This is a genomic window from Paracidovorax oryzae ATCC 19882, assembly GCF_000687165.1.
GTDB classification, from domain to species: Bacteria; Pseudomonadota; Gammaproteobacteria; order Burkholderiales; family Burkholderiaceae_C; genus Paracidovorax; species Paracidovorax oryzae.
Window position 1 is genome coordinate 111,012 of sequence record NZ_JMKU01000005.1, and the last position, 112,767, is coordinate 223,778.

Here is a 112,767-nt window from a genome sequence, read left to right on the forward strand (position 1 = left end):
AATCCACGGCACGCGGCCTCGTGGCCCTGGCCGCGTTTGCGGCAGGTTCTCCGGATGTGCATGCGGGGCGCCCGCTCACGGTGGACGACGCGGGTGTGAACGCCCCCGGCGAGGGCCATGTCGAAGTCTGGTGGGAAGGCGTGCACCAGGAGCGCGGCGCCGTCTTCGCAGCGCCGGCCTACGCGCCCCGCGCGCTTCCGGGGCTGGAAGTGGGCGCCCTGCTGGCCCGCGACCTGCACGGCCGCACCACGCTGAGCGGCCTGCAGGCGAAGTGGCAATGGACGCCCCCGCGCGAGGGCGGCTGCCACGTGGCCAGCAGCGCCGGCCTGGTCCATGCCTACGGAGAGAACGGCAGCACGCTGGCGCTGACGGCGATCGGCACCTGCACCACCGGCTGGGGCGCGGTGCATGCGAATCTCGGCGCCCTGCGGACGCCCGAGAAGTGGCGGCCCGCCTGGGGCATCGCGGTGGAATCGACCTGGGGCGCCGTCACGGCGCACGTCGAGGCGTTCGGCGAACGCAACGGCCCGCCCACCTACCAGACCGGCGCCCTGTGGGAATGGACGCCGGGCTGGCAGCTCGACGGTATCGTGGGGCGCCGCCAGGGGCGGACCCTGCTCAGCCTGGGCATCAAGCACAGCTTCTGAGCGCCGCCCGCACGGCCGCTCAGTTGTCGCGGGCGGCCCTGGCCTGGTCGGGGAAGTCCGAGAACACGCCGTCCACGCCGAGGCGGAAGAACTGGCGGTATTCGGCCGCAGGATCGCCCTTGTAGTCGGAGGCGAGCCGCTTGGCCTCGCTGCGGAAGGTGTAGGGATGCACGAACAGCCCGGCCGCATGGGCGTCGGCCACCACGCGGGTGGGCGACATCACGATGCGGTCGCGCTCGTCGATGATGCCGTCGCCGTTGAGGTCGTCCGGCTTGCCGTCGTTGTTGGCGTCCTGCAGCCGCGTCGGGATCAGGTAGGGCTTCCAGGGGCCGATGCCGTCCGCATAGGTCTTCACCTCCCGCAGCCCCTCGGGCGTGAGCAGGCTGGCGAAAGTGCGGCGGTCGCCGGCCACCGCGAAATCGTAGGGCTTGTCGTAGGGCGCCGTGAGGTCGATGCTGCCGTCGGGTTTCACATCGTTGCCGTCCACGAGCTGCACGAGGCGCACCTGGGTCTTCGTGCGCAGGTACTTGAGGTTGGACACCTCGAAGGACTGCACCATGACCGGCGAGGCCACCTTGGTGTAGCCGTACTGCGCGAGCGTGTCGAGCAGCCGGTCCTCGAGCTTCAGGTTCAGGTTGGCATGGTAGGTGGGGTGCTTGGTCTCGATGTAGACGCCCACGGTGCGGCCCGCCTTCGCTCCTTCGGTGCGTGCGAGGTCCAGCACCTCGGTGAGCGTGGGGATCTGGAAGCGGCCATTGAAGGACTGGTCGCGGTCGGCCAGGGGCTGGATGGCACGCAGGGTCTTGATCTCGGCCAGCGTGAAATCGGAGGCGAACCAGCCCTCTTCCTGCACGCCGTCCACCATCCTGCGAGTCTTGCGACTGGCGAATTCGGGGCGCTGCGATACATCGGTCGTGCCGGTGATGTTCGGCTCGTGGCGGGCGATGAGCACGCCGTCCCTGGTCGCCACCAGGTCCGGCTCGATGAAGTCGGCGCCCAGCTCGATGCCGCGGCGGTAGCCTTCGAGCGTGTGGTCGGGCAGGTAGCCGGCGGCGCCGCGGTGGCCGATCACCAGGGCTTTGGAGCCGTCGAGGGTGGAATGGATGCTGCCGCCATTGCCGCCGCAGGCGGACAGGGCCGCGCATGCGGCGGCGGCCAGGGCCAACCGGCCGGTGAACACCAGGGCGGCGGCCGGGCCGCGCGCGATTCGTTGCGTCATCATTGGTCTCTTCTCCCTTGTGAATGGACGGTATGCGCCCGCGCGCACTCTGTCGGTGCCGCATGACAGCCCGGTGACACCGCCGCGCCGCCCGCCGGACGCGCGCAAACCCCGGATCAGCGGCACCCGCACAGGGTAATTCCAGGGTTCGGCCCGTCAACCCGGGGAAGCATGGCGCGTTTCTTGCAGCATGCCCTTCGGCCCCCATGGGCCCGACGAACTTTCCCTGCCGACCGGACTCTGTTCCTTTCGATGAAACGCTGGCCCCTTTTCTCCTCCATCGCGCTCGCCCTCGCCGTGACGGCGGGTTGCGCCACCCTCGACGCGAAACAGCGCGAATGGATCTTCCAGCCCAGCGACCGGGCCTGGGGGGGGGCGCAATCCACGGACGACATGCAGGACGTGTGGATCGCGTTCGATTCGCGCGCCACGGGCAAGGCGGAAAAGCTGCACGGGCTCTGGATGCCCTCGGACCGGGCCAATGCTCCCGTCCTGCTGTACCTGCACGGCGCACGCTGGAACGTTTCCGGCTCCGCAGGCCGCATCCGGCGCATGAACGACATGGGCTTCTCGGTGCTGGCGGTGGACTACCGCGGGTTCGGGCGCAGCAGCCCTGCCCTGCCCTCGGAGGCGACGGCCCTGGAAGACGCCCGGGCGGCCTGGGACTGGCTCGCGGCGCGGGAGCCCCGGGCGCCGCGCTACATCTTCGGCCATTCGCTGGGCGGGGCGATCGCCATCGACCTGGCCGCCATGGTGCCGGACGAAAAGGGCACCATCGTGGAGGGAACGTTCACCAACATTCCCGAGGTGGTGGCCACGTTCAAATGGGGGTGGCTGCCCATCTCGGGCCTCATCACGCAGCGTTTCGAGTCGATCCGCAAGGTGGCGCACATCGGCTCGCCGTTGCTCGTGGTGCACGGCAGCGACGACAGCCTGATCCCGCCATCCCTGGGCAGGCGGCTGTACGAAGCAGCCCAGGGGCCGAAGCGCTTCGTCCTGGTGGAGGGCGGCACCCACCACAGCACCAACAGCGTGGGCGAAGCGCAGTACCGGGAAGCGCTGGCGGACCTGTTCCGGATCCCCGCCGGACCGGTGCCCGCGCGCGCACCGGCGCAACGGGCATCGGCCGCCAGTTCCGCGGCCTGACCGGGACAGGGCCCGGAGGTTCAGCCTCCTGCGGCTGCGGAGGCCGCGACGCTCTCCCGTGCCGCCAGGATCTCCGGCAGGTGCCCGCCGATCCAGTCGGCCAGGGCCTGCACGTGCCGGCCGACCTCGCGTCCCAGGGGCGTCAGGCAGTATTCGACATGCGGCGGCACGACGGGATAAGCCCGTCGCTCCACGAAACCGTCCCGTTCCAGCACCTGCAGCGCCTGCGCCAGCATGCGCTCGCTCACGCCGCCCACCTTGCGCCGCAGTTCGCTGAACCGCAGTGTGCGGTCGTCGAGCGCCACCAGCACCAGCACGCCCCAGCGGCTCGTGACGTGCTGCAGGATCTCGCGCGACGGGCAGTCCGGCGACAGCACATCGCCCCGGCGCATCAGTTCGGCCAGGGGAAGGGACGCCAGGGCGCCGCAGGCCGGAGGCGGAGGGCGCGACGGCCCGGTGGTGCCGGAGGACACCGGGTGGGGAATGGGGATGGTGGAGTGCTGGTCCATCACTTACCTTTTTGTAGGTACTTACGAAAAGTTTGCTTGATGGTTATTGTCGCGTCTTCGTTCACTCGTCACAAGGAACAGGACATGATCGCCATCACCGGAGCCTCCGGCCAGCTCGGCCGCCTCGTCATCGATACCCTGCTGCGCACGGTTCCCGCCCGGGACATCGTGGCGCTGGTGCGCACCCCCGCCAAGGTGCAGGACCTCGCCGACCGCGGAGTCGTGGTGCGGCAGGCCGACTATGCCGCGCCGGCCGGCTGGGATACGGCCCTGCAGGGCGTGCGCAGGCTGCTGCTGATCTCCAGCAGCGAAGTGGGGCAACGCACGGCGCAGCACCGCACCGTCATCGATGCCGCGCGGAGCGCGGGCGTGGAACTGCTGGCCTACACCAGCGTGCTGCACGCGGACACCTCGGCCCTGGAACTGGCGCGCGAGCACCGGGACACCGAAGCGCTGCTGCGGGAATCCGGCGTGCCCCACGTGCTGCTGCGCAACGGCTGGTACACCGAGAACTACCTGGCCGGGGTGGGCGCCGCGCTGCAGCACGGAGTGCTGCCGGGCAGCGCGGGCGACGGCCGCATCGCGTCGGCAGCCCGGGCGGACTATGCCGAAGCGGCCGCCGCGGTGCTGCAGGCGCCGGACCAGGCCGGCAAGGTGCATGAACTGGCGGGCGACAGCGCCTATACGCTGGCGGAGCTGGCGGCGGAAATCTCCCGCGCGTCGGGCCGGTCCATCCCCTACCGCGACCTGCCCGAAGCGGAATACGCCAGGATCCTGGAGGGCGCCGGCCTGCCCGCGCCGTTCGCAGCCATCCTGGCCCAGTCCGATGCCGCGGCGGCACAGGGAGCGCTGTTCGACGGCAGCGGCCAGCTGGCACGGCTCATCGGCCGGCCGACCACGCCGTGGCAGGGCCAGGCCGCCGAGGCCGTCCGCGCCGCCATGCCGGGCTGACCTGCCGGCCGCGGGCAGGCACCGCGCGCTGGTACGCTCCGGGGGATCATGTCCAGTCCCTCTTCCCTGCCGGCCGCCGGTGCGCCGGCAACCCACCTGCCCCGCGGAGCGGCCGCGCCGGCGCTGCCTGCCTGCCTCGCGCTGGCGGGCCCCACCGCATCGGGCAAGACGGCCGGCGCCCTCGCCCTGGCCCGTGCGCTCGCGCCCCATCGTCCCGTGGAAATCGTGAGCGTGGATTCGGCGCTGGTTTACCGCGGCATGGACATCGGCACGGCCAAGCCGACGGCCGCCGAGCAGGCAGCCGTGCCGCACCACCTGATCGACATCCGCGATCCGCTGCAGCCCTACAGCGCCGCCGAATTCGTGGCCGACGCGCAGCGACTCGTGCGCGAGATCCAGGCGCGCGGTGCCCTGCCGCTGCTGGTGGGGGGCACGATGCTGTACTTCAAGGCGCTGTGGGATGGTATCGACGACATGCCGCCGGCCGACGCCGCCGTGCGGGCCCGGCTGGAAGCACAGGCCGCGGCCGAAGGCTGGCCGGCCCTGCATGCGGAACTGGCCCGCGTGGACCCGCCGACGGCGGCCCGGCTGGCGCCCGGCGACAGCCAGCGCATCCAGCGGGCGCTGGAGGTCTGGCACGTGTCGGGGCGCCCGCTTTCGAGCTTTCACACCCGCGCAGCTTCGTCCGGGAACGCAGCGGACACGCGGCACGGGCCCATGCCGCTTTTTTCGCTGGAGCCCCAGGACCGTGCCTGGCTGCACGAACGCATCGCCCGGCGCTTCGACGCCATGCTGGACGAGGGTTTCGTGGACGAAGTCCGGCGCCTGCGCGCGCGCGGCGACCTGCATCCGGACCTGCCATCGATGCGCTGCGTGGGCTACCGCCAGGCCTGGGAGGCGCTGGACGAAGAAGCGCGCACCGGCCGGCTGCCGCTGGTGGAGCTGCGCGAGCGCGGCATCGCCGCCACCCGGCAACTCGCCAAGCGGCAGGTCACCTGGCTGCGCGCGATGCCGTGGCGCCACGCGATCGCCTGCGATGCCCCGGGCGCCACGGACCGCTGGGTGGCGGCCGCGCTCGAAACGCCCGGAGTGCGGGCGTGACGGCCCACGGCGGCGGGATCTCCGCGGGCATGCCACTGCTGCAGGCGGCCGGGCTGACGCGCCACTACGGCACCGGCACGCCCGTGTTCCGCGATGTCGATCTGGCCGTGCAGCCCGGGGAATTCATCGCCATCGTCGGCGAATCCGGCGTGGGCAAGTCCACGCTGCTCAACTGCCTGGCCGGGCTGGACCATTGGCAGGCCGGCAGCGTGCGCCATGGCACGGCCGACCTGGGCGCCATGGACGATGCGGAGCGCGCCCGGTGGCGGCGCGTGCATGTGGGTTTCGTGTTCCAGGCGTTCCACGTGCTGCCGCACCTGGACGTGGCGCAGAACGTGGCACTGCCGCTGATGCTGCTAGGCCGCAGCGACCCGGCGCGGGTGGACCGCATGCTCGAGGCCGTAGGCCTGCAGGGCCTGGGCGCGCGGCTGCCCCGGCAGCTGAGCGGCGGCCAATTGCAGCGCGTGGCCATCGCGCGTGCGCTGGTGCATGGCCCGGGCCTGCTGCTGGCTGATGAGCCCACCGGCAACCTGGACCCGGCCACCGCTGAAAGGGTGATGGACCTGCTCGTCGCGCAGACGCGCGACCACGGGGCCGCGATGGTGCTCGTCACCCATTCGCGGGCCGCGGCGCAGCGCGCCGACCGCACGCTGCGCCTGACGGCGGACGGCATCCGGCCGGAGGGCATCGCGGCCGGCTGAGCCGCCCTGGCCCGCCCTATTCGATCGCGAGCCGCTGGCCGCCGGCGCCGCGCTTCTTGGGCAGCGTCAGCGTGAGCACGCCGTGGTCGTATTTCGCCTTCGCTTCCTGCGCGTCGATCTCGGCCGGCAACTGGAACGAGCGGGCCACGGCGCCGTAATAGCGCTCGGAGCGCAGCACCTTGTCGCCTTCGGTCTGCTGGTCGTGCTGCCGCACCTCGGCGCGCAGGCTCACGACGTTGCCGTCGAGCGAGACATGGATGTCCTCCTTGGGCACGCCGGGAATCTCGGCGTGCACGGTGTAGCCGCCGTCGCTTTCCTTCACGTCCACCTTGATCTGCTGCGGCGTGGGCAGGCCGTCGCCATGCAGCGGGCGCACGTAGAAGCCGGGCGCGAAGTCCTTGAAAAATTCGTCCAGAAGACCGCCACGGGTCACGAGTGAATTCATGATGAGCTCCTTCGTCGTGTCGAACATCAGGGTTGGAAAACGTGCCGGCATGCCGGCCGCACTGCCCATATAGGCCTGCGGCCATGCGCTTCAAGACCCCGGGCGGCCTCCACGGCACGGGCCGTGACGGCAGCGCCACAATCGCTTCATGCTCGCCTTGCTCCGCACCTTTTCCTGGCAGGAACTGCGCCGCCATCCCTGGCGCACCGCGGTGGCCATGGTCTCCGTCATGCTGGGCGTCGCCCTGGCCTTCGCGGTGCACGTGATCCATGCCTCCGCGCTCTCGGAATTCAGCCAGGCGGTGCGCGCGGCCGGCGGCCAGCCCGACCTGCAACTGCGCGCCGCGCAGGGCGACCTGCCGGAGGCGCTGTACGGCCCCGTGGCCACCCATGCCCTCGTGACACGGGCGGGCCCCGTGCTGGAGGTCTCCGTGCAGGCCAGCGCCCCCGGACGCAGCCCGGTGGCGCTGCGCGTGGTGGCGGCGGACACGCTGCTGCTCGGGGCCATGGCGCCGGAGCTCGCGCCGCGGCCGTTCCCGGATGCGGGCCGGCTCGCCATCCTGTCGCCCGCCACGCTGTTCCTCAATGCAGCCGCGCTGCAGGCCCTGGGGCTGCAGGCCGACCGCGGCAGCCCGGTGGCCTTGCGCCAGGGCCTGGCCGGGCACGCAGCCCGGGTGGCCGGCACGGTGGCGGCCGCGGGGCCGCCGCTGGCGGTGATGGACATCGGCGCGGCGCAGGATTTCTTCGGCCGTGCGGGCCGGCTGAGCCGCATCGACGTGCAGTTGCAGGCCGGCCGGCGCGTGGAGGATTTCCAGGCAGCGCTGCCGCAGATGCTGCAGGCCGCGGGCCTGGAGGCGGCCGATGCGGCGGGCATCGCCGTCGTGCGGCCGCAGGACACGGCGCGGCGCACGGACGACCTGTCCCGCGCCTACCGGGTGAACCTGACGGTGCTGGCCCTGGTCGCGCTCTTCACCGGGGGCTACCTGGTGTTCTCCGTGCTGGCGCTGAGCGTGGCGCGCCGCAGTCCGCAATTCGCGCTGCTGGCGGTGCTCGGCGCCACGCCGCGCATGCGTCGGGCCCTGGTGCTGGCCGAGTCCGCGGCCCTGGGGGCCGCCGGCAGCGTGGCCGGCATCGCGCTCGGCACGGGCCTGGCCGCGCTGGCACTGCGTGCCATGGGTGGCGACCTGGGCGGAGGGTATTTCGAAGGTGTGCGCCCCTCGCTGCAGTGGAGTGCCGGCGCCGCGTTGCTGTACGCGGCGCTGGGGACCGCGGCCGCGCTGGCGGGCGGCTGGTGGCCGGCGCGATCGGCGGAACGGCTGGCTCCGGCCGTCGCGCTCAAGGGAGCGGGCACGGACCCCGGCATGCAGCCCCGCCTGGCACTGCCCGCGCTGTGCGCCGCGGCGGGGTGTGCTCTGGCATTCGCGCCGCCGGTGGCGGGGTTGCCGCTCGGCGCGTACGCGTCGGTCGCGCTGCTGCTCGTGGGCGGCATCGGCCTGCTGCCGGTGCTGGTCCACGGGCTGCTGAGCGTGCTGGCCCCCTGGGCGGGCCGCCGCCCGCTCTCGATGCTCGCCGTGGAGCGCGCACGGCGGATGCACGGCATGGCGGCCGTGGCGGTCGGCGGCGTGGTGGCCAGCCTGGCCCTGTCGGTGGCATTGACGGTGATGGTGGCCAGCTTCCGCGGCTCGGTGCTGCAGTGGCTGGACACCGCGCTGCCCGCGCCGCTGTACCTGCGTGCGACAGGGGGCGGAGGAGGCGGCGGCGATGCGCCCTTTCCACCAGGATGGGACGACACCGTGGCGCGGCTGCCCGGTGTGGAACGGGCCGAGGCGCTGCGCATCGGCAGCCTGCTGCTGGATCCCTCACGCCCCGCCGTGGCGCTGCTGGCCCGCTCCTTCGGGCGCGGCGCGGCGCAGACACTGCCGCTGCGCGAGGCGCCGCTGCCCGTGCCTCCGGGCCGTATCGCGGTGTACGTGAGCGAAGCGCTGGCCGACCTGTACGGGGTGCGGCCGGGCACCGGCTGGCCGGCGCTGTCCCGGGCGATGGCCCTGCGCGCCCGGGGCGCCGGGCAGCCCCCGGCCGAGTTCTTCGTCGCAGGCATATGGCGCGACTATGTGCGCCAGTTCGGCGCGGTGGCCATGGAGCGCGGCGACTACATCCGGCTCACGGGCGATGCCGGCATCGACGACCTGGCGATATGGCCCGCGCCGGGCGCGGACGAGGCCGCGCTGCGGTCCGCCATCACGGCCCGGCTGCCGCAGGCCCTGCGCGAGGGTGCGGAGCCTGCCATCGAGTTCAGCACCGCACAGGCGATCCGGGAACGCTCCCTCGCGCTGTTCGACCGCAGTTTCGCCGTGACCTACTGGCTGCAGGCCGTGGCCATCGGCATCGGGCTGTTCGGCATCGCCGCGAGCTTCTCGGCGCAGGTGCTCGCGCGGCGCAAGGAACTGGGCCTGCTGTCGCACCTGGGCCTGACGCGCCCGCAGATCCTCGGGGTGGTGGCGGGCGAAGGCGCGGCCTGGACCGCCGCCGGGGCCGTCGCGGGGCTGGCGCTCGGCTGCGCCGTCTCGGCCGTGCTCGTCCACGTGGTGAATCCGCAGAGCTTCCACTGGACCATGGAGATGCACATCCCCGCGGCGCGCCTGGCGCTGCTGTGCTGCGCGGTCGTCGCCACCGGCACGGTGGCAGCGTGGCTTGCGTGCTACTCGTCCGCATCCCGCCACGCAGAACTGGCCCTCCGGGAAGACTGGTGAATCAAAAAAAATCATGCCAGGTGATGCATTTTGTTGAATTTCACGCAAAATGACGTCATTGCGAATGGCTATGGGGTTCCGGGGAGGACGCTCCATGACAAGGTGCCCGAGCACCTGCCAGGCCGTTCGACGCATTACTACATTCACCGCAGCCGCCGACCACCGGTGCCGGCCTGCGGGTTGCTTCGGAGGAGATTTTTCATGCTTCGTCACCCACTGCGCTGGCTTGCCGGCGCTGCGCTCGCGCTCACCTTCTGCAATCCGGTCGCGGCCCAATGGGTGGTCCCGCCGGGCTCCTCGCTCGACGTGCCTCCGGGCGGTGCCGTGGACATCTCCTGCACGTCGCTGGACATGCAGGGCACGCTGAACCTGAGCGGCGGCACGCTGTCGGTGGACTCCTCCGCCACGTTCGCCTCCGGCTCCAACGTGACCGGCTCCGGCGGCACCATCTCGGTGGGCGGAGACCTCATCGCCACGGGCCCGGTGAACACCGGCAACAACACGCTCGTGCTGCGCGACGGGTGCGACCCGGGCAATACGTCCCAGATCAGCGGCAACATCGTCGTGCAGAACCTCGTGCTGCAGAGCACGACGGGCCGCAACTTCGTCCTGCCCGCCGGCGCCAACATCACGGTGCTGGGCTCGCTCACGATCCAGGGCACCCAGGCGCAGCCGGTGCAGCTCACCGCCGCCAGCGGCACGGCCGTGGTCAATCTCGGGCCGAATGCCACCGTCACCCGCAATTTCGCCAGCGTGCCGCCCACGGTGCAGATCGGTGCCGCCGCGACGGCAGTGACCTCCATTCCCACGCTCAGCGAATACGGCCTGGTGCTGCTGTCCCTGCTGATGGGCGCGCTCATGGCCTGGAAACGCCGCGGAGCGGCACCACGCCCGCACAGCGCACGCTGAATGCCCTTGCCCGGGCAGAGCACTTCTGCCCCGGGAAGGTACCTGTCGCGAGCGCCGCATGCGCATCAGAAGATATCCAGAGATCCAGTAGAGAGAGGGTTCCACCATGCCGAAAAAACGCCCGGGCCATCATTGGGCCGCCACCACGCTGTGCTCCGTCCTCGCCCTGCATGCCGCAGGCGTGCTCGCCGCGGACATCACCGTCACGCCCCCTGCCGGCGGCGGTTTCGTCGTCAAGGGCGGCAACCAGGAACGGCTGCGCGTGCAGGGCACGGGAGAGGTCTACATCCCCGGCCTGTCCTCGACCGGCACGAGCAACACCCTGACCTGCTATGACGCGGGCACGGGGCAGCTCACCAGGTGCGCCCCCGGCGTGGGCGGTGGCGCGACGGGAGCCACGGGCCCCCTGGGCCCTACCGGGGCAACGGGCGCTGCCGGGGCGACGGGCGCGACCGGTGCCACCGGCGCGTCCGGCCCGACGGGCGCCACCGGGGTGACCGGGGCCACCGGCCCTTCCGGAACCGGCGCCACCGGCGCTACGGGCCCGACAGGCGCCACGGGTGCTACCGGAGCCACGGGACCGACCGGCCCGACGGGCGCCACGGGTGCGGAGGGAGCCACCGGGGTGACCGGCCCGACCGGCGCCACGGGTGTGACGGGGCCCCAGGGCACGCAGGGTCCGCAAGGCATCCAGGGCGTCCAGGGTGTCCAGGGCAACACTGGAGCGACAGGTCCCACCGGTGCCACCGGCCCTACAGGCGCGACAGGCGATCCCGGCGCGACCGGGGCCACGGGCCCGACGGGAAGCGTGGGAGCACTGAGCACGGCTTCGGTGAACGATACCTGCGGCAGCAGCGGACTCAAGGAAGTGACGGCCACCTGCAGCGTGGGCAACGCGGTCTCGGGAGGGTGCCGCACCGCCGACCCTCTGGTGAACCTGCTGACCCAAACCTACAAGAGCGCGAACAACCAATGGAAATGTTCGTACTCCTGCTCATCCGCGGTGAGCATAACGGCGGAGGCGTACTGCCAATAATGCAACGGTGGCGCGAAACAGCGCGCTGCTTTCGCGCAGGCGGGCAAATGCCCAACCGCCCCCGGATGTCGTGAACCGCCCCCGCATCTGCCTCAACATGATCGTGAAGAACGAGGCACCGGTGATCACCCGGTGCCTCGCTTCCGTGCGGCCCTTCATCGACCACTGGGTGATCGTGGACACGGGCTCCACGGACGGCACGCAGGACCTCGTGCGGGATTTCCTGCAGGGCGTGCCCGGCAGCCTGCACGAGCGGCCCTGGAAGAACTTCGCGCACAACCGCAACGAGGCGCTGGAACTCGCCAGGCCGCAGGCGGACTACGTGCTCTTCATCGATGCGGACGAGCAGTTGCGCGTGCCCGGGGGATTCGCCTGGCCCGCGCTGTCCGCGGACGGGTACATGTTCACCTGCCGCATGGGTGACTGCGAGTACCTGCGCAATGCCATGGTCGCCGCGCGCGTGCCCTGGCGCTGGGAGGGCGTGCTGCACGAGTTCCTGGCCGCGCCCGGGCATGCGCCCTGGCAGCCGCTGCCCGGCCCGGTGATCGATGTATCGCACGACGGCGCCCGTGCCCGCGATCCGCAGACCTACCTGCGCGACATCGCCGTGCTCGAACAGGCACTGCGGGACGAGCCCGGCAACACGCGCTATGCGTTCTACCTGGCCCAGAGCCTGCGGGACGCGGGCCGGCTGGATGAGTCGCGGGAAGCCTACCGCCGGCGCGCGGCGATGGGTGGCTGGGACGAGGAGTGCTGGTTCGCGGTCTTCCAGGTCGCCGTGCTCACCGAACGGCTGCAGGCTCCGCCGCACGAGGTACGGGACGCCTACCTCGCGGCCTACGCACAACGGCCCGCGCGCGCGGAGCCCCTGTGCGAACTGGCGCGCTACCACCGGCTGCGGTCGGAGTTCGCGCTGGCCCATCTCTACGCGCAGCAGGCGGCGCGCATGCCGCGGCCTGCGGACATCCTGTTCGTGGATGCCGGCGTCTATGCATGGCGCTCGCTCGACGAACTCGCCGTGAGCGCGTTCTACGTGCAGTCCTTCGAGCAGGGCCGTGAGGCACTGCAGAAGCTGCTGCAGGAGCGGCGCTTCCCGCCTTCCGAGGCTGCGCGCATCGAGGCCAACCGCCCCTTCTTCGGGCTGTAGCGCAGGATGCGGAGCGCGGGCCGCCGCAGCCCGCGCGCCTGCGATACTTCCCGCATGACCGCACTTCCCTCCTCCGGCGCCGCGCCCGGCGGCTGGCTGCACGAAGCCATTGCCCGCATCGAGGCCGACTACCACCGCAGCGCCGACACGCACCTCATCCCGCTCAACCTGCCGGCCTACGCGGCCCATGGCATCGACCTCTACCTGAAGGACGAGTCCACCCATCCCACCGGCAGCCTGAAGCACCGGCTCGCGCGTTCGCTGTTCCTGTACGCGCTGTGCAACGGCTGGGTGCACGAGGGCTCGACCATCGTCGAATCCTCCAGCGGCTCCACGGCGGTGAGCGAGGCGTATTTCGCGCGGCTGCTGGGCCTGCCCTTCGTGGCGGTGATGCCGCGCCGCACCTCGGTGGAAAAAGTGGCGCAGATCGAGTTCCACGGCGGCCGCTGCCACTTCGTGGACAGCCCCGCCGAGGTGTACGACGCGGCGCGAGCGATCGCGGCCGACACCGGCGGGCACTACATGGACCAGTTCACCTATGCCGAACGGGCCACGGACTGGCGCGGCAACAACAACATCGCCGAAAGCATGTTCGTGCAGATGCAGCGCGAGCGCCATCCCGTGCCGCGCTGGATCGTGGTCGGTGCCGGCACGGGGGGCACGAGCGCCACCATCGGCCGCTACATCCGCTACCAGCAGTACGCGACGCAGGTCTGCGTGGCCGATCCGGCCGGCTCGGTGTTCAGTGCCTACTGGCGCTCGGGCGACGGCAGGCTCACGGCGCCGGGCTCCCGGATCGAGGGCATCGGCCGCCCGCGCGTGGAGCCGAGCTTCATCCGCACGCTCGTGGACCACATGGAAGAAGTGGCGGACACCGATTCGGTGGCGGCGATGCAGGTGCTCTCGCAATTGCTCGGGCGGCGCGTCGGCCCCTCCACGGGCACCAATTTCGCGGCCATGCTGCGCCTGGCCAGCGGCATGCGCAAGCGCGGCGAACAGGGCTCGCTGCTGTCGCTGCTGTGCGACTCGGGCGAACGCTACCTGCCCACCTACTTCGACGACGCCTGGGTGGCCGGCACCATCGGCGACTGCGCGGCCGCGCGCGCTGGCATCCAGGCCTGCATGGACGCCTGACCATGCCGGGCCGCCCGACGCGCCGTGCCTGCCTCGCCGCCGCGCTCGGCGCCGCGTCCGCCAGCGCGTGGATGCCCTGGCCGGCGCATGCGCTGCCCGCGCGTGCCCTGGCGTTCCCACGCGACCACGGCAGCCACCCGGACCTGCGCACCGAATGGTGGTACATCACCGGACACACCCACGCGGGTGGCCAGGACTGGGGTTTCCAGATCACCTTCTTCCGCTCCCGGGTGGACGAGACCCGCACGCTGCGCTCCGCCTTCGCGGCCCACCAGTTGCTGTTCGCGCACGCCGCGCTCACCGACGTGCGCAGCGGCCGGCTGCTGCACGACCAGCGCATCGCGCGCGCAGGCTTCGGCGTGGCACGGGCGCAGGAATCCGACACGGCCATCCGGATCGGGGACTGGTCGCTCGCCCGCAGCGGCACGGCGGACGGTGGCAGCCGGTACGCGGCCCGCATCCCGGCAGAACGCTTCACCCTGGAACTGCAGTTCGACAGCACCCAGCCCCTGATCCTGCAGGGCCGCCAGGGCCTGTCGCGCAAGGGGCCGCAGCCGGAGCAGGCGAGCTACTACTACAGCCAGCCCCAGCTGGCAGTGCGCGGCACCATCGCGCTGCCGGGCCGGCGCCTTGCCATCGGCGCGGACGGCAGCGGTGCCCCGCGCACGGCGCGCGCCTGGCTGGACCACGAGTGGAGCGAGGCCCTGATGCACCCCGAGGCCGTGGGCTGGGACTGGATCGGCATGAACCTGGACAACGGCGGCGCGCTCACGGCCTTCCGGCTGCGACGCCAGGACGGCAGCGCGCTCTGGGCCAGCGGCTCGTTCCGCACGGGCGCGGATGCCGCGCTGCAGGTCTTCGAGGACGGGCAGGCCGTGGCGTTCATCCCCCTGCGCCACTGGACCAGCCCGCGCACCGGCACGCGCTACCCCGTCGCCTGGCGCATAGACACGCCCGCGGGCCGCTTCGAGGTCGATGCCCTGGCCGACGACCAGGAGCTGGACAGCCGCGGCTCCACCGGCGCGATCTATTGGGAGGGCCTGAGCGTGCTGCGCGACGCCTCAGGCAGCGAGGTGGGCCGCGGCTACCTGGAACTCACCGGCTACTCGGGCGCGCTGCGCCTGTGATGTCGAAGGCGACTCAGGGGGTCTTCCTCACCCTTGCGATGATCTCCCCCATGATCCCGCGGCGGAACGCCAGCACGCAGACCACGAAGATCAGGCCGGTGACGATGGTCACCGATTCGCCCAGCGTGCGGAACCAGTCCACGCCCGTGAGGGATGCGAGCAGGTTGCCGAATTCGCCGATCTTGTTCTCCAGCAGCACCACCACGGCGGAGCCGACCAGCGGGCCGGACAATGTGCCCAGGCCGCCGACGAGCGTCATCAGGATCACCTGGCCCGAGGCCGTCCAGTGCACGTCCGACAGCGTGGCGAAGCCGAGCACCAGCGTCTTGAGCGAGCCGGCCAGCCCCGCGATGGCGGCCGAGATCACGAAGGCCAGCAGCTTGAAGCGCTGCGTGTCGTAGCCCAGCGAGATGGCGCGCGGCTCGTTCTCCTTGATGCCCTTGAGCACCTGGCCGAACGGCGAATGGATGGTACGCACGATCAGCAGGAAGGCGGCGACCACCACGGCCAGCGCCACGTAGTACATGGTCACGTCGCTGGACAGGTCGAGCACGCCGAACAGCTTGCCGCGCGGCACGCCCTGCAGGCCGTCCTCGCCGCCCGTGAACGGTGCCTGCAGGCAGGCGAAGAACAGCATCTGCGCGAGCGCCAGCGTGATCATCGAGAAATAGATGCCCTGGCGGCGGATGGCCAGCCAGCCGAACAGCAGGCCCAGCAGCGCGCCGCCCGCCGTGCCCAGCAGCAGCCCGATCTCGGGCGTGAGCCCCCAGACCTTGATCGCGTGGCCGGCGACGTAGGCCGCGCCGCCCAGGAAGGCCGCGTGGCCGAAGGACAGCAGCCCCGTGTAGCCCAGCAGCAGGTTGAAGGCGGAAGCGAACAGTGCGAAGCACAGCAGCTTCATCACGAAGACCGGATAGGCGCCGAGGAACGGCGCGGCGATCAGGCCCAGCAGCAGCAGGCCGTAGCCGAAGGTGGCGAGATTCTTTTGGTGCATGTGCGCGGCCCCGTCCTGGTCACTTTTCCTTGCCGAACAGGCCGGCGGGGCGGATGAGCAGCACCACCACCATGATGACGAACACCACGGTGGACGATGCCTCGGGATAGAACACCTTGGTGAAGCCTTCGACGACGCCCAGGCCCAGGCCCGTGAGGATGGAGCCCATGATGGAGCCCATGCCGCCGATCACCACCACCGCGAACACCACGATGATGAGGTTCTGGCCCATGAGCGGCGTGACCTGGTAGACCGGCGCGGCCAGCACGCCCGCGAAGGCGGCCAGCGCCGCACCGAAGGCGTAGGTGAGCGTGATCATCACCGGCACGTTGATGCCGAAGGCCTCCACCAGGCGCGGGTTCTCGGTGCCGGCGCGCAGGTAGGCGCCGAGCTTGGTCTTCTCGATGACATACCACGTGCCGATGCAGACCACGATGGAGGCCACCACCACCCAGGCGCGGTAGTTGGGCAGGATCATGAAGCCGAGGTTGGTGGCGCCTTCCAGCAGCTCGGGCGTGTCGTATCCCAGGCCCGAGACGCCGTAGATGGAGCGGAACACGCCCTCGATCAGCAGCGTGAGCCCGAGCGTGAGCAGCAGGCCGTAGAGGTGGTCGAGCTTGTAGATCCAGCGCAGCAGCAGCCGCTCGATCGCCACGCCGAAAAGGCCGACGACGAGCGGCGCCACGACGAGCATCACCCAGTAGTTGATGCCGAAATACGAACCCGCCATCCAGGTGAGCAGCGCCCCCAGCATGAACAGCGCGCCGTGCGCGAAGTTGATGACGTTCAGCAGGCCGAAGATCACCGCCAGCCCCAGGCTGAGGATGGCGTAGAACGAGCCGTTGACCAGCCCCAGCAGGAGCTGGCTCAGCAGGGCCGGCAGGGAGACACCGAAGATTTCCATGGGGAGGCGGCTTGGGATGCGGGTGGAGGGCGCTCAGGCGGTGAGGATCATTTCCAGAGCGCGCACTTGCTCTCGGCCTTGGTGGCGAAGACCTGGTCGCCCGGCAGCTTCTTCACGAGCTTGTAGTAGTCCCAGCTGCCCTTGGATTCCGCGGGCGTCTTCACCTGCATGAGGTACATGTCGTGCACGTAGCGGCCGTCCGGGCGCAGCGTGCCGCTGTTGAAGAAGTCGTCCATCTTCATGCCGCGCCAGGCTTCCATCACGTTGTCGGCCTCGATGCTCTTGGCGGCTTCCACGGCCTTGAGGTAGTTCATGGTGGCCGAGTAGTCGGCCGCCTGGATCTCGGTCGGGCGGCGCTTGGTCTTCTCCATGAAGCGGTCGGCGAACTTGCGGGTCTCGTCGTTCAGGTCCCAGTACCAGCTGGTGGTGAACTGCAGGCCCTCGGTGGTCTTCAGGCCCAGGCTGTGGATGTCGCTGAAGAAGATCAGCAGGCCGGCGAGTTTCATGTTCTTGCCGATGCCGAATTCCTTGGCGGCCTTGATCGAATTGATCGTGTCGCCGCCCGCGTTGGCCAGGCCCAGGATCTGCGCCTTGGAGTTCTGCGCCTGCAAGAGGAAGGACGAGAAGTCCGACGCGTTGAGCGGGTGCCGCACGGAGCCCACGACGGTGCCGCCCTTTTCCTTCACCACGCGGGAGGTGTCGGCCTCCAGCGCATGGCCGAACGCATAGTCGGCCGTGAGGAAGAACCAGCTCTTGCCGCCCGCATCCACGATGGCCGCGCCCGTGCCCTTGGCCAGGGCCACGGTGTCGTAGGCGTAGTGCACGGTGTAGGGGCTGCACTGCTCGTTGGTCAGCGCCGAGGTGGCCGCGCCGTTGTTGATGAAGACGCGCTTCTTCTCCTGCGCCACCTTGGCCATGGCCAGCGCCGTGCCCGAGTTGGTGCCGCCGAAGACCATGGTCAGCCCCTGCGTGTCGATCCACTCGCGCGCCTTGCTGGCCGCGATGTCCGCCTTGTTCTGGTGGTCCGCCGTGAGCAGTTCGATCGGCCGGCCGAGCACCTTGCCGCCGAAGTCGTCGATCGCCATCTGGATCGCCACTGCGCCGTTCTTGCCCTCCACGTCGGCATACAGGCTCGACATGTCGGTGATGAAGCCGATCTTCACCGGCGCGTCCTGCTGCGCGTGCGCAGCCGAGGCCGCCAAGAGCCCTGCGGCGCCGAGCGCCAGTGCCAGTTGCGTGATTCCGTATGCCATGGTTCTTGTCTCCTTCTGTTGTCGTTCGTCCATCGCGGGAAAGCGGCTGTCAGGCGCGGCGCGTCACTTCCAGAGCGCGCACTTGCTCTCGGCCTTGGTGGTCCACACCTGGTCGGCGGGGAGCTTGGCGACCACCTTGTAGTAGTCCCACGGCTCCTTGGATTCGGCGGGCGACTTCACCTGCATCAGGTACATGTCGTGCGCGAAGCGGCCGTCCGGGCGGATGCTGCCCTTGGCGTAGAAATCGTCGATGGGCGTGGACTTGAGCTTTTCCATCACCTTGTCGGCATCGGTGCTGTTGGCCGCCTGCACGGCCTTCAGGTAGTTCATCGTGGCCGAGTAGTCGGCCGCCTGGATGTCGGTGGGCATGCGCTTGGTCTTGGCGAAGAACTTGCGGCCGAAGGCGCGCGTCTTGTCGTCGAGGTTCCAGTCCCAGCTGGTGGTGAGCAGCAGGCCTTCGGTGTTCTTCAGGCCCAGGCTGTGGATGTCCGTCAGGAACACCAGCAGGCCGGCCATCTTCATGCTCTTGTTGATGCCGAACTCGCGCGCGGCCTTGATCGCGTTGATCGTGTCGCCGCCCGCGTTCGCCAGGCCCAGGATCTGCGCCTTCGAGTTCTGCGCCTGCAGCAGGAACGAGGAGAAGTCGGACGCATTGAGCGGATGCTTCACGCTGCCCAGCACGCGGCCGCCCTTCTCCTTCACCACCTTGGCCGTGTCCGCCTCCAGCGCCGCACCGAAGGCATAGTCGGCCGTCAGGAAGAACCAGTCCTTGCCGCCCTGCTGCACCACGGCGCCGCCCGTGCCCTTGGCCAGCGCCACGGTGTCGTAGGCGTACTGCACGGTGTAGGGGCTGCACTGCTCGTTGGTCAGCGCCGATGTGCCCGCCCCGTTCACGATGAAGACGCGCTTCTTCTCCTGCGCCACCTTGGCCATGGCCAGCGCCGTGCCCGAGTTGGTGCCGCCGAAGAGCATCGTCAGGCCCTGCGTGTCGATCCACTCGCGCGCCTTGCTGGCCGCGATGTCGGCCTTGTTCTGGTGGTCGGCGGAGACCAGCTCGATCGGCATGCCCAGCACCTTGCCGCCGAAATCGTCGATCGCCATCTGGATCGCCACGGCGCCGTTCTTGCCCTCCACGTCGGCGTACAGGCTCGACATGTCGGTGATGAAGCCGATCTTCACCTTGCCCTCCTGCGCCTGCACGGCCGAAGCGGCGCACAGGCCTGCGAGGCCGAGCGCCACGGCGAGGGTCTTGAAGGTCGCGGTAGTGCGTGGAAGCTTCTTCATGTCGTTGTCTCCTGAGGCTGGATGGTCGTTCGTTCGTTTGTTCGGTCGGGTCGTGTTCGGCTCACACGCCCAGCAATTCGTTCAGCACCGGCATGCGCTGCTCCAGTTCGTCGGCGCCGAACTGCAGGGCGATGCCTCCGTGCTCCATCACGTAGAAGCGGTCGGCGAGCGGCGCGGCGAAGCGGAAGTTCTGCTCCACCATCACCACCGTGTAGCCCTTCTGGCGCAGCGTGGTGATCATGCGCGCCAGGGCCTGCACGATGACGGGCGCGAGCCCTTCCGAGATTTCGTCGAGCAGCAGCAGCTGCGCGCCCGTGCGCAGGATTCGCGCCACGGCCAGCATCTGCTGCTCCCCGCCCGACAGGCGCGTGCCCTGGCTGTGGCGGCGCTCCGCGAGGTTGGGGAACATCGCGTAGATCTCGTCCAGCGGCATGCCGGCGCGGCCCGTCTTGAGCACGGGTGGCAGCAGCAGGTTCTCTTCGCACGACAGGCTGGAGAAGATGCCGCGCTCCTCCGGGCAGTAACCCACGCCCAGGTGCGCGATGCGGTGCGTGGGCATCTGGATGGTTTCCTGCCCGTTGATCTTCACCGAGCCCTTGCGCGCACCGGTCAAACCCATCACTGCGCGCAGCGTGGAGGTGCGGCCCGCGCCGTTGCGGCCCAGCAGCGTGACCACCTCGCCGGGCTGCACGACCATGTCCACGCCGTGCAACACATGCGATTCGCCGTACCAGGCTTCCAGGCCGCGGATTTCGAGAGCGGGGGAAGATGCCATCTCAGTGATCCAATGCGCAGATTGCGGCCAGCCGCCGTTGAAAGCGACACGGCCTTTCCGCTCCGAAGGCCGCGGAGCAGGCCAGGCCAGCAGACGCCGTGGAACGGGCTTGGCCCGGCCACTGGCGGCGTCCCCCTTCCCGCAGGAGAAGGGGGAAGGCGCGAAGCGCCACAGGGGGTTGGCGCATCATCAGTGAGCCCCCTGAAGCTGGCCGTCCGTGGTGCCCATGTACGCCTCCATGACCTGCGGATTGCGCGAGACCTCCTCGTACGGCCCCTCGGCCAGCACGGCCCCGCGCTGCAGCACCGTGATGCGGTCTGCGATGGTGGAGATGACTTTCATGTTGTGCTCGACCATGAGGATCGTGCGGCCGGCCGACACCTTCTTGATGAGCTGCGTGACGCGGTCCACGTCCTCGTGGCCCATGCCCTGCGTGGGCTCGTCGAGCAGCATCAGTTCGGGCTCCATCGCCAGGGTCGTGGCGATCTCCAGCGCGCGCTTGCGGCCGTAGGGCAGGTTGACGGTGACCTCGTCGGCCAGGTCGGCCAGGCCCACTTCCGCGAGCAGTTCGCGCGCCCGGCTGTCGAGGTGCGCCAGGCTGCGCTCGCTTTTCCAGAAATGGAACGAGGTGCCGAGCCGGCGCTGCAGGCCGAGCCGCACGTTCTCGGTGAGCGTCAGGTGCGGGAACACGGCCGAGATCTGGAACGAGCGGATCACCCCGCGCCGGGCGATCTGCGCGGGCGCCTCGCGGGTGATGTCCGCGCCGTTGAAAGTGATGGTGCCGGACGTGGGCTCCAGGAACTTGGTCAGCAGGTTGAAGCAGGTGGTCTTGCCCGCGCCGTTGGGGCCGATCAACGCATGGATGGAACCGCGGCGCACCGACAGGTTCACATCGCTCACCGCGGTGAAGCCCTTGAATTCCTTGGTGAGATGGCGGGTTTCGAGAATGACGTCGTCGCGCATGGGGCAGGAGCCGCTCCGTGGTGGGCCCCTCCGGCACGCCGCGCGAGGAACGGCGGCGCATGCCGGGAGGGCAGGTTGCGGTGCATCGTATGCCGCCGTGCCGAAGGCCAGGAACTGGGACAAATGCCTATGTATAAACGCCTAAGCAAACACCCCCCGCCCTGCCGCCGGGGCCTTTCCACGCGGTCGCGGCTTCCCTTGCCGACCTGTCGACCTCAAGGATCACGGCTCCCCATGGACGTTGAGGAGCACTGGTGTATTGCTATATTTTAAATAGCAGACATCCAGCGCGATGAAGGTGCTCCCCGTGCGGGCCGCCACCTTCATACACTGGCGTCACCATGCCAGCCGCCTCCGCACCGCACCACCATTCCGCCACGCCCCCGGGAAATCCCTCGCGCCCGCCGACGCGCGCCCTGGCGGGCCTGGTCCCCTTCCTGCGGCCGTATGCAGGCCGCATTGCCCTGGCCCTGGTGTTCCTGGTGCTGGCTGCGGCTGCCACGCTGGCTTTTCCCGTGGCCCTGCGCTCGCTGATCGACGGCGGCCTGCTGCCCGGCGACCGCGGCGCGCAGGCCATGGCGCTGCGGGAGCACTTCGGGCTGCTGTTCGGCGTGGCGGTAGCGCTGGGCGTGTTCTCGGCGGCACGCTTCTACCTGGTCAGCTGGCTCGGCGAACGGGTCACCGCCGACCTGCGCAACGCCGTGTACGCGCACGTGCTGCGCCAGAGCCCGGCCTTCTTCGAAACCACGCAGACAGGCGAAGTCCTCTCGCGCCTGACCACCGACACCACGCTGGTGCAGACCGTCGTGGGCTCCTCCCTCTCCATGGGCCTGCGCAACGCGGTGATGGGGCTGGGCGCGCTGGGCATGCTGGTCTGGAGCCATCCACGCCTGATGGCCGTCGTGCTGCTGGGCATCGTGCTCGTGGTCGCTCCCACGGCCTGGATCGGGCGCCGGGTGCGGCGGCTGTCGCGCGACAGCCAGGACCGGGTGGCGGACGCCAGCGCACTCGCTGGCGAAGTGCTGAACGCGATTCCCGTGGTGCAGAGCCATACGGCGGAGGCCCGTGAAAGCGTGCGCTTCCAGGCCGCCACCGCGCACGCCTTCGATGCCGCCGTGCGCCGCAGCCGGGCGCGCGCCGCCCTGGTGGCCTTCATCATCGTCGCCAATGCGGGACTGCTGCTCTGGGGCCTGTACCGCGGCACGCAGGCCGTGCTGGCCGGCGACATGTCGGCCGGGCAGCTCGGAGAGACCGTGATCTACGTCATGCTGCTGGCCGGCGCGGTCGCCGTGCTGGGCGAGGTCTATGGCGACCTGCTGCGCGCGGCCGGCGCGACCGAGCGGCTGATGGAACTGCTGGCGACCCGCGCCGCGATCGCCTCGCCCGCGGCACCCGCCCCCCTCCCGGCGGGCAGCCAGGGCCTGCGCGTGGATTTCGAGCATGTCGGCTTCCACTATCCCTCCCGGCCCGCGCAGCCCGCGCTGCGGGACTTCGACCTGCACATCCAGCCTGGCGAGACCGTGGCGCTGGTGGGCGCGAGCGGCGCCGGCAAGACCACCGTCTTCCAGGTGCTGCAGCGCTTCTACGATGTGGATCCGGCGCCGGAAGGCGGCCGCATCCTGCTGGACGGGAAGGACCTGCGCACCCTTGCGCTGGACGACTTCCGGGCCCGCATCGCCGTGGTGCCGCAGGATGCCGTGGTCTTCTCGGCCTCGGCCCGCGAGAACATCCGCTATGGCCGCCCCGAGGCCAGCGACGCCGAGGTGGAGGCCGCCGCACGCGCGGCGTTCGCGCACGATTTCATCGCCGCCCTGCCCGAAGGCTACGGAACCTTCCTGGGGGAGCGCGGCGTGCGCCTGTCGGGCGGGCAGCGCCAGCGCATCGCCATCGCCCGCGCCCTGCTCAAGGACGCCCCGCTGCTGCTGCTCGACGAGGCCACCAGCGCGCTGGATGCCGAAAGCGAACGCATGGTGCAGGCCGCCCTGGATGCCGCGCTGCATTCGCAGGGCCGGCGCCGCACCACGCTGGTGATCGCCCACCGCCTGGCCACGGTCCAGAACGCGGACCGGATCGTCGTGATGGAACAAGGACAGGTCGTCGAGCAGGGCAGGCACGCCGAGCTGATGCTGCGCGGCGGTCCGTATGCCCGCCTCGCGGCGCTGCAATTCACGGCCTGAACGGGGTCGAGCCGGCCGGCGCCGCGCGGTGCGGCCCTGCGGGCTATTGCAGGGTTTCCTTGGCGGAGGCCGGCAAGGGCAGCGGCAGCACCGCGATGCCCTCCTCCAGCAGCTGCACCGTCTCCTGCACGCTGGCCTGCCCGCGGATGGGACGGTCCTCGGCGTCGCCCTCATGGATGCGGCGCGCCTCCTGGGCGAACCGGCTTCCCACATCTTCGGTATGGGCCATCACATGGCGCGCCAGCCGCAGCCACGCAGCCTGCAGGGCCTGGGGCGTGGGCCCGTCGCCTCCGGAAGCGGACGGGCCGGACGGCATCGCCTGGTCCGCCTGCGCGGGAGTGCCGGGCACCGCCACGGACGCTCCGGCAGAAGACTTCAGGTTCAACCGGGGCGCACTGAGCACCTTGCGGACCTCACGGCTGCCGCACAGCGGGCACTCCACCAGGCCGCGGGCGAGCTGGTCCTGGAAATCCGCTTCGGATGCGAACCACCCCTCGAAGGCATGGTCGAGTGCGCAATGCAGATCAAGCACCTTCATGATGATGCAACGAGGTCCGTGGCGTAACGTTCACATGCGGAGGTGACGGCACAGGCGCATGCGGCCCGCCATCAGCCCCTGCGGAGCAGCAGGTAGCGGTAGACAAAGCCGGGAAAGGCCAGCGTCGCGAAGAGCGCGACCGTGACGGCATAGAACTCCCAGCCCTGCGGGGCGATCTGGCCGGCACGCTTTTCCAGGAGCAGCGCCAGCCCGCCCACCAGGAAGTAGCACAGCAGCCACTCGCCCAGGCGCGCCGCCAGCGGCTTGGCCGGCACCGCACGGGGCCCGACCACCAGCCAGCGGTGGTTGCAGAAAGGCAGGTTGGCGGCCACGAGGGCCGCCACGATCACGAGCCAGATGGATGCGGAGGATGACACGGGGAGCGATCGCAAGGTCTGGAGGAAGCAACCCTTCCCCTCTCTCCACCGCAGCGCCCGCGTGGTGGCGGAGCGCGATGGAGCGGGGAGTTGGAAATGGCGGCCTGCCTCAGCGAACGGTCGTTCAGGTGGCCAGGGCGCGCACCACCGCGTCGGCACACAGTGCCATCAGGCCGCCCGGCACGAGGCCGAGGACCAGCACCAGGGCGCCGTTCACGGTGAGCACCATGCGCACGTCGAGCGGCGCGGACACGCTGGTGGCCGTCAGCGGTGCGTCGAAGTACATCACCTTCACGACGCGCAGGTAGTAGAACGCGCCGATCAGCGACATCACGACGGCGAACACGGCCAGCGCGATGTACGGGGCCTGGCCGGAAGCCACCAGGGCCTGCAGCACGGCCAGCTTGGCGTAGAAGCCCACCATCGGCGGGATGCCGGCGAGCGAGAACAGGCAGATGGCCATCACGCCGGCGTACAGCGGGCTGCGCTGGTTGAGGCCCGCCAGGTCGGAGATCTCTTCGCTCTCGAAGCCTTCGCGCGCCAGCAGCAGGATGATGCCGAAGCTCGCCAGCGTGGTCAGCACGTAGGTCAGGATGTAGAACATCGCCGAGCTGTAGGCATTCTCGACCGCGTTCGCATCCACGTTGCCGTTGATCACGCCCGACAGCAGGCCCAGCAGCACGAAGCCCATCTGCGCGATGGTCGAGTACGCCAGCATGCGCTTCAGGTTGGTCTGCGCGATGGCCGCCAGGTTGCCCACGAGCAGCGAGCCGATCGCCAGCACGGCCAGCATCTGCTGCCAGTCGATGGCCAGCGGCAGCAGGCCGTCCACCAGCAGGCGGATCATGATGGCGAACGCCGCGAGCTTGGGCGCGCTGCCGATGATGATCGTGACGGCCGTGGGCGCGCCGTGGTAGACGTCCGGAATCCACATGTGGAACGGCACGGCGCCGATCTTGAACGCGAGGCCGGCCACGACGAACACGAGGCCGAACACCAGCACCTGGTGGCGGATCTGGCCCGAGTTCACGGCCTTGAAGACCTGGCCGATGTCGAGCGAGCCGGTGGCGCCGTACAGCATCGAGAGGCCGTAGAGCAGGAAGCCGCTCGCCATCGCGCCGAGCACGAAGTACTTCATGGCGGCTTCGGTGGCCGTGGTGTGGTCGCGGCGCAGCGCCACCAGCGCGTAGCTGGAGAGCGTGAGCAGTTCAAGGCCCAGGTAGATCACGAGGAAGTTGTTGCCCGACACCATGACGAACACGCCCAGCAGCATGAACATCGAGAGCGTGAACAGCTCGCCGCCGCGCAGCATGCCGCGGTCCGCCGCGTAGGGCCGGCCATAGACCAGCGTCACCATCACGGCGATGGTCGCGAAGCACTTGAGCCAGTTGCCCATGGCGTCGCTCACCACCATGTTGCCGAAGCCATAGAACGTGTTGCCGCTGCTCGCATACATGCCCTGCAGCACGGCCACCACGGCCAGGGTGAGCATGGTGAGCACGTAGGTGCCGGTGCGACGGGGGCTCGTCACGCCCAGGTCCACCAGGGCGATCACGCAGGCCATCACCAGGAGCACGATCTCCGGGTACACCGCCAGCCAGCTGATGTTGTCAATCATCTCGGTCTCTCGTTGTCAGTCGGTTCAATGGAGCTTGGTCTGCGCCACGTGCTTGAGCAGCTCGGCCACCGACACGTCCATCACGTCGGTGAAGGGTCGCGGATACAGGCCCATGTAGAGCACGGCCACGGCCAGCACGCCCAGCACCAGGAATTCGCGGGCGCTGATGTCCAGCAGGCCGCGCACGTTGTCGTTGCCCACCGGGCCGAGATAGACGCGCTTGAACATCCACAGCGTGTAGGCGGCGCCGAAGATCAGCGCGGTGGCTGCAGCCAAGCCGATCCAGAAGTTCGCCTTCACGGCACCCAGGATCACCATCCACTCGCCCACGAAGCCGGCGGTGCCCGGCAGGCCGCAGTTGGCCATCGCGAACAGCAGCGCGAAGGCCGCGAACTTGGGCATGGTGTTGACCACGCCGCCGTAGGCCGCGATCTCCCGCGAGTGGACGCGGTCGTACAGCACGCCGATCGAGAGGAACATCGCGCCCGACACGAAGCCGTGGGCGATCATCTGCACCAGGCCGCCCGAGACGCCCAGGTCATTGAAGATGAAGAAGCCCAGCGTCACGAAGCCCATGTGCGCAACGGACGAATACGCCACCAGCTTCTTCATGTCCTTCTGCACCATGGCCACGAGGCCCACGTAGATCACCGCCACCAGCGACAGCGCGATCATCAGCCATGCCCAGTGGCGTGCGGCATCCGGAGCGATGGGCATCGAGAAGCGCAGGAAACCGTAGGCCCCCAGCTTCAGCATGATGGCCGCCAGCACGGCGGAGCCGCCCGTGGGGGCTTCCACGTGCACGTCCGGCAGCCAGGTGTGCACCGGCCACATCGGCACCTTCACGGCGAAGGCCGCGAAGAAGGCGAAGAACAGCAGCGTCTGAGCGCGGGCCGACAACGGCAGCTGGTGCCAGGTGGCGATGTCGAAGCTGCCGCCGGACTGGTTGTACAGGTACACCAGGGCGATCAGCATCAGCAGCGAGCCGAGCAGCGTGTAGAGGAAGAACTTGAACGCCGCGTAGATCTTGTTCGGGCCGCCCCAGATGCCGATGATGAGGTACATCGGGATCAGCGTGGCTTCGAAGAACACGTAGAACAGCAGGCCGTCCATGGCGCTGAACACGCCGATCATGAGGCCCGAGAGGATCAGGAACGCCCCCATGTACTGGTTCACGCGCTCGGTGATCGACTCCCACGACGCGATCACCACGATCACCGTGATGAAGGCCGTCAGCGGCACGAACCAGAACGAGATGCCGTCCAGGCCCAGGTGGTAGTGCACGTTGAAGCGCTCGATCCAGAGGATCTTCTCGACGAACTGCGCCGCGGCGGTGCCGTTGTCGAAGTTGCCGTAGAGCGGCAGCGTCACGGCCAGGCCGATCAGCGAGCCGATCAGCGCGATCCAGCGGACGGCGCGCGCCTGATCGTCGCGCCCGAAGGCCAGCAGCAGGGCACCGAAGGCGATCGGCGTCCAGATGGCAAGACTCAACAAACCCATTTTTCTTGTTCCTCTACTTGTTGAGCCACACGAAGTACGTCATGAGCCCGAACACGCCCAGGATCATCACCAGCGCATAGTGGTAGATGTAGCCCGACTGCACCCAGCGCACGATGCCGGCGACCCAGCCGACGACCTTCCAGGAACCGTTCACCACGGCGCCGTCGATCACGGCCTGGTCGCCGCCCTTCCACAGGCCCGTGCCCAATGCGCGGGCACCGCGGGCGATGATGTTCTCGTTGATCCAGTCGAGGTAGTACTTGTTCTCGAACAGGACGTAGATCGGCATGCAGGTGCGCTTGATCGCCGCCGGCAGGGCCGGGTTGACCATGTACATGTAGTAGGAGAGCGCTACACCCGCCAGGGCCAGCCAGAACGGCGCCGCCTGCAGGCCGTGCAGGGCCATCGCCACCGGGCCGTGGAACATCTCGGACAGCTCGGCCATCGCGGGGTGCTTCGCGGCATCCACGAAGATCACGTCCTTGAAGAAGTCGCCGAACAGCATCGGCTGGATGGCCAGGAAGCCGATCACCACCGAGGGGATCGCCAGCAGCACCAGAGGCACCGTCACCACCCACGGCGACTCGTGCGGCTTGGCGTCGTGGCCATGGCCGTGACCATGGTCGTCGTGGGCATGGTGGTCGTCGTGGTGCGCGTCCGGGTTCTGGTCGTAGCGCTCCTTGCCGTGGAAGACCAGGAAGTACATGCGGAACGAATAGAACGCGGTGACGAACACGCCGGCCAGCACGGCGAAGTGCGCGAAGCCCGCGGCCGGCAGCGTGCTGGCGTGCACGGCCTCGATGATGCTGTCCTTGGAATAGAAGCCCGAGAACAGCGGCATGCCGATCAGCGCCAGGGAACCCAGCAGCGAGGTGATCCAGGTGATGGGCATGTACTTGCGCACGGCGCCCATCCAGCGGATGTCCTGGTTGTGGTGCATGCCCATGATCACCGAGCCCGCGCCGAGGAACAGCAGGGCCTTGAAGAACGCGTGCGTCATCAGGTGGAACACGGCCACCGAGTAGGCGGAGGCGCCCAGTGCCACGGTCATGTAGCCCAGCTGCGACAGCGTGGAATAGGCCACCACGCGCTTGATGTCGTTCTGGATCATGCCCAGGAAGCCCATGAACAGGGCCGTGATGGCACCGATCACCAGGATGAAGTTGAGGGCCGTGTCCGACAGCTCGAACAGCGGCGACATGCGCGACACCATGAAGATGCCGGCGGTCACCATGGTGGCCGCGTGGATCAGCGCGGAGATCGGGGTCGGGCCTTCCATCGAGTCGGGCAGCCACACGTGCAGCGGGAACTGCGCGCTCTTGCCCATCGCGCCGATGAACAGGCAGATGCAGATCACGGTGATGAGCATCCAGTTCGTGCCCGGGAAGCCGATGGTGCCGAGCTCGCCCGACTTGGCGAAGATCTCGCCGTAGTTCAGCGTGCCGGTGTAGGCGGCGATCAGTCCGATGCCCAGGATGAAGCCGAAGTCGCCGACGCGGTTCACGAGGAACGCCTTCATGTTGGCGAAGATGGCCGTGGGCTTGTTGAACCAGAAGCCGATCAGCAGGTACGACACGAGGCCCACCGCTTCCCAGCCGAAGAACAGCTGCAGCAGGTTGTTGCTCATGACCAGCATGAGCATCGAGAACGTGAACAGCGAGATGTACGAGAAGAAGCGGTTGTAGCCGTCGTCTTCTTCCATGTAGCCGATGGTGTAGATGTGCACCATCAGCGATACGAACGTCACCACACACATCATCATGGCGGTGAGCGTGTCGATGAGGAAGCCGACTTCCATCTTGAGGCCGCCCACCACCATCCAGGTGTAGAGCGTCTCGTTGAAGCGGGCGCCGTCGAGCGCCACGCTCTTGAACGTCAGGGCCGAGAGCACGAACGCGACGAACACGCCGAGGATCGTGAGGGTGTGGCTCGCGCGGCGCCCGATGCGGTTGCCGCCGAAGGCCGTGCCGAGGATGCCGGCGAGCGCGGAGCCCGCCAGCGGCGCCAGCGGCACCGCGAGGAGCATCGAAGCTGAGAGGGTTTGACTCATTCTTGAAGACCTTGCAAGTACCGGCGGATCAGCCCTTGAGGGTGTTGAGATCTTCCGCGTCGATGCTGGACTTGTTGCGGAACAGCAGCACCAGGATCGCGAGGCCGATGGCGGATTCGGCCGCGGCCACCGTCAGGATGAAGAACACGAACACCTGCCCGTGCATGTCGCCCAGGTAGTGGGAGAACGCGACGAAGTTCATGTTCACGGCCAGGAGCATCAGCTCGATGGCCATGAGCAGCACGATGAGGTTCTTGCGGTTCAGGAAGATGCCGATCACCGACAGCGCGAACAGCATCGCGCCCAGCGACAGAAAATGGCCCAGGGTCAACGTCATGCCTTCTTCTCCTCGGCGGCTGCAGGCGCCGCCGCTTCTTCCGCGGGCTTCTGCGTCGCGGCGACCTTCACCAGCGCGACGCGGTCGGCGGCGCGCACGCGCACCTGCTCCGAAACCTTGGTCACCTTGGTGTCTTTGCGCTGGCGAAGGGTCAGGGCGATGGCGGCGATCATGGCCACCAGCAGGATCACCGCGGCGATTTCCACCGGGTACAGGTATTCGGTGTAGAGCAGCTTGCCCAGCGCCTTGGTGTTGGAGTACTGCACCACGTTGCCGGCCGCGTCCACCATGGCCGCCACGGCCTTGGGTTCGTCCATGCCGCGGAAGCCACCCATCAGCACCGCTGCCATTTCGAGCGCGATCAGCGCGCCGATGAAGGCAGCCAGCGGGAAGTGCCGCCAGAAGCCCTGCCGCACGGTGTCGATGTGGATGTCCAGCATCATCACCACGAACAGGAACAGCACCATCACGGCGCCCAGGTACACCAGCACGAGCGCGATGGCCAGGAACTCGGCCTTCAGCAGCAGCCAGATGGCGGCGGCCTGCGAGAACGCGAGGATCAGGTGGAGCACCGCATGCACGGGGTTGCGCGCGGTGATGACCCGGAAGGCCGCATACAGCAGCACGACCGAGAACAGATAGAAGAAACCAGTCTTGGCGTCCATGAATCGGATCTTGTGAAAAGTGGTTCAGGAGCCGCGGGTCAGCGGTACTTGGCGTCGGCCGCCTTGGCGGCGGCGATCTCGGCCTCGTAGCGGTCGCCGACCGCCAGGAGCATGTCCTTGGTGAAGTACAGGTCGCCCCGCTTCTCACCGTGGTATTCCAGGATCTGCGTCTCGACGATCGAATCGACCGGGCAGCTCTCTTCGCAGAAGCCGCAGAAGATGCACTTCGTGAGGTCGATGTCGTAGCGCGTCGTGCGGCGCGAACCGTCGGCACGCACGTCCGACTCGATCGTGATCGCGAGCGCCGGGCAGACCGCCTCGCAGAGCTTGCAGGCGATGCAGCGCTCTTCGCCGTTCTCGTAGCGACGCAGCGCGTGCAGCCCGCGGAAGCGCGGCGACAGCGGAGTCTTCTCTTCGGGGAACTGCACCGTCACCTTGCGGCGGAACGCGTAGCGGCCGGTCAGGGCCATGCCCTTGACCAGTTCCACGAGCATGAAGCTCTTGAAAAAGTCCTTGAAGGAAAAAGATGTCGTAGCAGCAGCAACAGCAGCCATGATGTCGTGTCCCGCTTATTTCCAGATGTTCCAGGGCGACAGCAGCCACGCGCCCACGATCAGCAGCCACACCAGGGTGACCGGAATGAAGATCTTCCAGCCCAGGCGCATGATCTGGTCATACCGGAAGCGCGGGAAGGTCGCGCGGATCCAGATGAACATGGACACCACGAGGAAGGTCTTGAGGCCCAGCCAGATCCAGCCCGGGATGAAGTCCAGGGCCGCCACCGGCGACAGCCAGCCGCCCAGGAACATGGTCACGCCCAGGATGGACACGAGCCACATGCTGGCGTATTCGGCCAGGAAAAAGATCGCGAAGCCCATGCCCGAGTACTCGACCATGTGGCCGGCCACGATTTCCGCCTCGCCTTCCACCACGTCGAACGGGTGCCGGTTGGTCTCGGCGACGCCCGAGATCAGGTAGACGACGAAGATCGGCAGCAGCGGCAGCCAGTTCCAGGACAGGAACGACAGGCCGGCGTTCGCCATCGTGCCCTGCCCCTGGCTCAGCACGATCTGCGTGAGGTTCATGCTGCCCGAGACCATGATGACCACCAGGAAGCAGAAGCCCATGGCGATCTCGTAGCTCACCATCTGGGCCGAGGCACGCAGCGCGCCCAGGAAGGCGTACTTCGAGTTCGAGGCCCAGCCGGCGATGATCACGCCGTACACCTCGATCGAGGTGATCGCCATGATCAGCAGCAGGCCGGCGTTCACGTTGGCCAGCGCCACGTCGGGGCCGAAGGGGATCGCCACCCAGGCCGCGAGCGCGGGCATGATGGCCATCACCGGGCCCAGCACGAACAGGCCCTTGCTGGCCGCCGCGGGCTGGATGATTTCCTTGGTGAGCAGCTTCAGGCCGTCGGCCAGCGGCTGCAGCAGGCCGAATGGGCCCACGCGGTTGGGGCCGTGGCGCACCTGCATGAAGCCCAGCAGCTTGCGCTCCCAGAGCGTGAGGTAGGCCACCGCGCCCATGAGCGGCGCCACGATGGCGACGATCTTGAGCAGGTTCCAGAGCACGGGCCACACGGCGCCCGTCCACCAGGACTGGGCGACGAGGTTCAGCCCGCCGTTGTAGAGCGCGTCGATCATGCTGCGGCTCCTTCCACGGCGGCGGTGGCGGCTGCGGCAGCCTGGCGGCCATCGGCCGTCAGTTGCAGCGAGGGCGCACGGCGCACGAGGCTGTCGAGCTGGTAGATGGCGGCGACCACGGGCTCCGGCGTGCCGGCGGCGGCCGGCACGGCGGGTGCCGCGGACGTGGTGTTGGCCAGGCGGTCGGCCGGCAGGTGCGTCGGCAGCACGGCACCGGTGGCGCCCACGGCGTGCGCCAGCACTTCCTGCGAGGTCTCGAAGCCGATGCCCTGCACGCCCAGCAGGTTGCCGAGCACGCGCAGCACCTTCCAGGCCGGACGGGCATCGCCCAGCGGCTTGACCACGGCGTGGAAGCCCTGCAGGCGGCCTTCGGCATTCACGAAGCTGCCGGAGGTCTCGGTGAACGGGGCGATGGGCAGCAGCACGTCGCTGAATTCCAGGTTGGTCTTGAACGGGCTCAGCGTCACGACCATTTCAGCCTGCGCGAGCGCCTCTGCAGCGCGCGCACCGGCAGCGGAATCGTGCACCGGTTCGGTACCCAGCAGCAGCGCGGCCTTGAGGCCACCGGCCAGCATGCGGCCGGCATCGAGCCCGCCCTGCCGGGGCTGCGCGCCCACGAACTGCGCGCCGACGGTGTTGGCGGCTTCGGTCAGGTAGCCGACCACGGCGCCGGTCTGCGCGCCGATCCACTGGGCCAGCGCCAGCAGCGACGAGGCCTGGGCATGGTGCGCGGCAGCATTGCCGAGCAGCACGGCACGGCCTTCGCCGGACGCGAGCGAACGCGCCACGGCCAGCGCCGCATCGGTCGCACGGCCGGAGGCCACGGGCGCGGCCACGCCACGCTCCTGGGCCACGGCTGCGGCGATGTCGGCCAGCGCGGCAGCCCACTCGCCGGCGGGTGCCACGATGGATTGCGCCATCGGCATGGCCCAGTCATAGGCCACGGAATTCAGAGCGCTCACCGCGCAGCCCTTGCGGGCCGCCTGGCGGATGCGCTGCGCGAACAGCGGGTGTTCCTTGCGCAGGTTGGAGCCCACGACCAGCACGGACTGCAGCGTGGACAGTGCCGCGATGGGCATGCCCAGCCAGCGGACGCCTTCCGGCGCGGTGAATTCCGCATTGCGCAGGCGGTAGTCGATGTTGTCGCTGCCCAGGCCGCGCACCAGCAGCGTGGCGAGGTGCAGCTCTTCCAGCGTGCTGTGCGGGCTGACCAGCGCGCCGATGCTCTGGGCACCGTGCTCGGACTGGATGCCGCGCAGGCCGTTGGCCACATATTCGAGGGCCGTCTGCCAGTCCACTTCCTTCCACTGGCCGCCCTGCTTGAGCATGGGCTTCGTGAGGCGGTCGGGACCGTTCAGCGCTTCGTACGAGAAGCGGTCGCGGTCGGCGATCCAGCACTCGTTCACGTCCTCGTTCTCGAACGGGACGACGCGCATGACCTTGTGGCTCTTCACCTGGACGATCAGGTTGGCACCCGTGGAATCATGCGGGCTGACCGACTTGCGGCGCGACAGCTCCCACGTGCGGGCGCTGTAGCGGAACGGCTTGCTCGTGAGCGCGCCCACGGGGCAGATGTCGATCATGTTGCCCGACAGCTCGGAATCCACGGTATCGCCCACCACGGTGGTGATCTCGGAATGCTCGCCGCGGTGGATCATGCCCAGCTCCATCACGCCGGCCACTTCCTGGCCGAAACGCACGCAGCGGGTGCAGTGGATGCAGCGGCTCATCTCCTCCATGGAGATCAGCGGGCCGACGTCCTTGTGGAAGACCACGCGCTTTTCTTCCTCGTAGCGCGAGGAGGAGCCTCCATAGCCCACGGCCAGGTCCTGCAGCTGGCACTCGCCGCCCTGGTCGCAGATGGGGCAGTCCAGCGGGTGGTTGATCAGCAGGAATTCCATGACCGACTGCTGGGCCTTGATGGCCTTGTCGCTCTTGGTGCGCACGATCATGCCCTGCGTCACGGGCGTGGCGCAGGCGGGCATCGGCTTGGGTGCCTTCTCCACGTCCACCAGGCACATGCGGCAGTTGGCGGCGATGGAGAGCTTCTTGTGATAGCAGAAATGAGGGATGTAGGTGCCCGCCTTCTCGGCCGCATGCATCACCATGCAGCCTTCGGCGACTTCCACCTTCTTCCCGTCGAGTTCGATTTCAACCATATGCGTTTCTCGCGATCAGGCGGAGGCCGGAGCCTGGGGGCTCGTCTTGTTGCGGATCAGCGCCTCGAATTCCGGACGGAAGTGCTTGATCATGGCGCGCACCGGCATGGCCGCCGCGTCGCCCAGGGCGCAGATGGTGCGCCCCTGGATGTTGTCCGCCACCGAATTGAGCAGGTCCAAGTCGCCTTCGCGGCCCTGGCCGTGCTGGATGCGGTCGATCACGCGCCACATCCAGCCCGTGCCCTCGCGGCAGGGCGTGCACTGGCCGCAGGACTCGTGCGAATAGAAGTAAGACAGGCGCAGCAGGCTCTCGACCATGCTGCGCGAATCGTCCATGACGATCACGGCGCCCGAGCCCAGCATCGAGCCGGCCTTGGCGATGGAGTCGTAGTCCATCGTGCATTCCATGATGATGGAAGCCGGCAGCACCGGGGCGGACGAGCCGCCCGGGATCACGGCCTTGAGCTGGCGGCCCTTGCGCACGCCGCCGGCGAGTTCCAGCAGCTTGGCGAACGGCGTGCCCAGGGGCACCTCGTAGTTGCCGGGCTTCTCCACGTCGCCGGACACCGAGAAGATCTTGGTGCCGCCGTTGTTCGGCTTGCCGCAGGCCAGGTAGGCCGCGCCGCCGTTGCGGATGATCCACGGCACCGCCGCGAAGGTCTCGGTGTTGTTGATCGTGGTGGGCTTGCCGTAGAGGCCGAAGCTGGCCGGGAACGGCGGCTTGAAGCGCGGCTGGCCCTTCTTGCCTTCCAGCGATTCGAGCAGAGCCGTCTCTTCGCCGCAGATGTAGGCGCCGAAGCCGTGGGCGGCGTGCAGCTGGAAGCTGAAGCTGCTGCCCAGGATGTTGTCGCCCAGGTAGCCCGCGGCGCGCGCCTCTTCCAGTGCAGCCTCGAAACGCTCGTAGGTCTGGAAGATCTCGCCGTGGATGTAGTTGTAGCCCACCGAGATGCCCATCGCGAAGGCCGCGATGATCATGCCCTCGATGACGATGTGCGGGTTGAACTGCAGGATGTCGCGGTCCTTGCAGGTGCCCGGCTCGCCTTCGTCGGAGTTGCAGACGAGGTACTTCTGCCCCGGGAACGAGCGGGGCATGAAGCTCCACTTCAGGCCCGTCGGGAAGCCCGCGCCGCCGCGGCCGCGCAGGCCGGATTCCTTGACGGTGGCGATGACCTGGTCCTGCGTCATCGGCTCGCCGCCGTCCGTGCCGAGGATCTTGCGCAGGGCCTGGTAGCCGCCGCGCGCCTCGTAGTCCTTGATGCTCCAGTTCGTGCCGTCGAGGCCCGCGTAGATCTGCGGCTCGATGTGGCGGTCGTGGAAGCAGGTCTGGACGCCCGTGGCCTGGAACTGCGAGAGGATCTGTGCCGCGGTGGTCATGCCTGTCCCTCCGCCTGGCGCAGGCCGTCCACGAGCTGGTCGAGCTTCTCGTTGTCCATGAAGCTGCACATCGTGCGGTCGTTCACCAGCATCACGGGCGCATCGGCGCACGCGCCCAGGCATTCGCACTGCTGCAGCGTGAACAGGCCGTCGGGCGTGGTCTCGCCCATGGCGATGCCGAGCTTCTTCTCGAGGTGGTGCAACGCCTTCTGGCCGTCGCGCAGCTGGCACGGCAGGTTGGTGCAGACGTTCAGCTTGTACTTGCCCAGCGGCTGCTGGTTGTACATGTTGTAGAAGGTCGTGACTTCATGCACGGCGATCTGGGGCATGCCCAGGACCTCGGCGATCACGGCCTCGCTCTCGGCGCTGACCCAGCCCTGCTCCTGCTGCACGATGGACAGGCAGGCCATCACGGCGGACTGCTTCTGCTCCGGCGGGTACTTCGCCACTTCGCGGGCGAAGCGCGCACGCGTCGCCTCGGTCACCGGCGAGCCGGCGGCTTGGTTCGATTCGGTACTCATCGGTCAATCTCTCCGAACACGATATCCATCGTGCCAATGATGGCCACGGCATCGGCGATCATGTGCCCGCGCGCCATCTCGTCGAGGGTCGCGAGGTGGGCGAAGCCCGGTGCGCGGATCTTGAGCCGGTACGGCTTGTTGGCGCCGTCGCTCACGAGGTAGATGCCGAACTCGCCCTTCGGGTGCTCGACGGCGGCATAGGCCTCGCCCTCGGGCACGCGGAAGCCTTCGGTGAAGAGCTTGAAATGGTGGATCAGCTCTTCCATGTTCGACTTCATCGACTCGCGCGACGGGGGTGCCACCTTGTGGTTGTCGGTGATGACGGGGCCGGGGTTGGCGCGCAGCCAGTCCACGCACTGCTTGATGATGCGGTTGGACTGGCGCATCTCCTGCACGCGCACGAGGTAGCGGTCGTAGCAGTCGCCCGTCTTGCCCACGGGGATGTCGAATTCCACGCGGTCGTAGGCGTCGTAGGGCTGCTTCTTGCGCAGGTCCCAGGCGATGCCCGAGCCGCGCAGCATCGGGCCGGTCATGCCGAGGTTCAGCGCGCGCTCCTGCGTCACGATGCCGATGTCCACCGTCCGCTGCTTCCAGATGCGGTTGTCCGTCAGCAGCGTCTCGTACTCGTCCACGCACTTGGGGAAGCGCTGCGTGAAGTCGTCGATGAAGTCCAGCAGCGAACCCTGGCGGTTCTGGTTCAGCACCTCGATCGCCTTGGCGTTGCGCACCTTGCTCGCCTGGTACTGCGGCATGCTGTCAGGCAGGTCGCGATAGACGCCGCCCGGACGGAAGTAGGCCGCGTGCATGCGCGCACCCGATACCGCCTCGTACATGTCGAACAGGTCTTCACGCTCGCGGAACGTGTAGATCAGGATCGTGGAGCTGCCGCAATCGTTTCCGTGCGAGCCCAGCCACATCAGGTGGTTCAGCAGTCGCGTGATCTCGGAGAACATCACGCGGATGTACTGCGCGCGCAGCGGCACGTCGATGCCCAGCAGCTTCTCGATGGCCAGGCAGTAGGCGTGCTCGTTGCACATCATCGAGACGTAGTCCAGCCGGTCCATGTAGGGCAGCGACTGGATGAAGGTCTTGTGCTCGGCCAGCTTCTCGGTGGCGCGGTGCAGCAGGCCGATGTGGGGGTCGGCGCGCTGCACGACTTCGCCGTCGAGCTCGAGCACCAGGCGCAGCACGCCGTGCGCGGCCGGGTGCTGCGGACCAAAGTTCAGGGAGTAGTTCTTGATTTCAGCCATCGTGGATCGCCTGAGTGCGCCGGGAGCGCCTCAGTGCAGGCCTCCGTACTTTTCTTCGCGGATGATGCGGGGCGTGATCTCGCGCGGCTCGATCGTCACCGGCTCGTACACCACGCGGCGCGCCTCGGTGTCGTAGCGCATCTCGACATGGCCCGACAGCGGGAAATCCTTGCGGAAGGGATGGCCGATGAAGCCGTAGTCGGTCAGGATGCGGCGCAGGTCGTCATGGCCGTCGAACACGATGCCGTAGAGGTCGAAGGCCTCGCGCTCGTACCAGTTGGCGGAGTTCCAGATGCCGGACACCGACGCCACCACGGGGAAGTCGTCGTCGGGGCAGAACACCTTCACGCGCACGCGCTGGTTAAGGCTGACGGACAGCAGGTGCGACACCACGGCGTAGCGCGGGCCTTCCGTGCCCACGTCGCCATAGGTGGAGTAGTCGATGCCGCAGAGGTCCACGAGCTGCTCGAACCGGCAGCCGGGCGCATCGCGCAGCAGCTGCATCGCGGCAAGGTAGTCGGCGGCCGGGACGGTCACCGTGAGTTCGTCGAGCGCGACCACGATGTCGCGCGCCTTGTCGCCGAGCGCAGCGGCGACCGCGTCCCGCAGAGCCTCGGGTCGGATGGCAATGGCTGTCATGCTGGAGAACCCTTCAGACGCGGGCGATGGTATGGGTGCGGCGGATCTTCTGCTGGAGCTGGATGATCCCGTAGATGAGTGCCTCGGCGGTCGGGGGGCAGCCCGGCACGTACACGTCCACCGGCACGATGCGGTCGCAGCCGCGCACCACCGAGTAGCTGTAGTGGTAGTAGCCGCCGCCGTTGGCGCAGGAACCCATGGAGATCACCCAGCGCGGCTCGGACATCTGGTCGTACACCTTGCGCAGGGCCGGGGCCATCTTGTTGCAGAGCGTACCGGCCACGATCATCAGATCGGACTGCCGGGGACTGGCGCGGAACACCTCGGCGCCGAAGCGGCCGATGTCGTAGCGCGCCGCGGCGGCATGCATCATCTCGACGGCGCAGCAGGCCAGACCGAAGGTCATGGGCCACAGCGATCCGGTCTTGGCCCAGTTCACCACGGAGTCATAGCTCGTGGTGATGAAGCCTTCCTTCATCACGCCTTCAATCATCGTGTCGTTCCTTGTGAAGCCCCGTCATTCCCAATCCAGGGCACCCTTTTTCCACTCGTAGGCGAAGCCCACGACCAGGATGGCCAGGAAGACGATGACGGCGACGAAACCGGTCACCCCGACCTCGTGCAGCGTGACCGCCCACGGGAAGAGGAATGCGATTTCCAGATCGAAAAGAATGAAGAGGATGGCGACGAGGTAGTAGCGCACGTCGAACTTCATGCGCGCATCTTCGAACGCCTCGAAGCCACACTCGTAGGGGGAGTTCTTGGCCGCATCGGGCCGGTTGGGACCCAGCACGTAGCCCAGGACCAGGGGCACCACCCCCACTCCGATGCCGACCAGGATGAACAGAAGAACGGGGAGGTATTGATCGAGGTTCATCTGGAGGGGTACTCACCGCTGGGGCCGCACCCCCATTCCTGCGATGAGGAATGGCCGGGCGGGCTTGCTTGTGTGTTGGTGCCGTCGGCGAGACTCGAACTCGCACAGCTTTCGCCACTACCCCCTCAAGATAGCGTGTCTACCAATTTCACCACGACGGCTGATGTCTGCATCTGGATGGCATGAGGAACCCGAAGGGCTATTTGGCTTTCCAGACAATCCGGAATTCTACTCCGGAAAAACCCGACTCTCTATGAATCGGTTACTTTTCCAACAATTATTTTGTCGGGATCTGCGCTGCGCCAGAGGCCGGTGCCACAGGTGCCGACGCGGATGCGGGAATGGCGGAAGTGGACGCGGGCGCCACCGGCTGCACGGCGGCAGGGGCGGCCGCCGGGGTCTCCAGCACGCTGCCCACGCCAGCGGGACGGACGTTGCCGAAATAGGCCAGCGCGAGCGTGGCCGCGAAGAACACGCCGGCCAGCACCGCCGTCGAGCGTGACAGGAAGTTCGCGCTGCCGCTGGCGCCGAACAGGCTCCCCGAGCTGCCGCTGCCGAACGCGGCCCCCATATCGGCGCCCTTGCCGTGCTGGATGAGCACGAGGCCGATCATCGCCAGCGCGGCCAGCATCTGCACGGCCAGGATCACATTCACGAGCACATTCATTTCTTCTCTACTCCGGTTGGTTCGCGCGGCGCCGCTCAGGCGGCCGCAGCAATGATCTGCAAAAAGTCCTGGGCCTTGAGCGATGCACCGCCCACGAGGCCCCCGTCGATATCGGGCTGGGCCAGCAGCGTGGCCGCGTTGGCGGCATTCATGCTGCCGCCGTAGAGCAGGCGGATGCGGTCCGCGTGCTCGCTGGCCGCGGCCAGCTGCGCGCGCAGCACGGCATGCACCTGCTGGGCCTGCTCGGGCGTGGCGGTGCGGCCGGTGCCGATGGCCCAGACGGGTTCATAGGCCACCACGGTCTCGCTGATGCAATGGCCGTTGAGGTGGATGACCGCGGCCAGCTGGCGCTTGACCACGGCTTCGGTCTGCCCGGCCTCGCGTTCGGCCAGCGTCTCGCCCACGCACACCACCGGCGTGATGCCGGCGGCCAGCGCACGCTGCGCCTTCTCGGCCACCTGCTCGTCGGTCTCGCCGTGGTACTGGCGGCGCTCGGAATGCCCGACAAGCGCGTAGCGCACGCCGAACTCCTGCAGCATCGCCGCGGAGATTTCGCCGGTGTAGGCGCCCGCCTCGTGCCGCGACACGTCCTGCGCCGCCAGCGCGATGGCCGAGCCTTCAGCCAGGCCCTGCACCTGCGCAAGGTAGGCCGCCGGCACTGCCACGGCCACATCCACGTTCCGGTACGCGCCCGCCTCCAGGCCGCCGCGCAGCGCCTGCAGCAGCGCAGCATTGCCCCCCAGGGAGCCGTTCATCTTCCAGTTGCCCGCGATGAGTTTCTTCTTTGTCATGCTGTCCACGTCAAAACGATCTTGCCGGCATGCTGGCTCGACTCCATCAGCGCATGGGCCCGCGACGCCTCGGCCGCCGGGAAGGTGCTGTGCACCACGGGCCGCACGGTGCGGGCCGCCAGCAGCGGCCACACCCGCTCGCGCAGGGCGGCAGCGATGGCGCCCTTGAACGCGACGGAACGGGGCCGCAGCGTCGAGCCCGTCACCGTGAGGCGGCGGCGCAGCACCAGCCCTGCATCGAAGGAGGACTGCACCCCGCCCTGCACGGCGATGATGACCAGGCGGCCATCCTCGGCCAGGCACTCGACCTCGCGCGCCACGTAGTCGCCCGCCACCATGTCGAGCACCACGTCCGCGCCGCGGCCATCGGTGATGCGCCGGGCCTCGGCCACGAAGTCCTGGGTCTTGTAGTTGATGGCATGGTGCGCGCCGAGCTCCAGGCAGGTGCGGCACTTCTCGTCCGAGCCCGCCGTCACGATCACCGTGGCGCCGAAGGCGCGGCCGAGCTGGATGGCCGTCACGCCGATGCCGCTGCTGCCGCCCTGCACCAGCAGGGTTTCGCCAGCCGCGAGGCGGCCGCGGTCGAACACGTTGCTCCACACCGTGAAGAAGGTCTCGGGCAGCGAGGCCGCCTCGACGTCGCTCCAGCCCTCCGGCACGGGCAGGCATTGCGCGACGGGTGCGACGCACCATTCGGCATAACCGCCGCCCGCGACCAGCGCGCACACGCGGTCGCCCGCCTTCAGGCCGGCCGCGGCCATCGCCGACGCGTCGCCTTCCGCGATGGTGCCCGCCACTTCGAGCCCGGGCAGGTCGGAAGCGCCCGGCGGGGGCGCATAGTGCCCCTTGCGCTGGAGCACGTCGGGCCGGTTGATGCCGCTGGCCGCGACGCGGATCAGCAGCTCGCCTGCGCCCGGCCGCGGCACGGGCCGCTCGGCGAGGCGCAGTACTTCCGGGCCGCCGGAGCCCGCGATTTCCACGGCACGCATGGTGGTCGCCATACTGGATCCCAGGAATGTCAGGTTTCAGAGAGGCCGGCCGGAGCAGGGCCGGACCGGCTCATCGCCGCCGCAGTGCGGCGGCGCTGGCGCTCAGGCATCCATCTGGCCGGAGTGCTCGCCCGTGCCGGTGGATTGCTGCTGCTGTTGCTGCTGGTCGGCGCCGGCAGGTTCGCGGCGCTCACGGCGCTCGCCACGTTCCGGGCGGTCGCCACGGTCGCCGCGGTCACCCCGTTCGCCGCGCTCGGCGGGTGCCGGACGGCCGCTGTCGCCCATCGGGCGGTCCAGCAGCGCGCGCATGGACAGCTTCACGCGGCCCTTCTCGTCGGTCTCGAGCACCTTGACCTTCACGACCTGGCCTTCGGTCAGGTAGTCGGTCACCTTTTCCACGCGCTCATGGGCGATCTGGCTGATGTGCAGCAGGCCGTCCTTGCCGGGCAGCAGGTTGATCAGTGCGCCGAAGTCCAGGATCTTGACCACGGGGCCTTCGTAGATCTTGCCGATCTCGACCTCGGCCGTGATCTGCTCGATGCGGCGCTTGGCCTCGTCGGCCTTCGCGCTGTCGGTGGAGGCAATGGTGATCGTGCCGTCCTCGTCGATGTTGATCTGCGTGCCGGTCTCTTCCGTCAGCGCGCGGATCACCGCGCCGCCCTTGCCGATCACGTCGCGGATCTTCTCGGGGTTGATCTTCATCGTGTAGAGCTTGGGCGCGAAGCTGGAGACCTCGGTCTTGGCCTCGCCCATCGCTTCCTGCATCTTGCCGAGGATGTGCAGGCGGGCTTCCTTGGCCTGGGCCAGGGCGACCTGCATGATTTCCTTGGTGATGCCCTGGATCTTGATGTCCATCTGCAGGGCGGTGATGCCGGCCGTCGTGCCCGCCACCTTGAAGTCCATGTCGCCGAGGTGGTCCTCGTCGCCCAGGATGTCGGTCAGCACGGCGAAGCGGTTGTCCTCCTTGATCAGGCCCATGGCGATGCCGGCCACGTGGGCCTTCATCGGCACGCCGGCGTCCATCATCGACAGGCAGCCGCCGCAGACGGAGGCCATCGAGGACGAGCCGTTGGATTCGGTGATCTCGGAGACCACGCGGATCGTGTAGGGGAACTCTTCCTTCGTCGGCAGCACGGCGACCAGCGCGCGCTTGGCCAGGCGGCCGTGGCCGATCTCGCGGCGCTTCGTGGAGCCCATGCGGCCCACTTCGCCGGTGGCGAAGGGAGGCATGTTGTAGTGGAACATGAAGCGGTCCTCGAACTCGCCGGCCAGCGCGTCGATGCGCTGCGCGTCGCGCTCGGTGCCCAGCGTGGAGACCACCAGCGCCTGCGTCTCGCCGCGCGTGAACAGCGCGGAGCCGTGCGTGCGGGGCAGCACGGAGTTGCGGATCTCGATGGGGCGCACGGTGCGCGTGTCGCGGCCGTCGATGCGGGGCTCGCCGGCCAGGATCTGGCTGCGCACGATCTTCGATTCGATGGCGAACAGCAGGTCGCCCACCTTGCCGGCGTCGAAGGGCTCGCCGCTGGCCTTGAGGGCTTCCATCACGCTGGCGTTGGCTTCGCGCAGGGCCTGGGTGCGGGCCTGCTTGCTGCGGATCTGGTAGACGGCGCGCAGCTTCTCTTCGGCCAGGTCCTTGACCTTGGCGACGAAGGCTTCGTCTTCGGCGGGCGCCTGCCAGTCCCACACGGGCTTGCCGGCTTCGCGCACCAGCTCATGGATGGCGTTGATGGCGATGTTGGCCTGCTCGTGGCCGAACACCACGCCGCCCAGCATGATGTCTTCGCTGAGTTGCTGGGCTTCGGATTCGACCATCAGCACGGCGGCTTCGGTGCCGGCGACGACCAGGTCCATCTGCGAATTCTTGCGGGCGGTCTGGCCCGGGTTCAGCACGTACTCGCCGTTGATGTAGCCCACGCGCGCAGCGCCGATGGGGCCGCTGAACGGGATGCCGGAGATGGCCAGCGCAGCGCTCACGCCGATCATGGCGGCGATGTCGGCATCCACCTCGGGGTTGAGCGACACGGTGTGGACGACCACGTGCACTTCGTTCAAGAAGCCTTCGGGGAACAGCGGGCGGATCGGGCGGTCGATCAGGCGGCTGGTCAGCGTTTCGTGTTCGCTGGGCTTGGCCTCGCGCTTGAAGAAGCTGCCGGGGATCTTGCCGGCGGCGTAGGTCTTCTCGATGTAGTCCACCGTCAGGGGGAAGAAGTCCTGGCCGGGCTTGGCCGACTTGGAGGCCGCCACGGTGGCGAGGATGACGGTGCCGTCGATCTCGACCAGCACGGCGCCGTTGGCCTGGCGGGCGATCTCGCCCGTTTCCATGACGACGGTCTTGTCGCCCCACTGGAAGGACTTGGTGACTTTGTTGAAGATGGTCATGCGTGTTTCCTATGCTTCGGTGTGGATGCCGGCCCAGCGAGGCCGGCGGGGGCCGGAGGGCAACTCAGAACACGATGCCATTCCAGTGGACCTGGGGCCGGGCCGGCAGCCCCCAAGGCCATTGGAATGACACAGCTTCGCTCTGCTATTGCGGCTCCGAAGTAGAAAACGCCTGAGTCAGCGTGCTAACCCAGGCGTTCCTGCGTGCGGATGCGCTTACTTGCGCAGGCCCAGCTTGGCGATCAGGGCGGTGTAGCGATCAGCGTCCTTGGCCTTGAGGTAGTCCAGCAGCTTGCGGCGGCGGCTCACCATGCGCAGCAGGCCGCGGCGGCCGTGGTGGTCCTTGGCGTGCTGCTTGAAGTGGGGGGTCAGCTCGTTGATGCGGGCCGTGAGCAGGGCCACCTGCACTTCGGGGCTGCCGGTATCGTTGGCGGCGCGGGCGTTGTCCTTGATGACTTCGGCCTTGATGGAGGATGCGATCATTGGTTTTTCCTTGAGTGTCGGAGCCGGCGGGCCTCGCGCGTGGCAAGGCTGCGGCCCCAGGTTTTGACTTGCGCCGCGGGCTGGAACGGCCGGCGGCGTGCGTCTTGCACCATGCAAAACCCTGGGATTATACCGCGCCGGCCTTTTCGAGCCATTTCCGCAGGCGCGCCACCCCTTCCACCAGCCGCGCGGGGTCGCGCGAGGCGAAGCACCAGCGCAGCCAGCCCTCCCCTTCCGGGCCGAAGGCATTGCCGGGCGCCAGCCCCAGGCCGGCCTCCGCCACGAGGCGCTTGGCGGTGGCCATCGCGTCGCCGTGGCCGTCCATGCGGAAGAAGGCGTACATGCCACCACTGGCCGCATGGGCATGCACGCCGGGCACCGCCTGCAGCAGCGGCAGCAGGGTGTCGCGGCACAGGCGCATGTGGGCAGTGACGCGCGGCACGATCTCCGCCGCGTGCTGCAGCGCCGCGATACCGCCGCGCTGCGTGAAGACGCTCACGCACGAGGTATTGAACTCGATCAGCTTGCCCATGTGGGCCGCCAGTGCCGGCGGCAGGACGAGCCAGCCCAGCCGCCAGCCCGTCATCAGGAAGCTCTTGGAGAAGCTGTGCACCACCACCAGGCGGTCCTCCGGCACGGCGAGGTCGAGGAAGCTCGGCGCGCAGCCGTGGGGCGTCGGTTCGTAGTACAGGCGTTCATAGACCTCGTCGGCCAGGATCCAGGTGCCCGTGGCGCGGCAGTGCTCCAGGATCTCGCGCTGCTCGGCCGCCGACAGCGTCCAGCCCGTCGGATTGTTCGGAGCATTCACCACCAGCAGCCGCGTGGCCGGCGTCACGGCGCGCTTCAGGGCGTCCATGTCCAGCGCCCAGGCGCCGTCCTCGCGCGGGCGCAGCGGCAGGCACTGCAGGCGCGCCCCCAGGATGCGCGGCTGCGCCACGAGGTTGGGCCAGACGGGCGTGACGGCGACCACCTCGTCGCCCGGGTCCACCAGGGCCTGCACCGCCAGCATGAGGCCGCTGACGCCGCCGGACGTGACGGCGATGCGCCCGGCGTCGGTGGCCGGGCCGTGCAGGCGCGCCACGTAGGCGGCGATGGCCTCGCGCAGCGCGGGCAGGCCGAGGTTGTGCGAATAGAAGGTTTCACCGGCACGCAGCGAGGCGATGGCGGCCTCGTTCACCACGTCCGGGGTGGCCTCGTCGCTTTCGCCGAACCAGAATGCCAGCACGTCGGGCCGCCCCATCCCGGCATTGGCGACTTCGCGGATCTTGGATTCTTCGAGGTGGGCGAGGGTGTGGCGCATGGAATGTCAGGGCGGCAAAACGTTACATTGTCGAGCCGGAGGAATCCCCATGCAATCGAAGAAAAACCCTGCCCGCGCCGCCATGGTGCTGCTCGCGGGCGTCCTGGCCGTGGGTACCGCGGCTGCGGCCGCGGCCAACGGCAGCGCGCCCGCGCCCCTGGGCGCCAACGCTCCGGCCACCGCGGGCCCGCACCAGACCGAAGCCCGGCCCCGGGCGCGCGCCAAGGCGCCGCGCGTGCGCAGCAGCCCGCCCTCCTCGTCCGCCGAAACGCCCGCCCAGCGGGAGCGCCGGCTGATCCGGGAATGCAGGGGGCTGCCCAACGCGGGCGCCTGCCTCGGCTACGCCCGCCGCTGAGCACGGCCACCTCCGGGCGCGTCCCCGCGCCATGGAGAACGGCGCCACCGCCGGGGCGTTGTCCGACAGCTCGGCCGCAGGGGCCGCGCTATACCTCGGGACACCCCGCACTCCATGCACCGCAGGATTCCCATGCCCGACGGCTCCGCCGCCCTCATTCCGCGCGCCCGCGCCGCCCTCGGGCGCTGGGGTGCCATCCTGGTCCTCGCCCTGGCCACCGCCGCATGCAGCGGCCTGCCGCAGAACGTGGAGCGCCCGGAATCCAGCGCCCTGCCCGCCACGGCGGCGGCGGACACACCGCTCGCGCGCACCGTGGACGAGCGCAGGCAGGCAGCCGGTGCCCGCCATGCCTCGGGCTTCCTGCTGCTGAGCGGGCCGCAGGATGCCTACGGCAGCCGCCTGGCACTGGTGGAGTCCGCCCGCAAGACGCTGGACCTGCAGTACTACGCCATCCACGCGGACGCCAGCAGCGAGCGGCTGCTGCGCGGCGTCGTGGCGGCAGCGCGCCGGGGCGTGCGCGTGCGCGTGCTGCTCGACGACTTCCACAGCACCGGGCGCAATGCGCTGGTGATGGGCCTGGCGTTCCAGCCGAACATCGAGATGCGCATGTTCAACCCCGTCGCCGGACCGCGCGGCTCCATGGTGGGCCGGCTGTGGGGGTCGCTCACCGACTTCTCGCGCGTGCAGCAGCGCATGCACAACAAGCTCTTCATCGCCGACAACACCATGGGCGTGACCGGAGGACGCAACCTGGGCGACGCCTACTTCGGGCAGGCCGATTCCGGCAACTTCGTGGACCTGGACGTGCTCGCCGCCGGCCCCATCGTCGCGGAGATGTCGCGCAGCTTCGACGCCTACTGGAACAACCCGCGCGCCTACCCGGTGCAGTCGCTCATCACGCGCGAGGAACTGCAGCGCCTGCGGCAGCAGACGCTCGACCGCTACCCGGAGCGCAACGCTTCCGAAGGCGACTCCGGTACCGGCCCGGACGACCGGGCTCCTGGCGGCGATGAAGCTCCTGCCCCAGCCGGCAACGGCCTCCGGCCGCCCGACGGGGAGCCGCGCCCCGCGCCCGGCGAGCCCTCCGCCGACAAGCGCGCACGCGTCTGGAACGAGCGGCCGATGGACCTGGGCGCGGCGCACTTCGTCTGGGCGTCGGCGGTCCTCCTCGCGGACCGGCCCGCGAAGATCGCGGCGGACGGGGAAGCGGCCAGCATCCGCAGCACTCCGCCGGGCACCGCACTGGACGTGCAGGGGCCCGGGGGCACGGTGCCTCCGGCATCCCGGGCAGCCGGTCCTTCCGCGCCCGCGGGCGGGCTGCTGCAGGCATCGGCCGGACGTGCCGCGGAGGGCGATACCGTGGTGGACGGCCTGCTCCACCTGCTCGGCCAGGCGCGCCAGGACCTGCTGGTCATCTCGCCCTACTTCGTGCCCGGCGACGACATGAAGCGCGCCTTCGCGGATGCCCGCGCCCGGGGCGTGCGCATCCGCGTGCTCACCAACTCGCTGGCCTCCAACGACGCGCCGATCGCGCATGTGGGCTATGCACGGCACCGCGAAGAGCTGCTGTCGATGGGCCTGGAGCTCTACGAACTGCGCAGCGAGCAGGCCGGCGTGAAATCCGCCTTCGGCGACTCCGGCGCCAGTGCCACCGGCAAATCCCGCGCGATGCTCCACTCCAAGGTGCTGGTGCTGGACGGGCGGCTCATCGTCGTGGGCTCGATGAACCTGGACCTGCGCTCGCAGCTGCAGAACACCGAGATCGCATTGCTGATCCAGAGCCGCGGCCTGTCGCGCATGGCTTCGGCGCAGATCGAGACCGCCCTGCGGGAGGATGCCTGGCATGTCGAGCAGCTGCCGGACGGCAGCCTCGTCTGGCGGGCGCCGCAGGGCAGCGGGCTGCCGGACGCCACGCACGAGCCCGACGCCAGCCTGGGCCTGCGGATGCTGCTGCGGCTGCTGGGCCCCCTGGCGCCGGACCACCTGCTCTAGGCAGGCTCCCTGCAGGCGTGCAGGGCCTCAGGCCCCGCCCGTCTGCGCCTCCACCCAGGCGGTGATGGTGCGCTGGTCGGTGACCGTGCGCACGTGCTGGTAGGCGGCCTCCGCCTCGGGAAAGCGCCGGCGCAGCAGGTTGAGCCATTGCTTGAGCCGCCCCGCGCGCTGGCGCGGCTCCAGGTCCTCGCAGACCGTGTGCCAGAACACGCCCAGTTGCGGCAGCAGCGCCTCCCAGGCGAGCGCCGGGGCTCCGGCACGGCCCGCATCGGCCGCGCGGATGGCCAGGCCCAGGCCCGGGTCCGCCACGATGCCCCGGCCCAGCATCAGGGCATCGCCCCCCGAGAGCGCCCGGCAGCGCATCGCATCCTCCACCGTCCAGATCTCGCCGTTCGCGATCACCGGAATGCGCACGGCCGCGCGCAGCGGCGCGACGAGTTCCCAGTAGGCCGGCGGGCGGTAGCCGTCGGCCTTGGTGCGGGCATGCACCACCAGCTCGCAGGCTCCGCCGGCCTCCGCGGCCTGGGCGCACTCCCGGGCCAGCGAGGTATCGTCGTAGCCCAGCCGCATCTTGGCCGACACCGGCATCCCCGCCGGCACCGCGCGGCGCACCGCGGCCACCACGGCGGCGATGCGCTCGGGCTCGCGCAGCAGCGCGGCACCGCCGCCGTGTCGGTTCACCACCTTGGCCGGACAGCCGAAGTTCAGGTCGATGCCCTCGGGGCCCAGCGCGGCCAGCCGCGCCGCGTTCTCGGCCATGCTGGAAGGGTCCGATCCCAGCAGCTGGGCACGCACAGGCACCCCCGCCGCCGTGCGCCCGCCGTTGCGCAGCTCGGGGATGTAGCGCAGGAACACCTTGTCCGGCAGCAGCGTGCCGGTCACGCGGATGAACTCGGAAACGCAGCGGTCCACGCCGCCCACGCGCGTCAGCACGTCGCGCAGGACGAAGTCGAGGAGCCCCTCCATGGGGGCGAGCAGCAGCAGCGGAGGATGGGACATCGGGGCAGGAGCGCCCGCACCGGAGGCCGCGTCATCGCGGCGTCATCGGAGTGCGGTGGAATGCAGCCTTCCATTGTCGCCAATGTCCCGCCCCCCTTCGCACTCCATGCTGCTCTTGAAGACCGACAAGGCCCGCCTGGAACTCTCACCGGGCGTGCGCACCCTCAGCCTGCGCGAACGCTCGTTGCTGCTGCTGGCCGACGGCCGGCCTGCGGCCGAGCTGGAAGCGCTCTACCACGGCGCCGGCAAGGACATCGTGGCGCGCCTGCTGGCGGACGGCTACCTGGCCCAGGCCGGCGGCGCGGCAGCCGCTGCACCAGTCGCCACGCCGTCCGCAGCCCCCGTGCCGCGCCAGGCCCCGTCCGAGGCACAGCCGGAAACCCCGCCCGCGCCCTCCAACGCGCTGCGCTCGCTCGCGGGTGCGCGCATGTACCTGTTCGACATCTGCGAGCGCATGTTCGCGCGCCGCAACCCCGCGCTGGCCCAGAACTTCCTCGAGGCGCTGCGCGGCGCGCGCGACCGCGACAGCATGATGGATGTCAGCGAGGCCTTGCTGGAAGAGATCGAATTGCTGGCCGGCCCGGAGCGGGCCGCCATCGTGCGCCAGCGCATGGAGCAGTTGCTGCCCATGCCGGCCTGACACGGCGCGCCGGAAGGCCCCGCGGGCGTCAGGCGGCGCCGAGCCGCCAGAGCGAAGTGACCTCCGCTGCACGCGCCGCATGCAGCGGATCGGAAGCGTCTGCCGCCTTCCCGTGGCGCGGCCGGACGTCGTGCCGCCCCAGCACCCGCAGGCCCGCGGCCTCGATCCAGCCGAGCAGCTGGGCGCGCGGGCGCAGCTCCAGGTGCTCCGCCAGGTCCGAGAGGATCAGCCAGCCCTCCCCACCCGGCGCAAGGTGCTCTGCCAGGCCACCGAGGAACCCCCGCAGCATGCGGCTGTCCTCGTCATAGACCGCACGCTCGACGGGAGCGGCGGCACGCGCAGGCACCCATGGCGGATTGCACACCACCAGGGGCGCACGGCCCGGAGGGAAAAGATCGGCCTGGAGGATGTCCACGGCCGGCAGCACACGCAGGCGCTGCAGGTTCTCGCGCGCACAGGCCAGGGCCCGGGGATCCTGGTCGGTGGCGACGATGCGGCGCACGCCGCGCCGCGCGAGCACGGCCGCGAGCACGCCGGTGCCGGTGCCGATATCGAAGGCCAGCGCGGCCGCGCCCGCGGGCAGCGGCACCTGCGCCACGAGATCGATGTACTCGCCACGCACGGGCGAGAACACCCCGTAGTGCGGATGGATGCGATTGTCGGGCGGCGTTCCCAGGGCGGGGATCTCCACGCCCTTCTTGCGCCACTCGTGCGCGCCCACGAGGCCCAGCAGCTCGCGCAGCGAGGCCACGCGGGGCGTACCGTCGGGAGCGCCCCAGGCCTCGGCCAGCGCCGGCCGCCAGTCCGGCGCCCGCCGTAGCGCGATGCCCTGGTCGCCTTCCAAGGGAATGAGCAGCATGCCGAGCACCCGCGCCCGCTGGGCCTGGGCCTGGCGGTGCAGGTGGAAGGCCAGCGCCGGGGCAGCCGCCGCCGGCGTGGCAGCCGCCTTGCCGCGGCCCTTGGCGCCACCGCGCGTACGGCCCCGGCCATCGGCCCGGCGCATCAGCGCCTGCATCAGGTGCCGTGCATTCTGGAAATCCCCCTGCCACAGCAGCCCCGTGCCTTCGCAGGCCATGCGGTAGGCCGCATCGGCGGGCAGCGTGTCGTCGGCCACCACCACGCGGCGCGGCGCGGCAACGCCGGCCTCCGAGTGCCATTGCGCGCTGCGGTCCTGGCCGCCGTGGTTCCAGTGGATCATGCCGGACAAGGGTTCAGGCCGATCAGTTGAGGGAGCGCTGCAGGCGCACTTCCTCGATCTTCACACCGCCGATGACGGCGGTCTTGGCGGTGGACATCTCGCGCTTGAAGCCCGCGAGCTCATGGAAGCGCAGCGCGCGCTCGTTGCGCATGGGCACCCACGCGGTCACGTTGGTGCAGCCTTCCTGCTGCAGGCCCTCGCGGGCGGCATCCCAGAGGGCCACGCCCACGCCCTGGTCCCAGTGGGACGGCGCGGCATAGATGGCCCAGATCTCGCCGGTGGTGGGACGGGACTTGGCATCGCGCGAACGGTCGAAACCGACGAAGCCGACGATCTTGTCGCCTTCCACCGCCACCTGCACCTGGGGCTCGCAGTACTCGATGGCTTCACGCCAGTACGCCTGGCGTTTCTCGACCGAAGACATGGCTTTCAATTGGTCGTCGGGAACAAGGCCGCGGTACGCTTCCATCGCGGACTGCGTATGGATCTGGGCGATGGCTTTGGCATCGCGGAGCGTGGCGGGACGGACCTGAATACTGGCCTGAATACTGGACATTGGGAACGAACGGAACAGAAGAAGAAAAAAGGGGTGCGGAACGCAAAACCCACGATTGTCGCGCAATTGGTTTTCGGGCTCCAGTCCATGGATGCTGCAAGCCCCTGCGGACAGGTCGCGCGACGCCTTGCGCAGTGGCCGGAAAGCCCTCCGGAACCCGGCGAAAACAGGGCCTGCCGAAATGCGGGCAAGGCCGTCAGAGCCAGCGCCGCAACAGCTCCAGCACCCGGTCGAAACGCGCGCCGTAGGGCGGATGCAGCAGATTGCCGAGCGACCAGCGGGACTGCACCAGTACGGATTTCTGGTGGCAAAAGCGCAGGAATCCGTGCTCCCCGTGGTAGGCGCCCCAGCCGCTTTCGCCCACACCGCCGAACGGCAGGTTGTCATGCGCGACATGCAGCAGCGTGTCGTTCACGGTGACGCCGCCGCTCACGGTGCGGCGCAGCACGTCATCGCGCACCGCCTCGCTGCGGCCGAACCAGTAGAGCGCCAGCGGGCGCGGCCCGGAATTGATGTGGTCGATGGCATCCTGCAGACGGTCGTAGCCGAGCACGGGCAGCACCGGGCCGAAGATTTCCTCCTGCATGATCTGCATCTGCAGCGTGGCATGGAACACCAGCACCGGCGGCATCTGCCGCGCCACGCCATCGCCGATGCCCTGCGGGGGCGGTGGCGGCGAACCCGGCACGGGTTCGAGCACGTGCACCTCTGCGCCCTGCGTCTGCGCCTGCTGCAGCATGGTGCGCAGGCGCGCGAGGTGCCGCGAATGGATGATGGAGGCGTAGTCGGGATTGCCCTCGAAATACGGGAACAGCTTCGCCACGGCGGCGCGGTACGCCTCCGCGAACGCCCCCTCGCTGCCGCGCGGCAGCAGCACGTAGTCGGGCGCCACACAGGTCTGTCCGGCGTTGAACAGCTTGCCGTGCGCGATCTTGAGCGCGGCATCCTGCAGGTCGCAGTCCGCGTCGATGATGCAGGGCGACTTGCCGCCCAGCTCCAGCGTGGTGGGCGTCAGGTGCGCCGCGGCGGCCTGCGCGACCTTGCGGCCCACGGCCGTGGAACCCGTGAAGACGAGATGGTCGAAGGGCAGCGAAGCCACCAGCGCGGCCACGGCCGCATCGCCCTGGACCACGCAGAACTCGTCGGGCGAGAAGAACTGCGCCACCAGCGATGCGAGCTGGGCGGAGGTGTGCGGGGTGAGCTCGCTGGGCTTGAGCATCACGCGGTTGCCCGCCGCGAGCGCGCAGATCGCAGGCCCGAGCGCAAGCTGCACGGGGTAGTTCCAGGGCGCGATCACCCCCACCACGCCCAGCGGCTGGCGCTGGATGAAGGCGTGCGCGGGCTGCAGGTGCAGCGGGGTGTGCACGCGGCGCGGCTTGCTCCAGCGCGCCAGGTGCCTCAGCGTGTGCGTGAGCTGGGTGCGCAGCACGAACAGGTCGGCCACCTCGGTCAGGCGCGGCGAGCGGATGCCGAAGTCGGCCTGCACGGCCGCCGCGAGCGCCGGCCCGTGCTCGTCCAGCAGCTTGCGCATGCGCAGCAGGCGCTCCCGCCGCACCAGCAACGGCGTCTCGGGCTGTTCCCGGCTGGCCTGCCGCTGGAGTTGGAAGTGGTGGCGGATGTCGTCTGGCGTCATGCGGCAATCATAGGGAGGGCCCTCGCAACGCCATGTAAACGGGCGTCTCCAAAAGCCAGGGAAAGCACGTGCGGGCGGGCGCCGGCATGCCGCGGCGGCGCCGGCCGGTCACATCACACCTTGCCGGGCAGGTCGCGCGGCTGCACGTCCACGACGTCGGCGCGCGCGCCCGGCAGTTCGGCCGAGCGCAGCGAACCCGGCTCCCCATCGGCCGCCTGGCCCCGCCGGCCGGCGGCCGACCAGCGCGCGGTGCTGCGGTACACCGTGCTCCAGCCTTCGCGCGGATCCATGCGCATGGTCCATGGCGTGGCGGGCTGGCCCGTGAGCCGCGCCCAGAGGGAACGCACGCCCCAGACCACCGCGAGCAGCGCCACGGCGATGAGCAGGCTCAGGAAAAACACCGCCCCCACGGCCACGACCGCGAGGCGCACGATCCACCGGATCACACCGGCCAGGAAATCATTCAAGGCACATCCTTTCCACACAACATCGAACTTACCCCACAGCCGCCGCTTCGCCGAAATGGAAGACCCCAGGGTCCTGTACGGGATCCACGTTCACCGGGATCACGCTCTTGGGCGGATAGCGGCCTTCCAACAGCAGTTTCGAGAGCGGATTCTCGATGCGCTGCTGGATCGCGCGCTTGAGGGGGCGGGCACCGAACACCGGATCGAACCCCACCTTGGCCAGCTCGGACAGCGCGCCGGGAGACACCTGCAGGTGCAGGTCCATTTTCGCCAGGCGCGCTTCCAGGAGTTGCAACTGGATGCGTGCGATCGCTTCGATGTTCTTCGCGTCGAGCGCGTGGAACACCACCGTCTCGTCGATCCGGTTGAGGAATTCGGGCCGGAAATGGTTCTTGAGTTCCCCCCAGACCGCTTCCTTCACGTCGTCCGCGTCCTGGCCGACCATCGCCTGGATCAGGTGCGAGCCGATGTTGCTCGTCATCACGATCACCGTGTTCTTGAAGTCCACGGTGCGGCCCTGGCCGTCCGTGAGGCGGCCGTCGTCCAGCACCTGCAGCAGCACGTTGAACACGTCCGGGTGCGCCTTCTCGACCTCGTCGAGCAGCAGCACGCTGTAGGGCTTGCGGCGCACGGCCTCGGTCAGGTAGCCGCCCTCCTCGTAGCCCACGTAGCCGGGCGGCGCGCCGATCAGGCGGGCCACGGAGTGCTTCTCCATGAACTCGCTCATGTCGATGCGCACGAGGTGCTCCTCGCTGTCGAACAGGAAGCCCGCCAGCGCCTTGCACAGCTCGGTCTTGCCCACGCCGGTGGGGCCGAGGAACAGGAACGAGCCCATCGGCCGGTTCGGATCGGCGAGGCCCGAGCGCGAACGGCGGATGGCGTTGGCCACGGCCGCGATGGCCTCGTCCTGGCCCACCACGCGCTCGTGCAGCTTGTCTTCCATCTGCAGCAGCTTGTCCTTCTCGCCCTGCATCATCTTCGAGACGGGGATGCCCGTGGCGCGGCTCACGACCTCGGCGATCTCCTCCGCGCCCACCTGGGTGCGCAGCAGCCGGTTGGGCGTGGCGGTGCCGTCGGTGCCCTCTTCCTTGGCCTGGGCTTCCTTGAGCTGGCGCTCCAGGTCGGGCAGCTTGCCGTACTGCAGCTCGGCCACCTTGTTGAAGTCGCCCTTGCGCTTGAGCTCCTCGATCTGCAGCTTCACCTTCTCGACCTGCTCGCGCACCTGCTGGCTGCCCTGGGCCTGGGCCTTTTCCGAGGTCCAGATGTCCTCCAGGTCGGCGATTTCCTTCTGCAGCTTGCCGATCTCGTCCTCCAGCAGCGCCAGGCGCTTCTGCGAGGCTTCGTCCTTTTCCTTCTTCACGGCCTCGCGCTCGATCTGCAGCTGGATCAGCCGGCGGTCGAGCTTGTCGATGGCCTCGGGCTTGGAGTCGATCTCGATCTTGATCTTGGCCGCGGCCTCGTCGATGAGGTCGATCGCCTTGTCGGGCAGGAAGCGGTCGGTGATGTAGCGGTGGGACAGCTCGGCCGCGGCCACGATGGCCGGGTCGGTGATCTCCACGCCGTGGTGCAGTTCATAGCGCTCCTGCAGGCCGCGCAGGATGGCGATGGTGGCCTCCACGCTGGGCTCGCCCACGAGGATCTTCTGGAAGCGCCGTTCCAGCGCGGCGTCCTTCTCGATGTACTTGCGGTACTCGTCGAGCGTGGTCGCGCCCACGCAGTGCAGCTCGCCGCGTGCCAGGGCCGGCTTGAGCATGTTGCCCGCGTCCATGGCACCCTCGGCCTTGCCCGCGCCCACCATGGTGTGCAGCTCGTCGATGAAGACGATGGTCTGTCCCTCGTCCTTGGCCAGTTCGTTCAGCACGGCCTTGAGTCGCTCCTCGAATTCGCCGCGGTACTTGGCACCCGCCAGCAGCGCGGCCATGTCGAGCGACAGCACGCGCTTGCCCTTCAGGCTCTCGGGCACCTCGCCCGCGACGATGCGCTGCGCCAGGCCTTCCACGATGGCGGTCTTGCCCACGCCGGGCTCGCCGATGAGCACGGGGTTGTTCTTGCTGCGGCGCTGCAGCACCTGGATGGCGCGGCGGATTTCGTCGTCGCGGCCGATCACCGGGTCGAGCTTGCCGGCCCGGGCACGCTCGGTGAGGTCGAGCGTGTACTTCTTGAGCGCTTCGCGCTGGCCCTCGGCCTCCGCGCTGTTGACCTGCGCGCCACCGCGCACCGCGTCGATCGCGGCCTCGAGGCTCTTGCGCGTCAGGCCGTGCTCGCGCGCCAGCTGGGCGGTATCGCCCTTGCCGTCCACGAGCGCGAGCAGGAAGAGTTCACTCGCGATGAACTGGTCGCCGCGCTTGATCGCTTCCTTCTCGGTGGCCTGCAGCAGGCGGCCCAGTTCGGGGCCGACCTGCACCTGGTCCTGGCCCTGCACCTGGGGCAGACGCTTGATGGCGTTCTCTGCCGCCGTCTGCAGGGCGGCCACGTTGGCACCCGCCCGCTGCAGCAGCGCGCGCGGGCCCTCCTGCTGCCGCAGCATGGCGGCCAGCAGGTGGACGGGTTCGATATAGGCGTTGTCATTGCCCAGCGCGAGCGATTGCGCGTCGGCGAGGGCTTCCTGGAACTTGGTGGTGAGTTTGTCGAGACGCATGGTCTGTGATCCTCCGAATTGACGCGCAGTTGAGGCGCGGCGCCGGAGATTTCAAGCCATGCCGCATCAGAACTTCCTGAAGGAGAAATCCCTGTGGGCTTGCGCAGCCATGAGTCCCGCAGGCTTCTTGCGCAGGGTGTTGATCTGGATGTGGGGCCAGCGGGTGGTCTTGCCGTCGGAGCCGAACATGAACTCGAAGAAAATGATCTGGCGGTACTGCAATTGCAGGATTTCCTGACCGTCTTCGACCACCGTTTCGATCCACAGGCTGAAGTTGACTTCCGCGACATTGACGAACTGCCTCACGAACGGGGTGTTCAGAATGCCGCCCTGCGGGCCTCCGTCGTGCCGGGTGGACAACTCGATCAGCGTGTAGCGCGTGACATTCTGGTTCCTGAGGGCATCGCGCAGCCGCAAGTCGGGCCGCACCGAATACGGATAGTGCTGGTCCGCCAGGATCCGCTGGGTGTAGGTGAGATTGCTGTCGGGTTCTGTTACGGGCAGCGACTTGTCGTGCACCCAGGCCGGCGCCGGTGCATCGAGGTCGATGGGGTCGCCGGGGGTGGCGCCCGCCGACCCCATGCTGGGCGAGATCGAGAGAAACGGAGGCTGCCACGCAGCGGGGCCGCTGGGAAACTGGGGCGCGCCCTGGCTGACCACCTGAAAATCACCGGTCAACAGGATCGCGCTGCCATGGGGGATCGTGCCACTGCGCGCGATGGCGTACGGCGGCACGAAATTGGGGCCGCTGGCACCGATGCCGATTCCCGGAAACCCGTTGTCTTCCAGCACCGACTGTTCGTCCGCCGGATGGTTGTACATCTGGTTGGACCAGAGGTACATGCCATCTTCCCTGTGGATGCCCGCCCCGTCGCTGACGCGCTGGATGCTTTGGTTGTACACCACCGCGCCGACGAACTGCTCATTGGTGCCCCCGCGGTTGCGAACGCCGCCATCCACCAGATTGAAGGTCAGCTCTTCCGTGTAGTCCTCGCACAGGAAGTGGAAGATGCCGAAGATGGTTTCCGAACTGGTGCCGGGGGACGGCATGCACGTGGTGTGCAATCCCCAGCCGGTGCTGTTGTTGTCCGGGTTGTGGTTGACCCAGGTGCCCTCCAACTGCTTCAAGACGCCGTAATCGGCCGGCTGCGCCAGTACCGCGTCGGTATAGGGGGGATAGGGGGGCTGGGGTGTCGTGGGGATCGTCATCTGGAACCTCCTTGGTGTGGGAATGTCACGGACTGCCAATGAACCGGGGGAAAGACGTTCCGGCTCCCCATGGAGCCTTCAGGGGACCGGCACCAGCATGCCGCTGCGCCGCAGCCAATCCACCACCGCGCCCGCGGCATCCTGGCGCATCGCCTGCGCCAGCGCGGCATGCAGTTCACCCACGGTCTGCTCGCGGCGCAGCAAGGACCAATGCGGGGCCAGGGCCTGATCGGCCACGAACGCCACGGCGCGCGGCAGGCGGGGATGGGAGAGGGCCGGAGCGGTGCAGACGCGGTCTTCCACCACGCAAAGCTGTGGCGCCAGCCGGCAGGCTTCATCCAGGCGCACGCGTGCGGTGGCCGGCCAGCCATCCGGGCGTGCAGGTGGCGGCCCGGGGGGTGGCGCGTCGGCCAGGGCCGCGAAGAAATCGTCCGCAGGCTCCCCGGACGCCAGGGCACCTGGCCGGGCCTGCCGCCGGGGGGGCTCCGCCCTGGCCCGCCAGAAATCGCCACCGGCATTCCATGCCCGGGCATAGTGGCCCGCGCACCATCCGGCATGGCGTGCGCAGGTCTGGTTCAGCTGCTGGGAGAAATACTGCCGGGCGAGGCTCCGCCCGGATTCGTCGGTCGCGCTCGACCACGTGTGCCATGCCACGGCAGCCTGCAGGGAAAACCGCATGGCTTTCTCGACGCCGGAGCCCGAGAGGGGATCGAGCGCGAACGCTGCGTCGCCGATCCTGACCCGCCCTTCCCGCCAGGCCGCCGTATCGAGGTAGGGTGCGGCGGAGCAGATGCGCAGGGGTTGCGAAGGTGCCAGCCCCGCAAGTGCCTGCAAGCCGTGGCTTGCGGCCAGGGACCGGCTCCATGCCGAATGCGGCTGGCCGCCGATCGCCTGCGGATCGGTGAACACCATGACGCGCAGCCGGCCACTGGGCAGGGGAGCCGCCCACAGCCAGGCATCCGGCAGCGCTTCCACCCTCGTGGCAGCCAGGCATGCAGGATCGACCTGGCCTGGTTCGAACTCGGCCCATAACGCTGCCAGGCGGGGCGCACAGGCCCATCGCGTGGCCGCCGTACCGTGGCGCCCGCCGGCCTCGAAAAGCCATCGGGCCAGGACATGGCTCACCGTGCCCGTGGCGGGCTCCACGATCTGCACACGCCACGCCCCGGCCTGGCCCTCGACGGCCAGCACCTGCGCGGGCTGCCACAGCTTCGCGCCGCGCGATGCGGCCAATGCCAGCAGGCACGCATCGAAATCCGCCCGCACCACCACGGCCGTGCCGGCATGCGCCACCGGCAGCAGGGTGTCCTCCTCCCAACGCAGCAGGCCAGGTCTGCCCGCGATGTGGGGCAGCCCAGCCAGGGCGTCGTCGGCTTGCAGCAAGCCCACGATATTGCGAACTCCAGGGGTGAGCGATTCCCCGATCTGCCCGCGCGGAAAGCGCAGGCGCTCCACCACGCCGACCCTGTAGCCGAGCTGCAGCAACCGCAAGGCGGCGCAGTTGCCCGCCGGGCCCGCGCCGATGACCAGGCAATCCAGTTCAGTCATGCGCCCCCGCATACCACCGGGGCGCCGCCTGCGCCAGGCGGCGATGGGCGCCCAGGGTGTAGTGCAGCCAGCCGCGGATGTAATCGCACGCTCCGCGTCCGCGCGCGATCACCTCGTGATGGCAGCCGCCACCGCACAGGTAGCGCGCCCAGCAATCGCCGCAGGGGGACTGGCGGTGCACGTGTCGCCCGGCCAGCCACTCGATCTGGCGCTCGCTGGCCACGCCGTTTTCCAGATCGCCCATGGCCCCGGCCTCGTCGCCCACGAACCGGTGGCAGGCACTCAATTGCCCCTCGGCCGACACGCCGAAGTAGCCCGCGCCCGCACCGCAGGGATAGGGGCGGTGGCTGCCGCGCTGCAGTTCCTTGAGCGCGTTCACCATGTTCATGAAGGGGTAGCGGCGGCCTTCGATGACGGCCTGCTCGAAGGCCATGCCGCAGGCGATCATCGCCTCCAGCATTTCGGCCAGTTCCTCGCGCCCCATCTCGGCGCGGCCATTGGACGCGCGCAGCAGCGGCGAGAACCCGACGCTGTGGAAACCCATGCCGATGAACCGGTCGAGGATGCGAGGCAGGTCGAGATTGAAAGGCGTCACCGTGACACGGCAGGACACCTGCATCCGGCGCTGCTGCAGCAGCAAGGGCTGCAGGCGCAGGGCGATCTGCTCGAAAGACCCCTTGCCGCCCTTGAACGCGCGCAGGCGGTCGTGCTGTTCAGGGGCGCCGTCCAGGCTGACGGTGACCGCAAAGCCGAACGCCTCGAAGAAGTCGGCATCCTCCTCGGTGAGCAGGGTGCCGTTGGTGGTCAGCGAAAAGCGGCAGTCCACGCCGCGTGACGCCGCGCGCCCGGCGGCATAGCGCGTGGTGCTTTGCAATACCGCGCGGTTGGCGAGAGGCTCGCCGCCCATGAAGGCCAGGTTCACCTTGCCGCCGGGCGCCGCCTGGTCGAGCAGCCAGTCCACGGCCTGGCGGGCGACTTGCTCCTCCATGTTCCTGGCCTTGCCGCCGAACTCGCCTTGCCCGGCGTAGCAATAGGTGCAGCCCAGATTGCATTTCTGTGCCACGGCAAGCGACAACGCGTGCGCCGGAGGCGGGGCCAGCGGCACGTCGTCGATGTAGGGCTCTGCCTGCAGGTCGTGGGCATTCAGCAACCGGGCCAGGCCACCCGCATCGGCCGCATCGAACACGGCGCGAAAATCGTCTGCCAGTGGTGGCGGCACCTGGTAGAGGCGGCTGCCGTTGACCACGAGCAGTTGCGCCCCCCACCCGCCCTCGATCCAGTGGGCCTCGCGCAGCCGGGGCCGGGACGACAGCGCTGCCGTGCGCGCTGCGTCCGCCGCCCGTGCGGCAAGGGATTCACGATTCATCGGCATCCTTGCCCCGGATGATGAAACGCAGGTGCTGCTGCCACGCGATGAACAGGTCGTCGTAGGACCACAGGCGCGAATCGACGCGGTTGTCGGGAATGTAGGTACCCGTGCGCTTCTTGGTGAACCACATGTCGCCATGGCTCAGCCCGTCGGCGCCGGCTTCGACGTTGACATAGTCCGGCCGGCTGGCCGCCCAGTAGTAGCAGGCGCATTCGCGGTAGTCGTTCTGCCAGGGAGCGCACAGGCCCTGGGTAAGCTCCCCCGGTTGCAGCACGCCGGCAGCGACCTCCGCCGTGCCCGGCCTGAAGAACCGGCGCAGGCGCAGGGAGCGGGTGATGGTTCTGATCGCCTGCCCGCTGTAGGGGTCCTCCGTGTCGGGGAACACCTCGGTGCCATCCAGGGCCGGCGTGGTGGTCGAATACGCGGAGAACACGCACTCGATGAGTTCCCCCTGGTGGGCCATGATGCGCGCGAAGGAGTTGGACCACTCCATGAACGACACGCCGTTCGGGTTCGCCGCAGTCTTCAGCGGTTGCGAGGGGGCCTGCGGGGCGGTCGAGTCGGAACTGGGATAGACCGGGCCGTTGGTGGGTACGCCCGTGGGCAGGACTTCGTGGGATACGGGGTCTTTGATGGTCAGCAGGCGCCGCCCCAGCAGATCGGCACAGTCCTCGGATTCGATGCCCACCACGAGGTTGTTGTTTTCCACCAGCACGATGCCTTCGAAGGCGCGCCGCCACAGGTTCCGGAAGTCGAACTCCAGCCCCGGGAAGCAGTTGGAAATCGCGCTGCGCGGCAATGCCGAGGCCGGGTTGCCGGCCCCGCGGTAGTGCAGTTGCGCGGTCAGGTTGTCCGCGGCGATGGCGACTTTGGGTGGTGTGCTCATGATGCCCCCTGGCTGGTGTCGGCTGCGGGTCCGCCCAAGGCGCGCTGCGCGGCCTTGGTGACCATGTCGATATGGCGTCGGGTCAGGGTCAGGCTGCGTCCGTCCGCGCCACGCATCAGGGCGGGCATCTTGCGCAGCGTGGCTGAACTCAGGTCGCCGATTTCTTCGGGCTGGCGCAGGGCTTGCGCGAACCACGGCAGGCCGCGCGCCGCCAGGCCGGCGAACACCCGCTCGTGCAGGGCGCGCAGGGCGAGGTTGTCGGCCAGGGAGGCGGCGGCGATGGGCTCGTACAGCCGCTCGAAGTCGGCGCTGTTCTGGCGCACCATCGTGGAGGCCACGTTCATGCGGCCGTTGACCGGATTGCCGTTCATCACGGCGGTGTTCATCAGGCGGACGGTTTCCAGGGCTCGGAACACCAGTTCGGCCGCATCGTCGAGCGAGATCGCCTCCTCGTCCACCGAAGGGCCGAAAAGGATCTGCTCGACCTCGTCCGACACGACACGCACCGGCAGGGTGTCGGGTGCATAGGCGGGCGGCCCCGCGCCGATCACCGCACGGGCGCTCAGCACCTGCCCGCCGCTCTGGAGTTTCACGGTGACGGTGCCGTCGCACTCGTCGTCGAGGTAGCCCCAGCTCACGTGGTAGCTGTTGCCCTGCAGGTCGGCGGGCGTGTCCCAGCCTGCATAGATGCTGCCGGGGTTGGTTTCGCCAGGGGCTCCGGTATCGCGATAGCCACGCCAGCTGCCGCGCGCTGCGTCGTACAGGACTTGCCCGGGCGCCGTGATCACCGGATCGTCCTCGAACGTGTCGGGCCCGGTCTGGCGCTCGAGTGCGGAGCCATAGACATGCCCGCCTGCGGGCGTGAAGCGCAGGCGGATCTGCGGAAATGCTTCCGTGGGGCGGATGAACTGGACCAGCCCCAGCGGCAGCACCTTGCCGGGCAGGAAATGCGCGCACCGGCCCTCCAGGCGGTGCACCGCATGGCCGCGGAGGTCGTTGACCGCGGCCTCGATCCGGTCGCTGGCGTCGTGCGTACGGCGAAACACCTTGATGTTGCCCACGGCCACGTCCCAGCTCAGGGCCGATACCGGCAGCCCTTCGGCGGCCAGCAGGTCCAGCGTGAGGGGCACCAGTTCATCCGGCGCGCTGGCCAGCCGGGCGAACACCTCGAGGAAAGGTGCCACGGGGCGCACGAGGTGGTCGGCATCGCGAAAGCGGATCTTCTCCGGCGTGTACACCTCGACGATTTCACCGCTGTCGGGGTCGATCCTGAACGATGGACAGGGAACGATGCGGCGGTAGTCGAGCGGCCGCTCGGGGTCGCGCACCAGGTCGAAGGCTTCCAGCGGTTCGGCCGCTGCACCCAGTCGGCCGATGGCCACGGGAGGGAGGATTCGCAGTTCCAGAATCGGCATGGAAGTCTCCTAGATCAGTGCGGGATCGACCGATCCGGACAGGATCGTTCTGGCGAGCTGGCCCAACTTCTCGTCGGCCTCGCGCAGAGCGAACAGGTAAGGCCTGCGCGACTCGGCACAGCACCCCAGCAGGCGGTCGATCAGGGTCCGGGAGGCGGCCAGCCGGTCCAGGTGGCCACGCCATCGGTCACGCTCGGAGCCCGGGATATTCAGGGTGTAGGGCGTCTGGAAGGGCGGGCCGGCAAGGCCGTCCGCGGGGTCGTCAGACACCGGCGAACTCATCAGCACCTCGGCCAGGGCGCGCAGGTTGTACATCTCGCCGAAGGCGGCGTTGATGATGGTGCCGCGCGGCGTCATGCGGCCCGCCGAGCGCAGCCCGCCGTGCAGGGCGAAGCTGTGGCTCAGGAAGTCCAGCAGCATGCGGTAGCGCACGTTCTGCAGATGCGCCCAGAGCCTGGTCTCCGGATGGGTGATGGGCGTGGTGGGAGTGCCGCCCTGCTCCGGAAGAGCGGCGGTATCGAGCGCCACATAGGGGTTGACTGCGACCGCGCGCGACGGGGCCCAGCCGGCGCGATGGCTGCAGCGCTTCAGGCGCTCTTCCCGATACGCCTGGCGCCAGGTGGCGGCACCCATGTCGGCAGGCCTGGCCGCTTCCCATTGCTCGGGCGTGACCGTGCGGCCTTCGAGCGCGGCGACCATCTCCACATAGATCGCCAGGAAGCGCACGAAGTGCGAAGGCTGGTCGCCCGAAGTCGCCTCGCCCTGGGTCGCGACCGCGTTGAGCGCCGAGACTGCGTCATCCCGCGAAACCAGCGGCACCACCAGCACGTCGGGGGTCTGGGGGATGCCGCTGCGGGTCAGGTTGCCGCGCTGGCCGCCGTGGTAGCCGCGCCCCCATTCCGCCCAGTCGGCCTGGTAGGGCCAGGTGTCGGGATCGAAGGTTTCGTCGGGAATGATCTGCGCGTTCTGGATCAGCGGGATCAGCACGCCGAACAGTTCGGACACCTTGTGCGGGTTGTCCGCCTGCGCATCCACCCGAGCCCGGATCTCATCGCCCAGCGCACCGCCGTCCCAGTGCTCGGGCGACTCCGTGAACACGTACTTGGCCAGCGAATCGAGCGAGAGCGGCTCGAGCATGAAGGGGAACGGGTAGAACGGCGTATCCCAGGGGTAGTCCTCGCGCTCCAGATGCAGGGGCGCTCCGATCAGGCGCAGCACGTTCTGCACGCACATCAGGTGGCCCATCTCCTCCTTCGCGATGCCCAGGATGACCTCCTGCCATTCGCGCACCAGATCGCGGTATTCGGGCGGCACCTGCGGCCCCCCCATGGAATAGGCCCCGTACAGGTACTGCACCATCAGGCAGTGCTCGATTTCGGCGTCGATGCTCAGCAGGTAGGCGACGTAATCCCGGGGGGAAAACTCGGGCGGTATGAGAGCCGCTACCGCTTCGTGGACGGAGGTGGAAACGGAGGCGAAGGAAGCGGTGGCGGCGGAAGCAGCGGCAAGGCCCGCTTGGCGCAGCCGCCCCTCGCCGAGGTGGCGCAAGATCTGTTGGCGAAGCATGGTTTCTCCTGGCGAAAGGGATGGCCTCAGGCGGGACAGATGAACGGGTACTCGCGGTCGTCGATCAGCGGCTGGATGCCGAAGAAGTCGTTCAGCACGCTCTCGGCGACGCAGTAGGCCCCCTCCACCCAGGCCTGGTCGTTGGAGTAGGCCTCTCCCACGATGAAGATGTCGGCGTCCTGCCCGGGGATCAGCTGCGAGGGCTTGCGGATCTTGCGCTGCACATCGGCGATGTCGTAGTGCGGCGCCCACTCGTGGTAGCCCGCATGGAAGGGCGGCAGCGACCAGTCCATGTACGCGGCCTCCAGGGGCTCGGGCACGCTGGAGTAGTCGGCATTCGGGCCGAAGTGCACCGTGGCCAGGAGCTTGCGCAGCATCTTGACCATCGCGGGCGGCACCGGGCGCGGGCCCTCGAGCGGCTGCGTGTCCCGCGATGCCGGGACCGTGCGGTCGGTGTTCGGCTGCAGCTCCAGCTGCCGCCAGAATCCCGCGTTGTCCTCGTCGTCGTAGCTGGCCAGGATGCCGTAGACGGGTTTGCCTTTGCCCTTGGTGGCGTTGTTGCCGAAGTACACCACCATGCGGATGGGCGAGTCGGTCACGCTGGGTCCGATGGTGTTGTTGGCGGAAACGGCCTTCAGGTCCTGCACCTGCCGGACCGTCAAGGCGGTGCCGGTCTGCGCCTCGATGGCCGCCACCAGGGCGCCGATGGCCGCATAGGGAGTGAACGCGAGGGTTTCCAGCACCTTGAGGGCCGGGGCCGGGAACTTGCGCTTCGCCAGCTCCGCGATCTCGGTCTGCGTGACGCAATGGCCCTCGATCCTGGCGGGATAGGTCGGCGGCTGGCTTGCCAGTTCCGAGTACCAGTCGGAGTCGAAGAACATGCCCACCTTGTAGGAGGGCTGCATGATGGTGGCCTCCCGGTACAGGGTGACCTTCTCGTGGTTCAGCACGTCCAGCCCGGGCTGCTCCTGGTAGCGGGTCGCCTGGGCCACCTGGTCGAGGGGCCCCCGCCCCATCGCCAGCCACGCCGCATCGGCCTGGCCCCGGGCACCGGGCTTGTCCGGCTCGGCACGCGTGGCCAGCGTGAATTCGGCCTTCCCGTCCTTCCAGAGGATGGAGTGCAGGCGTGTGTTGGGCCGGTAGTTGAAGACCACCCCCTTGGCCCTGGCGAGCTTCTCGATCCGGTCGAAGAGTGCATTGAACATGCCCGAGAAGCCGGTCGTGAGGGTGCGGTACTGCGTGCCCGGCGTGAACTCGTTGTTGATGTTCATCGACACGCCGGCATGGGTGTTGATGACGTTCGAGCTGTAGCCGTTGCCGTCGGACGCGTACTCGAACCCTTCGGAGCCCAGCTGGTCGTACAGCAGGTTCCAGTAGCCGATGTCGCGCAGGCGGTCGCCTTGCTGGAAGACGTATCCGTCGGACTGCTGCCGCTCGATGACGCCCGTGGTGTAGAAATGGCACCAGTCCCTGCGCGTCCAATGGCTGCCCTGCGTCTGGGGCACCAGGTTCTGCAGCACGGAGAACCCGTTGTCGGGGCTGACACCCGCCGCATAGTTGGCCGCGGCATAGGGTGCCGGGTGGTTGCTGGTGATGTCGTTCAGGTAGAAGTTGCGGGTGCGCAGGCTGTAGAGCTGGTTGTCCGTCACGTTGAAGGGCACGCTGAACTTGTCCAGGCCCAGTTCATGGATGACGGTGGTGACCAGCCGGTGCCCGGGCGTGGTGCCGCCGTTGGGGTTGGGAAACTCCCTGGTCGGCGTGGATTCCCAGTGCGAGTAGCGCATGCCGCCCAGTTCCACATAGGAGTTGCCGGGGTCGTTCCGGTAGTGCCAGGTGCAGATGCGTGCCCCCGGGGCCCGCGTGCCGGGGTGGGCGGCGCTGAAATCGTATTGGCCCCAGTCGTACAGTTCGAGCACATCGCCGCGCTTGAGCTGGCGGCTGGCAGACTTCGCGTTCTTCTGCCGGCCCTGGAGCAGGCGCCAGGCGGTGTACAGGCCGGCGGCACCTGCGCCGAAGATGGAATAGGTCTTCTTGGTCATCGTGGGATCCCGTCAAAGGAAAGGAACGGAGGGGCCACCCGGCCAGCGTCACTCGCTGCCCAGGCGCTTCATTTGTCCGGCCAGGTCGGTCGCGGGAATGACGACCTCCACCAGCGCCGGGCGGTCCTCGACCTTCCATATCCGCGGCAGCGCGGCCTTCAGGTCGGACACGGTCTCCAGGCGGAATCCTTCGGCGCCGTAGGCCTGGGCCAGTGCCAGGTAATTCCAGCGGGGCAGGATGTCGAAGGTGTCGAATTGGCCTGTCTGGAAGGCGCTCATGTCCACGTACACCTGCTCGATGGCGTAGACCTGGTTGCTCATCACGAAGATCACGCTGTTGAGCTTGTACCTGGCCAGGGTGCTGATGGCCTGGCACATCATCATCACGCTGCCGTCGCCGGCCACCGCCCACGTGCGCTTGCGGCTGCCCAGCTGGGCGCCGCTGGCTGCCCCGGTCTCGAAGCCCACGCACTGCCAGGCGGCCGAAGCCATGAAGCTGCCCTGGCGCATGCCATAGGCGTTCGTGGCCACGTACATGGCGCTGCTCACGCCGAGCGGCATGACGATCTCGTCCAGGTGGCCGGCCTCGGCCAGGAAATCCATCGAGTGCTGGAAGAAGCGATTGAAGGTGATGACCTCGGGCTGCGCGTCGAACTTCGGGTCCGAGTTGCTCTTCCAGGGCTCCGGATAGATCGGCTGCGGCGGGGCAATCGCCTTGACGGGATACGCCTTGCTGCCCTTGAACTTCGCGAGCAGCGCCTGCATGAACTCCTTCATCACCACATCCGGGTACTGGAAGTACCCAGCACGCGCGCCCTGCGCCGTGGCCAGGACCATGTTCGCGTACTGCTTCTCGATGAAGATCAGGTAGTCGTCGGTGACGAGGGTGCCCAGGCACAGCACGCAGTCGGCGTTCAGGACCGCGTCGATCACGCCGGGAATGGACGCTTCGTCCGAGTAGGTGCCCAGGAACTTGGGGCCGCCTTCGTCCAGCACCGTCTTGCCCAGGGACGTGGTGGTATAGACGAAACCGCTCGCGTCGATGACCTGCTGCAGCAGGCCGCCCAGGCCGAAGCGCAGGATTTCTTCGCCCGCCAGGATGACGGGCTTGCGGGCCGCGGTGATCATGCTCCACGCCTGCGCGACCGCATCCTGGAGGGCGTCGGGCGGCCCCTTGAGTTCGCGCGCCTTCAGAGGCGTGCGGGGCGGGCGGGGACAGGGCTGGCCCCACACTTCCTTGTAGCAGGCGATATAGACCGGCCGGCTGTGCGTCAGCGCCTCGACGATCAGCTCGTCGATGGCTTCAGCCGCGCCCACGTTCGTGCTCAGCGTGCGGGCGGCCACCGTCACGTTCTCGAACACCTTCTGGTCGGCGTCCAGATCCCCCGTGGAATGGTGGAACGTGACGCCGTACATGCCGGTGATGTTGCGGGCGTCGGAGCCGGGCGTGGCGCTGATGACCACCACCGGGCTGCGCTCCACATAGGCCCCGGCAATCGCGTTCAGTGCGCTGAACGTGCTGACGCCGTACTGGAGCGATACGGCGCCCAGCCCCCGGGTGCGGGCATACGCGTCGGCGGCATAGGCCGCGTCCAGTTCGTTGGCCGCGCCGATGGTGGCGATGCCCGGGAAATGCTCGAGCGCCTGCGTGAAGTGCTTGACGTAGTCGCCGGGGATCTGGAAGACCTCGGTCACATCCAACTGCTTCAGCCGCGCGAGCAAATAGTCCGCCACTGTGAAAATCACAGTTTTCATGCTGCTCCCTCCCTGACCCTCTGAGCACACGTTGTCTGGCTTTTCGCCGTTATGGCTCAACAGTATCGGGGAAGATGCGCTGGCGGGGGGTGGGATTACCCTTATGCGCGAACGGAAGGCGGCGCGCGGCCCACCGGGGCGGGCCGCGCGATCGCGGGCACGGCTTCAGGCATTGCCCGACGCGATGCCCCAGCGGGCCAGCGCCGCATCGTCGCTGACGCGCGCGTCCACCCAGCGAGCGCCTTGCGGCGTGGCTTCCTTCTTCCAGAAAGGCGCCTGTGTCTTGAGGTAGTCCATGAGGAATTCACAGGCCTGGAAGCTCTGGCCGCGGTGGGCCGAGGTGACGGCCACCAGCACGATCTGGTCCTGCGGCGCCAGCAGGCCCACCCGGTGCACCACGCGCGCGGCAAAGATGTCGAAGCGCCGCAGGGCTTCATCCACCATCGCCTCGATGGATTTTTCCGTCATGCCGGGATAGTGCTCCAGCTCCATCGCCGCCACGGCGTCGCCGTCGCTGCGGTCGCGCACCGTGCCAACGAAGCAGCAGACGGCACCCACGCGCCCGTCCTGCGCACGCAGCGCCGCCAGCTCGGCCGAGACATCGAAGTCCTGCGGCTGGATGGAGACCCGGGCGCCGCCTTCCGCGCGGGCCGGAGGAATGGAAGACAGCGTACCGGCCATGGCGGTCAGGGCGCCCGGTGCAGGCGGGGCGCGGCAAGCAGCGCGCGCTCCTCCTCGATGAACGCGTCGAGCTGGCGCCGCACGGGGGTATCGGACGGCACGCCCGCCAGCAGTGCCTGCAGCCGCGCGACGTCACCCGCCGAGGGCGCGACCTTGATCTGCGCCATGGCGGCCTGCGTCTGCCCGCCCCGGATCAGGGCGAACACCTTCGCGGCCCATGCGTTCTTGTCCTGGCGTGCCATGCAGTCTTCCTCGTGCTCGTGTGCGTGATGTCCAGGCCGGATTGTCCACGGGAACGGCCGCCGTTCGAGCGGTTTGCTACAGTGGCCGCCCATGGCCACGCAGACCATCACCACCGAACTCTACGTCCTGTTCCCTTCGCCGCGCAACCAGCACCGCGGCGTGTATGCGCACCAGGTCTTCGTGCCGCATCCGTATGCGCTCATCCACCTGCCGGACTACGGCCTGGCCGGCCCGGCCAGCCTGTTCGCCGCGTGCCGCCGCGAGGACAACAAGATGGGGCAGCTCGTCACCTTCGAGCAGGCGGACGACGCCCGGCGCTTCGAACGGCTCTTCACCCCCGACTGAACCACGGCCGGCCTGCCCCGCACTGCTGCCCATGCACGACGACAACCAGATCTTCGTCCCGCCCTCCTTCACCGCGCTCTACAGCGACGCGCGCCAGCGCCTGACGGCGCCCGCGGCCGAAATACGCGAACGCTACGAACTGTGCGAGGACCTCGCCAACCACCTCGTGGAGCAGGCGCAGACGCTCTACCACGTGCAGGCGCCCTCGGAGGCGGAGATCCTCGGCCGCATCCACGCCGGCCTGTGCACCCCTGGCGCCGGCGTGTCGCCCATCGAGGCGCGGTGGATCACGCTGCGCCTGGCGGAATTGCTGAACTGGCGCAGCCCCGAATTGCCCGAGGCGCCGACGGATCCTGCGTGAAAGCCGCGGGCCACCGGGCCCGGGGGCGGCGGCGCACTTTGAAACGCGCCACGGCACTTATTGACAACGCTTTTACGGCAGCGCCGATAAACTGAGCCGCATGCCCCTCGACCCAGCGCTGTCTCCTCCTTCCATGCCCCGGCCGCAGCGCGCCCGCGGCGACTTCTCCGGCCTGTGGGTCCCCCTCGTCACCCCTTTCAGCCCATCGGGAGACGCGGTGGACCATGCCGGTCTCGATGCGCTGGTCCGCCGGCTCGCGGGCGAAGGCATCGCGGGCTTCGTGGCCTGCGGATCCACCGGTGAAGCCGCAGCGCTGGATGAGCCAGAGCAGGACGCGGTACTGGCCGCCATCCTGGACGCGGCCGGTGGCCTTCCGGTGGTGATGGGCCTGTCGGACCACCACCTCGACCACGCGGTGCAGCGCGCCCGCCGCCTCGGCGCGTTGCCGCTGGCCGGGCTGCTGGTGCCCGCGCCGCACTACATCCGGCCGTCCCAGCCGGGGCTGCTGCAGTGGTTCCACGCGATCGCCGAAGCGAGCGCCGTGCCGCTCATCGTGTACGACATCCCGTACCGCACGGGCGCCACGCTCGAACTGGGCACGCTGCGCACCCTGGCGGCCCATCCCAACATCCGGGCCCTCAAGGACTGCGGCGGCAACGCTTCCAAGACGCAGGCCCTCATCGCCGATGGGGCACTGCAGGTGCTGGCGGGCGAGGACGCCCACATCTTCACAACAGCCGCGCTCGGCGGGGCCGGGGCCATCGCGGCCAGCGCCCACTGGCAGCCCGCGCGCCTCGTGCAGTGCCTGGAAGCCATCGAGCGCGGCGACCTCGGCCGGGCACGGGAACTCTGGCGCGCCCTCCTGCCGCTGATCGAGGCTTTCTTCGCGGAGCCCAATCCGGCACCGGTCAAGGCCCTCCTTGCCGCGGAGGGATGGATGGACGGCACGCTGCGCGCGCCCATGGCGCCGGCCTCCGCCGCGCTCGCCCTGCGTTTGCAAGAGGCAGCACGCGCCCAGGCCCGCCAGTTGCAGGCGCTGGACCAGGCCATGGCCTGATACGGCGGACTCAGCCGCCCGTCACGGGGGGGAAGAACGCGACCTCGGCACCGTCCGGCAGCACGGCGTCCTCGGCGCACAGCACCTGGTCCAGCGCCGTGCGCACGGCACGTCCGCGCGCCAGGCTCTCCGCCCACGGCCCGCCGCGGGCGATCAGCGCCTCGCGCAGCGCCCCCACCGTGCCGGCCTGCGTGGACAGGGTCTCGCTGCCCTGCCCCACCGCCTCGCGGATGGACGCGAAATACCGCACGGTGACCGTCACGGCGGGAGAGGATGGAGGGGTCGTGCCGGAGGTCATGCGAGCAGGTCGGAAAACGGGATGAAGCGCACCGAGTCGCCACGGGCGATGGTGCGGCCCGGCGGGTTGTCCACCAGACCATCGCACCAGGCCGCGGAGGTCAGCACCCCCGAGCCCTGGTTCGGGAACAGATCCAATCCACCGTCGGCATCGCGGCGCACGCGCAGGAACTCGCGCCGCTTGTCGGCCCGGGGCCAGTGGAAATTCGCCCTCGCCTCCACGGCGCGCGGCGTGACATCCTGCACGCCCTGCAGCCGCAGCAGGAACGGCCGCACCAGGATCGCGAAGGTGACGAGGCTGGACACCGGATTGCCCGGCAGTCCCATGAAATGCACGCGCTCGCCGATGCAGCCATGCGCGAAAGGCTTGCCCGGCTTCAGCGCCACCTGCCAGAGGTCGATGCGCCCGAGCGCGGCCACGGCGGGCTTCACATGGTCTTCCTCGCCCACCGACACGCCGCCGCTGGTAAGCACCAGGTCATGCGCCGCTGCAGCATCGGCCAGCGCCTGTTGCGTGGCTTCGAGCCGGTCGGGCACGATGCCGAAATCCGACACCTCGCAGCCCAGCCGCAGCAGCATCGCGCGCAGGAAGAAGCGGTTGCTGTTGTAGATGGCCCCCGGCGGCATGCGCTCCGGCGGCACCTCGCCGGGCATCACCAGTTCGTCACCCGTGGAAAACAGCGCGACGCGGGGCCGGCGCGCCACGCGCAGCCGGGCCAGTCCGATGCTGGCTGCCAACCCCAGCGCGGCCGGCGTCAGCCGCGTGCCGGCCGCGAGCACCGTCGCACCGGTTTCGATGTCCTCGCCCGCACGGCGCACCCACTGGCCCGCCCGGGGTACGGCCTGGATGCGCACGCGCGCTCCACCATCGAGCGCCTCGCAGTCCTCCTGCATGCACACGGCATCCGCGCCGGGCGGCAGGGGCGCGCCCGTGAAGATGCGCGCGGCCGTGCCCGGCTCCAGCGGCTGCGGTGCGGAGCCGGCCGCGATGCGCTGGGAGACGGGCAGATCACAGTGCAGCTCGATGGCCTGGAAGCCCCGTTCTGCGGCAACGTCCGCCCGGCGCACGGCATAGCCATCCATGGCGCTGTTGTCGTGCGGCGGCACCCGCAACGGCGACACGGCAGCGACCGCCAGCACGCGGCCGTCGGCCTCGAAGGTGTCCACCTCCTCCATGCCTTCGAGCGGGCCGGCCTGGGCAAGCAGCTCCGCCAGCGCATCGTCCAGGGGCTTGAGGGGCGGACGGGTAGCCGCAGGAACCGTGCTCATGCCCGGGCCTCCGCACCGCGGTACGCCCAGCGCTCGCCACCGGCACGCAGCCAGTCGGCCAGCACGGCCGGTGCATTCGCGTCGAAGACCGGCAATGCGCCGGGCAGCACCGGCAGGCGATCGCCCGGCACGTCGGCCGCCACGGCCACGATGCGGGGGTCATGGGGGAAACGCAGGGGCTGGGCCGGATAGTCGCCGGAAGGCGACCGCCACACCTCGATCTTGGGCAGGTCGCTCTCCTTGAAGCCTTCGACGAACACCCAGTCCACGGCAGCGTCCAGCCTGGCAATGAGGTCGTGCACCACGGGCTCGGCCGGCTGCTCGTACTCGCGCATGAGGGCCATGCGCAGGTCGGACGAGGCCACCACCTCGTAGGCACCCGCCGTGCGGTGACGCCACGTGTCCTTGCCGGGCCGGTCGATGTCGAACCGATGGTGGGCATGCTTGACCACCGACACGCGCAGCCCGTGCGAACGCATGAGCGGGATCAGGCGCTCGACGAGCGTGGTCTTGCCACTGTTGGAGAAACCGGCGAAACCGACGACTTTCATGCATGCCCTCCGTGGATGTGCCGAGGCCGGAAGCGCGCCGCGCGCGGCGACCGAAGCGGCCCGCGCCTGTGCGGCGTCACCCGGGCCATGCCCGGCGGTCAGGCCGCCGCGGCCGCGCCGTCGCAGTGGCGCGTGATGTAGGCCTTCACCAGGTCCACGTCGGCCGGCATCACCTGCACGCGCTTGGGCAGGCGCTCGATGCCGTCGAACTTCGCGGGGCGCTCGGGCGCATGGCCCAGTGCCTCCTGGATCGTCTCGGCGAACTTGATCGGCAGGGCGGTTTCCAGCACCAGCATCGGCACGCCCGGATCGGTGTGCTCGCGCGCCACCTTCACGCCGTCGGCGGTGTGCGTGTCGATCGTGATGCCGAAGCGCTGGAAGGTGTCGCGGATGGTCGCGATGCGGTCCGCGTGCGTGCTGCGCCCGCTCACGAACCCGTAGCGCGACGCGGCCTCGGCGAAGCGCGGATCGCTGCTCAGGTCGAAGCGGCCTTCGCGCACCACGGCGTCGCCGAACAGCCGGCGCGTGGCCTCCGCATCCCGGCCCAGCAGGTCGAACACGAAGCGCTCGAAGTTGCTGGCCTTGCTGATGTCCATCGAGGGGCTCGATGTCTCGTGCGTGTCGGCGCTGCCGCGCACGCGGTAGATGCCCGTGCGGAAGAACTCGTCGAGCACGTCGTTCTCGTTGGTCGCCACCACGAGCCTGTCGATGGGCAGGCCCATCATGCGCGCCACGTGGCCCGCGCAGACGTTGCCGAAATTGCCCGACGGCACCGTGAAGCTGACCTTCTGGTCGTTCGACTCGGTGGCCTGCACGTAGCCCGCGAAGTAGTACACCACCTGGGCGAGCAGCCGCGCCCAGTTGATCGAGTTCACCGTGCCGATCTTGAAGCGGCGCTTGAACTCCAGGTCGTTGCTCACGGCCTTGACGATGTCCTGGCAGTCGTCGAACACGCCTTCGATGGCGATGTTGAAGATGTTCGCATCCTGCAGGCTGAACATCTGCGCCTGCTGGAAGGCGCTCATGCGGCCGTGCGGGCTCGTCATGAACACGCGGATGCCGCGCTTGCCGCGCATCGCGTACTCGGCCGCGCTGCCCGTGTCGCCGCTGGTCGCGCCCAGGATGTTCAGTTCCTCGCCGCGCCGGCCCAGCTCGTACTCGAACAGGTTGCCCAGCAGCTGCATCGCCATGTCCTTGAACGCCAGCGTGGGGCCGTTGGAGAGCGCCTCCAGCCACAGGCTGTTCTCCAGGTGGCGCAGCGGCACGATCTCGCCCGTGCCGAACACCTCGGCCGTGTACGTCTTCTCGCACAGGCGCTTGAGGTCGGCCGCCGGGATGTCGTCGATGTAGAGCGACAGGATCTGGAACGCCAGCTCCGCATAGCCCTGCTCATGGTAGGCCGCGCGCAGCCGCGTGAGGGCGGCGTCGTCGATCTGCGGGTAATGCTCCGGCAGGTACAGTCCGCCGTCGGGCGCCAGGCCTTCGAGCAGGATCTCGCAGAAGCTCTTGCGGTCCGCGTGCCCGCGGGTGGAGAGGTATCGCATCAGTTCAGCTCCTCCTTGCGGACACGCACGATCGGCCCCAGCACCGTGGGCAGGGCCTGCATCTGCGCGATCGCTTCGTTCATCGTACCCTCGCGCGTGTCGTGCGTGAGGATGATCAGATCGGTGTGCGTGGCGCCCTCGCCGCCCACCTCGTCGGCCTCGCGCTGCAGCACGGCGTCGATGCTGATGCCGGCGCCGGCCAGCAGCCCCGTCACCTTGGCGAGCACGCCGGCCTCGTCGGCCACGCGCAGGCGCAGGTAGTAGCTGGTGACCACCTCGGCCATGGGCAGCACGGGCAGCGCGTCGCGCGCCTCGTCGAGCGTGTTCGGCTGGAAGGCCAGGTGCGGCACGCGGTGTTCAGGGTCGGCCGCCGCCAGGCGGGCGATGTCCACCAGGTCGGCGATCACGGCGCTGGCCGTGGGCTCGCTGCCCGCGCCCTTGCCGTAGTAGAGCGTGGTGCCCACGGCATCGGCCTGCACCACCACGGCATTCATCGCGCCCTCCACGTTGGCGATCAGCCGCTTGGACGGCACCAGGCTCGGATGCACGCGCAGCTCCACCCCGCCCTCGCGCCGCTTGGCGATGCCCAGCAGCTTGATGCGGTAGCCGAGCTGCTCGGCATAGCGGATGTCCGCCGCGGCGAGCCTGGTGATGCCTTCCACGTAGGCCTTGTCGAACTGCACCGGGATGCCGAAGGCGATGGCGCTCATGATCGTGGCCTTGTGGGCCGCGTCCACGCCCTCGATGTCGAAGGTCGGGTCGGCCTCGGCGTAGCCCAGGCGCTGCGCCTCCTTGAGCACCACGTCGAAGTCGAGACCCTTGTCGCGCATCTCCGAGAGGATGAAGTTCGTCGTACCGTTGATGATGCCGGCGATCCACTGGATGCGGTTGGCCGTCAGGCCCTCGCGCAGCGCCTTGATGATCGGGATGCCGCCGGCCACCGCGGCCTCGAAGGCCACCATGACGCCCTTGGCCGAGGCGGCCGCGAAGATCTCCGTGCCATGCACCGCCAGCAGGGCCTTGTTGGCCGTGACCACGTGCTTGCCGGCCGCGATGGCTTCCATCACCAGCGCCTTGGCCACGCCGTAGCCGCCGATCAGCTCCACGACGATGTCGATGTCGGGGTTGGCGATCACGGCGCGCGCATCGTTCACCACCTGCACGCTGCTGCCGGCAACGGAGCGGGCGCGCTCCACGTCGAGGTCCGCCACCATGGCGATCTCGATGCCGCGGCCCGCGCGGCGGCGGATCTCCTCCTGGTTGCGTCGCAGCACGTTGAACACGCCGCTGCCGACGGTGCCAATGCCCAGCAGGCCCACTTGGATCGGTTTCATGGTCGGGAATCTCAGTCAGAAGGTGCCGCGGCGCGGGAGGTGGTGCGCTGCCGGCAATGGTTGGAATTCGGAAGGAACAGGGCGCCGCCACGCGTCACGCGGCCGCATGTTTCTGGCGGTAGAGCGCCAGGAAGTCCGCCAGGCGGCCGATGGCCTCGCGCAGGTCGTCCTCGTGCGGGAGGAACACGATGCGGAAATGCTGCTGGTCGGGATAGTTGAAGCCCGAGCCCTGCACCAGCATCACGCGGGTGGCGCGCAGCACTTCCATGAAGAACTGGCGGTCGTCGGCGATGGGGTACATGGCCGGGTCGAGGCGCGGGAACATGTACAGCGCCGCCTTGGGTTTCACGCAGCTCACGCCCGGGATCGCCGAGATGAGTTCGTAGGCCAGGTCGCGCTGCCGGCAGAGGCGCCCGCCTTCGCGGACCAGGTCATTGATGCTCTGGTAGCCGCCCAGCGCCGTCTGGATCGCCCACTGCCCGGGCACGTTGGAGCCCAGCTTGATGTTGGCCAGCATGTTGATGCCCTCGATGTAGTCGCGGGCCACGGCCTTGTTGCCCGACACCACCATCCAGCCGGCGCGGTAGCCGCACGAGCGGTAGGCCTTCGAGAGCGAATTGAAGGTGAGCGTGAGCACGTCGGTCGAGAGGCTGGCCATGGCCGTGTGGCGCTCGCCGTCGTAGAGCACCTTGTCGTACACCTCGTCGGCCAGCAGCACGAGGCCGTGGTCGCGCGCGATCTGCACCAGCGCGCGCAGCAGCTCGTCGGAATACAGCGCGCCCGTGGGGTTGTTCGGGTTGATCACCACCAGGCCCTTGGTGCGGGGCGTGATCTTGGCGCGGATGTCGTCGAGGTTCGGCATCCAGCCGTTGGCCTCGTCGCACAGGTAGTGCACCGGCCGGCCGCCGGACAGGCTCGCGGCGGCCGTCCAGAGCGGGTAGTCGGGCGCGGGCACCAGCAGCTCGTCGCCATCGTCGAGCAGCGCGTTGGTGGCCATGGTGATCAGGTCGCTCGCGCCGTTGCCCAGGTAGATGTCGTCGAGCGTCACGCCCTTCACGCCCTGCTGCTGGCTGTAGTGCATCACGGCCTTGCGCGCCGCGAAGATGCCCTTGCTGTCCGAATAGCCTGCCGAGTTCGGCAGGTTGCGGATCATGTCCTGCTGGATCTCTTCGGGTGCATCGAAACCGAACGGCGCGAGGTTGCCGATGTTGAGCTTGATGATCTTCTGGCCCTCGTCCTCCATCTGCTTGGCCGCATCCACGATCGGGCCCCGCACATCGTAGAGAACGTTATTCAGCTTCGCGGACTTGTGGATCGTCTTCATCGTGCGACGGGCCCGGGGCGCACGCCGCGGGGCCTGGAAGAGTGAACGGTAAGGCGCCGGAGAACGCTCCCCGATACCCCGCCAGGCGGCGCAGCCTCTGGCGAAACCTATAATTTGACCACAGTTCCACGGTGGATCCCCGCCCCGCTGCGCCGGGTGCCGTGCCGGCCCGCAACGCACTCCCGAAGGCGCCCCTTCCCATGAAATTCCAGCCCGACCGCTCCGAAGCCCAGACCATCAGCGCCTACGGCCCGGACTGGATCGCGGTCGATGGGGAAAAACTTACCGGCAGCGTGGTGATCGGCTCCCGGGGCGAGCGGCGGGAATGGCAGTGCAGCCGCTTCGAGGACCTGACCGCCGAGCATTTCGCGCTGCTCGCGGAACTCGACGCCGAAGTGGTCATCTTCGGCAGCGGACAGCGCAACCGGTTCCCTCCGCCGGCCTGGCTGCGGCCCCTCATGGCGCGGCGCATCGGCCTGGAAACCATGGACACCCAGGCCGCATGCCGGACCTACAACATCCTGGCGGGGGAAGGCCGCCACGTGGTCGCCGCGCTGCTGCTGGAACCCAAGGCGTGAAACGCGCTTGGATCTTGGTTACAGACCTGCGATTCGCGAAAGAGTCCGTTTCAAGGTAAAATTACGGGTTGCGGTCGGAGGCCTTCCAAGAGCAATAACACACAACTCCTCCGGCTTTTCAACGACTACATCAAAGATTGAAGTGCCATGGCGATCGTTGTCAACAAACCCCTCCCCGAATTCGAAGCCAACGCGACCGGTGGCATCAAGGTCTCCAACACATCGCACCTCGGCCAGATCCTGATCCTGTACTTCTATCCCAAGGACAACACCCCCGGCTGCACCACCGAGGCCATGCAGTTCCGCGACAAGTACGAGGATTTCGTCCAGGCCGGCGCCGCCGTGTTCGGCGTGTCGCGCGACAACATGAAGTCCCACGACGACTTCAAGGAAAAGCTGGAACTGCCCTTCGAACTCATCGCCGACACCGAAGAGAAGATGTGCCACATGTTCGGCGTGGTCAAGAACAAGATCATGTACGGCAAGAAGGTCAAGGGCATCGAGCGCAGCACCTTCCTGATCGGTCCCGACGGCGTGCTGGTCCAGGAATGGCGCGGCCTCAAGGTGCCCGGCCACGTGGACGAGGTCCTCAAGGCCGTGAAGTCCATCAAGGCCCTCAAGAAGGCGGCGTAAGCGCCTACAGCCGCGTTGCGCGCGGCATGCCGGGAGTGCCACGGCAACCGTGCATAATGGTTTCAATGCTGCTGCACGACGCAACGCTCTCCCACCCCCATAAAGCCGCCTCGGTCTCCAGGCGGCTTTTTGCTTTCTGACCCCTCCCGTCCTCCTCCCAAGGCCCGCACCATGCCCCTGCCCCCCGCACCGACGAAACGCGCCGCCCTGCTTTCTCCGGATGCCTTCCGCGCCACCGCCAAGTCCCGCATGGAAGACCCGCAGACCGAGGAAACCCTGGAGGAAGCCAGCCTGGCCGCACTGCCGGCCGATGGCATCCCCACGCCGCGCAAGGCCACCAGGAGCACCGCCCGCGGCGCTGCCGGCAGCGCCGGCCGCAAGCGTTCCGCATCCGCTCCCGCCGCGGAACCGGCCCCGGCACCCGTAGCCGCAGCCCCCGCGCCCGCCGCGGCGGACAGCACCTCCCGCCGAGGCGCAAAACGCCCTGCCGCCGCGCCAGCCACGGCGCCGGCCCCCGTCCAGCCGACCGTGCCGCAGACGCTGCGCGAGACAGTCCCCGCACGCGCTGCCGCTCCAACGCCCGAGGCCGCCGCCCGCCCCCGCAAAGGCCGCGGCACCGGCCCCACGAAGATGTTCGTGCTGGACACCAACGTCCTGCTGCACGATCCGACCAGCCTCTTCCGCTTCGAGGAGCACGACATCTTCCTGCCCATGATCGTGCTGGAGGAGCTCGACGGCCACAAGAAGGGCATGACCGAAGTGGCGCGCAACGGCCGGCAGGCAAGCCGCACGCTCGACCAGCTCGCCGCCACCCAGGGCGCCGACATCGCCCGCGGCCTCAAGCTGGATGCCACCGGCCAGCGCGCGGCCGGCGGCTGCCTGTACTTCCAGACCGAACCGCTGGACTACCACCTGCCCACCAGCCTGCCCGTGGGCAAGGCCGACAACCAGATCCTGGGCGTGGTGGAGGCGCTGCGCCAGAAATACGCGCCGCGCGAGGTGGTGCTGGTGTCCAAGGACATCAACATGCGCGTGAAGGCACGTGCGCTGGGCCTGAATGCGGAGGACTACCAGAACGACAAGGCACTGGAAGACGGCGACCTGCTGTACTCCGGCGTGCTGGCCCTGCCGGCCGACTTCTGGACGAAGACCGGCAAGAACGTCGAGAGCTGGCAAAGCGGCGCGCACACGTACTACCGCATCGGCGGACCCATCGTGCCGCAGCTCATGATCAACCAGTTCGTCTATTTCGAGGCCCCCGGCGAGCCCAGCCTGTTCGCGCGTGTCACCGAGATCCGCGACAAGACCGCCGTGCTGCAGACCCTCAAGGACTACGGCTCGGCCAAGAACACCGTCTGGGGCGTGAACACGCGCAACCGCGAGCAGAACTTCGCGATGAACCTGCTGATGGACCCGGAGGTCGATTTCGTCACGCTCACCGGCACGGCCGGCACGGGCAAGACACTGATGGCACTCGCCGCAGGCCTCACGCAGGTGCTGGACGAGCGCCGCTACACCGAGATCATCATGACCCGCGCCACCGTGAGCGTGGGCGAGGACATCGGCTTCCTGCCCGGCACCGAGGAAGAGAAGATGGGCCCCTGGATGGGCGCCCTGGACGACAACCTCGAATTCCTCGCCAAGGGCGACGGCGGCAACGCCGGCGAATGGGGCCGCGCGGCCACCAACGAGCTGATCCGCAGCCGCATCAAGATCAAGAGCATGAACTTCATGCGCGGCCGCACCTTCCTGAACAAGTACGTCATCATCGACGAGGCGCAGAACCTGACGCCCAAGCAGATGAAGACGCTGATCACGCGCGCGGGCCCGGGCACCAAGATCATCTGCATGGGCAACCTCGCGCAGATCGACACGCCCTACCTGACCGAAGGCTCCTCCGGCCTCACCTATGCGGTGGACCGCTTCAAGGGCTGGCCGCACAGCGGGCACATCACCCTGGCGCGCGGCGAGCGCTCGCGCCTTGCGGACTTCGCCAGCGAAGTGCTCTGACGCATGGCCATCAGCTGGATCACCGCTCTCCAGCTCGTCCCGTGGGACAAGGTGATCGAGGCCTCTCCGCAGCTCATCAAGGCCGCGAAGGGGCTGTTGCGCAGCCGGGGAGCGCGGGAGGCCGAACAGGCACAGGCGGACGAGGAAGCCGCACGCCTGGCGGCATCCGGAGCCCCGTCGCCACAGGAGCTGGCCCTGCAGCGCCTCGGCGCCCTGGAGGACCAGGTGCAGGCGCTGGAACAATCGCAGCGCCAGGCCCTGGAAGTCATCGAACAGCTCGCCCAGCAGAACGCCCAGCTCGTCGCCACCGTGAGCGCGCTGCGCACCGGTGCGCAGCGCCTGGTGGTGGCCTGCGGGGTGCTGGGCGTGGTGTTGCTGGGAACGGTGATCTACACCATCGCCAGGGTGTAGGGCGCAGAGCGGCGCAGGCTAGCCCTGGCCGGCGTCAGAAATCGTCGCCCGACCCCATGGCGAGGTTCTCGAACCGCGTCTGGTTCTTCTGGAAGAACAGCTTCACCGTGCCCGTGGGGCCGTTCCGCTGCTTGCCGATGATGACCTCGGCCACGTTGGGCTCCTTGGAGTCCTTGTTGTAGTAGTCGTCGCGGTAGATGAACATGATGATGTCCGCATCCTGCTCGATGGCGCCGGATTCGCGCAGGTCGGACATCATGGGACGCTTGTCGGTGCGCTGCTCCACCGAACGGTTGAGCTGCGAAAGCGCGATCACCGGGCACTGCAGCTCCTTGGCCAGCATCTTCAGCCCCCGCGAGATCTCGCCCAGTTCGGTCGCCCGGTTGTCGGCGCTGCCCGCGCCCGAGCCGCTCATGAGCTGCAGGTAGTCCACCACGATCAGGCCGAGCTTGCCGCACTGGCGGGCCAGGCGGCGGGCATTGGCCCGCAGTTCGCCCGGGGTCAGGCCCGGCGTTTCGTCGATGTGCAGCGACACGGTACGCAGGCGCTCGATGGCTTCGGTCAGGCGCGGCCATTCCTCGTCGGTCAGCTTGCCAGTCCGCAGGTTGCCCTGGTTCACGCGGCCGATCGAGCCCACGATACGCACGGCCAGCTGGGCGGCGCCCATTTCCATCGAGAAGATGGCCACGGGAAGGCCCTCGTTGAGCGCCACATGCTCGGCAATGTTCACGGCGAACGAGGTCTTGCCCATCGAAGGACGCGCGGCCAGCACGATCATGTCGCCGGCCTGCAGTCCCGAGGTCATGCGGTCCAGGTCGGCGAAACCCGTCGGCACGCCGGTCACGTCCATCGGGTTGTCCGCCATCTCCTGCACCTGGTCCAGCAGGTCCACCACCAGGGTGTCGAGCGACTGGAAGCCCTGCTTGTTGCGCGAGCCCTCCTCCCCGATGGCGAAGATCTTGGATTCGGCCTCGTCCAGGATCTTCTCGACCGTCTTGCCCTTCGGGTTGAAGGCCGTCGTGGAGATCTCGTCGCTCGCCGTGACCAGCTTGCGCAGGATGGAGCGCTCGCGCACGATCTCCGCGTAGCGCCGGATGTTGGTGGCGCTGGGAACGTATTGCGCCAGGTTGTTGAGGTAGGCCAGCCCGCCCACCTCCTCGGCCTTGCCCAGGCTCTGTAGCTCCCCGAAGACCGTGATCACGTCCGCCGGCTTGCTGGCATTCACCAGTTTGCCGATGGCCGAATAGATGAGCTGGTGCTCGTGCCGGTAGAAATCCCCATCCACCAGCAGGTCGCCCACCCGGTCCCAGGCCATGTTGTCGAGCAGCAACCCGCCCAGCACGCTGGACTCGGCCTCCAGCGAATGCGGAGGCATGCGCAACCGGGCCACCTCCTGGTCCGCCGGGGCGGAAGACGCGAAATCGGATTCGTGCAGCGGAGGAAAGTCGGAACTCATGGCAATCGATCCTTGCGCTTCCGGCACGGCAGCGGGGCCGGAAACTGTCGGTCAGTGGACAAGTCTGTGGAAAAGCCGTTCACAGCCGGTGGGCTGGCGGTGCACGGATGCCGCGCCAGAAAACGCAAAAGCCGCCTCGGGAGGCGGCTTTTGCCAGGGTGGAAAGCGCTCCGGCTTTCTGGCCGATCAGGCGGTTTCGCCGTACACGGACACGGTGACTTCCACCACCACGTCGGTGTGCAGGGCCACGCTCACCGTGGAATCGCCCACGGTCTTGATGGGGCCGTTGGGCAGGCGGACCTGCGACTTGGCGACCTTGTAGCCTTGCTTGTTCAGCTCTTCGGCGATGTCGTGGTTGGTGACGGAGCCGAACAGGCGGCCGTCCACGCCGGCCTTCTGCGTCAGCTTGACGGTCGTGCCGCCGAGCTTCTCGCCCTGGCCCTGGGCTTCAGCCAGCTTGGCGGCTGCAGCCTTTTCGAGTTCGACGCGCTTGGCTTCGAATTCGGCCTTGTTGGCTTCGGTGGCGCGGCGTGCGCGGCCCGAGGGGATCAGGAAATTGCGTGCGTAGCCGTCCTTGACCTTGACGATTTCGCCGAGGTTGCCGAGGTTGACCACTTTGTCGAGCAGGATGATTTGCATGGCTCTTGCTCCTCAGATCTTGTGCTGGTCGCTGTAGGGCACCAGGGCCAGGAAGCGCGCACGCTTGATGGCGGTGTTCAGCTGACGCTGGTAGATGGCGCGCGTGCCGGTCAGGCGCGCGGGGATGATCTTGCCGTTTTCGGCAATGAAGTCGCGCAGCGTGTCGACATCCTTGTAGTCGATCTCTTCGACGCCTGCGACCGTGAAGCGGCAGAAGCGCTTGCGCTTGAACAGCAGCGACTGGGTGTTGCGCTTCGGACGCTTGTCCTTGTTGAACTTCTTGAACGTGGCCATTTGGAAAGCCTCTTGAAAATTAATCTTGTTGAATGTCCTGGACGTGGAACACCAGACCCTTGGCGTTGCGCGGCGTGGCGAGGAAGCCCTGGAAGGTCCAGAGGCTGCCCAGTGCCTGCCGGGCGAGGCGTTCGGCCAATGCGCCGAAGGCCACCGCCTTCACCACCGCCGCAACGTCGCGCTGCACGCCTGCCTCGGACTGCTTCGAGCCGTGCTCGAGCTTCAGGTCCAGGGCGGGCAGGCCGGCCGGTGTGTATCGCAGAGGCTTGGTCTCCGCGATGCAGGCCGTCAGCGTCACGCTGTTGAGGGATTCCACGGCTCCCGGGGAAGCGGCGGATCAGCGCTCGTTGGCAGCGGCGAACTCGGCCTGGCTGGCCTTGCGTGCCTCTTCGCGCTCGACGGTCTTCATCATCGAGGAAGCGCCGGTCTCGGCCTTCTTCTTCACGACGGTCAGGTGGCGCAGCACGGCGTCGTTGAACTTGAAGGCATGCTCCAGTTCAGCCATCACGGCCTGGTCGGCCTCGATGTTCACGCAGAGGTAATGGGCCTTGGCGAGCTTGTTGATCATGTAGGCCAGCTGGCGGCGGCCCCAGTCTTCCACGCGGTGGATCTTGCCGCCGCCGGCAGTGATCATGCCCTTGTAGCGCTCCAGCATGGCTGGAACCTGTTCGCTTTGATCCGGATGGATCAGCAAGATGATTTCGTAGTGACGCATGTAATCTCCTTCTGGGATGAGCCACCCGCCGCGTCATGTGAAGCAGTGTGGCAAGGCAAAGCCGGCGATTATAGCCCCAGCCTCGCCGGCTTGTACACTCCTGGCGCCGGCATAAGCACTTCGCGCCCCGTCCGGGCAGCAGATGCCGGAATTTGGCGGGACTTCCGCTTGAAATCCCTCCCTTTGCACCCAGGTGCCGTGCGTCCATCGTTCATTCACTTACACCAGAACAACCGACATGTCCGATCAACAGCATCCAGCCCCCCAGAACGCCACGGCGCCGGCATCTCCGTCCGACAGCCCCGAAGCCGTGGAAGCGGCCATGGCCGCACATGCGGCGGACGAGCTGGGCCGCCTGCAGAATGAACTGGCCGAACTCAAGGCCAAGAGCGCCGACCTCGCCGACCAGTTCCTGCGCGCCAAGGCCGAAGCCGAGAACGCCCGCCGCCGCGCGGACGAGGAAGTCTCCAAGGCCCGCAAGTTCGGCATCGAGAGTTTCGCCGAGAGCCTGCTGCCCGTGGCCGACAGCCTGACGGCGGCGCTCGCCATCAAGGACGCCACGATCGAGCAGCTGCGCGAGGGCACCGACGCCACGCTGCGCCAGCTCACGTCCGCCCTCGAGCGCAACAAGGTGCTGGCGATCCAGCCGGGCGCGGGCGAAAAGTTCGACCCCCACCAGCACCAGGCCATCAGCATGGTGCCCGCCGAGCAGGAACCCAACACCATCGTGTCCGTGCTGCAGAAAGGCTACGTCATCGCCGACCGGGTGCTGCGCCCGGCCCTCGTCACGGTGGCGGCACCGAAGTGACGCCCCCCTCCGGCCCTCGCCGCCCGGCACGCCGCGGAAAGAAATTCCACGGGCCGACGGCTTGAAGCCGGACAAGTTATCCACAAGTTACTGGCTATCCAAATCCTTCAAGAATCGCGGAGAAAAACATGGGAAAAATCATCGGTATCGACCTGGGCACCACGAATAGCTGCGTCGCCATCATGGAGGGCAATACGACCCGCGTGATCGAGAACAGCGAAGGTGCCCGCACCACCCCGTCCATCATCGCCTACCAGGAAGACGGCGAGATCCTCGTCGGCGCCTCGGCCAAGCGCCAGGCCGTGACGAACCCCAAGAACACCATCTACGCCGCCAAGCGCCTGATCGGCCGCAAGTTCGAGGAAAAAGAGGTCCAGAAGGACATCGACCTCATGCCCTACACGATCGCCAAGGCCGACAACGGCGACGCCTGGGTGGAAGTGCGCGGCAACAAGCTGGCCCCGCCGCAGATCAGCGCCGAAGTGCTGCGCAAGATGAAGAAGACCGCCGAGGACTACCTGGGCGAGCCCGTCACCGAGGCCGTGATCACGGTGCCGGCGTACTTCAACGACGCCCAGCGCCAGGCCACCAAGGACGCCGGACGCATCGCGGGCCTGGACGTCAAGCGCATCATCAACGAACCCACGGCCGCAGCCCTGGCCTTTGGCCTGGACAAGCAGGAAAAGGGCGACCGCAAGATCGCCGTCTATGACCTGGGCGGCGGCACGTTCGACGTGTCCATCATCGAGATCGCCGATGTCGATGGCGAGAAGCAGTTCGAAGTGCTGTCCACCAACGGCGACACCTTCCTGGGCGGCGAGGACTTCGACCAGCGCATCATCGACTACATCATTGCCGAGTTCAAGAAAGAGCAAGGCGTGGACCTGTCCAAGGACGTGCTGGCCCTGCAGCGCCTGAAGGAAGCCGCCGAGAAGGCCAAGATCGAGCTGTCCTCCTCCGCCGCGACCGACATCAACCTGCCCTACATCACGGCCGACGCATCGGGCCCGAAGCACCTGAACATCAAGCTGACCCGCGCCAAGCTGGAAAGCCTGGTGGAAGAGCTGATCGAGCGCACCATCGCCCCCTGCCGCACGGCCATCAAGGACGCCGGCATCAGCGTGTCGGACATCCATGACGTGATCCTGGTCGGCGGCATGAGCCGCATGCCCAAGGTGCAGGAGAAGGTCAAGGAATTCTTCGGCAAGGAGCCGCGCAAGGACGTGAACCCCGACGAGGCCGTGGCCGTCGGCGCCGCCATCCAGGGCCAGGTGCTCTCGGGCGACCGCAAGGACGTGCTGCTGCTGGACGTCACCCCGCTGTCGCTGGGCATCGAGACCCTGGGCGGCGTGATGACCAAGATGATCACGAAGAACACCACGATCCCGACGAAGTTCGCGCAGACCTTCTCCACGGCCGACGACAACCAGCCGGCCGTGACGATCAAGGTGTTCCAGGGCGAGCGCGAGATCGCCAGCGCCAACAAGCTGCTGGGCGAATTCAACCTGGAAGGCATTCCGCCGGCCGGCCGCGGCGTGCCGCAGATCGAGGTGACCTTCGACATCGACGCCAACGGCATCCTGCACGTGAGCGCCAAGGACAAGGGCACGGGCAAGGAGAACAAGATCACCATCAAGGCGAACTCGGGCCTGTCCGAGGACGAGATCCAGAAGATGGTGAAGGATGCCGAGCTCAACGCCGCCGACGACAAGAAGAAGCTGGAGCTGGTGCAGGCCCGCAACCAGGGCGAGGCCGCGGTCCACAGCGTGACCAAGAGCCTGTCCGAGCATGGCGACAAGCTCGATGCCGGCGAGAAGGAGAAGATCGAGGCCGCGGTGAAGGACCTCGAGACCGCGCTCAAGGGCGAGGACAAGGCCGCGATCGAGGAAAAGACCAACGCCCTGATGGCAGCGAGCCAGAAGCTCGGCGAGAAGATGTACGCCGATGCACAGGCAGCCGCCGCCGCGGCGGGTGCCGGCGCGGAAGCCGGACCGGCCGCCGGCCAGGCCGCATCCTCCGCGGGTGGCGCGTCCTCCGCACCGCACGACGACAACGTGGTGGACGCCGAAGTGAAGGAAGTCAAGAAGGGCTGACGACGCCGCGCGCACCCACTGGGCGCGCGTGCCTTCCCTAGCCGCCGCGCCGTGCCCTTTCCCCCGAGGGCCTGCGCGGCGTTCGTGTTCCCAAAGGACCCGGAAACACCATGTCCAAACGAGACTTTTACGAAGTCCTGGGCGTTCCCAAGAACGCCTCGGACGAAGAGATCAAGAAGGCCTATCGCAAGCTGGCGATGAAGCACCACCCCGACCGCAACCAGGGTGATGCCGCCAAGCCGGCCGAGGAGAAGTTCAAGGAGGCCAAGGAGGCCTACGAGATGCTCTCCGATCCGCAGAAGCGCGCGGCCTACGACCAGTTCGGGCACGCCGGCGTGGATCCCAACATGCGCGGCCCCGGTGGTGCCGGAGCGGAAGGCTTCGGCGGTTTCGCGGAAGCGTTCGGCGACATCTTCGGCGACATGTTCGGCGGCCGCCGGGGTGCCGGCGGCGGGCGGCAGGTCTATCGCGGCAACGACCTCAGCTATGCGATGGACATCACGCTGGAGGAAGCCGCCAAGGGCAAGGAAGCGCAGATCCGCATCCCCACCTGGGAGAACTGCGAGACCTGCCACGGCAGCGGCGCCAAGCCCGGCACCAGCGCCAAGACCTGCACGACCTGCTCGGGCACGGGCACGGTGCAGATGCGCCAGGGCTTCTTCAGCGTCCAGCAGACCTGCCCCCACTGCCGCGGCACGGGCAAGATCATTCCCGAGCCGTGCGTAACCTGCCACGGCCAGGGCAAGGTCAAGAAGCAGAAGACGCTGGAAGTGAAGATCCCCGCCGGCATCGACGACGGCATGCGCATCCGCAGCGTCGGCAATGGCGAGCCGGGCACCAATGGCGGGCCTCCGGGCGACCTCTACATCGAGATCCGCCTGAAGAAGCACGAGATCTTCGAGCGCGACGGCGACGACCTGCACTGCCAGGTGCCGGTGAGCTTCATCACCGCGGCCCTCGGCGGCGAGATCGAAGTGCCCACGCTGCAGGGCAAGGCGGCCATCGACATCCCGGAAGGCACCCAGGCCGGCAAGCAGTTCCGGCTGCGCGGCAAGGGGATCAAGGGCGTGCGCTCCAGCTATCCCGGAGACCTGTACTGCCACATCGTGGTCGAGACGCCGGTCAAGCTGACGGAGCACCAGCGCAAACTGCTGCGCGAGCTGGACGAATCCCTCAAGAAGGGGGGCGCGAAGCACTCCCCCAGCGGAGAGAGCTGGACGGACCGGCTGAAGAACCTCTTCACCTGATCTCCGGCGCATCCACCGCACGCCGCCCCGCGCACTGCGCCGGGCGGCTTTTTTACGTCCCGGCGTCCGCCATCGCGATGTGCGACGTCGCATTCCGCGATGGCTGGATCCCACCATCCAGAGGACAATGCCATCAAGGCTTCTCTTTTGAAGAAGCCGGACTCCCTGCCCCATGAAAAGCCCCGACCGCCATTTCGCGCGCCGCATCGACCTGACGTCGCTGCAGCTGTTCGTGGCCGTCTGCGAGCTGGGCAGCATCGGACGGGCCGCGGAGCGCGAATTCATCGCGGCGTCCGCGGTCAGCAAGCGCCTGTCGGACCTCGAAGCGGCCGTGGGCTCCGCGCTGCTGTACCGGCACAGCCGGGGCGTGACCCTGACGCCGGCCGGCGAAAGCCTGCTGCACCATGCGCGCACCGTGCTTTTCGGGCTGGAGCGCATGCAGGGCGAACTGAGCGAATACGCCGACGGCGTGCGCGGCCATGTGCGGGTGCACGCGAACATTTCCGCCATCGTGCAGTTCCTGCCCGAGGACCTCGGGGCCTTCGCCAGGGAGCATGCCCAGGTCAAGATCGACCTGCAGGAGCACCTGAGTCCCGACGTCCTGCACGCCGTGCGCGAAGGCGCGGCCGACCTGGGCCTGTGCCATACCGGCGACGGCGCCGAACCGCAGGAGCTGCAGAGCCGCCCCTACCGCAGCGACAGGCTGGTGCTCGTGGTGCCCGAGGGGCATCCGCTGGCGGGACGGCCCGCGGTCCGGTTCGAGGAAGTGCTCGACTGGGACATCGTCGGCCTGCAGGCCAACAGCAGCATCAGCCTCGCCATGCGGCGCGGAGCGGCGCGCGCCGGGCGCCCCCTGCGCCAGCGCATCCAGGTCACGGGCCTGGACGCCATGTGCCGCATGATCGACAACGGCCTCGGCATCGGGCTGCTCCCCGACCGGGCCTTCGCGCTGATGCGCGGCGTGGGGCGGCTGCAGCCGGTCGCCCTGGACGAGCCCTGGGCCGAACGCTCGCTCCGGCTCGTCGCGCGGGACTTCGGCAGCCTGCCGGTGACGGCGCGGCTGCTGGCCGACCACCTGGCTCCGCCGGAACGCAAGGCCTGTTCCTAGAATCCACCCATCCATCCCCACCCTGAACCAGCCCACGAGAGAACACACCATGGGACGCACCCTGTACGACAAGATCTGGGACGAGCACGTCGTCCATACCGAAGAGGACGGCACGGCCATCCTCTATATCGACCGCCACCTGGTGCATGAAGTGACCAGCCCGCAGGCGTTCGAGGGCATCCGCCAGGCCGGACGCAAGGTCTGGCGCGTCAGTTCCATCGTGGCCACGGCCGACCACAACACGCCCACCACCGGCTGGGAGCGTGGCTACGACGGCATCGAGGACCCGATCAGCAAGGAACAGATCACCACGCTGGACAAGAACATCGCCGAAGTGGGCGCCGCCGCCTTCTTCCCGTTCATGAGCAAGCGCCAGGGCATCGTCCACGTGATCGGCCCCGAGAACGGTGCCACCCTGCCCGGCATGACCGTGGTCTGCGGCGACAGCCACACCAGCACGCACGGTGCGTTCGGCGCCCTGGCGCACGGCATCGGCACCAGCGAGGTCGAGCACGTGATGGCCACGCAGACCCTGCTGGCCAAGAAGGCGAAGAACATGCTGATCCGCGTGGAGGGCCAGGTCGCCCCCGGCGTGACGGCCAAGGACATCGTGCTGGCCATCATCGGCAGGATCGGCACGGCCGGCGGCACGGGCTACACCATCGAGTTCGCGGGCCCTGCCATCCGCGCGCTCAGCATGGAAGGCCGCATGACGGTCTGCAACATGGCCATCGAGGCCGGCGCCCGCGCGGGCCTGGTGGCGGTGGACGACAAGACCATCGAGTACGTGAAGAACCGGCCGCTCTCCCCCACCGGCGTGGAATGGGACCAGGCCGTCGCCTACTGGAAGACGCTGCATTCGGATGCCGATGCGCACTTCGACACCGTCGTCACACTGAACGGCGCCGACATCGTTCCGCAGGTCACCTGGGGCACCTCGCCCGAGATGGTGCTGGGCGTGGACGCCAGCGTGCCCGACCCGGACAAGGAAAAGGACCCGAACAAGCGCAGCGCCATCGAGCGCGCGCTCACCTACATGGCACTGGAGCCCGGCAAGCCGCTGAACGACATCTTCGTGGACAAGGTGTTCATCGGCAGCTGCACCAACAGCCGCATCGAGGACATGCGCGAAGCTGCTGCCGTGGTGAAGAAGCTGGGCCAGAAGGTCGCCAAGAACATCAAGGTGGCGATGGTGGTGCCCGGCTCGGGCCTGGTGAAGGAACAGGCCGAGCGCGAGGGCCTGGACCAGGTCTTCAAGGCCGCGGGCTTCGAGTGGCGCGAACCCGGCTGCTCCATGTGCCTGGCCATGAACGCCGACCGCCTGGAGCCCGGCGAGCGCTGCGCGTCCACCAGCAACCGCAACTTCGAAGGCCGCCAGGGCGCGGGCGGGCGCACCCACCTGGTCAGCCCCGCCATGGCGGCCGCCGCGGCCGTGCACGGGCACTTCGTGGACATCCGCAAGTTCGCCTGACCGCCGCCAGCCCTTCCAGGAATCCGCCATGAAAACCTTCACCGCCCTGTTCGCGCTGGCCCTGGGCCTGCTGCTGGCCGGCTGCAACACCGTCAAGGGCATGGGCCAGGACGTGCAGCGCGCCGGCAGCGCCATCGAACGCGCCGCCAAGTAATCCGAACCGAACCGCAACGGACACTGCCATGCAGAAATTCACCCTCCACAAAGGCCTCGTGGCCCCCATGGACCGCGAGAACGTCGATACCGACGCCATCATCCCCAAGCAGTTCCTCAAGTCGATCAAGAAGACGGGCTTCGGCCCCAACCTGTTCGACGAATGGCGCTACCTGGACCAGCCCGGCCAGCCCGGCGTGCCGGAATCGGCCCGCAAGCCCAATCCCGACTTCGTGCTGAACCAGCCGCGCTACGCGGGCGCCTCCATCCTGCTGGCGCGCAAGAACTTCGGCTGCGGGTCGAGCCGCGAGCACGCGCCCTGGGCGCTGGACCAGTATGGCTTCCGCGCCATCATCGCGCCGAGCTTCGCCGACATCTTCTTCAACAACAGCTTCAAGAACGGCCTGCTGCCCATCGTTCTGCCCGAGGCCACGGTCTCCCAGCTGTTCGACGAGGTGCATGCCTTCCCCGGCTACGAACTGACCGTCGATCTGGAGCGCCAGGTCATCGTGCGCGCCCAGGGCGCCGAGATCCCGTTCGAGGTGAACGCCTTCCGCAAGTACTGCCTGCTCAACGGCTTCGACGACATCGGCCTCACGCTGCGCCAGGCCGACAAGATCCGCGCCTTCGAGGCGGAGCGGCTGGCCACCAAGCCCTGGCTCGCGCACACCATGCCGGCCTGATTCCCCGAGACCTTCTTCGCAACCGCACCCGAGAGAAAACCCAATGAAAATCGCAGTCCTGCCCGGCGACGGCATCGGCCCCGAAATCGTGGCCGAGGCCGTGAAGGTGCTCGAAACGCTCGACCTTCCCTTCGAAATGGAGTCCGCCCTGGTCGGCGGCGCGGCCTATGAAGCCCACGGCCATCCCCTGCCCGAAGCCACGCTGAAACTCGCCCAGCAAGCCGAAGCGGTGCTGTTCGGCGCCGTGGGCGACTGGAAGTACGACAAGCTCGACCGCCCCCTGCGCCCCGAGCAGGCCATCCTGGGCCTGCGCAAGAACCTGGGCCTGTTCGCCAACTTCCGCCCGGCCATCTGCTACGAGCAGCTCACGCATGCCTCCAGCCTCAAGCCCGAACTCGTCGCGGGCCTGGACATCCTCATCATCCGCGAGCTGACGGGCGACATCTACTTCGGCCAGCCGCGCGGCCGGCGCACTGCTGCCGACGGCCACTTCCCGGGCGCCGAGGAAGCGTTCGACACCATGCGCTACTCGAAGCCGGAGATCGAGCGCATCGCCCACGTGGCCTTCCAGGCCGCGCGCAAGCGCAGCAAGAAAGTCACGAGCGTGGACAAGGCCAACGTGCTGGAGACCTTCCAGTTCTGGAAGGACGTGGTCACCGAAGTGGGCCAGCAGTACCCGGACGTGGAGCTGCAGCACATGTACGTGGACAACGCCGCCATGCAGCTCGTGAAGGCGCCCAAGGCGTTCGACGTGGTGGTCACCGGCAACATGTTCGGCGACATCCTCTCGGACGAAGCCTCCATGCTCACAGGCTCCATCGGCATGCTGCCCTCGGCCAGCCTGAACGCGAAGAACCAGGGCCTCTACGAGCCCAGCCACGGCAGCGCGCCCGACATCGCCGGCAAGGGCGTGGCCAACCCCCTGGCCACCATCCTGTCCGCCGCGATGATGCTGCGCTTCAGCCTGAACCAGGAAGCCGCCGCCCAGCGCATCGAGGCCGCGGTGCAGAAGGTGCTCGCCCAGGGCCTGCGCACGCCCGACATCTGGAGCGAAGGCACGACCAAGGTCGGCACCGTCCAGATGGGCGATGCCGTGGTGAAGGCGCTGGCGCGCTGACACCCGCCTGTTCCGCTTTGAAGCAGCGGCCCCCAGGGGCCGTTTTTTTCGGCTTTCGCCCGGCGCATCATGGGTCCGGATGCGGCCAGACAGCCGGCGCGGCCCTGCGCAGACTTCCGTGCATGTTCCACCAACGCACCGGAGTCCGCAGCATGCCTTCCCTCGACCATCGCATCGCCATCGTCACGGGCGCCAGCTCGGGCATCGGCCGGGCTGCCGCCCTGCTCTTCGCGCGGCAGGGCGCGCGCGTCGTGGCCGGAGCGAGGCGGCAGGCGGAACTGGACCGGCTCGTGGCGGAGATCCAGGATGCCGGCGGGCGGGCCACCGCACTGGCCGGCGACGTCTGCGATGCCGCCTACGCCGAAGCCCTGGTGCAGGAGGCAGTCGGGCGGTTCGGCGGGCTGGACATCGCCTTCAACAACGCCGGCACGCTCGGACCCCTCGGCCCCACGACCGACATCCCTCCGGACGACTGGCGCCGCACGCTGGACACCAATCTCGGCAGCGCATTCCTCGGCGCGCGGCAGCAGATCCCCGCCATGCGGGAGCGCGGCGGCGGCTCCATCATCTTCACCTCGACTTTCGTCGGCTACACCGCCGGGTTCGCGGGCGTGGCGGCGTACGCGGCCAGCAAGTCCGGCCTGATCGGGCTGGCACAGGCCCTGGCGGCCGAATATGGCGCCGAGGGAATACGCGTCAATGCGCTGCTGCCCGGCGGCACCGACACCCCCATGGCAAGGGAGATGAACGGCAGCCCCGAGGCCCTGGCCCAGGTGGCCCGGCTGCACGCCCTGCGGCGGCTGGCGCACCCCGGGGAAATCGCGCAGGCGGCGCTCTACCTGGCCTCGGACGCATCGTCCTTCGTCACAGGCACCGCGATGCTGGTGGACGGGGGCATCTCGGTCCTGCGCGGCTGAGCAGCGCGGCCACCTGTGGCGCGGCCGCGACGCGCACCAGGCTCTCGCCGCCTGCATGCGTATCTCCGCGTACCCCGTGCCCCCGGGCATCCGCTAAAATCGTCTTTCATGTTTGCCGCTTGCCCGTTCGCCCTGAACACCGCCTCTGCCGCCCTGGCAGGCGTGGCCACGCGCGCATTCACCACCAAAACCACGACCACCATTAAGGGCTGATCCAGCCTAGTTCGTCGTGCGCCCTTCCTGGCCCTGACGAGCCAGGCGAGCAGTCCCGGTCGGGCACTGTTTCTTAAACTGAAAGGGCGTTGAAATGAGCAAGTTGGTAGGGTTGGTCGGCTGGCGCGGCATGGTCGGCTCGGTCCTGATGGAACGCATGGAGGCCGAGGGCGATTTCGGCCTCATCGAGCCGCTTTTCTTCTCCACCTCGAACGCAGGCGGCAAGGCTCCGGCACAGGCCAAGAACGAAACCACGCTGCAGGATGCGTTCGACATCAACGCCCTCAAGCGCTGCGACATCATCCTCACCGCCCAGGGCGGCGACTACACCACGGAAGTCTTCACCAAGCTGCGCGATGCCGGCTGGAAGGGCCACTGGATCGACGCAGCCTCCACGCTGCGCATGAAGGATGACGCCGTGATCGTGCTCGATCCGGTCAACATGCCCGTCATCAAGGATTCGCTCGCCCAGGGCGGCAGGAACTGGATCGGCGGCAACTGCACGGTCAGCTGCATGCTCATGGGCGTGGGCGCGCTGTACAAGGCCGGCCTCGTCGAGTGGATGAGCACCCAGACCTACCAGGCAGCCAGCGGCGGCGGCGCGCAGCACATGCGCGAACTGCTCACGCAGTACGGCACGCTGAATGCCGAAGTGCGCCCGCTGCTGGACGACCCGAAGAGCGCCATCCTGGAGATCGACCGCAAGGTCATCGCCAGGCAGCGCAGCCTCTCCGAGGCGGAGACGGCCAACTTCGGCGTGCCGCTGGGCGGCAGCCTGATCCCCTGGATCGACAAGGACCTGGGCAACGGCATGTCGAAGGAAGAGTGGAAGGGCATGGCCGAGACCAACAAGATCCTCGGCCAGGGCGAAGGCTTCGGCACCCAGGCCGTGCCGGTGGACGGCTTCTGCGTGCGCGTGGGTGCCATGCGCTGCCACAGCCAGGCACTGACCTTCAAGCTGAAGAAGCACGTGCCCGTGGCCGACATCGAGGCCATGATCGCCGCCGACAACGAGTGGGTGAAGGTGGTGCCGAACACGCGCGAAGCCACCCTTCGCGACCTGACGCCCGTCGCCGTGACCGGCACGATGACCATCCCGGTCGGCCGCGTCCGCCAGCTCGCCATGGGCCCGGACTATATCGGCGCCTTCACCATCGGCGACCAATTGCTGTGGGGTGCCGCCGAGCCGCTGCGCCGCATGCTGCGCATCCTGCTGGACGCCTGATCGCGACGTCTTCCTGCCCGGACTGGATGTAACCGGGATACGGGATTCACGCACGCTTTGTTACGAGTCGTTGTCCTACGACAACATGCAAAAACCGCCCCTCGCGACCCTCCCGTGGAGGTGATCGCGCGGGCCCCGGTGCCTCGCTTGTCACTGCAAAACATTGATGCTATGGTGCTTTTTACATATTTTCACGCGTGAGCGCGGAACCGGGTTCGTCCCGCTTCCGCGCTTTTCGCGAAGGCTCAAACTTGATCGGCTGATGGCACACATGCATCGTTGGAAACTATCTGCTCTGGCCGCGGCGGCCCTCGTCTCGACCGGCTTCTACACCTCCGATGCCAGTGCCCTTTCCCTGGGGCGCCTGTCGGTCCAGTCGGCCCTGGGCGAACCGCTGCGGGCCGAAATCGACCTGCCGCAGATCACGGCCGCCGAAGCGGAATCCCTGCGTGCCGCCCCGGCCTCCGCGCAGACCTATCGTGCGCAGGGCCTGGAGTTCTCCCCCACCCTCAACGACCTGCAGGTGCGGCTGCAGCGCAAGGCCGACGGCTCCATGGTCCTGCGCCTGACCACCAGCCGCCCCGTCAACGACCCCTTCGTGGACCTGGTTCTGGACACCAGCTGGAACGCGGGCCAGCTCGTGCGCAGCTACACCCTGCTTCTCGATCCTCCCGCCAGCCGCCGAGAGGCGCCGGCCCCCACCGCCACCGCGCAGGCAGGCGCGGCCCCCTCGCCCGTGCCGCAGGCCACGGCTCCGTCCCGCCCGGCAGCGCCCGCGCCGCAACCACGCGCCGAGGCGCTGGCGCCGTCTCCTGCGGCAGCGCCCGCGCCGGCCGCCCCGCCGGCGGCCCGCCCCCAACGCCCGGCCACCGCTTCGGCGCCAGCGCCCGCGACGCCCTCGGGAGCCCCCGAGAGCGTGGTGGTGCGCCCCGGCGACACGGCCGGCCGCCTGGCCGGCGCCTACCGCCCTGCAGGGGTCTCGCTGGACCAGATGCTGGTGGCCATGATGCGCGCGAACCCGGACGCCTTCATCCGCGGCAACGTGAACCGCATGAAGTCGGGCGCGGTGCTGGATATCCCGAGCGAGGCGCAGGCCCGTGCCACGCCGCCCGCGGAAGCGCGGCAGATCATTGCGGCGCAAAGCCGCGACTTCAACGAATTCCGCCGCCGTCTCGCCGGTGCAGCCCCTTCCGCCGAAGTGGCTGCGGCCGAACGCTCTGCCAGCGGCCGCGTGCAGACGCAGGTCGAAGACCGCAAGGCCGCGACCGCCGCACCCGACAAGCTCACGCTCTCCAAGGGTGCCATGCGCGGCCAGCGCGCCGCCGAGGAGCAGTTGGCGCGCGACAAGCAGGCCGGGGCGGATTCCGCCCGCATGGCCGAGCTGTCGAAGAACATCTCCGAACTGAACAAGCTGGGGGCCGCGTCCGCACCGGCGGGCGCTCCCGCGCCGGCCGCTGCCGCCTCAGCCGCACAACCCGGCCGCATCGCCGTGCCGGTCGGTGCTCCTCCGGCCTCGGCGCCGGCGCCTGCTGCATCCGCGCCAGCGCCGGCGGCCAGCGCTCCCTCCGCGGCACCGGCTGCCGCAGCGGCCTCGGCAACGGCTTCCGCTCCAGCGCCGGCTCCGACGCAGGAAACGGCGGCACCTGCGCCAGCAGCAGCCAGCGCCACTGCGTCTGGAGCCTCGGCCGCTGCAGCGCCCGCCCCGGCTCCGGCTCCGGCTCCGGCTGCACGCCCGCAAACGCCTCCCCCGGCCGCGCCGCCGGAAGAGCCCGGATTCCTGGATTCCCTGCTGGAGAACCCGATGCTGCCGCTGGCCGGCGGCGGCCTGCTGGCACTGCTGCTGGGCTACGGCGTGTACCGGACGGTGCAGAACCGGCGCAACCGCAACGCGGTGGACAGCTCCTTCCTCGAAAGCAAGCTGCAGCCAGACTCCTTCTTCGGTGCGAGCGGCGGGCAGCGTGTGGATACCGCCAGCAGCCAACTCACCACGGGCGCATCGTCGATGGCGTACTCGCCCAGCCAGCTCGACGCGGGCGGCGACGTGGACCCCGTGGCCGAAGCCGATGTCTACCTGGCCTACGGCCGTGACCTGCAGGCGGAAGAAATCCTCAAGGAGGCCCTGCGCCACAGCCCCGACCGTACCGCGGTGCATGTGAAACTGGCAGAGATCTACGCCAAGCGGCAGGACCGCAAGGCGCTCGACGCCGTGGCCCAGGACGTATTCCGCCTGACCGACGGACACGGCATGGACTGGAACCGCGTCGCGGACCTCGGCCGCAGCATCGATCCGGAGAATCCCCTGTACCAGCCGGGAGGCCGTCCCCCGATGCTGGACGACGATGCGGCGAACCACCTGCCTGCCGAAGGATTCGCCAGCACCCTGACCGACGGTCGCACGGCCGCTGGTGCCGCCGCGGTCGGAGCGGCAGCCGGCGCTGCCGCAGCCACCGCGGCAGCGATGCCACCCGATCTCGACCTGGACCTGGATCTCGACCTGCCGGACGACGCGCTGACCGAGGCGCCCGTCCTGCCTCCCGCGGCACCCGGAGCCTTCGCCGCAGCGGCGGCCACGGCAGCGACGGCCTCTCCAGCCAGCGCGGCCCCTGCCCCGGCGGAGGCCGCGGAGCCGGTGCTGGAGTTCGACCCGCTGCCCACCACGCCGCTGCCGATGGCCGGCAATGCCGCCCCGCAGTCCGCTCCGACGCCGGCGCCGGAACTGGACTTCCCCGATGACCTGTCGTTGGCGGACTCGGCCCCTGCCTCGCTGGAGCCGGAGGCCGCTCCCGCCTCAGCTCCTGTCCCGCTCGAATTCGACCTGGGCGATCTGTCGCTGGACCTGGACGCACCCTCCGCCGGCCGCGTGGAGCCGCCCGCGGCGGGTGCAGAGCCCGCCACTGCCGCCATGGAGCCCGGCGAAGCGGCCGGCGACGCCGCAGGGCTGCCGGACGACCCGCTGGCCACCAAGCTGGCGCTGGCCGAAGAGTTCAACGCCATCGGGGACGCCGAAGGCGCTCGCACGCTGGTCGAGGAAGTCATCGCGGAATCCTCGGGCCCGCTCAAGGCCCGGGCACAGCGCCTGCTGGCCGAACTGGGTTGATGGCCGGGCAGTCCGCGACCGGGCGGGCCCGGCGCACGGGCGGGCGGCCATGAGGGTGGCGCTGGGCGTCAGCTACAACGGTTCCGCCTACCGCGGCTGGCAGAGCCAGCCCGGTGGCGCGACAGTGCAGGACCGCCTCGAGGCGGCCCTCGCGCGATTCGCCACGCACGAGGTGTCCACGATCTGCGCCGGGCGCACGGATGCCGGGGTGCACGGCCTCATGCAGGTGGTGCACTTCGATACGCCGCTGGACCGGACGCCGTTCTCCTGGGTGCGCGGCACCAACACGTTCCTGCCGCCGGACATCGCCGTGCAGTGGGCGCGCCCCGTGCCGGAGGCCTTCCATTCGCGCGCCAGCGCCACGGCCCGCCGGTACGCCTACGTGCTGCTGCAGTCGCCCGTGCGTCCGAGCGTTGAATCGGGACGGGTGGGCTGGGTGTTCCACGCCCTGGATGGGGACGCCATGCGTGCCGCTGCGCGGCACCTGCTCGGCGAACACGACTTCACCTCCTTCCGCGCCTCCGCATGCCAGGCCAAGTCGCCCGTCAAGACACTGCGCCGCATCGAGATCACGCAGCGCGGCACGGGTAGGGTGCCGGCAGGCCAGGCCTCGGGCGACCGTGGCGACGTACCCACCTGCTACTGGCGATTCGAGTTCGAGGGCAATGCCTTCCTGCACCACATGGTGCGCAACATCATGGGATGCCTCGTGGCGGTCGGGCAGGGGCAGCATCCGGCCGACTGGATGCAGGCCGTGCTGCAGGCGCGCTCGCGGGACGCGGCGGCGCCCACGTTCTCCCCGGACGGCCTGTACTTTCTCGGCCCGCTCTACGATCCGGCCTGGGGACTGCCCGACCATACCGCTGCGTATGATTGGCTGCCCTGACGGCAGGCCCCGCGGCTGAGCCGTTGCATTGCCCGGCGCCCGGCGGGCCCGGTACGCGCCTGCGGCAGCCCCATCCGCATACCTCCATGTCTTCGTCCATGCCTTCATCCGCCCCTGACACGCCCCTGCCGGAAAGCCGGCGCGGCGACGCTCCAGCCTCCCGCACGCGCATCAAGATCTGCGGCATCACCCGCGAGCAGGACCTGGACGCTGCCGTCCAGGCCGGCGCCGATGCGGTGGGGTTCGTGCTGTATCCGAAAAGCCCGCGCGCGGTGACGGTGCAGCGCGCCGCCGCGCTCGCGCGCCGCCTGCCCCCCTTCGTCACGCCCGTGCTGCTGTTCGTGAATGCCGGAGCCGCGGAAGTGGCGGCCGCCTGCGAGGAGATCCCGGGCGCCACACTGCAATTCCACGGCGACGAAAGCCCCGAGGCCTGCCAGGCAGCGGCTGGCGCGGGACGGCGGCCTTTCGTGCGGGCGGCCCGCATTCCCCTGGACGCGCACGCCCCCGCGTTCGACCTCGTACAATTCGCCGAGCAATACTCTCACGCCCAGGCCATCCTGCTCGACGCCCATGTCGAAGGCTATGGCGGCGGCGGCAAGGCATTCAATTGGTCACTCCTTCCACCAAGCGTCGGCTCTCACCTCGTTTTGTCTGGTGGACTCACGCCTGCAAACGTGACCGATGGCATCTTGCAGGTGCGGCCGCGCGGCCTCTCGCTCGCGGTTGACGTCAGTTCCGGCGTGGAAGCCGAAGGCCCCGACGGCCGTCCGCTGCGGGGCATCAAGGACGCCGGCAAGATCCAACGCTTCATCGCCGCCGTGCGCGCGGCCGATGGGCATTTTGCGAAGAACGATTGATGCTTTCCTACCAACAGCCCGACGCTTCGGGCCACTTCGGCCGCTATGGCGGCAGTTTCGCGAGCGAGACGCTCACGCATGCCCTCACCGAGCTGCGCGAGGCGTATGCGCGCTATCAGAACGACCCGGAGTTCCTGAAGGAATTCCACAGCGAACTCGCGCACTTCGTGGGCCGGCCATCGCCCGTCTACCATGCCGCGCGCATGAGCCGCGAGATGGGCGGCGCGCAGATCTTCCTCAAGAGGGAAGACCTCAACCACACGGGCGCGCACAAGATCAACAACGTGATAGGCCAGGCCATGCTCGCCCGCCGCATGGGCAAGCCGCGCGTGATCGCCGAGACCGGCGCGGGCCAGCACGGCGTGGCCACCGCCACCATCTGCGCGCGCTACGGCCTCGAATGCGTGGTGTACATGGGCGCGGAAGACGTGAAGCGCCAGAGCCCCAACGTCTATCGCATGAAGCTGCTGGGCGCCACCGTGGTGCCCGTGGAGTCGGGCAGCCGCACGCTCAAGGACGCGCTCAACGAGGCCATGCGCGACTGGGTCGCGAACGTGGACAACACCTTCTACATCATCGGCACCGTGGCGGGCCCGCACCCCTATCCCATGATGGTGCGCGACTTCCAGAGCGTGATCGGCACCGAATGCCTCGCGCAGATGCCCGGCATGCTGGCCGAGCAGCGCATCGCCGCCGAGCACCCCGACGCGGTGATCGCCTGCGTGGGCGGCGGCAGCAACGCGATGGGCATCTTCCATCCCTACATCCCGTACGAGAAGACGCGCCTCATCGGAGTGGAAGCCGCCGGCGAAGGGCTGGACAGCGGCAAGCATTCGGCATCGCTGCAGCGCGGCAGCGCGGGCGTGCTGCACGGCAACCGAACGTTCATCCTCCAGGACGAGAACGGCCAGATCACCGAGACCCACAGCATCAGCGCCGGCCTGGACTACCCCGGCGTCGGGCCCGAGCATGCCTGGCTGCAGGAGATCGGCCGCGCCGAGTACGTGGGCATCACCGACAAGGAAGCGCTCGACGCCTTCCACTACCTCTGCCGCACCGAGGGCATCATCCCGGCGCTGGAATCCAGCCATGCCGTGGCCTACGCGATGCAGCTCGCCAGGACCCTGCGCGCCGACCAGTCCATCCTCGTGAACCTGTCAGGCCGCGGGGACAAGGACATCGGCACGGTGGCGGATCTCTCGGGCGTGGACTTCTACGACCGCCCGTCCATGCGGGGCCATGCCGTCAAGGGAGGGCCCGCAGCATGAGCGCCGACATGACGACTTCCGCGCCCCTGGCAGCGACGGAGCCCGCCCAGGGCCGCATCGGGGCGACGTTCGCCGACCTGCAGGCCCGCGGCCGCAAGGCCCTCATTCCCTACGTCACCGCCGGCTTCCCGTTCGCGGACATCACGCCTGCGCTGATGCACGGCATGGTGGAGGCCGGTGCCGACGTGATCGAGCTCGGCGTTCCGTTCTCCGACCCCATGGCCGACGGCCCGGTGATCCAGAAGGCCGGGGAAAAGGCCCTCGCCATGGGCGTGGGCATGGCCCAGGTGCTCGGCTACGTGCGCGAGTTCCGCCAGCGCAACACGAAGACCCCGGTGGTGCTCATGGGCTACGCCAACCCGGTGGAGCGCTACGACCAGCGCCACGGCGAGGACGCCTTCGTGCGCGACGCGGCCCAGGCCGGCGTGGACGGGGTGCTGATCGTGGACTACCCCCCCGAGGAATGCGAGGACTTCGCCGCCCGGCTGCGCGCGCAGGGCATGGACCTGATCTTCCTGCTGGCGCCCACCAGCACGGAGCAGCGCATGCAGCAGGTGGCGCGCGTCGCGAGCGGCTACGTGTACTACGTCTCTCTCAAGGGCGTGACCGGCTCGGGCGCCCTCGACACCTCGGCCGTGGAAGCGATGCTGCCGGTGATCCGCCGCCATGTGCACATCCCTGTCGGCGTGGGTTTCGGTATCCGCGATGCGGCCACCGCGCAGGCCATCGGCCGTGTCGCGGATGCCGTGGTGATCGGCAGCCGCATCATCCAGCTGCTGGACGACCAGCCCCACGAGCGGGTCGTGCCCCTGGCCGTGGACTTCCTGCGGGGGGTGCGCAAGGCGCTCGACACGTAGAATCCAGGGATCATCCCCCTGAGCGGCTTTGCCGCTTCCCCCTTCTCTCGCGCTTTGCGCGGGAAGGGGGACGACGCCAACGGCCCGGCCGAGCCGGTTCCGTGGCGTCCACTGGCCTGGGCCGCGCCGGTTTTGAAGGTTGCGGCGCTGCGGTCTGCAATTCATTTAGAGGAACACACCATGTCCTGGCTCGAAAAACTTCTGCCGTCCAAGATCCAGCAGTCCGACCCGACGGAGCGCCGCCAGGTGCCCGAGGGGCTGTGGATCAAGTGCCCGAGCTGCGAGACCGTGCTCTACAAGACCGACCTGGAGCACAACCAGAACGTCTGCCCGCATTGCAGCCACCACCACCGCATCAATGCCCGCCCGCGCCTCGACGCCTTCCTGGACGCGGAAGGCCGCTACGAGATCGGCCAGGAAGTGCTGCCGGTGGACGCGCTCAAGTTCAAGGACAGCCGCAAGTACACTGAGCGCCTGAAGGAAGCGCTGGAGAACACCGGCGAAACCGATGCGCTGATCGTGATGGGCGGTTCGGTCAAGAGCATCAACGTCGTCGCGGCCTGCTTCGAGTTCGATTTCATGGGCGGCTCCATGGGCAGCGTGGTGGGCGAGCGCTTCGTGCGCGGCGTGGAAACCGCCATCGAGCAGAAGGTGCCGTTCATCTGCTTCACCGCCACCGGCGGCGCGCGCATGCAGGAGGGCCTGCTGTCGCTCATGCAGATGGCCAAGACCAATGCGGCGCTCACGCGGCTGGCCAAGAAGGGCCTGCCCTACATCAGCGTGCTGACCGACCCGACCATGGGCGGCGTCTCGGCCGGTTTCGCCTTCGTGGGCGACATCGTGATCGCCGAGCCCAAGGCGCTCATCGGCTTCGCGGGGCCGCGCGTGATCGAATCCACCGTGCGCGTGACGCTGCCGGAAGGCTTCCAGCGGGCCGAGTTCCTGCAGACCAAGGGCGCCGTGGACTTCATCTGCGACCGCCGCGAACTGCGCGACACCGTGGCCAGGAGCCTGGCCATGCTGCAGCGCCTGCCGGCCGACTCGGTCGCCTGAGCCACCGCCAGACAGACAAAAAAAGCCGCCGGCCCGGCAGGGGCCGGCGGCTTTTTTGCGCCTATCGCATCACGATGCCCTGCAGGTGGCCCAGCACGATCATCACCACCTGCAGCAGCACGATGGCCACGAGGGGCGAAAGATCCACGCCCCCCAGCAGGGGGATCACGCGGCGCAGGGGCCGCAGGATGGGGTCGCAGAGGCGCCCGATGACATCCGCGATCGGCGAGCGCGTCTGCACCCAGGAAAGGACCGCGCCGACGATGAGCAACCCCATCATCCCGGAGACCGCCACCCGCGCCAGCCCGAAGAGGGCCATCCAGGGCAGCCAGGCCAGACCCAGCAGGCCGCCCAGCAGCAGCCACAGCAGCAGGTACTGCGCCAGCTGGATCAGCAACCCCGCCACGAAGCTGGACCAGTCCCAGCGGCCGGTGGGGGGGATGATGCGGCGCAGCGGCATCACCAGCCAGTCGCTGAGGGCGAAGACCAGCCGGCCGACCGGGTTGGAAAACGGAACGCGCTGCGCCTGCATGTACAGGCGCAGCAGGCAGGCGCCGGTGAGCAGGCCGCCGATCACGTCCAGCAGGAAAGAAGCAATCTGGAAGAGCATGGGACCTCGTCGTAGGCGGGCCCGTCGCGGGCCCGTTCGCCGTGGGATGATAGCGGGCCGTACAGGCCCCGCCCATGACCTTCGCCCCACCTCCCCACGAGCCCGCGCCCCAGGTGCCGCTCACGCTCAGCTCGCTGCCGCTGTTCCCGCTGGGCACGGTACTCTTCCCGGGTGGCCTGCTGGCCCTGCGGGTATTCGAAGTGCGCTACCTGGACATGGTGCGCAAATGCCGCCAGGCCGGGGCACCGTTCGGCGTGGTGGCTCTCACGGACGGCCACGAGGTGCGCCAGGCCGGCGCGGCGCCCGAGAAATTCCACGATGTGGGCACGCTGGCGGCCATCTCGGAACTCGATGACTCCCATCCCGGGCTCATCGCCATGAAGGCCCAGGGGTCGGAACGGTTCCGCATCGTGCGACGCCAGTTACTGCCGCACGGCCTCTGGATCGCCGACATCGAGCAACTGCCGCCGGACGTGGCCGTGCCCGTGCCCCCGGACCTGCGCAAGGCCGCGGCGGCCCTGGAACAGGTGCTGGCACGCCTGCGCGACCGCAACCCCGATGACACCAGCCTGCCCCTGCCGGGCGCCGCCCAGCTGGACGACTGCGGCTGGGTGGCCAACCGCTGGTGTGAACTGCTGCCGGTACCCATCGACCTGAAGCAGCAGCTCATGCAGCTCGACAGTCCGCTGCTGAGGCTCGAGCTCGTGGGCGACGTACTGGACCGTACGGGCATCGCGCCATGAGCAGGCTCCGCGCCATCCGGCCAGCGCCCGGCATGCGTGCGCCGTGAAAGTCCTGCAGGTCATCACCAAAGGCGAAACAGGGGGAGCGCAGAGCCATGTGCGCACACTGTGCGCCGCGCTCTCCGCGCAGGGTGTCGCCGTGCAGGCCGCCATCGGCGGAACCGGCCCGCTGTCACCATTGGGCAGGGATCTGGAAGCCCTGGGCCTGCGAGTGCATGGCATTCCCGTGCTGGACAACGGCTTGCGGCCGGTCCGCCTCCTGCGGGCCACGCGCGATCTGCTCCGCATCGTGCGAACCGAGTCCCCGGACCTGCTGCACGCCCACAGCGCCATGGCGGGCGTGGCTGCGCGTATCGCAGGAGCGTTGTCGGGTGTCCCCGTGATCTACACCGTGCACGGCTTCGCATTCAAGGCCGGCAATGCCTGGCCGCGCCGGGCGGTGGCCTGGACCACCGAAGCGTTGCTGGCCCCGCTGACCCGCCGCATGGTGTGCGTCTCGGAGCACGAGCGAGCCCTCGCACGCAGCCTCCCGCTGCCGGGCGGGCGCCTGGTCACTGTCGTGAATGGCGTCCACGACATCGCCGTTCCCGCCGATGCCCCCGCATGGAAGCGCGAAGGCACTTCGATCGCCATGGTCGCCCGCATGGCCCCGCCGAAACGCCACGACCTGCTGCTGCATGCCCTGGCACGGCTGAGGGACGCGACCGGACAGGCTGGCTCCGCCAGCCTCCTGGGAGACGGCCCCGACAGGCCGTCCCACGAAGCGCTGGCAGCCCGCCTGGGCCTGCAGACATCGGTCGACTTCCAGGGGGACGTGGACGACGTACCCGCCCAGCTCGCACGCCACGGCATCTTCGTGCTCATGTCGGACCACGAAGGATTGCCCATTTCGCTCATCGAGGCGATGCGCGCGGGCATGGCGATCGTGGCCAGTGACCTGCCCGGCGTGCGCGAGCTGCTGCCCGACCCCGGGCACGCCCTGCTCGTACCCGCGGACCCGGAAGCGCTCGCCGCTGCGCTGCGACAATTGATGGAGTCCCCCGCGCTGCGCGCCCGGCTCGGCGCTGCCGCCCGGCGGCGCTACGAACAGCACTACACCGCCGAGCGCATGGGTTCGGCAGTGCGCGGCGTCTATGCCGCCGCCCTGCGGCATTCCCGCTCCTGAATGGCATGAACAGCATTCCCCAACGCGAACTTGGCTCTTCCACGGCGCACCGGCAAGGCTCGGTGCTGCGCTGGTCGCTGGCGGGAGCGGTGACGCTGCTCGCGGCCTACCTGATCGGGCTGGAACTGCAGCGCCGCGGCTGGGCGACCTACCAGTTCCCCGCCACCGTCCTGTGGTGCGCCATCCCGTATGCCATCGCGTCCTACTGGCTGTACAGCGGCGCCCACCTGCCACGTTTCGAGGGCAGGAGCTTCCTCTTCGTGGCGACGGCCGTGCCGTATTTGACGGCTCCCCTCGGCTTCGCGCTGCTGCAGCGTCCCTATTCCCGGGGCGCCGTGTTGCTGTCGTACCTGCTGTCGCTGGCGTGGTTCCTGGCCGGCCATTGGCGCGACCTGCGCCGCCACGGACTGTGCCTGATCTATCTGGACGATACCGTCCCGCAGCGCCTGCAGGCGCTGCTGGGCCCCGGCGCAGACGAAGCGCGCAGGAAGGACATTACGCTCGTGCCCTGGCCGGAGCGGGGCCTGGACGACGCAACCGCCCGGGGCTGGGCCGGCGTGGTGCTGGACCGGCACGCCCCCTCCCACGCGGCCCGCGACCGGAAAATCAGCGGATTGCGGCTGCAGCACATCCGCCTCTACAGTGTCGAAGCGGTGGTCGAGCTGCTGAGCGGCCGGATGGTGCTGCCTGACAACCATGCGCAGGATTTGTGGGCGCTGGACGGCAACCCGGCCTACGACACGGTCAAGCGCATGGTGGACCTGGCCGCCACGCTGGCCACGCTGCCTCTCTGGCTACCCCTGTGCCTGGCAGCCGGCCTGGCAGTGAAACTGGATTCCCACGGCCCCATGCTCTTCTCGCAGTTGCGCGTGGGCCGCAACGGGCGCGAATTCTGCATCTGGAAGCTGCGCAGCATGCGCCATGCGCCATCGGAGCAAGGCGCGCGTTTCGCGCAGCCCAACGACGACCGCATCACGCCGGTGGGCCGCTTCATACGCCGCACCCGCCTCGACGAGCTTCCCCAGTTGTGGAACGTCCTGCGGGGCGACATGAGCCTGATCGGCCCGCGGCCCGAGCAGGCGGAATTCGTGCGCAGCTTCGCGGAACGCATTCCCGCCTACCCCTACCGCCACCTGGTGCGCCCCGGCCTGACCGGCTGGGCGCAGGTGCAGCAGGGCTACGCGGACAGCGAGGAGCAGACCGCCGTCAAGCTCAGCTACGACCTCTACTATGTCGCGCACTATTCCGTGGCACTGGACCTGCTGATCGCCTGGAAGACGCTGCGCATCGTGGCCAGCGGATTCGGCTCGAGGTAACAGCGTGGCGTCAGCGCACTGTCACCCGCGCGCGCGCGGCCAGCACGTCCGCCCCCAGCGGCCGCCGGCGCACGAGGCCCCGCAGCAGGCGCCCCTTGAGGCTGCCTGCCGGACTCACCATGCACCCGTGCAATTCCTCGACCCGCAGGCCGGCATCGGCCAGCACCTTGCTCAGGGTGTAGGGCGAAAACCAGGCCCGGTGATCGGTATTGACGCGCTCGACGCCACCCAGCATGTTCACCGCGTTGCGCAGCGCGAGTCCGTTCGGCACGGACACCACGAAATCCGCGGCGGGAAAAATCTGCGCGAGCCGCGCCATGAACGCCGCGGGATCGCCCAGATGTTCGAGCACATCGGGAACCATGACGAGATCCACACCGAGCCCCCGCAGGAAGCCTTCGGAATCCGAGGCGTGGATGTCCAGCGCATGCACATGCTGGAATCCGAGCAGCCGGGCGGCCTCCACCGCCTGCCGGTTGATATCGATGCCATGGCATTGGCGCGCGCTGCGGCTCAGGCGCGCATGCAGCCAGCCGCCATCGGCCACCCGCGCGGCGATCAGCGGCTGGTGATCGGCAAACCCCACGTGCAGCACCGATCGCCCGGCGCACCATTGTTCGAGCAGGTCGCCGCGCGCCAGCGGAGCGAAGGCCATCCGGGGCTGGTACCGGTAGTCGTCATCGAAGTCCTCGCCCGATAAGTAGCTGGAGATTGCGTCCATGTCCCGATTATCCCCAGGCACCTGCACACCTCCACGGATCTGCCTGCTGCACGATGCACCGGCGGCCGGCGGCGTGGCGACGGTCACCCGGGCACTGGTGGAAGGGCTGCGCGCAGCGGGCTGGCCAGTGGACATCCAGCATGCCACGCCGCAGAGGGGGCCGGCCCTGCTCGCCGCGGCCCGGCGCAGCGATGTGCTGCTCGCCGCGCACAACTTCCGCCCGGCCTACGTGGCATGGGCACTGGGCCTCGCGACGCGCAGGCGCGCCGTGGTGTGGGTGCACGGGCCGGTCGATACGGTGCTGGCGCAGGCCCGTGCCGGGGCCGGAAAGCAGGCGTGGCTGCGCTGGCTCTACGGGCGCGCCTCGCATTGCGTGTTCGTCTCCGGGTCATCGCAAGCAGCCTTCCAGCGGTTCATGCGGGGAGGCCGCCGGGAATCCCCAGCCCTGCGCGTCGTGCACAATCCCGCCCCCCCGTCCTTCGTCGCTGCACAACCGGCGCTGGCCACGAGAAGACATGGCCCCGTACGCATGGGCTACATGGGACGCCTGTCCACCGAAAAAAACCCGCAATTGCTCCTGGAGACCCTGCGCAGGCTGCCGCCCGAATTCCACCTGTCATTGGCAGGCGACGGACCCTTGCGCGGCGCCCTGGAGGCAGCCTCGCAGGACCTGCAGCAGGCGGGACGGCTCCGATGGCTGGGGCATGTCGAAAACAGCGCCGGGTTCTGCCGTGAACAGGATCTCACCCTGCTCACTTCGCGCTATGAAGGCTGTCCCATGGCCGCGCTGGAATCGCTGTCGATGGGGGTGCCCTGCGTCGGCGTACCCATCCCGGCCCTGCAGGAAATGCTGCAGCAGCATGCGCCCTACCTCATCGCACGGGAGAGCTCGGCGCAGGCCCTGGCCGATGCCGTACTCGCCACGCTGCGCATGCCTGCAGCGGCCGTGCAGGCGGATTTGCAGCGCATTCTGGAGCAGTACCGGCATGCGGACTTCCTGGCGGGGTGGCAGTCGGTGCTGCGGGAGGCGTCCGGACGATGCTGATCCATTTCATCCATTCCGGGCAAGCCTACCTGCCTGAGTTGGGAGCCTACTCCGCGTTCCTGCAGCAATCCGGACACCAGGCCGTGCTGCACAGCCATCCCGGCACGGTACCCGGCGATGCCGAGGTAATGTGGTGGATCTGCGGGCTCGTGCCCCCGGCCAGCGCCCGGCGCCATCCCGGGGCATTCCAGGTGCACGAATACGCATCGGCGTCGGTACCGCCCTGCGCCTGGCTCAAGGACAGGATCAAGTCCTGGCGCCAGCCCACCCCGAACTACCGGATCTTCCAGAACGCCTGGGTGCGCCGACGGCTCGGGTTCGGCGACGGGGTTCCGTTTGAATACCGCGACATGGGCGTTCCAGAAGCCTTCCTGTCGCGCTCGGACACGCCGCGCAGCAAACGTTTCGATTTCGCCTACCTCGGAGACATGCACCGGCTGCGCGGCTTCGCGCCGCTGCTGCAAGCCCTGGCACCGGCCGGACGCACGCTGCTGCTCATAGGGGAGCTGCCCGATGACCTGCGGGCCGCACTGGGGCGCCTGCCCAGCGTGACCATGGCGGGACGCGTGCCGCAGTGCGACGTCCCGGCCCTGCTCGCGCAGGCGCGCTACGGCCTGAACCTGGTGCCGGTACGCCCCCCCTACGACCGGCAGACTTCCACCAAGCTCCTCGAATACTGCGCAGTCGGGCTGCCCACCGTCTCCACCGACTACCGCTGGGTGCGGGAATTCGAGCGCACGGCGGGCGCACGGTTCATCTACCTTCCCGCGCACGCGACGGTGGCGCGTTACGCGGAACTGCTGGGCCCCGGCCTGGACGAGCAGCCCCGCACCGTCCCGCCGATGCAAGCGCATGCCTGGAACACGCTGCTGGCCCGCCTGCACATATGGCGCCGATGGCAGGAGCGCGCATGAAACTGCTCGGAACCACGACGCATATCGCAGCCGCGAGCGCCGTCTCGCTGGGGGCCCAGGGGCTCTTCGGCCTGCTCATGCTGCAGCTGTTCCAGCCCCGGGAGGTGGGACTTTTCACGGTCGTGAGCCAGATAGGCTTCTTCTGGATGACTCTGGCACTCGCCCAGAGCCAGCTACGGTTCCTGGCCAACATCCACCACCCTCCCGGCCCGGCACTGCGGGAAGCGATGCGCGCCAGCCTGCTGCGCTGGGCCCTTTTGCTTCCGGTAGCGGCGGCGGCCGTCTGGCTGGCAGGCCTGGGCCGCCCCGGCGCATGCCTGGCCTGGGCGTCCCTCCTGGCGCTGCTGCAGCTGGGCTGGTACATGGCACAGCCGTGGGCCCTGCGCACGGCATCCGCGCAGTCGGCCGCGCTGGCCCGGTCGGTCCCGCCGCTCGCCGCGCTCGCGGTGGCCGGCGGCGCAGGGCTGCTCCTGCCTGGCGCCGGTGCCACGGCGCTCTTCGCGGCAGCCGCTGGCAGCTACGCGATCGGCGCGCTCTGGCTGTTGCGGCCCGCGCGCGATGCACGCACCTTGCCGGCCCCGCCGGAGGACGGCCATCGCACGCCAGGAGCCACGCGCCCCTCGCAGCAGGACGACCGGGGCCCGCTCCTGCGCATCGCGCACACCGCTGCCGATGCCGCGGCAGGCATGGCGGTCCTCGTCATGTGGCAGCGTTTCCACGGGGCCGCGGAGGCGAGCTATCTGGCCGTTCTTCTCCGGCTGCTGGGACTGCTGCCTTCCGTGGTGTACGCCGCCTGGCCCCAAGTGCTGCTCTCACAGGGGCGCGAGCATGCCACGCTGTCGCTGCGCATCGGCCTGTCGGGCGCAGCCTGCACGCTGCTGGCGGGCCTGGCCGCCGCCTGGGCGCTCCATGCAGGGTGGATTCCATCTGCATGGCAAGGCCTGGAGGGCTATCTGGCACCGCTGGTGATCTGGCAGGGATGCGCCTGCCTTTTCGCCGCCTACGGCCATTTGCCGTTCCAGCGCGGACTGGCGCGCCCCTTCTCATGGGCCGCCATCGGGTTCGACGGCCTGCAAATTGCCGTCCTGTGTCTTCCGCTCGCATGGCCCGGCATCGATCCGGTGGCGCACATATGGGCACTGGCAGGAACATCTGCTGCCGTTCTGCTGGCCCTGGTTCGCTGGATGACGGGCAAAAAACTAAAATAGCCGGTTCAGCCAGTCCACCAGCCGCTACCACGGCGCATACGCTCGTTTCTATGCTCCCCCCCCAGAATCCTTCCGCGCCCACCGCCGCTCCCTCCGACGACAACCAGCTCATCGCCGAGCGCCGCGACAAGCTCAAGTCCCTCCGGGAGGCCCAGGCCCAGGGCAAGGGCGTGGCCTTCCCCAATGATTTCAAGCCCGCGCACCATGCGGCCGACCTGCAGGCGCAGTACGCAGAGACCGAGGCCGAGACGCTCGAAGCCAACCCCGTGCCGGTGAGCGTGGCCGGCCGCATGATGCTCAAGCGCGTCATGGGCAAGGCCAGCTTCGCCACCGTGCAGGACGGCTCGCTCGGCACCACGGGCGGCCGCATCCAGGTGTACGTGACCCGCGACGCGATCGGCGAAGAGGCCTATGCGGCCTTCAAGCACTGGGACCTGGGCGACATCGTGGGTGCCGAAGGCACGCTCATGAAGACCAAGACCGGCGAGCTGTCGGTCAAGGTCACAACGCTGCGGCTGCTCACCAAGAGCCTGCGGCCCATGCCCGACAAGTTCCACGGCGTGGCCGACCAGGAAGTGAAGTACCGCCAGCGCTACGTGGACCTGATGACCGACGAGGCGGCCCGCAAGCGCTTCATCGCGCGCAGCAAGGCCGTGAGCGGCATCCGCGAATTCATGGTGCAGCACGGCTTCCTGGAGGTGGAGACGCCCATGCTCCACCCCATTCCCGGCGGCGCCAACGCCAAGCCGTTCGTCACGCACCACAATGCGCTGGAGCAGGAGATGTACCTGCGCATCGCGCCCGAGCTCTACCTCAAGCGCCTGGTGGTCGGCGGCTTCGAGCGCGTGTTCGAGATCAACCGCAACTTCCGCAACGAAGGCATCTCGGTGCGCCACAACCCCGAGTTCACGATGATGGAGTTCTATGCGGCCTACTGGAACTACCGCGACCTGATGGACTTCACCGAACAGCTCGTGCGCGATGCGGCCACGAAGGCGGCGGGCAGCCTGCAGCTGACCTACCAGGGCCGCGCTGTGGACCTGTCGCAACCCTTCGAGCGCCTGACCATCCGCGAGGCCATCCTGCGCCACACCGAGGCCGGCGACGGCGTGGACGACGCCGCCTGGCTGGTCGCCGCGCTGCGCAAGCTGGGCCTCTCCGAGGAGAAGGACCGCCTGTCCACGCGCACGCTGGCAGGCCTGCAGGTGCTCTACTTCGAGGAAACGGTGGAGGACAAGCTCTGGCAGCCCACCTTCATCATGGAACACCCGACAGAGATCAGCCCGCTGGCGCGCGCCAACGACACGCGCCCCGAGGTGACGGAGCGCTTCGAGCTCTACATCACGGGCCGCGAGTTCGGCAACGGCTTCTCCGAGCTCAACGACGCGGAGGACCAGGCCGCCCGCTTCCAGTCCCAGGTGGAAGCCAAGGACAGCGGAGACGACGAGGCCATGTATTTCGACCACGATTTCGTCCGCGCCCTCGAATATGGCATGCCTCCCACCGGGGGCTGCGGCATCGGCATCGACCGGCTTATGATGCTGTTGACCGACAGCCCCAGCATCCGCGACGTGATCCTGTTCCCCGCCCTGCGCCGGGAACATTGAAACCGCCGCGGCCATGCCCCCACCGCCCGGTCCGTAGAGAGGAAGGCCGATGACCGCCATGCCCCCCAATTCTCCCGCCACCCCAGGGCGGCATGGCGAGCCCCTTCCTTCGGCGGGGCCCTTCTCCGTCATGGTCGTCGAAGACCAGGCCTCCGTACGGGCCGCCCTCGTCGCCGAGCTCAGGCATGCGGGAGTGGCCGACGTGATGGAAGCGGCCTCCAGCGACGTGGCCCTGCAGCTCTTCAAGCTGCGCCGTCCCGACCTGGTGCTGCTGGATATCCGGCTCTCGGACGACAAAGACGGCTACTGGGTCGCCCAGCAGATGCGTGAGGCCGAGGCTGGCGGGTGGACGCCGATCATCTTCCTGTCCGGCCTGGACAGCGACCTGGATGTCTGGCGCGGCATCGAGGCCGGCGGAGACGACTACCTCGTCAAGCCCGTGAAGCCCATCGTGCTGGTGGCCAAGCTGCGCGCCATGCGGCGCCTGCTGGACATGCGCCGCAGGCTCGTGTCCATGTCAGAGGAACTGCACCTGGCCAACCAGCGCCTCAACGAGATGGTGGAGGTGGACACCCTCACCGGCCTCGTCAACCGGCGAGGCTTCGACCGCATACTGCACAGCGAGATCCTCGCCGCGCGCCGCGACGGCATGCCGCTCACGCTGATGCTGTGCGACCTCGACCACTTCAAGCGTTTCAACGACGCCGTGGGCCATGTCCAGGGCGATGCCTGCCTGCGCGAAGTGGGCCGGTTGCTCAAGGAGGTGTGCGTGCGTCCGAGGGATGTGGCGGCACGGTACGGCGGCGAGGAATTTGCCCTCATCCTGCCCAACACGCCGCGCTCCGGGGCGATGACCTTCGCACGTGCGCTCGGCAAGCTCGTGAGCCAGCGTGCCATCGCGCACCCCGACTCGCCGCTGGGCGCGAGCCTCACCGTCTCGGGGGGCATCACCACCTGCGTGCCGGACGACAGCACCAGCGCCGAAGCCATGCTGATGCGCGCAGACGAAGCGCTCTACGCCGCCAAGGCCCAGGGCCGCGCGCGCTT

Annotated in this window: 106 protein-coding genes and 1 tRNA gene (2 of these 107 running past the window's edge); 46 read left to right on the top strand and 61 right to left on the bottom strand. The window is 68.7% G+C overall.

Going from position 1 to position 112,767, the window contains the following annotated elements:
* Positions 1-647 carry the 3' portion of a PA4824 family protein gene (locus T336_RS0104030; RefSeq protein ID WP_026431585.1) on the top strand. 43 nt of this gene lie to the left of the window's left edge, so the window shows 647 of its 690 coding nt (coding positions 44-690); the start codon falls outside the window, past its left edge; its stop codon occupies positions 645-647.
* A gap of 19 nt (positions 648-666) precedes the next feature.
* On the opposite strand, the gene T336_RS0104035 is transcribed toward T336_RS0104030, so the two are convergent.
* Complete coding sequence (locus T336_RS0104035) at positions 667-1,869, bottom strand: glycerophosphodiester phosphodiesterase (RefSeq protein ID WP_026431586.1); 1,203 nt, start codon at positions 1,867-1,869, stop codon at positions 667-669.
* Between the two features lie 249 nt (positions 1,870-2,118).
* Between T336_RS0104035 and T336_RS0104040 the strand changes: the two genes are divergently transcribed.
* Positions 2,119-3,012 carry an alpha/beta hydrolase gene (locus tag T336_RS0104040; RefSeq protein WP_026431587.1) on the top strand — a complete coding sequence of 298 codons (894 nt, stop codon included), beginning with the start codon at positions 2,119-2,121 and terminating at the stop codon, positions 3,010-3,012.
* A 20-nt stretch (positions 3,013-3,032) separates the two neighbouring features.
* On the opposite strand, the gene T336_RS0104045 is transcribed toward T336_RS0104040, so the two are convergent.
* The gene (locus tag T336_RS0104045; protein ID WP_209435941.1) at positions 3,033-3,521 is read right to left on the bottom strand and encodes a winged helix-turn-helix transcriptional regulator; all 489 of its coding nucleotides are present in this window, start codon (positions 3,519-3,521) and stop codon (positions 3,033-3,035) included.
* A gap of 84 nt (positions 3,522-3,605) precedes the next feature.
* Here T336_RS0104045 and T336_RS0104050 point away from each other — a divergent pair, with 84 nt between their 5' ends.
* The 3 genes from T336_RS0104050 to T336_RS0104060 are packed head-to-tail and all read left to right on the top strand — an operon-like array spanning position 3,606 to position 6,274.
* Positions 3,606-4,472 carry an SDR family oxidoreductase gene (locus T336_RS0104050; RefSeq protein ID WP_026431589.1) on the top strand — a complete coding sequence of 289 codons (867 nt, stop codon included), beginning with the start codon at positions 3,606-3,608 and terminating at the stop codon, positions 4,470-4,472.
* Positions 4,473-4,520: 48 nt separating this feature from the next.
* Positions 4,521-5,573 (top strand): tRNA (adenosine(37)-N6)-dimethylallyltransferase MiaA, encoded by a 1,053-nt coding sequence (miaA, locus tag T336_RS0104055; RefSeq protein WP_084151364.1) that lies wholly within the window; start codon positions 4,521-4,523, stop codon positions 5,571-5,573.
* Between the two features lie 29 nt (positions 5,574-5,602).
* Complete coding sequence (locus T336_RS0104060) at positions 5,603-6,274, top strand: ABC transporter ATP-binding protein (RefSeq protein WP_209435942.1); 672 nt, start codon at positions 5,603-5,605, stop codon at positions 6,272-6,274.
* Between the two features lie 16 nt (positions 6,275-6,290).
* On the opposite strand, the gene T336_RS0104065 is transcribed toward T336_RS0104060, so the two are convergent.
* Positions 6,291-6,719 (bottom strand): Hsp20/alpha crystallin family protein, encoded by a 429-nt coding sequence (locus T336_RS0104065; RefSeq protein ID WP_026431592.1) that lies wholly within the window; start codon positions 6,717-6,719, stop codon positions 6,291-6,293.
* A 148-nt stretch (positions 6,720-6,867) separates the two neighbouring features.
* Here T336_RS0104065 and T336_RS0104070 point away from each other — a divergent pair, with 148 nt between their 5' ends.
* The 6 genes from T336_RS0104070 to T336_RS0104100 all read left to right on the top strand — a co-directional run bounded on the left by T336_RS0104070 (position 6,868) and on the right by T336_RS0104100 (position 14,821).
* Positions 6,868-9,468: an ABC transporter permease gene (locus T336_RS0104070; protein ID WP_026431593.1), complete on the top strand. Its 2,601-nt coding sequence runs from the start codon at positions 6,868-6,870 to the stop codon at positions 9,466-9,468.
* Between the two features lie 201 nt (positions 9,469-9,669).
* Positions 9,670-10,377 carry an IPTL-CTERM sorting domain-containing protein gene (locus T336_RS0104075; protein WP_019702926.1) on the top strand — a complete coding sequence of 236 codons (708 nt, stop codon included), beginning with the start codon at positions 9,670-9,672 and terminating at the stop codon, positions 10,375-10,377.
* Positions 10,378-10,483: 106 nt separating this feature from the next.
* Positions 10,484-11,413, top strand: a complete 930-nt coding sequence (locus T336_RS25925) for a collagen-like domain-containing protein (RefSeq protein ID WP_035225271.1) — start codon at positions 10,484-10,486, stop codon at positions 11,411-11,413.
* A 97-nt stretch (positions 11,414-11,510) separates the two neighbouring features.
* The gene (locus tag T336_RS0104090) at positions 11,511-12,560 is read left to right on the top strand and encodes a tetratricopeptide repeat-containing glycosyltransferase (RefSeq protein WP_051647057.1); all 1,050 of its coding nucleotides are present in this window, start codon (positions 11,511-11,513) and stop codon (positions 12,558-12,560) included.
* Between the two features lie 54 nt (positions 12,561-12,614).
* Positions 12,615-13,694: a PLP-dependent cysteine synthase family protein gene (locus T336_RS0104095; protein WP_026431595.1), complete on the top strand. Its 1,080-nt coding sequence runs from the start codon at positions 12,615-12,617 to the stop codon at positions 13,692-13,694.
* A 2-nt stretch (positions 13,695-13,696) separates the two neighbouring features.
* A complete protein-coding gene (locus T336_RS0104100) occupies positions 13,697-14,821 on the top strand; it encodes a lipocalin-like domain-containing protein (protein WP_026431596.1) in 1,125 nt (374 codons plus the stop codon).
* A 13-nt stretch (positions 14,822-14,834) separates the two neighbouring features.
* Here the strand turns inward: T336_RS0104100 and T336_RS0104105 are convergent, their stop codons facing one another.
* The 6 genes from T336_RS0104105 to T336_RS0104130 all read right to left on the bottom strand — a co-directional run bounded on the left by T336_RS0104105 (position 14,835) and on the right by T336_RS0104130 (position 20,994).
* Positions 14,835-15,815 (bottom strand): branched-chain amino acid ABC transporter permease, encoded by a 981-nt coding sequence (locus T336_RS0104105; RefSeq protein WP_026431597.1) that lies wholly within the window; start codon positions 15,813-15,815, stop codon positions 14,835-14,837.
* A 19-nt stretch (positions 15,816-15,834) separates the two neighbouring features.
* A complete protein-coding gene (locus T336_RS0104110; protein WP_019702921.1) occupies positions 15,835-16,719 on the bottom strand; it encodes a branched-chain amino acid ABC transporter permease in 885 nt (294 codons plus the stop codon).
* 47 nt (positions 16,720-16,766) lie between these two features.
* Positions 16,767-17,972, bottom strand: coding sequence for an ABC transporter substrate-binding protein (locus T336_RS0104115; protein WP_026431598.1), 1,206 nt, complete (start codon positions 17,970-17,972; stop codon positions 16,767-16,769).
* Positions 17,973-18,035: 63 nt separating this feature from the next.
* The gene (locus T336_RS0104120; RefSeq protein ID WP_026431599.1) at positions 18,036-19,256 is read right to left on the bottom strand and encodes an ABC transporter substrate-binding protein; all 1,221 of its coding nucleotides are present in this window, start codon (positions 19,254-19,256) and stop codon (positions 18,036-18,038) included.
* Between the two features lie 61 nt (positions 19,257-19,317).
* The gene (locus T336_RS0104125; RefSeq protein WP_026431600.1) at positions 19,318-20,031 is read right to left on the bottom strand and encodes an ABC transporter ATP-binding protein; all 714 of its coding nucleotides are present in this window, start codon (positions 20,029-20,031) and stop codon (positions 19,318-19,320) included.
* Between the two features lie 189 nt (positions 20,032-20,220).
* Positions 20,221-20,994, bottom strand: coding sequence for an ABC transporter ATP-binding protein (locus tag T336_RS0104130; protein ID WP_026431601.1), 774 nt, complete (start codon positions 20,992-20,994; stop codon positions 20,221-20,223).
* A 341-nt stretch (positions 20,995-21,335) separates the two neighbouring features.
* Between T336_RS0104130 and T336_RS0104135 the strand changes: the two genes are divergently transcribed.
* On the top strand, positions 21,336-23,171 hold the full coding sequence (locus T336_RS0104135) for an ABC transporter transmembrane domain-containing protein (protein ID WP_026431602.1): 1,836 nt from the start codon (positions 21,336-21,338) through the stop codon (positions 23,169-23,171).
* A 43-nt stretch (positions 23,172-23,214) separates the two neighbouring features.
* Here the strand turns inward: T336_RS0104135 and T336_RS0104140 are convergent, their stop codons facing one another.
* The 23 genes from T336_RS0104140 to T336_RS0104250 form a co-directional block, all read right to left on the bottom strand.
* Positions 23,215-23,709 (bottom strand): DUF1178 family protein, encoded by a 495-nt coding sequence (locus T336_RS0104140; RefSeq protein ID WP_026431603.1) that lies wholly within the window; start codon positions 23,707-23,709, stop codon positions 23,215-23,217.
* 71 nt (positions 23,710-23,780) lie between these two features.
* Complete coding sequence (locus tag T336_RS0104145) at positions 23,781-24,086, bottom strand: DUF2818 family protein (protein WP_026431604.1); 306 nt, start codon at positions 24,084-24,086, stop codon at positions 23,781-23,783.
* Positions 24,087-24,210: 124 nt separating this feature from the next.
* Positions 24,211-25,704 carry an NADH-quinone oxidoreductase subunit NuoN gene (gene nuoN, locus T336_RS0104150; protein ID WP_026431605.1) on the bottom strand — a complete coding sequence of 498 codons (1,494 nt, stop codon included), beginning with the start codon at positions 25,702-25,704 and terminating at the stop codon, positions 24,211-24,213.
* 24 nt (positions 25,705-25,728) lie between these two features.
* A complete protein-coding gene (locus tag T336_RS0104155) occupies positions 25,729-27,204 on the bottom strand; it encodes an NADH-quinone oxidoreductase subunit M (protein WP_026431606.1) in 1,476 nt (491 codons plus the stop codon).
* Positions 27,205-27,217: 13 nt separating this feature from the next.
* Positions 27,218-29,254, bottom strand: coding sequence for an NADH-quinone oxidoreductase subunit L (gene nuoL / locus T336_RS0104160; RefSeq protein ID WP_026431607.1), 2,037 nt, complete (start codon positions 29,252-29,254; stop codon positions 27,218-27,220).
* 28 nt (positions 29,255-29,282) lie between these two features.
* Positions 29,283-29,591, bottom strand: a complete 309-nt coding sequence (gene nuoK / locus T336_RS0104165) for an NADH-quinone oxidoreductase subunit NuoK (RefSeq protein WP_011794416.1) — start codon at positions 29,589-29,591, stop codon at positions 29,283-29,285.
* Positions 29,588-30,256 (bottom strand): NADH-quinone oxidoreductase subunit J, encoded by a 669-nt coding sequence (locus tag T336_RS0104170; protein ID WP_013593741.1) that lies wholly within the window; start codon positions 30,254-30,256, stop codon positions 29,588-29,590. The genes nuoK and T336_RS0104170 overlap by 4 nt, the downstream gene beginning before the upstream one ends.
* 38 nt (positions 30,257-30,294) lie before the next feature.
* The gene (gene nuoI / locus T336_RS0104175; protein ID WP_011794414.1) at positions 30,295-30,810 is read right to left on the bottom strand and encodes an NADH-quinone oxidoreductase subunit NuoI; all 516 of its coding nucleotides are present in this window, start codon (positions 30,808-30,810) and stop codon (positions 30,295-30,297) included.
* A 15-nt stretch (positions 30,811-30,825) separates the two neighbouring features.
* Complete coding sequence (gene nuoH / locus T336_RS0104180; protein ID WP_019703756.1) at positions 30,826-31,902, bottom strand: NADH-quinone oxidoreductase subunit NuoH; 1,077 nt, start codon at positions 31,900-31,902, stop codon at positions 30,826-30,828.
* On the bottom strand, positions 31,899-34,061 hold the full coding sequence (gene nuoG / locus T336_RS0104185; RefSeq protein ID WP_026431608.1) for an NADH-quinone oxidoreductase subunit NuoG: 2,163 nt from the start codon (positions 34,059-34,061) through the stop codon (positions 31,899-31,901). Before nuoG ends, nuoH begins: the two co-directional genes overlap by 4 nt.
* A gap of 15 nt (positions 34,062-34,076) precedes the next feature.
* Entirely contained in the window at positions 34,077-35,435 is a 1,359-nt protein-coding gene (nuoF, locus tag T336_RS0104190; RefSeq protein WP_026431609.1) for an NADH-quinone oxidoreductase subunit NuoF, read from the bottom strand.
* Positions 35,432-35,956 (bottom strand): NADH-quinone oxidoreductase subunit NuoE, encoded by a 525-nt coding sequence (gene nuoE / locus T336_RS0104195; RefSeq protein ID WP_013593737.1) that lies wholly within the window; start codon positions 35,954-35,956, stop codon positions 35,432-35,434. The genes nuoF and nuoE overlap by 4 nt, the downstream gene beginning before the upstream one ends.
* Complete coding sequence (locus T336_RS0104200; RefSeq protein ID WP_026431611.1) at positions 35,953-37,206, bottom strand: NADH-quinone oxidoreductase subunit D; 1,254 nt, start codon at positions 37,204-37,206, stop codon at positions 35,953-35,955. Before T336_RS0104200 ends, nuoE begins: the two co-directional genes overlap by 4 nt.
* 30 nt (positions 37,207-37,236) lie before the next feature.
* The gene (locus T336_RS0104205) at positions 37,237-37,845 is read right to left on the bottom strand and encodes an NADH-quinone oxidoreductase subunit C (protein ID WP_026431612.1); all 609 of its coding nucleotides are present in this window, start codon (positions 37,843-37,845) and stop codon (positions 37,237-37,239) included.
* Positions 37,846-37,858: 13 nt separating this feature from the next.
* Positions 37,859-38,338: a NuoB/complex I 20 kDa subunit family protein gene (locus tag T336_RS0104210; RefSeq protein ID WP_011794407.1), complete on the bottom strand. Its 480-nt coding sequence runs from the start codon at positions 38,336-38,338 to the stop codon at positions 37,859-37,861.
* A 24-nt stretch (positions 38,339-38,362) separates the two neighbouring features.
* Positions 38,363-38,722 (bottom strand): NADH-quinone oxidoreductase subunit A, encoded by a 360-nt coding sequence (locus T336_RS0104215; RefSeq protein ID WP_013593734.1) that lies wholly within the window; start codon positions 38,720-38,722, stop codon positions 38,363-38,365.
* A gap of 76 nt (positions 38,723-38,798) precedes the next feature.
* A tRNA-Leu gene (locus T336_RS0104220) sits at positions 38,799-38,883 on the bottom strand.
* Positions 38,884-38,999: 116 nt separating this feature from the next.
* The gene (gene secG / locus T336_RS0104225) at positions 39,000-39,389 is read right to left on the bottom strand and encodes a preprotein translocase subunit SecG (RefSeq protein ID WP_019703752.1); all 390 of its coding nucleotides are present in this window, start codon (positions 39,387-39,389) and stop codon (positions 39,000-39,002) included.
* A 35-nt stretch (positions 39,390-39,424) separates the two neighbouring features.
* On the bottom strand, positions 39,425-40,180 hold the full coding sequence (gene tpiA, locus T336_RS0104230) for a triose-phosphate isomerase (protein ID WP_026431613.1): 756 nt from the start codon (positions 40,178-40,180) through the stop codon (positions 39,425-39,427).
* Positions 40,177-41,181 (bottom strand): NAD(P)H-quinone oxidoreductase, encoded by a 1,005-nt coding sequence (locus T336_RS0104235; protein ID WP_035225275.1) that lies wholly within the window; start codon positions 41,179-41,181, stop codon positions 40,177-40,179. The genes tpiA and T336_RS0104235 overlap by 4 nt, the downstream gene beginning before the upstream one ends.
* Positions 41,182-41,271: 90 nt before the next feature.
* A complete protein-coding gene (gene pnp, locus T336_RS0104240) occupies positions 41,272-43,548 on the bottom strand; it encodes a polyribonucleotide nucleotidyltransferase (RefSeq protein ID WP_026431615.1) in 2,277 nt (758 codons plus the stop codon).
* Positions 43,549-43,764: 216 nt separating this feature from the next.
* Entirely contained in the window at positions 43,765-44,031 is a 267-nt protein-coding gene (rpsO, locus tag T336_RS0104245; RefSeq protein ID WP_019703748.1) for a 30S ribosomal protein S15, read from the bottom strand.
* Between the two features lie 127 nt (positions 44,032-44,158).
* Entirely contained in the window at positions 44,159-45,331 is a 1,173-nt protein-coding gene (locus T336_RS0104250) for a pyridoxal phosphate-dependent aminotransferase (RefSeq protein WP_026431617.1), read from the bottom strand.
* Positions 45,332-45,380: 49 nt separating this feature from the next.
* On the opposite strand from T336_RS0104250, the gene T336_RS0104255 reads away from it, so the two are divergent.
* Positions 45,381-45,686 (top strand): hypothetical protein, encoded by a 306-nt coding sequence (locus T336_RS0104255; protein ID WP_026431618.1) that lies wholly within the window; start codon positions 45,381-45,383, stop codon positions 45,684-45,686.
* 132 nt (positions 45,687-45,818) lie between these two features.
* On the top strand, positions 45,819-47,678 hold the full coding sequence (locus tag T336_RS0104260) for a phospholipase D family protein (protein WP_026431619.1): 1,860 nt from the start codon (positions 45,819-45,821) through the stop codon (positions 47,676-47,678).
* A gap of 27 nt (positions 47,679-47,705) precedes the next feature.
* On the opposite strand, the gene T336_RS0104265 is transcribed toward T336_RS0104260, so the two are convergent.
* Positions 47,706-48,677: a tRNA dihydrouridine synthase gene (locus tag T336_RS0104265; protein WP_026431620.1), complete on the bottom strand. Its 972-nt coding sequence runs from the start codon at positions 48,675-48,677 to the stop codon at positions 47,706-47,708.
* 106 nt (positions 48,678-48,783) lie between these two features.
* Between T336_RS0104265 and T336_RS0104270 the strand changes: the two genes are divergently transcribed.
* Positions 48,784-49,317, top strand: a complete 534-nt coding sequence (locus T336_RS0104270) for a hypothetical protein (protein WP_026431621.1) — start codon at positions 48,784-48,786, stop codon at positions 49,315-49,317.
* Between the two features lie 28 nt (positions 49,318-49,345).
* On the opposite strand, the gene T336_RS0104275 is transcribed toward T336_RS0104270, so the two are convergent.
* The 15 genes from T336_RS0104275 to T336_RS0104345 form a co-directional block, all read right to left on the bottom strand.
* Complete coding sequence (locus T336_RS0104275; protein ID WP_026431622.1) at positions 49,346-50,515, bottom strand: methyltransferase; 1,170 nt, start codon at positions 50,513-50,515, stop codon at positions 49,346-49,348.
* Between the two features lie 22 nt (positions 50,516-50,537).
* A complete protein-coding gene (locus T336_RS0104280; protein ID WP_019703743.1) occupies positions 50,538-51,071 on the bottom strand; it encodes a GNAT family N-acetyltransferase in 534 nt (177 codons plus the stop codon).
* 196 nt (positions 51,072-51,267) lie between these two features.
* Positions 51,268-52,704, bottom strand: a complete 1,437-nt coding sequence (locus tag T336_RS0104285; RefSeq protein WP_019703742.1) for a coniferyl aldehyde dehydrogenase — start codon at positions 52,702-52,704, stop codon at positions 51,268-51,270.
* Between the two features lie 113 nt (positions 52,705-52,817).
* Positions 52,818-53,171 (bottom strand): hypothetical protein, encoded by a 354-nt coding sequence (locus T336_RS0104290; protein WP_019703741.1) that lies wholly within the window; start codon positions 53,169-53,171, stop codon positions 52,818-52,820.
* 28 nt (positions 53,172-53,199) lie between these two features.
* Positions 53,200-55,809, bottom strand: a complete 2,610-nt coding sequence (gene clpB, locus T336_RS0104295; RefSeq protein ID WP_019703740.1) for an ATP-dependent chaperone ClpB — start codon at positions 55,807-55,809, stop codon at positions 53,200-53,202.
* 66 nt (positions 55,810-55,875) lie between these two features.
* On the bottom strand, positions 55,876-57,018 hold the full coding sequence (locus T336_RS24760; protein ID WP_051647047.1) for a peroxidase, FMP-type: 1,143 nt from the start codon (positions 57,016-57,018) through the stop codon (positions 55,876-55,878).
* A gap of 78 nt (positions 57,019-57,096) precedes the next feature.
* The gene (qhpG, locus tag T336_RS0104305; protein WP_167333636.1) at positions 57,097-58,566 is read right to left on the bottom strand and encodes a flavin-dependent monooxygenase QhpG; all 1,470 of its coding nucleotides are present in this window, start codon (positions 58,564-58,566) and stop codon (positions 57,097-57,099) included.
* A complete protein-coding gene (locus T336_RS0104310; protein WP_019703737.1) occupies positions 58,559-59,932 on the bottom strand; it encodes a radical SAM/SPASM domain-containing protein in 1,374 nt (457 codons plus the stop codon). The genes qhpG and T336_RS0104310 overlap by 8 nt, the downstream gene beginning before the upstream one ends.
* On the bottom strand, positions 59,922-60,821 hold the full coding sequence (locus tag T336_RS0104315) for a LodA/GoxA family CTQ-dependent oxidase (protein ID WP_019703736.1): 900 nt from the start codon (positions 60,819-60,821) through the stop codon (positions 59,922-59,924). Before T336_RS0104315 ends, T336_RS0104310 begins: the two co-directional genes overlap by 11 nt.
* Positions 60,818-62,236 carry a hypothetical protein gene (locus tag T336_RS0104320; RefSeq protein ID WP_026431624.1) on the bottom strand — a complete coding sequence of 473 codons (1,419 nt, stop codon included), beginning with the start codon at positions 62,234-62,236 and terminating at the stop codon, positions 60,818-60,820. The genes T336_RS0104315 and T336_RS0104320 overlap by 4 nt, the downstream gene beginning before the upstream one ends.
* Before the next feature lie 9 nt (positions 62,237-62,245).
* Positions 62,246-63,802: a ferritin-like domain-containing protein gene (locus T336_RS0104325; RefSeq protein ID WP_026431625.1), complete on the bottom strand. Its 1,557-nt coding sequence runs from the start codon at positions 63,800-63,802 to the stop codon at positions 62,246-62,248.
* 26 nt (positions 63,803-63,828) lie between these two features.
* Complete coding sequence (locus T336_RS0104330) at positions 63,829-65,841, bottom strand: flavin monoamine oxidase family protein (protein WP_026431626.1); 2,013 nt, start codon at positions 65,839-65,841, stop codon at positions 63,829-63,831.
* A 48-nt stretch (positions 65,842-65,889) separates the two neighbouring features.
* Positions 65,890-67,596 (bottom strand): thiamine pyrophosphate-dependent enzyme, encoded by a 1,707-nt coding sequence (locus T336_RS0104335; RefSeq protein WP_026431627.1) that lies wholly within the window; start codon positions 67,594-67,596, stop codon positions 65,890-65,892.
* A 165-nt stretch (positions 67,597-67,761) separates the two neighbouring features.
* A complete protein-coding gene (gene moaE / locus T336_RS0104340; protein WP_051647048.1) occupies positions 67,762-68,277 on the bottom strand; it encodes a molybdopterin synthase catalytic subunit MoaE in 516 nt (171 codons plus the stop codon).
* A 5-nt stretch (positions 68,278-68,282) separates the two neighbouring features.
* Positions 68,283-68,519 carry a hypothetical protein gene (locus tag T336_RS0104345; RefSeq protein ID WP_019703730.1) on the bottom strand — a complete coding sequence of 79 codons (237 nt, stop codon included), beginning with the start codon at positions 68,517-68,519 and terminating at the stop codon, positions 68,283-68,285.
* Positions 68,520-68,610: 91 nt separating this feature from the next.
* On the opposite strand from T336_RS0104345, the gene T336_RS0104350 reads away from it, so the two are divergent.
* From T336_RS0104350 to dapA, 3 genes are all read left to right on the top strand, one after another.
* Positions 68,611-68,865, top strand: coding sequence for a hypothetical protein (locus T336_RS0104350; protein ID WP_011794389.1), 255 nt, complete (start codon positions 68,611-68,613; stop codon positions 68,863-68,865).
* 31 nt (positions 68,866-68,896) lie between these two features.
* Positions 68,897-69,226: a hypothetical protein gene (locus T336_RS0104355; RefSeq protein ID WP_019703729.1), complete on the top strand. Its 330-nt coding sequence runs from the start codon at positions 68,897-68,899 to the stop codon at positions 69,224-69,226.
* 133 nt (positions 69,227-69,359) lie between these two features.
* Positions 69,360-70,283 carry a 4-hydroxy-tetrahydrodipicolinate synthase gene (dapA, locus tag T336_RS0104360; protein ID WP_026431629.1) on the top strand — a complete coding sequence of 308 codons (924 nt, stop codon included), beginning with the start codon at positions 69,360-69,362 and terminating at the stop codon, positions 70,281-70,283.
* Positions 70,284-70,293: 10 nt separating this feature from the next.
* Here the strand turns inward: dapA and T336_RS0104365 are convergent, their stop codons facing one another.
* From T336_RS0104365 to T336_RS0104390, 6 genes are all read right to left on the bottom strand, one after another.
* On the bottom strand, positions 70,294-70,581 hold the full coding sequence (locus T336_RS0104365; protein ID WP_051647049.1) for a MoaD/ThiS family protein: 288 nt from the start codon (positions 70,579-70,581) through the stop codon (positions 70,294-70,296).
* Positions 70,578-71,849: a molybdopterin molybdotransferase MoeA gene (locus T336_RS0104370; protein ID WP_026431631.1), complete on the bottom strand. Its 1,272-nt coding sequence runs from the start codon at positions 71,847-71,849 to the stop codon at positions 70,578-70,580. The genes T336_RS0104365 and T336_RS0104370 overlap by 4 nt, the downstream gene beginning before the upstream one ends.
* Complete coding sequence (mobB, locus tag T336_RS0104375; RefSeq protein ID WP_026431632.1) at positions 71,846-72,400, bottom strand: molybdopterin-guanine dinucleotide biosynthesis protein B; 555 nt, start codon at positions 72,398-72,400, stop codon at positions 71,846-71,848. The genes T336_RS0104370 and mobB overlap by 4 nt, the downstream gene beginning before the upstream one ends.
* A 98-nt stretch (positions 72,401-72,498) precedes the next feature.
* Positions 72,499-73,944 carry a threonine synthase gene (thrC, locus tag T336_RS0104380; protein WP_019703724.1) on the bottom strand — a complete coding sequence of 482 codons (1,446 nt, stop codon included), beginning with the start codon at positions 73,942-73,944 and terminating at the stop codon, positions 72,499-72,501.
* Positions 73,944-75,278 carry a homoserine dehydrogenase gene (locus tag T336_RS0104385; RefSeq protein ID WP_026431633.1) on the bottom strand — a complete coding sequence of 445 codons (1,335 nt, stop codon included), beginning with the start codon at positions 75,276-75,278 and terminating at the stop codon, positions 73,944-73,946. The genes thrC and T336_RS0104385 overlap by 1 nt, the downstream gene beginning before the upstream one ends.
* A gap of 94 nt (positions 75,279-75,372) precedes the next feature.
* Positions 75,373-76,602, bottom strand: coding sequence for a pyridoxal phosphate-dependent aminotransferase (locus T336_RS0104390; RefSeq protein WP_019703722.1), 1,230 nt, complete (start codon positions 76,600-76,602; stop codon positions 75,373-75,375).
* 200 nt (positions 76,603-76,802) lie between these two features.
* Between T336_RS0104390 and T336_RS0104395 the strand changes: the two genes are divergently transcribed.
* The 4 genes from T336_RS0104395 to T336_RS0104410 all read left to right on the top strand — a co-directional run bounded on the left by T336_RS0104395 (position 76,803) and on the right by T336_RS0104410 (position 80,234).
* Positions 76,803-77,180: an Mth938-like domain-containing protein gene (locus T336_RS0104395; protein WP_019703721.1), complete on the top strand. Its 378-nt coding sequence runs from the start codon at positions 76,803-76,805 to the stop codon at positions 77,178-77,180.
* A gap of 147 nt (positions 77,181-77,327) precedes the next feature.
* Entirely contained in the window at positions 77,328-77,813 is a 486-nt protein-coding gene (locus T336_RS0104400) for a peroxiredoxin (protein WP_019703720.1), read from the top strand.
* Positions 77,814-77,984: 171 nt separating this feature from the next.
* On the top strand, positions 77,985-79,823 hold the full coding sequence (locus tag T336_RS0104405) for a PhoH family protein (RefSeq protein WP_026431634.1): 1,839 nt from the start codon (positions 77,985-77,987) through the stop codon (positions 79,821-79,823).
* Between the two features lie 3 nt (positions 79,824-79,826).
* A complete protein-coding gene (locus tag T336_RS0104410; protein ID WP_026431635.1) occupies positions 79,827-80,234 on the top strand; it encodes a hypothetical protein in 408 nt (135 codons plus the stop codon).
* A 34-nt stretch (positions 80,235-80,268) separates the two neighbouring features.
* Here the strand turns inward: T336_RS0104410 and dnaB are convergent, their stop codons facing one another.
* The 5 genes from dnaB to rpsF form a co-directional block, all read right to left on the bottom strand.
* Positions 80,269-81,690, bottom strand: coding sequence for a replicative DNA helicase (gene dnaB / locus T336_RS0104415; RefSeq protein ID WP_013593704.1), 1,422 nt, complete (start codon positions 81,688-81,690; stop codon positions 80,269-80,271).
* A gap of 186 nt (positions 81,691-81,876) precedes the next feature.
* The gene (gene rplI / locus T336_RS0104420; protein WP_019703716.1) at positions 81,877-82,329 is read right to left on the bottom strand and encodes a 50S ribosomal protein L9; all 453 of its coding nucleotides are present in this window, start codon (positions 82,327-82,329) and stop codon (positions 81,877-81,879) included.
* Between the two features lie 12 nt (positions 82,330-82,341).
* Positions 82,342-82,623 carry a 30S ribosomal protein S18 gene (rpsR, locus tag T336_RS0104425; protein WP_011794373.1) on the bottom strand — a complete coding sequence of 94 codons (282 nt, stop codon included), beginning with the start codon at positions 82,621-82,623 and terminating at the stop codon, positions 82,342-82,344.
* Positions 82,624-82,642: 19 nt separating this feature from the next.
* Positions 82,643-82,939 carry a primosomal replication protein N gene (gene priB / locus T336_RS0104430; protein WP_026431636.1) on the bottom strand — a complete coding sequence of 99 codons (297 nt, stop codon included), beginning with the start codon at positions 82,937-82,939 and terminating at the stop codon, positions 82,643-82,645.
* A gap of 21 nt (positions 82,940-82,960) precedes the next feature.
* Complete coding sequence (rpsF, locus tag T336_RS0104435; protein ID WP_011794371.1) at positions 82,961-83,338, bottom strand: 30S ribosomal protein S6; 378 nt, start codon at positions 83,336-83,338, stop codon at positions 82,961-82,963.
* Positions 83,339-83,576: 238 nt separating this feature from the next.
* Between rpsF and grpE the strand changes: the two genes are divergently transcribed.
* From grpE to accD, 16 genes are all read left to right on the top strand, one after another.
* A complete protein-coding gene (gene grpE / locus T336_RS0104440) occupies positions 83,577-84,146 on the top strand; it encodes a nucleotide exchange factor GrpE (RefSeq protein ID WP_019703714.1) in 570 nt (189 codons plus the stop codon).
* 128 nt (positions 84,147-84,274) lie between these two features.
* On the top strand, positions 84,275-86,239 hold the full coding sequence (gene dnaK, locus T336_RS0104445) for a molecular chaperone DnaK (protein WP_026431637.1): 1,965 nt from the start codon (positions 84,275-84,277) through the stop codon (positions 86,237-86,239).
* Positions 86,240-86,349: 110 nt separating this feature from the next.
* Entirely contained in the window at positions 86,350-87,486 is a 1,137-nt protein-coding gene (dnaJ, locus tag T336_RS0104450) for a molecular chaperone DnaJ (protein ID WP_013593699.1), read from the top strand.
* Positions 87,487-87,658: 172 nt separating this feature from the next.
* Positions 87,659-88,594, top strand: coding sequence for a LysR family transcriptional regulator (locus T336_RS0104455; protein WP_026431638.1), 936 nt, complete (start codon positions 87,659-87,661; stop codon positions 88,592-88,594).
* Between the two features lie 49 nt (positions 88,595-88,643).
* Complete coding sequence (gene leuC / locus T336_RS0104460; protein WP_026431639.1) at positions 88,644-90,065, top strand: 3-isopropylmalate dehydratase large subunit; 1,422 nt, start codon at positions 88,644-88,646, stop codon at positions 90,063-90,065.
* Positions 90,066-90,093: 28 nt separating this feature from the next.
* Positions 90,094-90,219 (top strand): entericidin A/B family lipoprotein, encoded by a 126-nt coding sequence (locus T336_RS0104465; RefSeq protein ID WP_013593697.1) that lies wholly within the window; start codon positions 90,094-90,096, stop codon positions 90,217-90,219.
* Between the two features lie 28 nt (positions 90,220-90,247).
* Positions 90,248-90,901, top strand: a complete 654-nt coding sequence (gene leuD, locus T336_RS0104470; RefSeq protein WP_011794365.1) for a 3-isopropylmalate dehydratase small subunit — start codon at positions 90,248-90,250, stop codon at positions 90,899-90,901.
* 43 nt (positions 90,902-90,944) lie between these two features.
* The gene (leuB, locus tag T336_RS0104475) at positions 90,945-92,018 is read left to right on the top strand and encodes a 3-isopropylmalate dehydrogenase (protein ID WP_026431640.1); all 1,074 of its coding nucleotides are present in this window, start codon (positions 90,945-90,947) and stop codon (positions 92,016-92,018) included.
* A 152-nt stretch (positions 92,019-92,170) separates the two neighbouring features.
* Entirely contained in the window at positions 92,171-92,935 is a 765-nt protein-coding gene (locus tag T336_RS0104480) for an SDR family oxidoreductase (protein ID WP_026431641.1), read from the top strand.
* A 307-nt stretch (positions 92,936-93,242) separates the two neighbouring features.
* Positions 93,243-94,373, top strand: a complete 1,131-nt coding sequence (gene asd, locus T336_RS0104485) for an aspartate-semialdehyde dehydrogenase (protein WP_026431642.1) — start codon at positions 93,243-93,245, stop codon at positions 94,371-94,373.
* Between the two features lie 271 nt (positions 94,374-94,644).
* Positions 94,645-97,470, top strand: coding sequence for a motility hub landmark protein FimV (locus T336_RS0104490; protein WP_026431643.1), 2,826 nt, complete (start codon positions 94,645-94,647; stop codon positions 97,468-97,470).
* Between the two features lie 49 nt (positions 97,471-97,519).
* Positions 97,520-98,356, top strand: coding sequence for a tRNA pseudouridine(38-40) synthase TruA (gene truA / locus T336_RS0104495; RefSeq protein ID WP_026431644.1), 837 nt, complete (start codon positions 97,520-97,522; stop codon positions 98,354-98,356).
* A 98-nt stretch (positions 98,357-98,454) separates the two neighbouring features.
* Positions 98,455-99,213, top strand: a complete 759-nt coding sequence (locus T336_RS0104500) for a phosphoribosylanthranilate isomerase (protein ID WP_026431645.1) — start codon at positions 98,455-98,457, stop codon at positions 99,211-99,213.
* On the top strand, positions 99,213-100,481 hold the full coding sequence (gene trpB, locus T336_RS0104505) for a tryptophan synthase subunit beta (protein ID WP_026431646.1): 1,269 nt from the start codon (positions 99,213-99,215) through the stop codon (positions 100,479-100,481). The genes T336_RS0104500 and trpB overlap by 1 nt, the downstream gene beginning before the upstream one ends.
* Complete coding sequence (gene trpA, locus T336_RS0104510; protein WP_051647050.1) at positions 100,478-101,338, top strand: tryptophan synthase subunit alpha; 861 nt, start codon at positions 100,478-100,480, stop codon at positions 101,336-101,338. Before trpB ends, trpA begins: the two co-directional genes overlap by 4 nt.
* A gap of 180 nt (positions 101,339-101,518) precedes the next feature.
* The gene (accD, locus tag T336_RS0104515) at positions 101,519-102,391 is read left to right on the top strand and encodes an acetyl-CoA carboxylase, carboxyltransferase subunit beta (protein WP_026431648.1); all 873 of its coding nucleotides are present in this window, start codon (positions 101,519-101,521) and stop codon (positions 102,389-102,391) included.
* Between the two features lie 61 nt (positions 102,392-102,452).
* Here the strand turns inward: accD and T336_RS0104520 are convergent, their stop codons facing one another.
* The gene (locus tag T336_RS0104520) at positions 102,453-103,001 is read right to left on the bottom strand and encodes a YggT family protein (protein WP_026431649.1); all 549 of its coding nucleotides are present in this window, start codon (positions 102,999-103,001) and stop codon (positions 102,453-102,455) included.
* Between the two features lie 74 nt (positions 103,002-103,075).
* Between T336_RS0104520 and T336_RS0104525 the strand changes: the two genes are divergently transcribed.
* Genes T336_RS0104525 through T336_RS0104535 form a run of 3 tightly spaced genes read left to right on the top strand, consistent with a single transcriptional unit; the run spans position 103,076 to position 106,225 of the window.
* Entirely contained in the window at positions 103,076-103,744 is a 669-nt protein-coding gene (locus tag T336_RS0104525) for an LON peptidase substrate-binding domain-containing protein (RefSeq protein WP_035225278.1), read from the top strand.
* 43 nt (positions 103,745-103,787) lie between these two features.
* Complete coding sequence (locus T336_RS0104530; RefSeq protein ID WP_026431651.1) at positions 103,788-104,909, top strand: glycosyltransferase; 1,122 nt, start codon at positions 103,788-103,790, stop codon at positions 104,907-104,909.
* A gap of 5 nt (positions 104,910-104,914) precedes the next feature.
* Positions 104,915-106,225, top strand: coding sequence for a sugar transferase (locus tag T336_RS0104535; protein WP_026431652.1), 1,311 nt, complete (start codon positions 104,915-104,917; stop codon positions 106,223-106,225).
* Between the two features lie 10 nt (positions 106,226-106,235).
* On the opposite strand, the gene T336_RS0104540 is transcribed toward T336_RS0104535, so the two are convergent.
* Complete coding sequence (locus T336_RS0104540; RefSeq protein ID WP_026431653.1) at positions 106,236-106,946, bottom strand: class I SAM-dependent methyltransferase; 711 nt, start codon at positions 106,944-106,946, stop codon at positions 106,236-106,238.
* On the opposite strand from T336_RS0104540, the gene T336_RS0104545 reads away from it, so the two are divergent.
* The 5 genes in view from T336_RS0104545 to T336_RS0104565 are tightly spaced (at most 50 nt apart) and all read left to right on the top strand, a layout consistent with a single transcriptional unit that may run on beyond the window.
* Positions 106,945-107,991: a glycosyltransferase gene (locus tag T336_RS0104545; RefSeq protein WP_244883867.1), complete on the top strand. Its 1,047-nt coding sequence runs from the start codon at positions 106,945-106,947 to the stop codon at positions 107,989-107,991. The two genes, T336_RS0104540 and T336_RS0104545, sit on opposite strands and share 2 nt — an antisense overlap.
* Positions 107,985-108,905: a glycosyltransferase gene (locus tag T336_RS0104550; RefSeq protein WP_026431655.1), complete on the top strand. Its 921-nt coding sequence runs from the start codon at positions 107,985-107,987 to the stop codon at positions 108,903-108,905. Before T336_RS0104545 ends, T336_RS0104550 begins: the two co-directional genes overlap by 7 nt.
* Positions 108,902-110,113, top strand: coding sequence for a hypothetical protein (locus tag T336_RS0104555; RefSeq protein WP_026431656.1), 1,212 nt, complete (start codon positions 108,902-108,904; stop codon positions 110,111-110,113). Before T336_RS0104550 ends, T336_RS0104555 begins: the two co-directional genes overlap by 4 nt.
* 50 nt (positions 110,114-110,163) lie before the next feature.
* On the top strand, positions 110,164-111,720 hold the full coding sequence (gene lysS, locus T336_RS0104560; RefSeq protein ID WP_019703692.1) for a lysine--tRNA ligase: 1,557 nt from the start codon (positions 110,164-110,166) through the stop codon (positions 111,718-111,720).
* 49 nt (positions 111,721-111,769) lie between these two features.
* Positions 111,770-112,767, top strand: the 5' portion of a protein-coding gene (locus T336_RS0104565) for a GGDEF domain-containing response regulator (protein ID WP_026431657.1). 49 nt of this gene lie beyond the right edge of the window; the window shows 998 of its 1,047 coding nt (coding positions 1-998); the start codon lies at positions 111,770-111,772; its stop codon lies off the right edge, out of view.

Coding starts and splice junctions, on each gene's coding strand:
- T336_RS0104345 (WP_019703730.1), bottom strand. CDS start 68,519: ATGGCACGCCAGGACAAGAACGCATGGGCCGCGAAGGTGTTCGCCCTG.
- T336_RS0104065 (WP_026431592.1), bottom strand. CDS start 6,719: ATGAATTCACTCGTGACCCGTGGCGGTCTTCTGGACGAATTTTTCAAG.
- T336_RS0104275 (WP_026431622.1), bottom strand. CDS start 50,515: ATGATCCACTGGAACCACGGCGGCCAGGACCGCAGCGCGCAATGGCAC.
- T336_RS0104170 (WP_013593741.1), bottom strand. CDS start 30,256: ATGGACGCCAAGACTGGTTTCTTCTATCTGTTCTCGGTCGTGCTGCTG.
- nuoI (WP_011794414.1), bottom strand. CDS start 30,810: ATGGCTGCTGTTGCTGCTGCTACGACATCTTTTTCCTTCAAGGACTTT.
- tpiA (WP_026431613.1), bottom strand. CDS start 40,180: ATGACAAAGAAGAAACTCATCGCGGGCAACTGGAAGATGAACGGCTCC.
- T336_RS0104090 (WP_051647057.1), top strand. CDS start 11,511: ATGATCGTGAAGAACGAGGCACCGGTGATCACCCGGTGCCTCGCTTCC.
- T336_RS0104270 (WP_026431621.1), top strand. CDS start 48,784: ATGCTGCTCTTGAAGACCGACAAGGCCCGCCTGGAACTCTCACCGGGC.
- T336_RS0104370 (WP_026431631.1), bottom strand. CDS start 71,849: ATGAGCACGGTTCCTGCGGCTACCCGTCCGCCCCTCAAGCCCCTGGAC.
- nuoF (WP_026431609.1), bottom strand. CDS start 35,435: ATGACCACCGCGGCACAGATCCTCTCGCAGTTCCAGGCCACGGGCGTC.
- rpsR (WP_011794373.1), bottom strand. CDS start 82,623: ATGGCCACGTTCAAGAAGTTCAACAAGGACAAGCGTCCGAAGCGCAAC.
- T336_RS0104540 (WP_026431653.1), bottom strand. CDS start 106,946: ATGGACGCAATCTCCAGCTACTTATCGGGCGAGGACTTCGATGACGAC.
- asd (WP_026431642.1), top strand. CDS start 93,243: ATGAGCAAGTTGGTAGGGTTGGTCGGCTGGCGCGGCATGGTCGGCTCG.
- T336_RS0104120 (WP_026431599.1), bottom strand. CDS start 19,256: ATGAAGAAGCTTCCACGCACTACCGCGACCTTCAAGACCCTCGCCGTG.
- T336_RS0104140 (WP_026431603.1), bottom strand. CDS start 23,709: ATGAAGGTGCTTGATCTGCATTGCGCACTCGACCATGCCTTCGAGGGG.
- accD (WP_026431648.1), top strand. CDS start 101,519: ATGTCCTGGCTCGAAAAACTTCTGCCGTCCAAGATCCAGCAGTCCGAC.
- thrC (WP_019703724.1), bottom strand. CDS start 73,944: ATGCGATACCTCTCCACCCGCGGGCACGCGGACCGCAAGAGCTTCTGC.
- T336_RS0104155 (WP_026431606.1), bottom strand. CDS start 27,204: ATGGGTTTGTTGAGTCTTGCCATCTGGACGCCGATCGCCTTCGGTGCC.
- T336_RS0104405 (WP_026431634.1), top strand. CDS start 77,985: ATGCCCCTGCCCCCCGCACCGACGAAACGCGCCGCCCTGCTTTCTCCG.
- T336_RS0104335 (WP_026431627.1), bottom strand. CDS start 67,596: ATGAAAACTGTGATTTTCACAGTGGCGGACTATTTGCTCGCGCGGCTG.
- truA (WP_026431644.1), top strand. CDS start 97,520: ATGAGGGTGGCGCTGGGCGTCAGCTACAACGGTTCCGCCTACCGCGGC.
- leuD (WP_011794365.1), top strand. CDS start 90,248: ATGCAGAAATTCACCCTCCACAAAGGCCTCGTGGCCCCCATGGACCGC.
- trpB (WP_026431646.1), top strand. CDS start 99,213: ATGCTTTCCTACCAACAGCCCGACGCTTCGGGCCACTTCGGCCGCTAT.
- T336_RS0104255 (WP_026431618.1), top strand. CDS start 45,381: ATGCAATCGAAGAAAAACCCTGCCCGCGCCGCCATGGTGCTGCTCGCG.
- dnaJ (WP_013593699.1), top strand. CDS start 86,350: ATGTCCAAACGAGACTTTTACGAAGTCCTGGGCGTTCCCAAGAACGCC.
- clpB (WP_019703740.1), bottom strand. CDS start 55,809: ATGCGTCTCGACAAACTCACCACCAAGTTCCAGGAAGCCCTCGCCGAC.
- T336_RS0104490 (WP_026431643.1), top strand. CDS start 94,645: ATGCATCGTTGGAAACTATCTGCTCTGGCCGCGGCGGCCCTCGTCTCG.
- nuoE (WP_013593737.1), bottom strand. CDS start 35,956: ATGAGTACCGAATCGAACCAAGCCGCCGGCTCGCCGGTGACCGAGGCG.
- T336_RS24760 (WP_051647047.1), bottom strand. CDS start 57,018: ATGACGATCCCCACGACACCCCAGCCCCCCTATCCCCCCTATACCGAC.
- T336_RS0104035 (WP_026431586.1), bottom strand. CDS start 1,869: ATGATGACGCAACGAATCGCGCGCGGCCCGGCCGCCGCCCTGGTGTTC.
- T336_RS0104205 (WP_026431612.1), bottom strand. CDS start 37,845: ATGACAGCCATTGCCATCCGACCCGAGGCTCTGCGGGACGCGGTCGCC.
- T336_RS0104250 (WP_026431617.1), bottom strand. CDS start 45,331: ATGCGCCACACCCTCGCCCACCTCGAAGAATCCAAGATCCGCGAAGTC.
- nuoN (WP_026431605.1), bottom strand. CDS start 25,704: ATGATTGACAACATCAGCTGGCTGGCGGTGTACCCGGAGATCGTGCTC.
- leuC (WP_026431639.1), top strand. CDS start 88,644: ATGGGACGCACCCTGTACGACAAGATCTGGGACGAGCACGTCGTCCAT.
- nuoG (WP_026431608.1), bottom strand. CDS start 34,061: ATGGTTGAAATCGAACTCGACGGGAAGAAGGTGGAAGTCGCCGAAGGC.
- T336_RS0104045 (WP_209435941.1), bottom strand. CDS start 3,521: ATGGACCAGCACTCCACCATCCCCATTCCCCACCCGGTGTCCTCCGGC.
- nuoK (WP_011794416.1), bottom strand. CDS start 29,591: ATGACGTTGACCCTGGGCCATTTTCTGTCGCTGGGCGCGATGCTGTTC.
- T336_RS0104350 (WP_011794389.1), top strand. CDS start 68,611: ATGGCCACGCAGACCATCACCACCGAACTCTACGTCCTGTTCCCTTCG.
- T336_RS0104040 (WP_026431587.1), top strand. CDS start 2,119: ATGAAACGCTGGCCCCTTTTCTCCTCCATCGCGCTCGCCCTCGCCGTG.
- T336_RS0104210 (WP_011794407.1), bottom strand. CDS start 38,338: ATGATTGAAGGCGTGATGAAGGAAGGCTTCATCACCACGAGCTATGAC.
- T336_RS0104280 (WP_019703743.1), bottom strand. CDS start 51,071: ATGTCCAGTATTCAGGCCAGTATTCAGGTCCGTCCCGCCACGCTCCGC.
- moaE (WP_051647048.1), bottom strand. CDS start 68,277: ATGGCCGGTACGCTGTCTTCCATTCCTCCGGCCCGCGCGGAAGGCGGC.
- T336_RS0104500 (WP_026431645.1), top strand. CDS start 98,455: ATGCCTTCATCCGCCCCTGACACGCCCCTGCCGGAAAGCCGGCGCGGC.
- T336_RS0104075 (WP_019702926.1), top strand. CDS start 9,670: ATGCTTCGTCACCCACTGCGCTGGCTTGCCGGCGCTGCGCTCGCGCTC.
- T336_RS0104125 (WP_026431600.1), bottom strand. CDS start 20,031: ATGGCATCTTCCCCCGCTCTCGAAATCCGCGGCCTGGAAGCCTGGTAC.
- T336_RS0104545 (WP_244883867.1), top strand. CDS start 106,945: ATGTCCCGATTATCCCCAGGCACCTGCACACCTCCACGGATCTGCCTG.
- T336_RS0104330 (WP_026431626.1), bottom strand. CDS start 65,841: ATGACCAAGAAGACCTATTCCATCTTCGGCGCAGGTGCCGCCGGCCTG.
- T336_RS0104100 (WP_026431596.1), top strand. CDS start 13,697: ATGCCGGGCCGCCCGACGCGCCGTGCCTGCCTCGCCGCCGCGCTCGGC.
- rpsO (WP_019703748.1), bottom strand. CDS start 44,031: ATGATCGCATCCTCCATCAAGGCCGAAGTCATCAAGGACAACGCCCGC.
- trpA (WP_051647050.1), top strand. CDS start 100,478: ATGAGCGCCGACATGACGACTTCCGCGCCCCTGGCAGCGACGGAGCCC.
- T336_RS0104285 (WP_019703742.1), bottom strand. CDS start 52,704: ATGACGCCAGACGACATCCGCCACCACTTCCAACTCCAGCGGCAGGCC.
- T336_RS25925 (WP_035225271.1), top strand. CDS start 10,484: ATGCCGAAAAAACGCCCGGGCCATCATTGGGCCGCCACCACGCTGTGC.
- T336_RS0104390 (WP_019703722.1), bottom strand. CDS start 76,602: ATGAAGACGATCCACAAGTCCGCGAAGCTGAATAACGTTCTCTACGAT.
- T336_RS0104215 (WP_013593734.1), bottom strand. CDS start 38,722: ATGAACCTCGATCAATACCTCCCCGTTCTTCTGTTCATCCTGGTCGGC.
- T336_RS0104535 (WP_026431652.1), top strand. CDS start 104,915: ATGAACAGCATTCCCCAACGCGAACTTGGCTCTTCCACGGCGCACCGG.
- rplI (WP_019703716.1), bottom strand. CDS start 82,329: ATGCAAATCATCCTGCTCGACAAAGTGGTCAACCTCGGCAACCTCGGC.
- T336_RS0104325 (WP_026431625.1), bottom strand. CDS start 63,802: ATGCTTCGCCAACAGATCTTGCGCCACCTCGGCGAGGGGCGGCTGCGC.
- T336_RS0104315 (WP_019703736.1), bottom strand. CDS start 60,821: ATGAGCACACCACCCAAAGTCGCCATCGCCGCGGACAACCTGACCGCG.
- T336_RS0104455 (WP_026431638.1), top strand. CDS start 87,659: ATGAAAAGCCCCGACCGCCATTTCGCGCGCCGCATCGACCTGACGTCG.
- T336_RS0104410 (WP_026431635.1), top strand. CDS start 79,827: ATGGCCATCAGCTGGATCACCGCTCTCCAGCTCGTCCCGTGGGACAAG.
- T336_RS0104235 (WP_035225275.1), bottom strand. CDS start 41,181: ATGGCGACCACCATGCGTGCCGTGGAAATCGCGGGCTCCGGCGGCCCG.
- nuoL (WP_026431607.1), bottom strand. CDS start 29,254: ATGAGTCAAACCCTCTCAGCTTCGATGCTCCTCGCGGTGCCGCTGGCG.
- dapA (WP_026431629.1), top strand. CDS start 69,360: ATGCCCCGGCCGCAGCGCGCCCGCGGCGACTTCTCCGGCCTGTGGGTC.
- T336_RS0104480 (WP_026431641.1), top strand. CDS start 92,171: ATGCCTTCCCTCGACCATCGCATCGCCATCGTCACGGGCGCCAGCTCG.
- miaA (WP_084151364.1), top strand. CDS start 4,521: ATGTCCAGTCCCTCTTCCCTGCCGGCCGCCGGTGCGCCGGCAACCCAC.
- T336_RS0104110 (WP_019702921.1), bottom strand. CDS start 16,719: ATGGAAATCTTCGGTGTCTCCCTGCCGGCCCTGCTGAGCCAGCTCCTG.
- T336_RS0104095 (WP_026431595.1), top strand. CDS start 12,615: ATGACCGCACTTCCCTCCTCCGGCGCCGCGCCCGGCGGCTGGCTGCAC.
- T336_RS0104355 (WP_019703729.1), top strand. CDS start 68,897: ATGCACGACGACAACCAGATCTTCGTCCCGCCCTCCTTCACCGCGCTC.
- T336_RS0104135 (WP_026431602.1), top strand. CDS start 21,336: ATGCCAGCCGCCTCCGCACCGCACCACCATTCCGCCACGCCCCCGGGA.
- T336_RS0104050 (WP_026431589.1), top strand. CDS start 3,606: ATGATCGCCATCACCGGAGCCTCCGGCCAGCTCGGCCGCCTCGTCATC.
- mobB (WP_026431632.1), bottom strand. CDS start 72,400: ATGAAAGTCGTCGGTTTCGCCGGTTTCTCCAACAGTGGCAAGACCACG.
- grpE (WP_019703714.1), top strand. CDS start 83,577: ATGTCCGATCAACAGCATCCAGCCCCCCAGAACGCCACGGCGCCGGCA.
- T336_RS0104525 (WP_035225278.1), top strand. CDS start 103,076: ATGACCTTCGCCCCACCTCCCCACGAGCCCGCGCCCCAGGTGCCGCTC.
- T336_RS0104115 (WP_026431598.1), bottom strand. CDS start 17,972: ATGGCATACGGAATCACGCAACTGGCACTGGCGCTCGGCGCCGCAGGG.
- T336_RS0104520 (WP_026431649.1), bottom strand. CDS start 103,001: ATGCTCTTCCAGATTGCTTCTTTCCTGCTGGACGTGATCGGCGGCCTG.
- rpsF (WP_011794371.1), bottom strand. CDS start 83,338: ATGCGTCACTACGAAATCATCTTGCTGATCCATCCGGATCAAAGCGAA.
- qhpG (WP_167333636.1), bottom strand. CDS start 58,566: ATGACTGAACTGGATTGCCTGGTCATCGGCGCGGGCCCGGCGGGCAAC.
- secG (WP_019703752.1), bottom strand. CDS start 39,389: ATGAATGTGCTCGTGAATGTGATCCTGGCCGTGCAGATGCTGGCCGCG.
- T336_RS0104310 (WP_019703737.1), bottom strand. CDS start 59,932: ATGAATCGTGAATCCCTTGCCGCACGGGCGGCGGACGCAGCGCGCACG.
- T336_RS0104395 (WP_019703721.1), top strand. CDS start 76,803: ATGAAATTCCAGCCCGACCGCTCCGAAGCCCAGACCATCAGCGCCTAC.
- T336_RS0104060 (WP_209435942.1), top strand. CDS start 5,603: ATGCCACTGCTGCAGGCGGCCGGGCTGACGCGCCACTACGGCACCGGC.
- T336_RS0104105 (WP_026431597.1), bottom strand. CDS start 15,815: ATGCACCAAAAGAATCTCGCCACCTTCGGCTACGGCCTGCTGCTGCTG.
- nuoH (WP_019703756.1), bottom strand. CDS start 31,902: ATGATCGACGCGCTCTACAACGGCGGGCTGAACCTCGTCGCCCAGTCC.
- T336_RS0104130 (WP_026431601.1), bottom strand. CDS start 20,994: ATGCGCGACGACGTCATTCTCGAAACCCGCCATCTCACCAAGGAATTC.
- T336_RS0104365 (WP_051647049.1), bottom strand. CDS start 70,581: ATGACCTCCGGCACGACCCCTCCATCCTCTCCCGCCGTGACGGTCACC.
- T336_RS0104320 (WP_026431624.1), bottom strand. CDS start 62,236: ATGCCGATTCTGGAACTGCGAATCCTCCCTCCCGTGGCCATCGGCCGA.
- T336_RS0104400 (WP_019703720.1), top strand. CDS start 77,328: ATGGCGATCGTTGTCAACAAACCCCTCCCCGAATTCGAAGCCAACGCG.
- T336_RS0104555 (WP_026431656.1), top strand. CDS start 108,902: ATGAAACTGCTCGGAACCACGACGCATATCGCAGCCGCGAGCGCCGTC.
- pnp (WP_026431615.1), bottom strand. CDS start 43,548: ATGACCATCTTCAACAAAGTCACCAAGTCCTTCCAGTGGGGCGACAAG.
- dnaK (WP_026431637.1), top strand. CDS start 84,275: ATGGGAAAAATCATCGGTATCGACCTGGGCACCACGAATAGCTGCGTC.
- T336_RS0104550 (WP_026431655.1), top strand. CDS start 107,985: ATGCTGATCCATTTCATCCATTCCGGGCAAGCCTACCTGCCTGAGTTG.
- T336_RS0104265 (WP_026431620.1), bottom strand. CDS start 48,677: ATGTCCCATCCTCCGCTGCTGCTGCTCGCCCCCATGGAGGGGCTCCTC.
- T336_RS0104070 (WP_026431593.1), top strand. CDS start 6,868: ATGCTCGCCTTGCTCCGCACCTTTTCCTGGCAGGAACTGCGCCGCCAT.
- lysS (WP_019703692.1), top strand. CDS start 110,164: ATGCTCCCCCCCCAGAATCCTTCCGCGCCCACCGCCGCTCCCTCCGAC.
- leuB (WP_026431640.1), top strand. CDS start 90,945: ATGAAAATCGCAGTCCTGCCCGGCGACGGCATCGGCCCCGAAATCGTG.
- T336_RS0104260 (WP_026431619.1), top strand. CDS start 45,819: ATGCCCGACGGCTCCGCCGCCCTCATTCCGCGCGCCCGCGCCGCCCTC.
- T336_RS0104385 (WP_026431633.1), bottom strand. CDS start 75,278: ATGAAACCGATCCAAGTGGGCCTGCTGGGCATTGGCACCGTCGGCAGC.
- T336_RS0104465 (WP_013593697.1), top strand. CDS start 90,094: ATGAAAACCTTCACCGCCCTGTTCGCGCTGGCCCTGGGCCTGCTGCTG.
- T336_RS0104200 (WP_026431611.1), bottom strand. CDS start 37,206: ATGGCTGAAATCAAGAACTACTCCCTGAACTTTGGTCCGCAGCACCCG.
- dnaB (WP_013593704.1), bottom strand. CDS start 81,690: ATGAGTTCCGACTTTCCTCCGCTGCACGAATCCGATTTCGCGTCTTCC.